The following is a 111719-nucleotide window of genomic DNA, read 5'->3' on the forward strand; positions in this document are numbered from 1 at the left end:
GTCCTCACGATCGCCGCTTATCTGCTGTGGCGCCATGGCATGGGTAACATGATGCAGCGCTGGGAGAGCGCGCCGCTGGTGTGCTGTGCCGATGTAAGCGCGTTCTTTACCTGCATCGCCGCGGGTTGGGCTGCCTTTGCGCTGTCGGTTCCCGGTCGCAGCAACGCCTGGGTGTGGTTGCCGCTGCCGACGCTGCTGGTATGGATGGCGGCCAGCGGTTGGGGTTGCCTGCGTGCGCTGATCGCACCCAACGCCGATGCGGTCAGTTTCCCGGAGTCCGCCGATTGCCTGGTGTTTATCGTTGCATTGTCTGTGCCGCTTTCGGTGTTGTTGGTTCTGCTGGTGCGCCGTGCCTACCCGCTGCGCCCGGTACAGGCCGCCATCATGATTGGTCTGGCCAGCGCATCGGCATCGGCCGCACTGCTGGGCATCTTCCATCCGATCGACTCGGCGGCCAGCGATCTGGCCATGCACGCCATCGCCGTGTTGATCGTGATCGGCGTCAATGCCGCCATGGGCGGCCGTCTGCTGCAGCCTCGTTAAATCGTTAACAGGCCCTACGCAAAATCTTGCAGTCGTCTTGAACCTGAACGGCGGTTCCGTCGTGCGGTTGCCAAGCCATGCCCGAGGTATACCCTGTCCCACACATCGAGCAGGTCAGGTCAGGGGCAGGGCCTGGAATCGGAGTTTGTGGGCCTAAGGACGGTCCGCACGTATAGGGCGAAGTTGAGGGTGATCTCCATATCGGGTTTCGCATCGAAAGCTTCGTTCGGCCATGCCGAGGCGGCCTCAGGAAGGGCAGCTCCGGCGATCCATGGAAGTGCGGCCGATGCCGCACGCACTACCTCACCGTCTCAGGAGAAAGTACCCATGAAAGTTTCTCGCTACGCCGTGCTCGCCGCTTCGACCGCTCTGCTCCTTGGCCTCGCCGTTTCCCCCGTGATGGCGCAGAGCGCCGCAGGCTCGAGTGCGACGCCGCCGAGCAGCAGCTCGACTGACGGCACCAAGAAGACCCACAAAGCCAAGCATCACAAGAAGGCTGCTTCGTCGTCCTCCGCTCCGGCCTCGACCTCGTCGTCGGGCGGCTAAGCCCTCTCAAGTTAGTCGAACGCATCGACCCTTCTCCCGCGATGGCGGGGGAGGGGTTTTTTTTTAGGAGTAAGTGAAAAGGAGTGAGAGTAGAGCTCAAGAAGCTCGAACCACGGCTCTCTCACTCCTCACTCCTCTTCACTTACTCCTAGCTTTTGCCGCGATGCGGCATGATTTAATGCGCCGGTCCCCGATCCCCCACGGAAAGGACCTCTTGTGCGCCATGTGTTGACCGAACGACTCGGTATTTCCCATCCCTTGATCCAGGCCCCGATGGCCGGCTCGACGACACCCGAACTGGTGTCGGCGGTCAGTCAGGCGGGTGGGTTGGGCTCGCTGGGTGCGGGTTATCTCAGCCCGCAAGCGATCCTTGAGCAGGCAGCGCAGGTGCGCGCGCAAACCGACAAGCCCTACGCGATCAACCTATTCGTGATGGCGGACGAGTTCACCGCCGACGCCGGTCTGGTCACCCGTGCACGCGAGCGACTGGACGCATTGATGGTCAAGGAGGGGCTGGCGATACGCACCAGTCTGCCTGAGCGCTGGGCGTTCCGATTCAGCGATCAACTGGCGGCCTTGCGCGAGGCGCGACCGCCGGTAGCGAGCTTTGCGTTCGACCTGATCACGCCGGCGCAATTGCGCGAACTCAAGCAGCTCGATATTTACGTCATCGGCACTGCGACCACGGTGGCCGAGGCCAAGGCCTGGGCCGAACTAGGCGCCGATGCCGTCGGTTTGCAGGGTGCCGAGGCCGGTGGCCATCGGGGCACGTTCCTGCATGAGCCGGAGGACGCCTTGATCGGGTTGTTCGCCTTGCTGCCCCTTGCGGCCAGGGCGGTCGATATTCCGCTGATTGCAGCCGGCGGCATCATGGATGGGCGCGCCATGCTGGCGGCCGAGGTGCTGGGTGCCGCTGCCAGCCAGCTCGGCACGGCATTCCTGGCGTGTCCGGAAAGCTCCGCCGCGCCTGCCTGGAAGCAGGATCTGCAACAGGCGCAGGACCATCAGATCACCACCATTCGCAGCTTTTCCGGCCGCGCTGCGCGTGGGCTGCGCAATCGCTATGTCGAGGCCATGTCCCAGCGGGCCGAGGAACTGCCGCCGTACCCCATCCTCAATGCCCTGACTTCGCCGTTGCGTAAGGCCGCGGCCGCGGCCGGGCGAGGGGATCTGATCTCGGAATGGTGCGGCCAGGCGGCCAGCCTTGTTCGTCCGATGCCCGCCGCGACCCTGGTTGCCGAGCTCATGCGTGAATATGCCCAGGCCCGCGCCGGGCTTTCGGCGTGAAGACCTAGGCCGCATGGCTTGACGTGGCCCACAGAGCGGAGCGTTATACTGCGCTCGCGCCAATCCGGCGCTCCGATCTGCATGAGGCCAGCACTCTTGAGTCCGACCGCACAACGCATGAAACCGGCTAACGCCACCTCCCTCCGCCAGCATGTCATCGACGCGCTGGAAGAACTGAAAGCCAAAGACATTCGTGAGATCGATGTCCGCGGCAAAACCTCCATTGCCGACTTGCTCGTGATTGCCTCCGGCACCTCGGCTCGCCATGTCAAATCCATTGCCGACGAAGTCGTCAAGTTCGCCAAGAAGGCGGGCGTGATGCCGATCGGTGTGGAAGGCGAGCAAGAAGCCGAATGGGTCCTCGTCGACCTGGGCGACGTCATCGTGCACGTCATGCTGCCGCGCATCCGCGAATTCTATGGCCTGGAAAGGCTGTGGACCGTGGGCGATCGCGGCGCCGACAACGAAGCCATCAGCGCAGTTTGATCGCGCCGGCTTTCTCCGCGCGCTACCGAAACGGTGGCGCAGATGTCTTGTTCTCTCTCGATTCGACTCATGCGCGCACGTCTGATCGCCGTCGGTGAACGCATGCCCGCATGGGTGGCCGAAGGCTTTGCCGAATATCGCAAGCGGTTGTCGCACGAACTACCGCTGGAACTGATCGAACTGAAGCCTGGCACGCGCGGCAAGGGCCGTGACGATGCGCGCGCGATTCAGGACGAAGGCACCGCGATCCTCGCCGCACTTCCACGCGATATTCATGTCGTCGCGCTCGACGGGCGCGGCAAGACCTGGTCCAGTGAGGATCTCGCACAGCAACTGGCGAAGTGGCGCATGTCCGGCCGCGATCTCGCCTTCCTGATCGGCGGACCCGATGGCCATGCGCCGGAGGTGATTGCGCGCGCGGATCAGAGCTGGTCGCTCGGGCCGCTGACGTTGCCGCACATGCTGGTACGTCTGGTGCTGGCCGAACAGCTTTATCGCGCAACGACCCTGCTTGCGGGACATCCGTATCATCGGGCCTGAAGGGCGCAGGAGTGAGTCGGGCTGTGCCAGGATGACCCTAGCAATCGATACGGATCACTACGGATGAACACCCGCATTCGCCAGGCCACGGTCGACGATCTCCACGATATCGTCCCTTTGTTTGACGCCTATCGGCAGTTCTACGGACAGCCAGCCGATCTATCGCGTGCGCATGCCTTTCTCTCCGAGCGATTTACGCGGAACGAGTCGGTGATATTAGTTGCGATGGACGGCTCGCGTTTCGTTGGATTTACCCAGCTCTATCCGCTGTTTTCTTCCGTGCGTACCGTGCGGACCTATCTGCTCAACGATCTGTTCGTCGCCGCCGATGCGCGACGGCATGGTGTCGCGGCAGCCTTGTTGCATGCGGCGGCCGAGCACGCTCGTGCGATCGGCGCTGCCAGCCTTTCCCTGTCGACGGCGCATGACAACATGCCCGCACAACGTCTTTACGAATCCTTGGGCTGGAAGCGCGACGAACATTTCCGCGAATACAGCCTGAGCCTTAAGGAACCCTAGATGCTCTATCTCGCCTCACAGTCGCCGCGCCGCCGTCAGCTGCTGGAACAACTGGATGTGCCGTTTACGGTGGTGGACGTCGACGTCCCCGAAGTGCGTGGCGCGAACGAATCGCCGCGCGATTACGTCAGCCGCGTGGCGCGCGACAAGGCAAGCGCCGGTCTTGCATCGCTGGGTGCGGCCGAAGCCATCGTGCTGGGCGCCGACACGGAAGTCGTGCTCGACAACGACGTATTCGGCAAGCCCGTCGATGCCAACGATGCCAAGGCGATGCTGCATCGATTATCGGGGCGCACGCATGAAGTGATCTCGGCGCTCTGGGCGATCGGCAGAGGCCAGGAACACAGTGAGGTCTGCATCTCCAGGGTGCGTTTCAGCGCGTTGTCCGAGGCGCAGATCGATGCTTACGTGACAACCGGCGAGCCGTTCGGCAAGGCGGGTGCATATGCTATCCAGGGGCGTGGTGGTGCCTTGATCGAACATCTCGAAGGCAGCTATTCCGGCGTCATGGGCTTGCCGGTATTTGAGACCGCGCGTTTGCTGCGTGGCCTGAAGTTGATTCCTTAAGAACGTCTCAAGTGGCGCTTTGCATGGTGAAAAACCATGCCACCGTAGTGACCAGATTGTTCATGCCATGAGCTATCACGGCGGGCCACAACGAATTGGATTTCAGCCGCAGCCACGCGAAGGCGGCGCCGAGCATGGCCAGATTGGGCAGGCCGTACCAGAGAAATTTCAGATCCGGCAGATGCACCAGGGCGAACACCAGCGACGTGCAGGCCACCGCCCAGCCGACGTTCAACCGCTTCAGCCATGCCGAGAGCAATACACCGCGAAATAGCAGTTCCTCGATCAACGGTGCGATGGCGATGGCGACGATCATCAGGACGAATTTTGCGGCGAGCGAGGCGTTCGCTCCGAGCTGCTTGATGTCCTGCGGTACGTGATGCCCCTGGGCCAGGAACTGGGTAAGCATGCCGCCGATGATCGGCAGCGCGATGCCCGCCGCCACGGCGATGGCATAGAACGAGGTGTCACGGGGAGCCGCCAGGCCGAAGCCCGGCACGGTGGCCCGTCGCCACAGCTGCGGCCAACGGCTGCGCACCAGCCACCACATGATCGCGGTGGCGCCGCCAAGGGCGCCGGCAACCAGCAGTACGTTGATGTTCGGGCGAGCCATCAACGCCTTGATCGTCCGCATGATTTCAGCGGCCGGCTGGGTGTGATCGACCAGGAGAACCCCCAGTCCGACCATGGCGGCAATCACCGCGCCCACGAAGGCCTGCAGCAGGAAATAAAGCACGAGCATGCCCACCGCGGCCCAGCCGTTCGGCGATTCGGGTATGGGCGTGGCCGAATACGGCATGGGTGGCGGCTCGGCCGGGTGTGCGACGAGCGCGATATCCGTATCCATGCGGGAAGGGTGGCCTTGATTGAGGGCAGGTAGTTCATGCTGCCTGTTGGCGCGGGGTTTGTCAGCAGCGGGCGTCATACGGTTCCCGGTATAGTGTCCTGCCATTCAAGCCTGCTACCCGGGAGGACCCCAGGCGCATTGCGCCGACCCATGTTTGCTTTCGACTGGATGGCCGACCCTACGGCCTGGGCTGGTCTCCTCACCCTGGTGGTGCTGGAGATTGTGCTCGGTATCGACAATCTCGTTTTCATCGCGATCCTCGCGGACAAGCTGCATGCCTCGCAGCGCGACCGGGCGCGGCTGCTGGGTCTTTCCCTCGCGCTGATAATGCGCCTGGCCTTGCTGGGCGCGATGTCCTGGCTGGTCAAGCTGACCACGCCGATTTTTACCTGGAACAACTTCTCGCTTTCCTGGCGCGACATCATTTTGTTGCTGGGTGGTGTGTTTCTGTTGTTCAAGGCCACGCTCGAACTGCACGAACGGCTCGAAGCCGAGGACGAGCACGGCAGCGGCAACCGCGCGCAGGCCAAGTTCTGGCTGGTAGTGACGCAGATCGTCGTGCTCGACGCGGTGTTCTCGCTCGACTCGGTGATCACCGCCGTGGGCATGGTCGATCATCTGTCGGTGATGATGATCGCGGTGGTGGTGGCGATGATCCTGATGATCAGCGCGAGCAAGCCGTTGACCAGCTTCGTCAACGCGCGGCCCACCGTAGTTATCCTTTGCCTGTCTTTCCTGCTGATGATCGGCTTCAGTCTGGTTGCCGAAGGGCTGGGATTCCATATTCCCAAGGGCTATCTGTACGCGGCGATCGGCTTCTCGATCATGATCGAGGCGTTCAACCAGACCATGCGACGCAACCGTCGCCGCAGCCTTTTCAGCAGCGCACGCAATTTGCGCGATCGCACGGCGCAAGCGGTACTGCGTTTGCTCGGCGCGGGCGGCGAGGACGAGCACGATGTGCCCAAGGCGCAGGCGTCGTCGAACGACGGCAGCGTGGCGGTCTTCGGCAAGGACGAGCTGGCGATGGTGCAGGGCGTGCTCGATCTTGCGCATCGCCCGGTGCGTTCGATCATGACGCCGAGGCCGGAAATCAGCTGGATCGATCCGCGCGAAAGTACCGAAGCGCTACGCGCCGAAATCGCCGTCATCAATCATCACTGGTTACCGGTGGCCGGCGATGATCTCGATCAGTTGATCGGCGTGGCATCGTCGAGCGACCTGCTGGCCAGCCTGTTCGATCATGGTCGCATCGACGTGGAAAGCGTCGTGCGTAAGCCGCTGACAGTGCTCGAATCGCTGAGCGTGCTGCGCCTGATCGACGAATTCCGGCGCTCGCCGTTACAGGTGGCGCTGGTGGTCGACGAATACGGCAGCGTGCTCGGGCTGGTCACTCCGGCGGACGTGCTGGAAGTGATCGCCGGCGAGTTTCCCGACGACGAGAGCGGCGATCCGTCCGCGATCCAGGAGGCCGATGGCAGCTGGCTGGTGGATGCCAGTCTCGATCTTCGACGCATCGAACATTTGCTTGGCGTGCGGCTGAGTGGTGACGATAGTTTCGCGACCCTGGCCGGTTATGTATTGCAGCGGCTGGGTCGCCTGCCGAACGCCGGAGATCGGTTCGAAAGCGAAGGCTTGCAGTTCGAGGTCATCACGATGGATGGTGCGCGTATCGATCGGTTGCGGGTGACGCCTGCGCCCTGAATAAAGGCGCCCCCTCACCCCAGCCCTCTCCCCCGGCAGAGCCAGGGAAGAGGGTTGGGGTGAGGGGGCTCTTGATTTGCCGACTCAACCAACCACCATCGCCCGTACAATCCCAAACGCCGACAGCACAACCAGCGCCGCCCAGGCAAGCAGCGAAAGCCCGAAGGCCGTCCCACGTTTGGCCGGGTCTTTCAGATACGCCGGGATGTACCACGCGCGACCGATCAGCCAAAGAAAACCGAAACCACCCGCTAGCGCCGGAAAGCCATACATCGACGCCAGCCATAGTACCGGCAGAAACATCGCGCTGGCTTCGAGCGTATTCATCTGGATGCGCCAGGCGCGCTCGAAGCCGGGATGGCCGCTGATGGCCGGCGCTTTCACGCCATAGCGCTTGCGTGCATTGCCTACCACCCACAAGGTGGCAAATTGCAGCAACACATTGAGCAAAGTGACCAGGGCGGGCAGGTGCTGCAGCATGGGTGTCTCGAGCTGGAGGAGGGGCTCACTATAGCCGCCGTCGTGCCCGTCGACCGCAAGATATCGCTTGGCGTGATCCGATTCGGGCGGTATCGTCCCTGCCGCGGTATCGACGATCGTGCATTCAGCCGAGGTGCGTATGGATTGGCAGAAAGGTGAGCGCAGCCAGAATGTCGAAGTCGACAGCGGCGGCGGTGGTGGCGGTCCGCGTTTTGGTGGCGGTCGCGGCATGGGTATCGGCGGGATCATTATCCTGGCGATCCTGGGTTTGGTGTTCTTCAAGGACCCGACTGCCTTGCTCAGCCAGGTCGATGGTGGCGGCCAGCAGCAGGTCAGTGCGCCCAGCAATGGGCAGCCGTATGCGCCCGATCCACGGCAAAAAGACTTTGTCAGCGCCGTGCTCGGTTCTACCGAGAAAACCTGGGGTGCCATCTTTGCCGAACACGGCAAGACCTATACCGATCCCAAGCTCGTCCTGTTCCAGGGCGGAATCAACACAGCCTGCGGCGCGGCATCCAGCGCGGTGGGGCCGTTCTATTGCCCGGGCGACCAGCAGGTCTACCTCGACCTTGGGTTCTTCACCGAACTGGAAACGCGCTTTCATGCCGTGGGCGACTTCGCCCGTGCCTATGTGATCGCGCATGAAGTCGGCCACCATGTGCAGAACCTGATTGGCGTATTTGCACAGGTCGACCAGGCGCGTCGTCGCGGTGCGCGTATGGAAGGGGCCGACGGCCTGTCCGTGCGTCAGGAGCTGCAGGCCGACTGCTTTGCCGGCGTGTGGGCCAACCGTACCCAGCAGCGCCTGCAGTGGTTGCAGGACGGCGACGTGGAGTCGGCGCTCAATGCCGCCAGCCAGATCGGCGATGACAACCTGCAGAAACAGGCACAGGGCCGGGTGGTGCCGGACTCGTTTACTCACGGCACCTCGGCGCAGCGCGTGAAGTGGTTTACCGCCGGCTTCAAGAGCGGCGACATGAGCGCCTGCAACACCTTCAACGGGCCGGTCTAAGGGTCTATCGCGTCCGGGCTGCTGCAACGGCAGCCCGGAAGGCCCTAGAATGACTGCGCTGCGTGCCTGGGGGTGCGCTTCCCAAGAACCTCATGGATCATCCGTGTCTGCGGTGCGGGGCCTGCTGCGCGTTTTTTCGCGTGGCCTTTCATTGGTCGGAAGCCGAGGCCTTCACGGGCGGTGTCGTGCCGTCGGACCTGACCGAAAAGCTCGACCCGCACCGTGTTGCCATGCGCGGCACCAACGCGGCGAAACCGCGCTGCGTGGCGCTGTGCGGCGAGGTGGGCGTTGCCGCGCATTGCGGCATCTACGAGCAGCGCCCGTCGGTATGCCGGGAAGTGATGCCTGCGTGGGAGTTTGGCGTCGCCAGCCCACAATGCGACAAGGCGCGCCTGGCCCATGGGCTGGTGCCACTGCAGCCGACCGATTGGCCCGATCCGATCGAGTCGCAGCCACTACCGCAACTGGCCTGAGTCAGCGCATTGTTTCCTCATTCTGAAACGCCAGCACGAACTGCTTCAATTCTCCCGGGTTGACGTCCGACACCACCAGAAAACGCATGCCGTGGTCGCTCCAGCGGATCACGGTATAGCCGTTCTGCTGCGTGGTCTGCTGTACCGACTCGGTCTCCGCCGGCCACTGATACAGATTGATCACGTGCAGGCGGCGGCGGTAGACCAGGGCGGCCACGCTGTGTCCGTCGATGGCGTCCAGACGCCCGCCCGCAAGCGGAAAGCCTTCGCTGGCCAGTTCTTTCACGCGTGGCGAGAAATCCAGCTTGCCTTCGAACCAGGGTTTCACCGTGTGCTGGTCGGTGGAAACCACATCCATAAGATGCGCTGCCTGGAGCGAACGCAGGTGTCCGGAGATCGCTTCGTTGACGAGCAGATCCGGCGATGCCGGTCCATGGACCTCGCCGACCCACAGCGTGCCGGCCAATAAAAAGGCGGCCGCGAGGCCGGCAGCCATCGACCATGCCGGCAAGGCACGACGTGCCCTGGGCGCAACCGGCTTTACCGTGGTCCATTGCTGGCGCAGGGCATCGGGCGCCTTCCGATACAGCCCCGGCTGCGCCAAGGCCTTGCGTAGTCGAGTGTGATCGCTGTAACTCGCAGCGCATACGGAGCAGGTTTTCAGATGGCCGACCATCGATGCGCTTTGCGCCGCATCCAGTTCGTCGTCCAGGTAAGCGTGTAATAGCAGTCGGGCGTCCTCACACATCATGACGGCGCGCCTCCTTGGAATGGTGGATCAATTCGGATTTCAGCCGTTCGCGCGCGCGGGCCAGGCGGGACATCACGGTGCCGATCTTCTGGCCGGTGACGCTGGCGATTTCTTTGTAGGAGCATTCTTCCAATTCGCGTAACACGATCACTTCGCGCAAGGGGTGCGGCAGCCGCTGCAGGGCCGATTGCAATGACCCGACATCCACGGCGAGCAGCGCGAGCGCTTCGGGCGAAGGTCGGTCGTCGGCGATCGGGTGGGCCTCTTCGTCGATGCTGTCGTGCAGCCGGTCCGAGGCGTGTTTGGTATGCAAGGTGTAGAACGTATTGCGCACGATCGCCAGCAGCCACACGCGCGCATCGCCGCCGCGAAAACTGTCGAAGTAACGCAGCGCCCGCAGCAGCGCTTCTTGCACCGTGTCCTGTGCGTCCGCGTCGTCGTGGGCAAGCCAGCGCGCAAGGTTGTAGGCCGCGTCCAGAAAGGGCAGCACGATGGCTTCGAAGCGCGCGTTGGTCACGGCGTCGGTGGTGGCTCTCAGGGCTTGCTGATCGGCTGGCATAAGAGGGTTTACCTCCCCTGGCGCGACTTTATTCCCTATGCGTTCGAGGCGGAATAGGCGCGCTCTGGATGCAGTAGTGCTCCAAAGGAAGGGGTCGCCGGATACCGGCGGTGCGCTTCCGCGCTGGCCGTCCGGCCATGCGCCCATCGCGGAGCAGACGAGATGCACGATATCCATGACGAAACCCATGGCAGACGCCAATTCCTCAAATGCATGGCCTGGGCCGGCGCTGGCACCGTGTGGCTGATGAAGGGCGGCGTATTGCAGGCCAAGCCCTTTGGCGACGGCGCTGCCGACGCGGCGAAGGATGCGACCTTCAGCTTTGTGCAGATCAGCGATTCGCATATCGGTTTCCACAAGGAGCCGAACATGGATGTGGCCGCAACGCTGCGCGCGTCGCTCGGCCAGATCAACGCGCAGAAGCAGCGCCCGGATTTCATCCTGCATACCGGCGATCTCACGCATCTGTCCAAGCCTGAAGAGTTTGAATTTCTATCGGACCTGATGCGCGAGGCGCACGTCAGCAAGACGTTCTACGTACCGGGCGAGCACGATGTCATCGGCGATAACGGCGCCGAGTTTTTCCGCCGTTTCGGCGAGCGCCAGCAAGCCGGCGGCTGGTACAGCTTCGATCATCATGGCGTGCATTTCGTCGGCCTGATCAACGTGCTGAACCTCAAGGCCGGCGGGCTCGGCTCCTTGGGAGCGGATCAGCTGGCCTGGTTGAAACGCGATCTCGCATCGCTTTCGGCCGAGACGCCCATCGTGGTGTTTGCGCATATGCCGCTATGGCCGCTCTATCCGGATTGGGGCTGGGGTACGGATGACAGCGCCGAGGCGGTGAGCTATCTGCGTCGGTTCGGCTCGGTCAGTGTGCTCAACGGCCACATCCACCAGATTCAACAAAAAGTGGAAGGAACGATCACGTTCTACACCGCGCGTTCGACCGCGTATCCGCAGCCCGCTCCCGGCGTTGGCCCTGGCCCCGGTCCGTTGAAGGAAGTGCCCCCCGGCAAGTTGCACAGCTACCTGGGCGTGCGCGACGTGCGCCATGTCCAGGGCCGGCATGCGCTTGCGGTGACCGAGGAGGTGCTGGCATGAGCGGTGCGTTGAAACGTATCGTGCTGGGCGTGGCGGTTATGTTGTCGATGCCGCCTGCCGTGCAGGCGGCAGGCGCCACGGCCGCCCACACCACGCAGGTCGATATTCGCAACTTCGGCTTTTCGCCCAAGAGCGTGACCGTTCCGGTCGGCACGCGCATCGTCTGGACCAACCATGACGAAGAACCGCATGTGGTCACCAGCGCCGGTACGGGCTTCGTTTCATCCAAAGCGCTCGATACCAGCGACAGCTACGCCGTCACGTTTTCCAAGCCCGGTACCTATACCTATTACTGCTCGATCCACCCGATGATGGTCGGCACCATCATCGTGCAGTAAATCACGCGGCGCGATCGAAGCGGTAGATATCCATCGCCAGGAAGCCCAGGTCGATGCCGGCGTCGATGCGTTGCGCTGCAGCGCCGTCGCCGCCGGCACCCAGTGCCACGAACAATGGCAACAAGTGCTCGTCGGTGGGATGGGCGCGTTCGGCGAACGGTGCCTGCCGGCGATAGTCGAGCAGGGCATCGACGTCGTTCGCGGCCAGCCGCTGTTCGAGCCATTCAATGAAAGGCCGCACATATGGCGCTTCGTTCGTATCGCTATAGCCCGCGCGGAAGTCGTACAGGTTGTGCGTGATGCTGCCCGATCCGATCAGCAGCACGCCTTGCTCGCGCAGAGGCGCTAGTGCACGACCTACGGCGAGCTGATGCGATGGCCCGAGTTCGGGCTGGATCGATAACGGCACCACCGGGATATCGGCTTGCGGATAGAGCAGGTGCAGGGGCGACCACACGCCATGGTCGAGACCGTGGTGTGGATCGACCAACGCAGGCAGACCGTTGTCCTTCAACAAGTCCTGGATCTGCGTCGCCAATTCGGGTGAACCCGGGGCCGGGTAGCGCATCTCGTAGAGTTCGCGCGGGAAGCCGCCGAAGTCATGCACGGTTTCCGGTGCCTGCGCGCCACCGACGACCGGTTGTCGGGCGAGGAAATGCGCGCTGGCAACCACGATCGCCTTGGGCCGCGGCAAGGCGTGTGCAAGTTCGCTCAGCCGTACACCGCTGCGACCGGGGTGCAGCGCCGTCATCGGCGAACCATGGGAGATATAGAGACTGGGGAGGCTGGTCATGCGCTAAAGATAGAGCTTGCGCACAGCGTTTCCAGCCCCGCTGTCGCGAACGGATTGTCGCCGGACCGGAACGATCCGGCGACAGCCGTGGCGTTACTTGAACTTGCGCGGAGGCTTGTTGCCCGAAGGCTTGCCGCCTGGCGGACGGGGCTTGCCCTTGAAGCCACCGCCGCCACCGCCGCCCGGACGGAAACCGCCCTTGCGTGGTGCCGGTGCGTCGCCGCCACTGGCGTCCTGGCCGTCCCACTCATGGATACGCAGCTGCTGCTGGCTCACCCAGACTTTTTGCAGGTGCTGGAAGACCTCCGGCGGCATGCCATCTGGCAGGTCGATCAGGCTGAACTCGCTGCGGATGCTCAGGCGGCCGATGAACTGGCTTTCCAGGCCGGCCTCATTGGCGATGGCGCCGATGATATTGCCCGGTTTGACGCCGTGCTCGTGGCCCACTTCGACGCGGTAGGTCTTCATGCCCTGCTCGGTGACGTGCGCGCGCAGCGGACGGGTGCCGAATTCGCGCGGTGCCTCGCGCTCGCGCCGCGGACGTTCCTCGCCTTCGGGACGGGGACGACGATCGCCACGATCGTTACGGTCACCGCGATCGTTACGATCGTTGCGCTCGCGCGGCGCGAACTCACGTGCCGGTGCTTCGCGCTTCGGCGGCGGCGTAAGCAACAGCGGCTGGTCGCCCTGGGCAATGCGTGCAAGTGCGGCGGCGATCTCGACCGCCGGGATGTTGTGTTCCTGCTCGTACTGCTCGATCAGCTGCTGAAACAGGCCCAGCTCGCCGATCGCCAGCGTGTCGGTAATACGCTGCTTGAAGCGGCTGATGCGCTGGTCGTTGACTGCTTCGACCGTCGGCAGCTTCATTTCTTCGATCGGCTGGCGGGTGGCGCGCTCGATCGAGCGGAGCATGCCTTTCTCGCGCGGCGTCACGAACAGGATCGCTTCGCCGCTGCGGCCGGCGCGGCCGGTACGGCCGATGCGATGCACATAGCTTTCCGTGTCGTACGGAATGTCGTAGTTCATCACATGGCTGATGCGCTCGACGTCCAGGCCGCGTGCGGCCACGTCGGTCGCGACGAGGATATCGAGCTTGCCGTCCTTGAGCTGCTGGATCACGCGTTCGCGCTGCGGCTGTGCGATGTCGCCATTGATCGCCGCGGCGGCGAGACCGCGTGCCTGCAGCTTTTCGGCGAGCTCTTCGGTGGCCTGCTTGGTGCGCGCGAAGATGATCATCGCGTCGAACGGCTCGGCCTCGAGGATGCGCGTCATCGCGTCGAGCTTGTGCATGCCGCTGACAAACCAATAACGCTGGCGAATATTGGCCGCGGTCGTGGTCGACGACTTGATGTTCACTTCGACCGGGTTCTTCAGGTGATGCTGGGCAATCTTGCGGATCGGTGCCGGCATGGTGGCCGAGAACAGCGCGACCTGGCGCTCGGGCGGCGTGGCCTGCAGCACTTTCTCGACGTCGTCGATAAAGCCCATGCGCAGCATTTCGTCGGCTTCGTCGAGCACCAGATAGCGCAGTTCGGACAGATCCAGCGTGCCGCGTTCAAGGTGGTCGATCACGCGGCCGGGGGTGCCGACCACGATGTTCACGCCGCGCTTGAGCGCATGCAGCTGCGGGCCGTAACCCTGGCCACCGTAGATCGGCAGCACCTGGAAACCGGGGAAGTGGGCGGCGTAGCGCTGAAACGCTTCAGCCACCTGGATGGCCAATTCGCGGGTCGGCGCCAGCACCAGCGACTGCGGTTTGCCCGGCTTCATGTCGATGCGGGAAAGGATCGGCAGTGCGAAAGCGGCCGTCTTGCCGGTACCGGTCTGAGCGGTGCCGAGCACGTCGCGGCCCTCGAGCAAGGGCGGAATGGTGGCAGCCTGAATCGGCGAGGGCGATTCATAGCCGACATCGGCTAAGGCCCGCAAAAGCTCAGGGTGCAGCCCAAGCGCAGCAAATCCGGCGGGGGCCGGAGTGGAATCGGAAGACGGGGAGGACATGGAAACCTCGATAGGGCACGCGCGAGGGCATGCAAGAGAATGGCGACTATTGTAGCAGCCCGGCCTGACCGCTGCTTTAAGCCTGTGCTGAACAGGTTCGTGCAGGCCTCACCGGCGCTATCATCGTCGCTCTTTGGCGGACAGGACGATCGGGCCATGACAGCCTCCATCGAAACGATCTCCGAGCAGCGTTGCTTCGGCGGTACGCAGGGATTTTACCGGCATGTGTCTTCCCGTTGTGGAGGCAGTATGCGGTTTGCGGTGTTTCAGCCGCCCCAGGCCGCAAAGGAGGCCTGCGGCGTGTTGTATTACCTGGCGGGCCTGACCTGTACCGAGGAGACCGCGACGATCAAGGCCGGCGCCCAGCGCGTGGCTGCCGAGCTGGGCCTGGTGCTGGTCATGCCCGATACCAGCCCACGCGATACCGGCATCGAGGGTGCAACCGGCGACTGGGAGTTCGGCGAAGGGGCCGGCTTTTATCTCGATGCCTCCCAGGCGCCCTGGTCGTCGCGATTTCGCATGTACAGCTATATCACCGACGAACTGCCCGCGCTGATCGCCGCGCATTTCCCCGTCGACGCCTCGCGCAGCGGCATTTTCGGCCATTCGATGGGTGGTCACGGGGCGTTGACGATTGCGTTGAAAAACCCGCAGCGCTATCGCTCGGTATCGGCGTTCGCGCCGATCGTCGCGCCATCGCGCGTGCCGTGGGGGCAGAAGGCCTTTTCCCATTATCTGGGCGCCGATCAGACCGCCTGGTACGACTACGACGCCAGCGAGCTGGTGCGACGCAAACCCTTTCCCGGCACGATCCTGATCGATCAGGGCGAGGCGGATAAATTCCTCGAAGGACAGCTGAAACCGGAACTGTTCGAACAGGCCTGTGCCGATGTGGGGCAGGCGTTGATCCTGCGTCGCCAGGCCGGTTACGACCACAGTTATTACTTCATCAGCAGCTTCATGGAAGACCATCTGCGACATCACGCGCGCGTGCTTGCCGATCTGTGAGCGTGCTGCCGGCTTTAAAAAGCGAACGTCTGATCATGCGCATTCCGATGGAATCGGATGCGTCGGAACTGTTGCATTATCGCATCGACAATCGCGTACATCTGGCACCGTGGGAACCATTGCGCGAGCACATCTACTACACGCTCGATCATTGCCTGCAGACCGTTGCCGATGCGCGCGAAACGGCGCGGCTGGATCGCGGGTATGCGTTTGCCGTGTTCGATGCCCAGTCCAATGAATGCGTCGCGACGTTCAACCTCGCCAATATCGTGCGCGGCGTATTCCAGGCCTGCCATCTCGGATATGGCATAGCGGAGGCGCGGCAGGGACAGGGTTTGATGCACGAAGCGTTGACGACCGGACTCGCATTCGCGTTCGGCCCGCTGGGCCTGCATCGCGTGATGGCGAACTACATGCCACACAACCAACGCAGCGCGCAGTTGCTTACGCGCCTCGGTTTCGAGCGCGAAGGCTATGCAAAGCGATACCTGAACATTGCCGGGCACTGGGAAGACCACGTGCTCACGGCATTGGTACGGAAAGACTAAAAAGCCCGTGCACTCCCTCATTCTGCACCCTCTCCCCTGGCTTTGCCGGGAGAGAGGGATGGAGCCTGCCCCGGACTTGATCCGGGGGTGAGGGAGCTCTTGCGCTAGCTCTTAAGCCTTAGCCGCCGGACGACGACGCGGCCGACGCTTGCGATTCCCCGCAGCATGGCTCTCGCCACCGCCACCGTTGGACTGCGCATGACCATGCGGGCGATGCGACGGCGGCTTGCCCTGACGCTGCTGCGGCTGGCGCGGTTGGCGCTGGCCCTGGGCCGGACGCGGTGCATTGGCATCCAGGCGCAGCGGCTGCGATGGGGCGTAGCCGGCGATGTCGCTGACTTCGATCTCGTCTTTCAGCAGCTTGCGGATATCGCGCAGCAGGCCGGCTTCTTCATGGCTGACCAGAGACACGGCCACGCCCTCGATGCCGGCACGGCCGGTACGGCCGATGCGATGCACGTAGTCTTCGGCGACCATCGGCAGATCGAAATTGATCACCATCGGCAGCTGGTCGATATCGATACCGCGCGCGGCGATATCGGTTGCCACCAGCACGGTGACGCGGCCGGTCTTGAAGCCGCTGAGCGCGCGCGTACGCGCGTTCTGGCTCTTGTTGCCGTGGATGGCGGCGGAGCGCATACCGGACGTTTCCAGGAAACGTACCAGCTTGTCCGCGCCGTGCTTGGTGCGGCTGAACACCAGCGTCTGGCGACGGCTGTCCTGCGACAGCACGTGCAGCAGCAGGTCGCGCTTGCGCGAGGCGTCCACCGGATGCACGCGATGGGTGACCGTGCTCGCGACCGTGTTGGGCGGGCTGACGGACACTTCGCGCGGTTGGTGCATGAACTGCATCGCCAGCGCCTTGATCGGCGGTGCGAAGGTGGCCGAGAACAGCAGCGTTTGGCGCTTGCGCGGCACAGCGGTGAGGATGCGCTTCAACGCGGGCAGGAAGCCCATGTCGAGCATGCGGTCGGCTTCGTCCAGCACCAGCACTTCGACACCCGAAAGATCGATCGTGCGCTGCTGCATGTGGTCGATCAGGCGACCGGGCGTGGCGATGACGATATCGACACCGCGACGCAGCGACTGGATCTGCGGGCCCATGCTGACACCGCCGAAGATCGTGGCGGTATTGATGCGCATGTGCTTGCCGTAGTCGCGCAGGCTATCGTTGACCTGTGCCGCCAGTTCGCGCGTCGGGGTCAGGATGAGCGCGCTCGGACGACGACCGACGCTGGGCGGGCGGGTCGAAAGGTGCTGCAGCAACGGCAGCGCGAACGCCGCGGTCTTGCCGGTGCCGGTCTGGGCAGCGGCGAGCAGGTCGACGCCTTCCAGTACGACCGGGATGGCAGCGGCCTGGATGGGGGTGGGGTTGGCGTAGCCTTGGTCGGCAAGCGCACGCAACAACGCGGGCGCAAGGCCCAGCGATTCAAATGACATGAGAGCTCCAGAGCAACTCGGAGCGTCACGAACCGCGTTGCATGTATCAAATAGGGAGGGAGGCGGCCTAAACATGAGTAGCCGTCCCGCTGAGTGTAACAGGTTTATGCTGCGGCTGCACAAAGGTAGGACAAAATCCTTTCCGGGCCTCTGTAGCAGCGGCTTCGGTCGCTACCAGCCGTGACGTAACCGTGGGTCGCCGCTGACGAAAGCCTCGAAATCACCTCAGTCTTGATTATCGTCATCCCGGCGCAGGCCGGGACCCAGTGGCACCGGTTTTCAGTTTTCGCGATGGAACTGACTTCTGCAGGCTCTCGCGACAACCGATCACAACGCCACTGGGTTACTCGCTTTGCTCGCCCCTTCGGGGCCGCCCTTCGGGCGTTCTACGCGCAGGCGCTTGTCCGGCCTGCGCCGGAATGACGAGTAGGGAGGGGTTTTTTTTGAGCTTTCCTGAGTTCGCTCCTACAAAATCAGGGAGGTTTTGTGCCTGTTTTACCGGCGGGCGACGATCAGGTAGCTGTTATACGGCGTACGCCCGTGCAGCGAGGTAATGGCGACCTTCAGCCCATGCCGCTCCAGCGGCCCGCGAATCTCCTCGGCGCTCGGATAGTGCTGGGCGCCAACCGGGATCCATCCTGAGTTCTTCAGGAAGAATTCCTCCACCCGGGTCGCATGGAAACGCCAGCTCGGTTCGCGCAGTACGTTGCGGATGATCAGGATCCCGTCCTCGGCCAGATGCATCATGGCCGTGGCCAGCAGGTCCGACTGCCGCTCCCGCGGTAGGTAATGCAGGATATCGAGCAGGACGACATGACCGTCGTGCGGTGGCAGGCTGGCGGCATCGGCGTGATGCAGTTCGATGTCGCGCGACAGTCCGCCGCGCTCGATCGCCTGCCTTGCCGCGTCGATCTTGCGCTCGTCGTGATCGACGCCGACATAGCCCGGCAGCGCATCGGTGGCGTGGAGAAAATGCGCAAGCAGACCCAAACCGCAGCCGATATCCAGCACCGGCAAGGGCGAGCCATCGAGTAGTTCGCGTGTGGCCGCGTAGGCCGGATCGTAGGCAAGCTTCCAGCGTGCGTGCAGACGCTGGCCAGAAGTCGGAAACCGTTTGGCGATCAGGCGTCGTGTCGAAACATCGATCATTCGCCCAGCATGCCCAAGCAGTCGTAAGCGGAGCGTTGTTTTTTCGCTTGCCGTTCGCGTGCCGCCAACCATGTCGCAGCCATCGCCAAAGTGCTAGCCTCCGGCGGTCCAAGTCGCAAGAAGGGATGTTGATGTCGTTTCTGTCACCTCTGCGCGAGCTCAATCATGAGCAACGCCACACGGTACTGGCCAGCTTTCTCGGCTGGACCCTCGACGCCTTCGACTACTTTCTGCTGACCTTCGTCATCGTCGGTATTTCCGACGAATTCAAGGTGTCGCCGTCGGAAGTGACCTATGGTCTGTTTCTTACGTTGGCCGCGCGCCCGATCGGTGCACTGCTGTTTGGACGTCTGGCCGACCGTTTCGGACGTCGCCCGATCCTGATGCTCGACGTGATCCTGTTTTCGGCCTTCGAATTGGCCACTGCATTCGCGCCTTCGCTGACCGTACTGCTGGTACTGCGCTTCCTGTTCGGCGTGGCGATGGGCGGCGAGTGGGGGCTTGGTGCTTCCCTGGCGATGGAGTCGGTGCCGCCCAAGGCGCGCGGCCTGGTTTCCGGCCTGCTGCAAAGCGGCTATCCCTGCGGCTTCTTTCTCGGAGCCCTGGCCAACTGGCTGCTGATCGACCATATCGGTTGGCGCGGCTTGTTCGTGGTGGGTGCGGTACCGGCCTTGCTGGTGCTCTACATCCGCCGTTCGGTCCCCGAGTCGCCGGTCTGGGAGGCGAGCAAGGCCGAGCATGGCAAGCGCAGCCTGGTCGAGTCGATGCGTGGCCACTGGAAGCTGGCGATCTACATGACCTTGCTGATGGCCGCGTTCAACATGTTCAGCCATGGCTCGCAGGACCTTTATCACACCTTCGAAGAGAAGAGCCTGCACCTGCCGACCGGCTCGGGTGCGGCTTTCATGCTGGTGGCCATGCTCAATCTGGGTGCGATGTTCGGGGGCCTGTTCTTTGGAGCCTGGTCCGAACGTATCGGCCGGCGCCGGGCGATGGTGATCGCGGCCTTGCTGGCGATCCCGGTGATTCCGCTATGGGTGCACGGTGGTTCGTTGTTGCTGCTGGCGATCGGCGCCTTCCTGATCCAGGTGATGGTGCAGGGCGCCTGGGGCGTGGTGCCGACCCATCTGAACGAGCTATCGCCCGATGGCGTGCGCGGCACCCTGCCGGGCTTTGCCTACCAGATCGGCAACCTGCTGGCCGCCTATACCGGCAATGCCCAGCTCCTCATCGCCGACTGGCATGGCGGCGACCTGGCTTTTGCCATGGGGCTGTGGATCGCCGTGGTCGCGGTCGTCCTGGCCTTGCTGGCCGGGTTCGGCCCGGAGGCCCGTGGCGTGGGCTTTGGCCGGGCCAAGCCATCCCCTTGAGCGGGTGCTAGAATCCCCGGTTTGATCTATCTAAGAGATACGCAATGAAGGCTGGCAAGGATAAGGTCGTCTCGCTGCACTACACCCTGACGGTGGACGGCGAAAAGGTGGAAAGTTCGCTCGATCGCAACGAGCCGCTGTGGGTTCTGCTTGGCCACGGCCAGCTGATTCCGGGCCTGGAAAAGGCACTGGAAGAGCATGAGGCCGGTGAGTCGTTGCAGGTGGACGTGGCGCCGGTCGACGGTTACGGCGAACGCCAGGACGGCCAGATTCAGCGCGTGCCGAAGAAATACTTCCAGAACGGCGCCAAGCTCAAGGTCGGCGACACCACCGTGCTGGCGCTCAAGCAGGGCGGCCACCGCGTGGTCACGGTGCACAAGGTCGGCATGAGCACCATCGACGTGGACTTGAACCACCCGATGGCCGGCAAGGCGCTGCACTTCGATGTCACGATCAACGAAGTGCGCGACGGCACGGAAGAAGAGATCCAGCACGGTCATGCCCATCCGCCGGGTGCGGACGCGCATTGATACCAAACCGCTGCCTGCGGTAGCCGGTGAGGAGTCAGAAGGCCCGCCATGAGCGGGCCTTCTTTTTACGGCTCACACCAAAGAAATGTCCACGTCCACATTGTTCCGTGTCGCATGCGAATACGGACAGATATCGCGATGTGCCGTGTCCACCAGTTCCTGCGCAACAGCACGATCGATGCCCGGCAGGCTGACCTCGAGTTTCACCGCGATACCGAAGCCGGTGGGTTTGCGCGGGCCGATACCGACATGCGCGGTCACCGATGCCTCTTTCAGCGCGACTTTCTTCTCGCGGGCGACAAAGCGCACCGCGCCTTCGAAGCAGGCCGCGTAGCCGGCCGCGAACAACTGCTCGGGATTGCTGCCGGCACCGCCGGGACCGCCCATTTCCTTAGGGATGCGCAGGTCGAAATCCAGTACGCCGTCGCTGCTATGGATATGCCCCTCACGACCGCCCTTGGCGGTGGCAGTGGCGGTGTAGACGATCTTTTCGATGCTCATGGTGTTCGCTCCGTGACGGGGAAAACCCTGAGTCTTGCGGTGTGGCCGATAAGAAAGCGTGATCGACGAGTGCCTTACTCGGCCGGGAAGCAGGCCGTTGCCGGGGAGACCGATGTGAGTCGTACGACGCCGTTGCCGTCAACGACCGCTTCCACGTCGTAGGTGATCACGGTGGGGTTGCTTGCTACAGCGACTTTGTCGGCAGCCGTGGCTTGCTGTTCCTGTTCGGCGTAGGTCTTGCTGCAGTCGGGCGGTGTGGCCTGTGTCAGCCCGAGTGTCTGGCGGACGAGATTCCAGCAGACGGTGGGAGCCGACCGCAGCGAGCAGGGCGCCTGGAAGTTGCTGTGGTAACGCATGAGCAAGGGATACGGCGGTAGCGTGATGCGGGGATCGGTACCGCGTGTGCTGGCGGGTGTCAGCCGTTGCAGCGCGAGGAATTGCTCATCGGACATGTTGCCTGTGTGGAGCCGCTGCCCGTTGTCGGCGTTGAAGACGGCAAAGCCGGTGCCGCCGTTGATGCTGTCGGCGGCCTGGAAAAAAACATAGTTCCCTTTCACGCCCCAGAAATAGCCGCTCCAGTCCTGGATCGACTGTTCGTCCTTGGCGGGTTTCTCGATGCAGGGTGGTGCGGTGTGGTCGGTTGCGATCGGGGCGATGGCCAGTTGTTCGGCGCCTTTCTCTCCGCGGTCGACCTGCTTGACCATGAAGCGTGGGTAATACCAGCAGGTCAGTATGGGTTTGGCGCCGGGCACGTCCGGATTGGCCGGCAACGGAACCCGGGTTTCTCGTGCGGGCTTATCGAAGAAGGTCGGCGTGCCTGCCCAGGCGGTCATCGTGCCGGTCATCAAGCAAAGCAGTACGAGCCATATCGACGCGGATATTTTCATGACCTTCCCGTGGTTTTCCGAGGCCGCGCGCAGCTTGTCAGCGTCAACGACGATCAATCGAGCAGGCGCTTGCCATAAGCAAAATGGTCGCGCCAATACGGCCCATCGATATCGTCCAATCGCACGGTGCCACCGCTATTGGGTGCATGCACGAAACGCCCTTTGCCAACATAGACGCCGACGTGACTGATGCCGCCGCTGCTGGCGAAAAACACCAGATCGCCGCTGGCCAGGTCGGTCATGCTCTTGACCTTGACGCCATTCATGACGGACATATCGCGCGAGGTGCGCGGCAACATCAGGCCGGCGGCATTGCGGTAGATATAGTCGACCAGCCCCGAGCAATCAAAGCCGCCATCGGGCGTGTTGCCGCCCCAACGATACGGTGTGCCGACCAGCGCGATGGCGCGAAACAGCACGTCGTTGGCCGTACCCACGGCATTGGGTGCGCGTGCGGGTTCGTCGGCCAGCGACGAATGCGATTCCTTGAACGTGGGTTGGCGTTTGCGCGGCGCGGGCGTGGAACAGGCGGCCAGGACAGCGATGGCCAGGCAAAGCACGCCGCGGAACATAAGGCGCGGCAAGGCAGGCTTGGGTGCGCAGGCGGCTGATTCCTGGTGGCGCATAGGACAACCTCGGCAGTAGGCGTGCCGAGGTTATCAAATCAATAAGTTATAGGGAAGTCTTCAGGATTTGGACGAGGCTGGGTTGGTCGGCAACTCGTTCAGATCGAACTGCACGGGGACCTGGGCATAACTTTCGATCGGCTTGCCATTACGTGTGGCGGGAGAAAAGCGCCACTGCGCAGCGGCGTCGCTGGCCGCCTTGATCAGGGCGGTGGAGGTGGTGGTGCTGTGCTTGGCGTCGTAGTCGATCGTCTTGACCTTGCCCTGCGTGTCCACCTGAATTTTCAGCATGACCAGGCCGTGTTCCTTGTTGACGATCGATTCTTTCGGGTACGCAGGCGTAATCTTCTGATTGAACTGGATATCCGCCGTCGCACCGTGCGCCGTATTTTGGGTGGCTGCCTGCGCCACCATTACGCTGCTGCTCATCAACAGGCCAATGACGAGATAACCGATACGGCGACGCGAAACACTGAAAGCAACCTGCTGGATCATGAGTAACCGCTCCTTCAATTGGGGGTGGTTGAGCCACGGGGTGATGGCCGGCGCAAACGACATGCCGGTGCTGTGCAACAAGGTGTGTGCGTACTGGCTACGCTGTTCGGGCGCGTCGCGCAGGCTGCGTTCGTCGCAGGCGAGTTCCTGGTCCAGGCGAAAGCGTGGCAACGCAAGCCATGCCAACGGGTGAAACCAGAGCAGTGCGAGCATCAGTTCGGCGATCAGGCTCCACCATGCGTCGCCACGGCGCAGATGGGTCAGCTCGTGACGTATCACGCAGGCGCGCTCGGCGGCATCGAAACGCTGGAGAAAATCCGCCGGCAGCAACAACCGGGGACGCGGCGCCCACAGCACGGCGGGGCCTTGTTCGGCGGTGCGGATACGCTCCAAAGGCAGGCCCTGCAGCATCGGTAACAGCGTTGCCGCCGTTGCCGGATCGAGCCCGCGCCCTTGCCTGAGAAGATGCACGTAGTGGACAAGCAGTCGCACGACACAGGCGGCGACACCGGCCAGCCATAGCGCGCCGAGGCCGAGCACGCTGACGGTTGCGGGCATCTCGGTAGCAAGTGCCGCAGCGCTGTCGGGCATCACGCGCAGGAGCGGCGAGGTGGTGGACAACGGTGTAGCAGGCAGCCAGGGCAACAGACAGAACAAGGGTGGCAAGGCCCAAAGCGTGAATGCCGGCGACGCGCCGAATACCTTTCGTAGCGGACGTCGCAGCAGCAGGGCGAGCAGCAACCCCAGCGTGCTCCACGGCAACAGATGCCACAGTACGTCGTTCATCTCAGCGCCCCTTCTTCTCGATGTCGTCGACCAGTTTGCGCAGCTCGGCGATGTCCTTGGCCGAGAGCTTTTCGTGGCGGGTGAAATGCGCGAGCAACGGCGTCACCTTGCCGCCGAATACGCGATCGAGCAGGCTGCGGCTTTCCTGTTGTTGCCATGCTTCGCGGGTCAGCACCGGCGCGTAGATGTAACGCCGCCCGTCGCGTTCGGCCGTTACCGCGCCCTTGCCGAGCAGCCGGTTGAGCAAGGTACGTATGGTTTTCTCATGCCAGCCGGTGGGCTCGCGCAAGGCTTCGACGATCTCTTCGGATGTGCGTGGCGCGGCTTGCCACAGCACATCCATGACGCGGGCTTCGGCTTCACTGATGGTGATCATGGTGTCGTCGCATCGATATGGAGTTTGCGTTCGCTTAAAAGCCGGCCGTCGACGTCGATGGCGGTCAGGTGGTAATCGCCGGGGCTCAGGTACAGCGAACTGACGCTGTCGGGCACCATCATGGCGACCCGGTCGGCGGGCGTGGCGTTGTCGGTTTCATTGGCGTAGCGCGCCTCGATCAGGCACGGCACCTTCTTGTCGCACAGTGCCGTCGTGATCAGGCGTGACTCGCGCCTGCCGCCCAGCGTGAGCCAGCCCGGGCGGCGACGATGGTCCATGGGCGGCAGCAACACGCTGACATCGTGCAGACGCTTATCGGTGCTCCACACTGTGCCGTCGTGCCGGCTGACCAGCACGCTGGGGCCATCGGGATGAAAGTCGACGGTCAGCTGGCGATAGGCTTCGTTGTTGCCGCGACCGCCGATATCGCGCAATTGCGACTGATCGATCGACAGGGGCTCGATGCCGCTCAGGCGCTTGAGATGAACCGCCATCGGCACGATGTCGCCGCCGAAGTTGCCGGTTGCCTTGTCGATATGGGCGTAGCCCGAATGCACGAATAGCCTGGCCGTCGGATCGCGCGCGAATACCCGGCGATAGAGATTGTCCGCCTGGCCCTGTTCGCGTTCGGCGGTGGAGGATCCTGGTGATTCGTACGCAACGACGATAAAGCCCAGGCGGATGGCCTCGCGTACGATCTCGCCGTAGACCGGTTCGTTCAAGTAAGGGCTTCCGCCCATCACCGGGTAGCCGCGATGCATCAGCTCGGTATCTTTGTCGTCCAGCGCTTCGGCGGCGAAATAATTGAAGCCCAGTTTGCGCAGCCGCGGTAACAGCTCGAGCGTCAGTTCACGGGTATGCGCGTCGTGGTGCACCTCGTTGATCATGACCAGACGGCGGTCGGTGGCCAGACGGGCAATGACGTCAGCCGCATCCTCCGCCTTCCAGGAGGCGGGGCCCGGCAGTTTGACCGGTTCGATCTCCACTCGGGCGCGGTTGTCGAACGGAAAATCGTGCACCGCCTCGTCGTACAGGCCGAGCTGGTTCTCCAGTGTCGCAGCTAGTTGCTGGCCGACGATCCACTGCTTTTCGCTCAGTCGGGGCAACTGATCGGACAGGTATTTGTAGCGTGCGAGATCGTTTTTCATCGGTTCCATGTCGCTCAGCAGGTCGCGCGCCGAGCTGACGTCTCTGGCGAACGTCGCCTGTAACGGCATGGCCCTGGCGGGTGAAGCGAACTGGCTGGCGAAAGCGATCATGGCAAGGATTACGTGTGTAGTCCGAAATGAAATTACATCTGTAATTCTCATTTTGCAAGCTCCCCTGGGGATGAGGTTGCCGAACGCACCGCTACAATGAGCGGATGGATGCTTCGCGAAGTGATGTGCTTGTTCTGGGCGGTGGTGTTATTGGCCTCGCTTGTGCGCTGTATTTGTTGAAGGCGGGCGTGTCCGTTCGCCTGCTGGAGCAAGGTACGCCAGGTAGCGGCAGTTCGCATGGGAATTGCGGCACGATTACCCCCAGCCATGCCGCCCCCCTGGCCATGCCCGGCATGATCTCGGTGGCGATGCGCTCGATGCTGCGCGCCGACGCGCCGCTCTACCTCAATCCCCGGGTCGACCTGGACCGCGCGCGCTGGATGCTAGGTTTCGCCCGGCGCTGCAATTGGCGCGATTTCCACCATGCTGCCGCGGCTCGCTCGGCGATCCTGCAGCGCTCACGTCGCCTGATGGGCTCCTTGATCGAGCAGGAAGGGCTGCACTGCGAGTTCGTCGAGCGCGGTGAGCTCTATGTCTATCGCACCCGTAAGCTGCTGCACGCGGACGAGCGCCATCATGCGGCGGTACTGGACAAGCTGGGCGTGGAAGTACGCCGCCTGCATGGCGATCAGATCGCCGGCATGGAGCCCGCGCTCAAGCCGGGCATCGTCGGCGGCCTGTACCACCCCGACGATGCGCAGCTCCGGCCCGATCGCTATGTGGCCGAGCTGGCGCGGCGCGTGCGCGAGTTGGGCGGGGTCATCGAAAGCGGTGCGCGCATCGATCAATTCGGTACTCAGGAAGGCCGCATCAGCCATGTCCGCACGACCCGTGGCGTGTTTTATGGCGACCGCGTCATCATGGCCCTGGGGGCCTGGTCGCCGCTGATGGGCAGGGAGTTGGGACTGCGCTTGCCGATGCAGCCGGGCAAGGGCTATTCGCTGACCTATAGCCGTCCCGCGCGGGTACCGCGCCATGCGCTGGTGCTGCGCGAGGCGGCCGTTTGTGTCACCACCTGGGGTAGCGGCTTTCGGCTGGGTAGCACGATGGAGTTCTCCGGCTACGACGAGGGCCTGAATCAGATCCGCTTGAATGCCTTGCGTCGCGCGGCTGCGGAAAGCCTGCACGAGCCGGTAGGGCCGGACCTGCAGGAAGAATGGTGGGGCTGGCGTCCGATGAGCATGGACGAGATTCCGATCATCGGTCCAAGCACGCGCTGGTCGAACCTGAGCCTGGCCACCGCGCACGGCATGCTGGGCATCAGCATGTCGGCGGCGACCGGTGAACTGGTCGCTGCGCAATTGACCGGCGCCACGCACGAGATCGATCCGATGCCTTATGCGCCTGCGCGGTTTGGTCTTTGAATGAAACCCTCAGAAAGCCTTCCTATTCGTCATCCCGGCGAAGGCCGGGATCCATTCCTCAGCGTCGATGCTTGCCACATGCTGTCTGACAGGCGAGGACCGAGGAATGGATCCCGGCCTTCGCCGGGATGACGGAAGGCTGAGGTTTTTTCCAGGGTTCCCAAAGATCATTCCTGTCAGCATTGACACCCCTTTAAAGCCCCCGCCACTAACGTGCACGCCATGAACAGGAGACACCGATGGCCGAGAGTTTCGATCTGATCGTATTGGGTGCGGGCTCGGGCGGCCTGGCCACCGCCATCCGCGCCGCGCGCCATGGTGCGCGTGTTGCGATGCTCGATTCGGGCATGCTGGGCGGTACCTGCGTCAATGTCGGCTGCGTGCCGAAAAAGGCCTTATGGTTTGCCGCGCAGCTGGCCCACGCGCAGGAACTGGCAGGCGAGTACGGGTTTTCGTCGACGCCAGGTCCGTTCAACTGGGAACATTTTCGCCAGCTTCGCACGGACTATATCGACGGCATCAAGGGGCGCTATCAAAAGCGGCTTGACGAAGTCGGTGTGCATTGGCGTCGCGAAGCGGGACGTTTCGTCTCCAACGATACGATCGCTACCAGCAGCGGCGACGAACTGAGTGCAAAGCAGATCGTGATCGCGACCGGTGCACGCCCGCATCGCATCGACGTGCCGGGGTTCGAGCTGGGGCTGATCTCCGACGACATGTTTGCCTTGCACGAACAGCCCAGGCGCATCGGGATTGTCGGCGGCGGATACATTGCGATGGAGTTCGCCGGTTTGCTGCGGGCGCTGGGCAGCGAGGTCACGGTGCATGCGCGCGGTCGCCTGCTTGGCGGCTTCGATATGGAAATGGTCGGTGAGCTCGAGCAGCGCATGACGGAGCAGGGCATCCGGTTCAGTCGCGATGTCCAGGTGCGCGGACTGCATCAGGTCGATGGTCAGCTGATGCTCGACGACGCGACCACCGGCGGCTGCGGCCCTTATGATGCGGTGCTGTGGGCGATCGGGCGCGTGCCCAATACCGAGTCGCTGGATCTGGACGCCGTAGGTGTCAAGCTGGGCAAGTATGGTCGCATCCTGGTCGACGCCTGGCAAAACACCAATGTGCCGGGCGTCAGTGCCGTCGGTGACGTATGCGAAAACCGTGAGCTGACGCCTGTTGCCGTCGCCGCGGGCCGGCGTCTGGCCGACCGCCTGTTCGGCGGCAAACCCGATGCGCGGCTGGAGCACAAGCACATCGCCAGCGTGGTTTTTGCCGAGCCGCCGCTGGCGATGGTCGGCATGACCGAGGAACAGGCCAGGGCGCTGCACGGCACGGATGTGCGGATTTATCGCACGCGTTTCTCACCGATGCAGTGGGCCGTGGCCAAGCATCCCGGGCAGACCGTGATGAAGCTGGTCTGTGTCGGCCCGGAGGAGCTGGTGGTCGGAGTTCACGTGCTCGGCCTGGGAGCCGAGGAGATGATGCAGGGCTTCGCCGTGGCGATGAAACTGGGCATGCGCAAGCGCGATCTGGACGACACGGTGGCAATCCACCCGAGTTCGGCCGAAGAACTCGTACTGATGACTTAAACTTGCCGGTATGACCACGCACACCTTGCATCGCGGCACTGCGCCGCTCCTGATCAGCCTGCCGCACGACGGTAGCCATATACCGCCCGATATCGCCGAGCGCATGACGCCGAGGGCGCAGCGTTCCATCGATACCGACTGGCATGTCGGGCGCTTGTACGAGTCGCTGGCGCACCAACTCGGCGCCAGTGTGATCAAGCCGGTGGCATCGCGCTACGTCGTCGATTTGAATCGGCCAGCCGACGGCCATGCGCTGTATCCGGGTCGCAAGGAGACCGGCCTGGTGTCGACCATCGGTTTCGACGGCGAACCTTTGTACCTGGAAGGTGCCGAGCCGGACGAGAAAGAAATTCAACGGCGAGTAAATGATTTCTGGCAGCCCTATCACCAGGCGCTGGCGCAGGAAGTTGCGCGGTTGCGCCACGAGCACGGCCGTCTGGTGCTGTGGGAAGGTCATTCCATCCGCAGCCATGTGCCGATGTTGTTCGACGGACAGCTCCCTGATTTCAACCTCGGCACCGCCGAAGGAGCGAGCTGCGGAGCGGCTCTGCAGCAGCGCCTGGAAGCCTGTCTGAAGGCGCAGTCGCGTTACAGCTTCGTGGTCAATGGCCGCTTCAAGGGCGGTTACATCACACGGCAATTTGGCCGCCCTCAGGATGGGGTCGAAGCGGTTCAACTGGAGCTCGCCCAGCTCAACTACATGGACGAAGACAGCCTGGCCTATGACGAAGAAAAGGCCGTGCAGACCCAGGCGCTGATCCTGCAATTGCTTCAGTGCTGCATCGTCGAAGCGCAAGAAAATGCGAATCAGGATCCGCCTTTCGGAAAGTCAATGACCCCGTTGTAAGAACGTGTATTGCCGGCACGAAAAATCTCGTTTCTCAACGTAAAAACCAGTGCTATGTTGGTGCCGTCGCGCCGCCCGAGCACGCCGGGTTCCGGCCGGGTCCGCGGCACTCAAACGCCCGAGGCATACCACCATGCGTAAACTTGCGATCGCTCTCATGCTCGTCGCCGGTGTGGCTCTTTCCGGTTCGGTGATCGCCGCAACCGCGCCTGCGCCCGCTACCGGTCACCACACGGTGCTGGCGAAAAAGTCCGCCACCAAGCATCACCAGAAGCAGCACCATCACAAGGCGGCCAAGGCAGCGAAGACGGCATAACCCGTTCCGCGTTCCAGGGCACGTTGAAAACCCCGACAGCGTTACCGCTGCCGGGGTTTTTGTTTGTGCGGATCAGTCAAAGGCCGCGACGCACTTCAGTTCGATGGCGATCGGCGTAGGCAGTGCAGTGATGCCGAGAGTCGTACGCGCGGCATCGACGCCGGCGAAATGCTCGGCATAGAGACGGTTGTAGCTTGGAAAGTCGCGCGCCATATCGGTTAGGTACACGGTCACGTCGACCAGGTTTTCCCATCGTGCGCCGGCCGCTTCAAGCACCGCGCGGACATTGGCAAATACCTGCCTGCATTGAGCTTCGATGTCGTAAGCCACCAGGGTGCCGTGGGCATCGTAGACATTGCCCGGAATGGTGTTGTCCGAAGGCTGGCGCGGACCGACGCCGGAAAGAAACAGCAGCTTGCCCACGCGGCGTGCGTGCGGATACGCACCGACCGGCGCAGGTGCCGTTGAGGTGCGAATGATATCGCTCATCGCTCCGTTCCAGGCATGGCGAGCAGGCGTTCGATCGCGTGATCGTAGGAAGATCGCGTGCTTTCACGCGAATTGATATGCAGGTCCAGGTCCTTGATGCGGCCGTCGAACAGGCTGTAGCACCATGCATGCACCGACAGTTGCTGGCCGCGTTCCCAGGCGTCCATCACGGTAGTGGTCTGGCACACGTTGATGACTTGCTCGATCACATTGAGTTCGCACAGGCGCGAATTGCGCATCTGCATCAGATCGATGCCCGCCAACATGCCTGCATGTTTGATCGCCACATCGCTGACGTGGCGCAACCAATTATCGACCAACCCCAGTCGCCGATCGTCCAGCACGGCTTGGATACCGCCGCAGCCGTAATGGCCGACGACGAGAATATGTTCGACTTTCAGCACATCGACGGCGAACTGGATCGCGCTGAGGCAGTTAAGGTCCGAGTGCGAGACCACGTTCGCGACATTGCGCTGGACGAAGATTTCGCCCGGCGGCAGGTCGACGATCTGTGTCGCGGGCACGCGCGAATCGGAGCAGCCGATCCAAAGATACTTGGGAGCCTGTTGTTGCGCGAGCCGCTCGAAAAAGTGCGGATCCTGCTCGCGCACCGATGCGGACCAGATGCGGTTGCTGTCGAGCAGAGGTTGCAATGGGTTGGTCACGATAGCGATCTCAATAGCGAATGCAGATATTTTTCGGCTCGGTGAAGAAGCGCAGCGCTTCTTCGCCACCCTCGCGGCCCAGGCCCGATTGCTTGGTGCCGCCGAAGGGCGTGCGCAGGTCGCGCAGCAGCCAGCAGTTGATCCAGACGATGCCGAAATCGAGTTCCGCGCCAACGCGATGCGCGCGTGAGAGATCGGTCGTCCACAGCGATGCGGCCAGGCCGTAACCGGTGCCGTTGGCGATAGCGATGGCTTCGGCCTCATCGTCGAATGGAATCAGGCTGACGACCGGACCGAAGATTTCCTGTTGATTGGTAACCGCATCCGGCGCGAGGCCTTCGATGACCGTCGGTGCAACGTACCAGCCGTTGGCGCAGCGGCCATCCAGTTGCACGGCATGTCCGCCGCAAAGTATGTCGCCGCCTTCCTCGCGCGCCTGCGCGATGCAGCCCATGACCTTGTCGAAATGCTCTTTGGATACCAGAGCGCCCAGATCGCTGGTCGCTTCATTCGGATCGCCGACGCGCAAGGCGCGCACACGCTCCAGATAACGTTCGCGAAAATTCGCGTAGATCGAGCGTTGCACCAGCAGTCGCGAACCGCACAGGCAAATTTCGCCTTGGTTGGCAAAGCCCGAGCGCACGATGGTGTCGAGGTTGGCGTCGCTCAGCTCCGCATCCGCAAAGACGATGGCGGGATTCTTCCCACCCATTTCCAGCGACACTTTCTTAAATTGCGTCGCCGTTGCCGTCGCGATCATCTCGCCCGTACGCGTGCTGCCGGTAAACGAAACAGCCTTGACCTGACGGTGCTCGATCAGCGGTTGCCCAACGCCGGGCCCTCGTCCTTGCACGATGTTGAATACGCCCGGTGGCAGGCCGGCTTCGATGGTCAACTCGCCGAGCAGTGCCGCCGTGCAGGGGGTTATTTCCGAAGGCTTGGCGACGACGGTATTGCCTGCGGCGAGCGCTGGCGCGATCTTCCAGGTGAACAGGTACAGCGGGAGATTCCACGGGCTGATGCAGCCGACGACGCCCAGCGGCTGGCGCAAGGTGTAGTTGATCGCACCCAGTTCCATCGCATGCGACTGGCTGCTCCACGACACGATGGCCGCGGCAAAGTAGCGAAGGTTGCTGACGGCGCGTGGAATATCCAGGCTTCGCGCCAAGGCCAGGGGCTTGCCGCTGTCGCGCGACTCCAGTGCGGCGAACTCCTCCACGCGCGCTTCGACCAGATCGGCCAGGCGATGCAACAGATGGCTGCGATTATCCGCGGACGTGGCGGCCCAAGCCGGTGCCGCGCGCCGTGCGGCAGCTACGGCCGCATCGATGTCGCTCGCATCGGAATCGGGGCATTGCGCAAAGACCGCGCCGGTTGCCGGTTCGAACACGTCCAGCCAGCGGTTGGCGCGCGGTGCTTCAAGGCGACCGTCGATAAGATTGGCGAGGCGCTTGGGTGACATCGCGCAAGCTTATAGGCTGCGTGGCGAGAATGCACCGGACGCCCGCGTACAGGCGCTGGAGCTCAGCTCAACGAGCGTGTGCGCCCGCCATCCACGGCGATACTTACGCCATTCACATAAGCCGCCGCTGGCGTGCTCAGGAAAGCGATGACTGCGGCTACCTCGGACGGCTCGCCAAAACGACGCGCGGGGACGGCGGCCAGCATGCCGGTGGCGACTTCTTCCGCGCCGCGCCCGGTGCTCGACGCCTGACCTTGCAGCAGGCTGTTCAAGCGATCGGTGCGTGTATAGCCGGGCAGCACGTTGTTGACCGTGATGCCGTCGGGGCCGAGCTCGCCCGCCAGGGTCTTCGACCAGCCGGCCATCGCCGCGCGTACCGTATTGGATACGCCCAGGCTGGCGATCGGCTCTTTGACCGAGGTGGAGATGACATTGACGATGCGGCCGTAATGGCTGTTGCGCATGCCGGGCACGAAGGCCTGGACCAGCGACTGGGCCGCGAGCAGATGCTGCCGAAAGGCAGCCTCGAACGCTTCCGGTACCGCAGTGATCGCCGGGCCGGCCGGCGGGCCGCCGGTGTTGTTGATCAGGATATGTACCGGGTTTCCAGCGGCGACATCCGCCGCCACGGCGAGCAGGGCGGTGGTGTCCAGCATGTCGGCGGTGCGCCAGGCATGTTGCTGGTCGGCGCTCTTGCGCGGCAATAGCTCGACCAGTTCCTTCAGGGCATCGGTCGACCGAGCCAGCACGGTGACGTTCGCCCCCAGCTCCGCCAGCTCGATAGCGGTGGCGCGGCCGATACCTTGCGATGCGCCGCAGACGAAAGCATGGCGTCCGGTCAGATCCAGTTGCATGAAAGATTCCTTGCCGTGGGTGTCAGCGCGCGGACCATTGCAGCGCCAGGGCGCCGAACCAGCAGATCCACGCGAGCCATGGAGCGTAGCGCCAGACGCGTCGCCACTGGGTGACGGCCTTATCTTCGAGTGCGGGCAGTACCGGCGAGCGCAGCGCCAGCTGCAAACGCATCCATATCCGCACGGCACCGACTTTGCCGCCGCCTTCGGGCACGGCAATGATGTTCCATTCGTGCGGATGGCGGACACGCAGCAGCGACGCGATACGCACCTGCGCGACAAAGTGCAGCAGAAAGAAGATCACCCCCACGACGAGCAGGGACAGATAGATTTCGATCATGGCTTGGTGCTGCCGCCGCTAGCGGTGCCGCCATCGCCCGATGAGGATGACGAGCTGCTGCTCGTCTTGGCGGAGTTGCTGCCCGAATCGGACCACAGCGGCACCGGAATGACATCGCGCAGCGTCTTGAGCACGCCGTCGCCCGCGGGCGCTTTGCCGCAGACCGCATTGTCGACCGCGCCGGCATAGGCCTTGTCCATCATGCCGACCCACAATATGCCGTCGGGACCATGCGGGATCTTGAAGCTGCCGGCCGCACTCATGTTGACCGGTGCTTCGGCGGAGAACGCGGCGGGCGACTGTTCCCAATAGGTGTTGCTCGCCTGTTGCGCGGCCGAGCTGAACACGACGATATAGCGTGCCTTGGGGTTCTTGACCTCGAAGCTGCCGAATGCGCCGGTGGTGTCGTCGCTCCAGCCCACATGTTCGCAAAGCTTCACATCCTGCTGCTCGTCCACAGGTTGGAACGCTTCGTCGAGCAAGACCACCGTAGGCGCAAACAGATAGCTGCTGCGCAACCAGCGTCCGTTCAATTCGGACTTCAAGCCGATGCGATAGGGCAGCTTGCCGTCGACGGGCAAGCGGAAACTCAGAAAGTAACTACGCTGGCCGTTGAGGCTGAAGACCGAGCTGCCCGGGCCCAGCTCGAATTTCTGCGGGCTCCAGGGCAACTGGCTCTGATAGGAGAAGTCCGCAAAGCTGGTGCAGCAGGGCGTAGCGTCCTGCAGCGTTTTCTTGGCCAGGTCGAGCTGGCCCGTCGGGTTCTCCGGCGGGCGAAAATTGGGCGGCACCAGCTTTTTGACGCTATGGCAGCCGCCTAGCAGCGCAATGAGCAGAATCGTGGGGAAAACGACTAGGTATCGATGGCGCATGGACACTTGAGTTTAGAATTCGGCCGTCCCTGCCGCACGTGGATAAGGAATCGCGTCGCGAATGTTCGACAAACCGCAAACATAGACCAGCAGGCGTTCAAAACCGAGTCCGAAGCCCGCATGCGGCACCGTGCCGTAGCGACGCAGGTCACGATACCAGCCATAAGTGGCCGTATCGAGACCGAACTGGGTCATACGGCGGTCGAGATAGTCCAGGCGCTCTTCGCGCTGCGAGCCGCCGATGATCTCGCCGATGCCCGGTGCCAGCACGTCCATGGCCGCGACGGTCTTCTCGTCGTCGTTCAAACGCATGTAGAACGCCTTGATCTGCTCCGGGTAATTCATAACGACCACCGGACGGCCGATATGTTTCTCGGCCAGATAGCGCTCGTGTTCAGTTTGCAGGTCGATGCCCCATGCCACCGGGAATTCGAATTTCTGGCCCGATTTTTTCAGGATCTCGACGGCATCGGTGTAATCGATGCGTTCAAACGGCTGGGCAATGAAGGTTTCCAGGCGCGTGATCGCGTCGGGCTGCACGCGTTCGGCGATGAAGGCCATGTCGTCGGGGCGCTCTTCCAGTACCGCCTTGAAGATCGCCTTGAGGAAAGCTTCGGCGCAGTCCGCGTCGGCGGTCAGGTCGGCAAAGGCGATTTCCGGCTCGACCATCCAGAACTCGGCCAGATGGCGCGGGGTGTTGGAGTTTTCCGCGCGGAAGGTCGGGCCGAAGGTGTACACCTTGCTCATCGCCAGCGCGTACGCCTCGACATTGAGCTGTCCGGACACGGTAAGGAACGCTTCGCGACCGAAGAAGTCCTTGCGGAAATCGATCTTGCCGTGTTCATCGCGCGGCAGGTTGGCCAGATCCAGCGTGGAAAGCCGGAACATGTCGCCGGCCCCTTCGGCGTCGGAGGCGGTGATGATCGGGGTATTGACCCAGAAGAAGCCCTGTTCGGTCAGATGACGATGGATCGCCGTCATCATCGTGTGGCGGATGCGGGTGACCGCGCCGAACAGATTGGTGCGTGGGCGCAGGTGGGCGACCTCGCGCAGGAATTCCATCGAATGGGCTTTGGGCTGGATCGGATAGGTTTCCGGGTCGTCGACCAAGCCGGTGACGATGACTTCGTCGGCCTGCAGCTCGAAGCTTTGCCCCTTGCCCTGCGACGGCACCAAGGTGCCGGTCACGATCAGGCCCGCGCCGCTGGTCAGGTGCTTCACTTCCGTCTCATAGTTGCCGAGCGTCGCCGGCACCACCGCCTGGATCGGGTCGAAGCACGAGCCATCGGTCACATTGACGAAGGACAGGCCAGCCTTGGAATCGCGCCGGGTGCGCACCCAGCCGCGTACGGTCACCTTGGAGCCGGCCTCGAGCTTGCCGGAAAGAGCCTGTTTGACGCTAACCACCGCCATGGATTGAAACTCCTGCTGGGCGCCGCAATGTTGGCGCGTATGGGCAAACCACCATCATAATGGAGCCCCCGTCCGCATCGCGACGGTTTTGGGCCGCAAGGCCGACATAAAGCGCACACTTTTATTTATGAGCATCTCGATCACTCCCGCCGCCAACGAACGCATGCGCCAGTTCCTGAGCACGACGCCAGGGGCCACGGGCGTACGTTTCGGCGTCAAGCGCACCGGCTGCTCCGGCTTTGCCTATGTGGTGGACCTGGCCGAGGCGATCGGCAACGAAGACAGTCTGGTTGAGGTCGACGGTGTCCCCTTGATCGTCGACAGCAAGAGCCTGCCGCTGGTCGATGGCACGGTGATCGATTTCCAGCGCCAGGGCCTGAATGCGGCTTTCGTGTTCCATAACCCGAACGCGACCGGGGAGTGTGGGTGTGGGGAGAGCTTTACCGTCGGCTGATGCCGCGGAGCTGGCTTCCCGTCAGGCAAATCAAGCCTTTACACCCGTCCCGCCACCGGGATAGAATCCCGCTTCTGTCCGCAGCCCATCGCGTTCAGACCTTGCCTCACCGCATCCGGCGGGAGGCTGCCAGGCCCGCTAAGGGCCGCATCCACAAGGAGTTTTCCCAAAATGACCATGCGTCATTACGAAGTCGTGTTTCTGGTCCACCCTGACCAGAGCGAGCAGGTTCCGGCGATGATCGAGCGCTACAAAGCGCTGATCGAGACCGACGGCGGCAAGATCCACCGCCTGGAAGATTGGGGCCGCCGCCAGCTGGCCTACCCGATCGTCAACCTGGCCAAAGCGCATTACGTGATGCTCAACATCGAAGTGGGCCAGAACGCGCTGAACGAGCTGGAGTCGGGCTTCCGCTTCAACGACGCCGTGCTGCGCCACCTGGTGGTCAAGCGCGACGCTGCTGATACCGAGCAGTCCTTCATCCTCAAGAGCAAGGAAAAGGACGACGCCAAGTCTTCGCGTCGCCGCGATGACGACTCCGATGGCGACGATCGTCGCATCGGCCGTGACGACAACGATCGCGACAGCGACGACTGATCAGGAGCCTTAAGCCATGTCCAAGTTCTTCCGCCGCCGCAAGTTCTGCCGTTTCACTGCCGAAAAAGTCAAAGAGATCGATTACAAGGATCTCAACACGCTTCGCCAGTACATCACCGAGAACGGCAAGATCGTTCCGAGCCGCATCACCGGCACCAAGGCACGCTATCAGCGTCAGCTGGCCGTTGCGGTCAAGCGCGCACGCTTCCTGGCGCTGCTGCCGTACACCGACAACCACGACGTTTAATTAGCGCGTCGTAAGCCCTCTCCCCCTTATCGGGAGAGGGTGCTACTCCTTCGGACAACCGTCCTTGGCTGCATCGGGCCACACCGGTGCTAACGAATAGGAACCACCATGGAACTGATTCTTCTCGAAAAAGTCCGCAACCTCGGCAACCTGGGCGACAAGGTCAAGGTCAAGCCGGGTTACGGTCGTAACTACCTCCTGCCGCAGGGCAAGGCCGTGCCGGTCAACGCCGCCAATCTCGAAGCTTTCGAGAAGCGCCGCGCCGAGTACGAAGCCAAGGCCAACAGCCTGCTGGCCGACGCTCAGTCGCGCCACGCCAAGCTGGCCGACGTGTCGGTGACCATCGCCGCCAACACCAGCCCGGAAGGCAAGCTGTACGGTTCGGTCGGTCCGCGCGAGATTTCCGAAGCGCTGCAGGCCGCCGGTCACAACATTCACAAGAATGAAGTGATCCAGGGCGAAGGCCCGATCCGCACCACCGGTGAGTATGACGTCGTGATCGCGCTGCACGCTGATGTGCAGGGTTCGGTCAAGGTGATCGTGGTCGGCGAGAAGTAATTCTCTCCAGGCCTCGCCAACAAAAAAGGCGCTTCGGCGCCTTTTTTGTTGGCGGAGGTAATGAGTGGACGAAGGGGGGGGGGCACTCACTCCTCACTCCTCACTCCTCTTCACTCGCTCCTCTTTTTATCCCCAAGTTTCCACAAGATATCCACAGCTTTCCGTATCGGTTCCTGAGACCTCGCCGCGTATGATGGATTACGAAGAAGACCGCCCGCGTCGATCGGGCGCCTCGAAGCGAGGAAAAGCGATGTCCTTTGTTCCAGAGCGTAAATCCGGATCCCTGTCCGGTATCGAGGCGCTGCGCGTCCCGCCGCACTCGCTCGACGCCGAGCAGGCCGTCCTGGGCGGACTGATGCTCGCCCCCGATGCGCTGGACAAGGTGGCCGACCGCCTCAGCGAGCACGATTTTTATCGCAAGGATCATCGTCTGATCTGGCGTGCGATTACCGAGCTGGCCAACAAGGGTATGCCCTGCGACGCGGTGACCTTGGGCGACTGGTTCGAGGCCAATGGCCTGGCTGAGATGGTTGGCGGCTCGAGTTATCTGATCGAGCTGGCCAATGCGACGCCCAGCGCGGCCAATATCAGCGCTTATGCCGATATCGTGCGCGAAAAGTCGATCCTGCGTCAGCTAATCGATGCCGGCACCGAAATCACCGAAGACGGTTATCGCCCGGAAGGGCAGAGCGTGCAGGAGGTGATGGAGAAGGCCGAGCAGCGCGTCTTCAAAATTGCCGAGTCCGGCGCGCGCGGTAAGAAAGACACCGTGTCGATGCGCGAGGCGGTGAAAGACGCTTTCCGCCTGCTGTCCGAACGCTATGAGAATCGCGGTCAGCTCACCGGTATCTCCACCGGCTTCACCGATCTGGACGAGCTGACCTCGGGTTTGCAGCCCTCCGACCTGATCATCGTGGCGGCCCGTCCTTCGATGGGCAAGACCGCGTTCTCGGTCAATATTGCCGAGGCGGCCGCGCTGAAAGCGAAGAAGGCGGTGGTGATCTTCTCGATGGAAATGTCCGCCTCGCAGCTGGCTTTCCGTCTGATTTCCTCGATCGGCCGCATCCACCAGCAGCATCTGCGTAACGGCGATCTGGCCGAGGAAGACTGGCCTCGCGTCACCAATGCCATCGCGATCCTTTCCGAAGCGAAGATCTTTATCGACGACACCCCCGGCCTGTCGCCGGTGGAACTGCGCTCGCGTGCCCGCCGCATCCATCGCGAGAACGGCGGCCTGGGCCTGATCGTGATCGACTACCTGCAGCTGATGCAGGTGCCCGGAAATAAAGAGAATCGCGCCACCGAAATTTCAGAAATTTCGCGTTCACTTAAAGGCCTCGCCAAAGAGCTACAGGTGCCGGTGATCGCGCTCTCGCAGTTGAACCGCTCGCTGGAACAACGAGCCGACAAGCGGCCGATGATGTCGGACTTGCGCGAATCGGGCGCTATCGAGCAGGACGCGGACGTGATCATGTTTATCTACCGCGACGAGTACTACAACAAGGAATCGCCGGATAAGGGCTTGGCCGAAATCATCATCGGCAAGCAGCGTAACGGTCCCACGGATACGGTGAAGCTGGCCTTCCTCGGCCACTACACCAAGTTCGAAAACTATGCGCCGGATTCCTTCGTCGGCGCGTTCGAATAACGTTTTCTATTGACGGATCAATGAGCCGAACCACTGTCGCCACCATTCACCTCGCCGCGTTACGCCACAATCTCGCTCGCATCAAGGAGATGGCGGCTCCCGCAAAAGTGATGGCAGTGGTCAAGGCCGATGCGTATGGGCATGGCCTGGAGCGTGTAGCTCGCGCCTTGAATGGCGAAGCAGAAGCCTTTGCCGTGGCTGCACTGGGCGATGGCCTGCGCTTGCGCGCGGCCGGACACAAGCAGCGCATCGTCGTATTGTCCGGCCCGGACCAATCGGGCGATATCGCCGAAATGCAGCGCCTCGGACTCGAAGCCGCGATTCATCACGTCTCGCAGCTGGCTTGGCTGGCCGAAGCGACGCCCGCGCGTGGACGACTGCGCGTGTGGCTGAAAATCGACGCCGGTATGCATCGTCTCGGTTTCGCACCGGAGCATGTGGCCCAGGTGCATGCACAGCTAGCCGCCATGCCGGGCATCGATCCGGATATCGGCTTGCTTGCGCACTTTTCCGATTCGGAAGTGTTCGACAGCACGCGGACGCCGACGCAGATGGCGCGCTTTCATGAGGCCACCAAGGGCCTGAAGGGGCCGCGTTCCTTGTCCAATTCAGCCGCCGTGCTCGGTTGGCCGGAGGCGCGCGAGGATTGGGTGCGCACCGGTGGTTTGCTGTACGGCTTGTCGGTAGTCGATGGCAAGAACGCCGCGGATTTCGGTTTTCGGCCGGCCATGACCTTGAGTACGCGCCTGATCGCGGTCAACCAGATCAAACGCGGTGAGCGTATTGGTTACAACGGCACCTGGACCTGTCCCGAAGATATGGCCGTGGGCGTGGCTGCCGTGGGTTACGGCGACGGCTATCCACGTAGCGCGCAGGCGGGTACGCCGGTATTGATCGGCGGGCAGCGCGTTCCACTGATCGGACGCGTCTCGATGGACCTGATTACCCTGGACCTGCGCTCCGCGCCGCACGCGAAGGTAGGTGACCGGGTGGTGTTGTGGGGGCCGGAATTGCCGGTGGAGGAGATCGCCGCACAGGCCGGCACGATTTCCTATGACCTTACCTGCGGCATGACCCGACGCGTGTTGTTTGTCGAGGACGAGGGATAGCGCGTCTCGCCTCCTGCGATGCGCACCTACTAAGCTGTGCGTCTGTATCACCGAGTCGCTTCCTCATGGCAAAAGCTAAAACCGCGTACGTCTGCACCGATTGCGGCGCCGAGCATTCCAAATGGCAGGGCCAGTGCATCGAGTGCGGCGTGTGGAATACGTTGAGCGAAGTCGTGCTGCAGCCGGCGGTCAAATCGGTCGGCGCGGCACGGCGCACCGGTTATGCCGGCGCCGTGGAACCTCCCAAAGTCACGCCGCTGACCGAAGTCGCGCTGACCGCTGATGTGCGCACGTGCACCGGCATCGGTGAACTCGACCGGGTACTTGGCGGCGGCCTGGTCGACGGTTCGGTCGTGTTGATTGGTGGCGATCCCGGTATCGGCAAATCCACGTTGCTGTTGCAGATGCTCGGTACGCTGGGTGCGCAGCTGTCCAGCGTCTATGTCACCGGCGAAGAATCCCTGGCCCAGGTCGCCTCGCGTGCCCAGCGCCTGGATCTGCCGCTCGCGCCTTTGCATGCACTGGCCGAAACCTGCATCGAGCGCATCCTCGAACAAACCGCGGCCGCACGTCCGCGCGTGCTGGTCATCGACTCCATCCAGACCATCTGGACCGAATTGCTCACCGCCGCGCCGGGCTCGGTCAGCCAGGTGCGCGAATCGGCTGCCAAACTGACGCGTTTTGCCAAGGAAACCGGTACGTCGGTGTTTCTGGTCGGCCACGTGACCAAGGAGGGCGGCATCGCCGGCCCGCGCGTGCTCGAGCACATGGTCGATGCGGTGCTTTATTTCGAAGGCGAATCGGGTAGCCGTTTTCGCGTGCTACGCGCGTTCAAGAACCGCTTCGGCGCGGTCAACGAACTGGGTGTCTTCGCGATGAGCGAAAAGGGTCTGCGCGAGGTGCCCAATCCTTCGGCGATCTTCCTTTCCGCACATGGAGGCCCGACCTCCGGTAGCGCCGTGATGGTGACGCGCGAAGGCACGCGTCCATTGCTGGTCGAAGTGCAGGCCCTGGTCGATCAATCGTCACTCGGCAACCCGCGTCGTGTGACGCTCGGTCTGGAACAGAATCGCCTGGCGATGTTGTTGGCCGTGCTGCACCGCCATGGAGGTATTGCAGCGTACGACCAGGACGTCTTCGTCAATGTGGTTGGCGGTATTCGCGTGCAGGAGACGGCCGCGGATTTACCTGTGCTGCTGGCCGTATTGTCGAGCCTGCGCGATCGGCCGCTACCGGATAAGACCATTGCCTTCGGCGAAGTCGGCTTGTCCGGCGAGATTCGTCCGGTGCCCAATGGTGAGGAACGGCTGAAAGAAGCCGCGACTCATGGCTTCAAGCGAGCGATCGTGCCCAAGGCGAACGCGCCGAAGAAGGGCAAGGTCGGCGAGATGGAAGTGCTGGGTGTGGAGCGGTTGTCGCAGGCGATCGATGCTGCTCGCGGCGATTGATCTCGTGGGGCTGCAGGTGAAGCTCAAGCCCCGCGATGCAAAATAACTTCCAGCACGAACTTCGACCCAAAGAACGCCAGCAGCAACACACCCATGCCGATCAGCGTGAGATTCACCGCGCGACGCCCGCGCCAGCCGTGTCGCCAGCGACCGTAAAGCAGCACGCCGAATACCAGCCAGGCGATGATCGACAACACGGTCTTGTGGACCAAATGCTGACCGAACAGGTCGTCGACAAACAGAATGCCGGTGAGCAAGGTCAGGCTGAGCAAGACGAAGCCCGCACCGATCAACCGAAACAGCAAGGTCTCGGTCAGCGTCAGCGGCGGCAGCGCACGCAACCAGTTGCCGAACTGGCGATGGCGTAGCGCGCGCTCCTGTACCGCCAGCAGAATCGCCAGCACCGCGGCAATCGACAGTACGCTGAAGGCGAGCAGAGCCACCGTCACGTGCAGCTTGATCTGCCAGTCCATGGCCAGGGGCAGGCGCTCGCGCACCATGAAGCTGTCGACGGCCAGGAGCAGGGCGCTCAGCGGGAACACGATCACACCCAGTGCGGCCACCGGGCGCCACAGGTTCACCAGCAGGGTGATGATCGAGACCACGCAGGCCACCAGCGACAGCGCGGCAAAGAAATGCAGATCCAGCGAGCCGCGGTGAATGCCGAGCAGCAGACTGGCATGGATAAGCGCCGCGGGGCCGGCGACACCCAGGGCGGTGCGATTCAATGGCTTTCCGCCGTTCAGCAGCGGTCGCGCCAGCCCGGCAGCGGCCGCGAGGTACAGGACGATGGCAAGCAGGGCGAGGGCGGGAAGGACCATAGCGCGAAAGTGTCGCATAGGCCGCTGCCCAGCTGTAGGCGTGCCTTCTGTCGTTATTGTCGCGGGTTACGGCGTTCCCCGGCGAATCTGTCGGTTATAATTGCCCCCTTTCACCTTATTGCGTCCAAGCCATGTTCGAGTCGCTCAGCCAACGCCTTTCCGCCACCGTCGACCGCCTGCGCGGCCGCGGGCGGCTGACGGAAGAAAACATCCGCGAGAGCCTGCGTGAAGTGCGTATCGCGCTGCTCGAAGCCGACGTGGCGCTGCCGGTGGTGCAGGCCTTGATCGAGCGGGTAAAGGTGCGCGCGGTCGGTCAGGACGTGCTCAAGAGCCTGTCGCCCGGCCAGGCGCTGGTCAAGGTGGTCAGCGATGAGCTGACCGCGGTGATGGGTACGGTCAATGCCGAGCTCAACCTGGCTCAGCAGCCGCCGGCGGTGGTGTTGATGGCGGGCCTGCAGGGTGCCGGTAAGACGACCACGGTCGCCAAGTTGGCGCGCTTTCTCACCGAGCGCAAGAAAAAGAAAGTGATGGTGGTCAGCTGCGACGTCTATCGTCCGGCCGCCATCGAGCAGTTGCGTACGCTGGCCGAACAGGTCGGGGTGAAGTTCTTCCCGTCCGAGGCGGGCCAGAATCCGGTCGACATCGCCAAGGCCGCGATCGCTGCCGCCCGTCGCGAAGTGATCGACGTGCTGCTGGTCGATACCGCCGGTCGCCTGCATGTGGACGAGGCGATGATGGCCGAGATCAAGGCCTTGCATGCCGCGATCACGCCGATCGAAACCCTGTTCGTGGTCGACGCCATGACCGGCCAGGATGCGGCCAACACGGCCAAGGCTTTTGCCGAAGCGTTGCCGCTGACCGGCGTCGTGCTGACCAAGACCGACGGCGATGCCCGCGGCGGTGCGGCCTTGTCGGTGCGCTATGTCACCGGTCGCCCGATCAAGTTCCTCGGTGCCGGCGAAAAAACCGATGCGCTGGAGCCGTTCCACCCCGATCGTGTGGCTCAGCGCATCCTGGGCATGGGCGACGTGCTGTCGCTGGTCGAGGAAGTCGAGCGCAAGGTCGACCAGGAGAAGGCGCACAAGCTCGCCCAGAAGGTCATGAAGGGCAAGCGCTTCGACCTGAACGACATGAAGGATCAGCTCGAGCAGATGAACAATATGGGCGGTCTGGCCGGCTTGATGGACAAGCTGCCGGGCGTGGCCAATCTACCGGACAACGTCAAATCCAAGGTCAATAACAAAGAAATCGACCGCATGGTGGCGATCATCAGTTCGATGACCAAGAAGGAGCGCCGCCATCCGGACCTGCTCAACGGCTCGCGCCGCGCCCGTATCGCACGTGGCTCGGGCACCCAGCCGGCCGACGTCAACCGCCTGCTCAAGCAGTACATGCAGATGGAAAAAATGATGTCCAAGCTGTCCAAGGGCGGCTCGAAGGGCCTGATGCGCCAGATGCGCGGGGCCATGAAGGGTATGGGCGGCATGGGCGGTGGGATGCCTCCGATGCGTTAAAGCTGTCGCTTTCTTCCCCCTTGAGGGCATAAAGCGGGCGGTTTTAGCCTCCCCAGCCCGCTTGGGTGGGCGACTTTACGCTCCAACCCTTTACACAACTGATCCACATCATTAAAATGCCGCGTTTACCGCGCCCACACCTAGGGCGTGCTGCCGGCGCTTCCGGCAACTCTGGAGTTTTTACTATGGTTAAGATTCGTCTTTCGCGCGGCGGCGCCAAGGGCCGTCCGTTCTACCACGTCCTCGTGACCGATTCGCGCAGCGCGCGTGACGGCCGTAGCATCGAGAATGTCGGTTATTACAACCCGGTGGCCTCGGGCAAGGACAAGCGCCTTGAGCTGAACGTCGCTCGCGTGCAGGAGTGGGTTTCCAAGGGCGCTCAGTTGAGCGACAAGGTTGCCGCCCTGTTGAAGGAAGCCGGCAAGCAGCAGGCTGCCTGAGCATGACGGCAGCCGGTCGGCGCGTCCTGGTTGGACGTATCGTCGGGCTGTACGGGGTGCAGGGTTGGCTCAAGATCGAATCTTGGACCGAGCCGCGCATCCGGATCTTCGACTACCAGCCCTGGCTGCTCACTGCGGCGCCGGGTGTGGAGACGGAGGTCAAGGGAGTCAAGGGCCGTCCGCAGGGTAAAGGGTTAATCGCCTTCATGCCCGACGTGACGGACCGCGATCAAGCGGCAGCGCTGATCGGTAGCGATATCTATGTCGCTCGCGAGCAGTTGCCGCCTCCCGGCAAGGATGAGTATTACTGGGTCGATCTCGAAGGTCTTGAGGTCGTCACCACGGAAGGCGTGGCATTGGGACGGGTCACTCACCTGTTCGCGACCGGTGCCAACGATGTCGTGGTAGTGAGGGACGGCGAGCGCGAGCGGCTGGTTCCCTTTGTCCAGGGCTCTTATGTGCGTTCGGTGGACTTGTCCGGCGGGCGCATGGTGGTGGACTGGGACCCCGAGTTCTAAAGCTTCGATTGAGGGTCCGATGCGCTTCGATGTCGTTACGCTGTTCCCCGACTTCGTTCGCCAGTGCGCTGCCGTCGGTGTCGTAGGACGCGCGCAGCAGCGACAGCTGTTGCAGGTGGAAACCTGGAACCCGCGCGATTTCGCCACCGACAATTACCGTACCGTGGATGGCCGTACTTACGGCGGCGGTCCCGGCATGGTGATGTTGATCGAACCTTTGCGTGCAGCCCTCAAGGCCGTTCGCGAAGCCGCACCGGAGCCGGTGCACGTGATTTATCTCAGTCCGCAAGGAGCGCGGCTGACGCAGGGCAGAGTGGAGGCGCTGGCCAAAAAGCCGCGAATCGCTTTGCTTTGTGGGCGTTACGAAGGTGTGGACGAGCGTCTGCTGGCGCACGAGGTCGACGAAGAGCTTTCTATCGGCGATTATGTGCTGTCTGGCGGTGAGTTGGGAGCCGCGGTGATTATCGACGCGGTGGGCCGCTTGCAGGACGGCGCGTTGAACGACGCGCAATCGGCCGAGCAGGATTCGTTTTCGAACGGTTTGCTCGACTGTCCGCACTATGCGAAACCGGTGCAAGACGCATACGGGGACGTGCCGGAGGTGTTGTTATCCGGTGATCACGCGGCTATTCGCCGCTGGCGCCTGAAGCAATCGCTGGGACGGACCTGGTTGCGACGACCGGACTTATTGGCGCAATGCACGTTGGACAAACAGTCTCGCGCATTGCTGGATGAATTCCGCCGCGAACATGCTCTCAAGCAGACGCGGCAAAACGATGCGGCCGATCAGTGACCGCAGCTAATTGAAAAATCGACGGGTGTGCCATGAACAAGATCATTGAACAGTTCGAAGCCGAGCAGATCACCCGCCAGCTGCCGGATTTCGGCCCTGGCGACACCGTGGTGGTCAACGTGAAGGTCAAGGAAGGCAACCGCGAGCGCGTCCAGGCGTTCGAGGGTGTTGTCATCGCCAAGCGCAGCCGCGGTCTGCATTCGGCTTTCACCGTGCGCAAGATTTCCCATGGCACCGGCGTGGAGCGTGTGTTCCAGTCGCACAGCCAGGCCATCGACTCGGTCCAGGTCAAGCGTAAGGGTAAGGTTCGCGGCGCGAAGCTGTACTACCTGCGTGGTCTGGAAGGCAAGGCCGCCCGCATCAAGGAAGACATCGCCGCCGCTGCCGCCGCCAAGGCTGCGAAGTCGGCCGAGTAAGCGTCACCGCTTCCTCGTACTGTCTACGAAAACCCGCGGATCGCTCCGCGGGTTTTTTGTTGCCTGCTGCCGGGTTGAGCATGGCTACCTCTTACGGATGATGGCCGTCTATCCGTCGCCAGCCTGTCCTCCTGCTAGTATCAGCACTCATTCGCGGACAGACATCGAATGGCCAATGGACGGCAATCTGGCGGTGTCTAGCGGCTTTAATTTCGCGGTAGTAAAGGACCCGGAACGGTATGCCTGTCGATAGCCAAGACGTTGGCCTGGGCAATACGAATACACGCCATCGGCTGCTCCAGGCGGCCGAGACGTTGTTTATCGAGCATGGTTACGAAGCCATGCTGATACAGGAAGTGACACGTCGTGCGGAGGCCAATTCGGCCGCGGTGAACTATCACTTCGGCGGCAAGGAGCTGTTGATGCGCGAGGTGTTGGCCAGGCGTTTGAATCGCCTGAATACCGAGCGCCTGGAGCTGCTGTCGTGCTGCGAAGAACAAAGCGGTGGCCGGCTCGATGCCGCTGCGGTACTGAGCGTGTTGTTTGTGCCGGCGTTGCGCCTCAGCCGGCCGCCCGCGGGCAATCCGACCTTCATTCGTCTGTTGGGCCGCGTCTATAGCGACTCGTCGCCGTTTATCCGTAACTATCTTGAAGACCATTACCGCCCGATCTTCGAGCGGTTCTTCGAGGCGTTCTCGCGCGCCTTGCCGAACATGTCGCGCAGTGAATTGAGCATGCGTCTGCGCTTCAGCCTGCAGGGCCTGGCCGGTCTGCTCGCGGGGCAGCGCGTGGACGAGTTGATTGCCGCGCTCAGCATGGGTGAGTTGTTGGGCGAGGACGTGCTATTGGCGCGTCTGATTGCCCTGGTGCTGCCCATGCTGACTGATCCGCTGGGCACGCCCGAACAGGTGCGTGCCGTGCAACAGGTGGCGAGCATGGCGGACGTGGCGGCCAAGGCGGCCGATGCCACGATGCAGGCCGCGCAGGCCGACGGGGCGCGTGGACGCCCTGCGCCGCGTGATGAGCGCTGAATCCTCGCCTGTCTTTGTCGTCTTTTAACCCCGAACGCTAGCTTCAACACCCCGCCATCGTGTGGGAGCCGCGTTGAAGCCGGGTGCGTTGCAACAATTCCTGTCGTGGCAGTTATCGACGCCGCGTGCTTTCGAGCGCCCGTACGTTGCTCGCCGAAGCCTGTTTCAAACCCTTAAAACCGGCGATTTCCCGCGCTTTCGTCAATCGCGCTGCATAGCATCAAAACGAGCCAGATTGTGCCCGGATAAGGCTTGTGCGTTGCAGATTGACCCGCCCCGACCCCGGGTCCATCGTATAAACATCCGTTTCAATTATTGATTTGAAGAGACGGATTGAATGGGGTAGTTGAAGTCGGCAGTTGAAATAGGTGTTTGGCGGGCAATGCATGCCGGCCGAACAGGGATCTGTCTCACATCTCGCTTCAGGGGCTTCAAAAAGGGTGAATAGCCAGCACGCCAGCATCGGTCACGCCAGCACGCGCGAGCGCCTGTTGCAGGCTGCGGAATGGCTATTCATCGAGCGCGGCTACGAGGCCATGTCGCTGCGCCAGATCACCCGTCGCGCGGATGCCAACCTTGCCGCGGTCAACTACCACTTCGGCAGCAAGGAGCTGCTTGTGCACGAGATGCTGGCCAAGCGGCTGGACCGTCTCAATCGCGAGCGTCTGCAATTGCTGGCCTGCTGCGAACAGCAGGATGGGCAACCGCTTGAAGCCGCTGCCGTGCTGAGCGTGCTGTTCGTGCCCGCGCTGCGGCTCAGCCGCCCGCCGGCCGGCGATCCGGTATTCATGCGCCTGCTCGGGCGCGTGTACAGCGATCCGTCGCGTTTCATTCGCGACTACCTGCAACAGCATTATCGGCCGATCTACGAGCGTTTCTTCGAAGCGTTCTCGCGCGCGTTGCCGGAGTGGCCGCGCAACGAACTCAGCATGCGTCTGCGGTTTTGCCTGCAAAGCCTGTCCGGGCTGCTGGCTGGCGAAAACATGGATGAATTGATCGACGCGCTATGCGTCGGCGAGGTGATCGACGACGCCACGCTGCTGGCGCGTCTGAATGCGCTTATCGGTCCCATGCTCACCGCGCCGCTTGGCACGCCGGAGCAAGTCCGTGTCGTGCAGCGTGTCGTAGAGCAGGCCAATACGGCGGCGCAAGCCGTCGACGCGGCGGAGCAGGCGGTTGCCGCGCAGTTGATCGGTGGAAGCAAGAGATTGGTTCCCGGTAACGAGCCGTGGAGCGTCGAAACACAGGGGAAGTCGTTTTAGTCGGTGTAAACGTTCGGCACCGGGCGGTGCCGTTACGTCTTAACTTTTATTGCGAGGTATGGATATGAAAGCGCAATTCAAAGCATTGGCAATGGCATGTGTGATGGCTGCGGGCACGATCGTCGCAGCACCGGCATTCGCGCTGCATGCGTTGCCGGTCAGCTCGACCGTTATCGCCACTGGCCCGACCAGTCTCTCGATCCTTGGCGTGCCGGTTCCCTGCACGTCGACCTTTACGCTCACGACCGATTCCACGGGCACCATCATCCATGTGACCCAGGCGGTATTTACCGGCAGCACCACTTGCTCGTCTGTCCATGCAGTTTTCCCGGCGGCACCGAACAATTTCTGGAACGTGACACTCAATTCGACCACGAGCGCAACCATTAACTCGGTGCAGGTCTCCACGCCGTTCGGCACCTGCTCGGGCAATGTCGGCGCAACGATCAGCGGTAGCACCATCAACCTGAGCGGCAGCCTGGGTGTTTGCGGTGTCAGCGGATCGCTGACCACCACCCCAGCGTTCTCCATCGTCAACCCCTGATGGTAAGCGGCCGCTTGCGGCCGTGAACGACTGGATGCAGTCGGGCGTGCGGCTAGCCTTTCGTTAGTCGCACGCCGTTTCAACGATTCTTGTCAATTCCTGTGACCCGCACATGTGAGAGCGTCGACATGAAGAAAAGCAAAGCTGTTGCCCCGTCCCATGCCAAGGCCCTGATCTGCACCGCGCTGGCGGCCGGGCTGTTAATGGCTTTCGGTATGCCGCGCCAGGCCCATGCCGCCGCGTTCCAGTTGCCGACCACCAATGCCGCGGGCTATGGCCGCGCTTTTGCCGGCGGTTCGTTATGGCAGAACGATCCTTCTGCCGCCTACAACAATCCTGCCGCGATGGCGTGGTTGACCGGACCGGTGATGCAGGGTTCGTGGATCGGCATCGATATCAGTGCGCAGTACCACGGGAGCACCACGGACGCTTACGGCCGTGATATCCCCGGCAATACACCCAATGCAGGACATCGCGTCATTAACGACGGTTCGGCCTTCTATGCGATGCCGGTGTCCGACCGCTTTTCTCTGGGCTTTGGCATCGAAGTGCCTTATGGCCTGCTGACCAAGTACGACTCCCAGTGGCGCGGCGCGCAGTGGGGCACCATGACCTCGCTCAAGTCGTTTGGCGTGAGCTTCGCTGGCAGCTACAAGGTGACCGATAACTTTGCGCTTGGCTTTGGCGTGATTGCGCAGCGTACGCGCGCGCAGCTCAACAATGGGATCGACGTCGGCAGCGCAGCTGGCCTTGCCTTGCAGAGTCCGCTGCCGAGCCTTCAGGAAAACGTCGCGCAGATCAATGTGCGCGTGCATAACTGGTCGCAGGGTTACTTTCTGGGCGCGGAATTCAAGCCAAGCGACAACGACTCGCTGGGTATCAGCTATCACTCGCGCGTCGGCAATCGCCTGAAGGGCCAATACCGGATGTATTACCCGAACGATGGAAAGACCGTCGATCAGGGCGGTTTTCCGGTCACCGTCGACGTCAAATCGTTGATCTCGTTCATTCCCATCCTCAATCAGCTCAACGCGGCCAATCCGCAGCTGCAATTGCCCGAACTCGACCCCGTTGGCGGCCCCGCTTCGGCGACACTGGATCTGCCGGGATTCGTCAATATCGATTACCTGCACAAGTTCAGTGACCGCTTCACCCTGGGTGCGTCTGCGGTATGGACGAACTGGTCCAAGTTCCAGGACCTGATTCTCGTCTCCGACGGCACGCAGCTGGTGACCTTGCCGCAGAACTACAAGAACGCGTGGACCCTGAGCGTGGGCGGCGACTTCCAGCTCAACGAACAGTGGGTGCTGCGCGGCGGCTTTGCATGGGATCAGACGCCGACCACCGACACCACCCGCGATCCGCGTGTGCCTGATAACGATCGCAAGATCGTCAGCATCGGCGTGGGTTACAAGCCGACCGAGCATCTGACGTTCGACGCGGCTTACTCGCATCAGTTCCTGAGCGATCCGCGCATCAACAACACGGCGCCGCTGGCGCTGGGCGGCGGCAACATGAACGGCTCCTTCTCCGATGCGGGCAATGTGGCGTCGTTGACGGCGACGTATCAGTTCTGACGACACGTCGTTCCCTCCCTTGACGTGTCTGGAGAGAGTAGGGTGGAAAGGACTCCGCCTCGCTTTCCGCGTCCTCATACCAGGAGAAACAGCATGAAGCCTTTGTTGTCATGGACCATCGCCGCAGGCCTGTTCATGCATGCCGTCGGTGCCTGGGCCGCCAACGACACGCCGGTTGGTACCTGGAAACAGGTCGACGATGTCACCGGCAAGCAGAAGTCGGTGATCGAGATCACCGATGCCGGCGGCAAGCTGCAAGGCAAGGTGTTGCAAGTGATGAACCTTTCGCCGGAGGAGATTGCCAAGGGTGGGCAGCATCCGGTGTGTGTCAAATGCGATGGCAGCCGCAAGGACCAGCCGATCGAGGGCATGACCATCCTGTGGGACGTCAGCAAGGACGGCGACGTGTGGGATGGCGGCAAGATCGTCGACCCGAAGACCGGCAAGGTCTACAAGGTCAAACTCACGCTGACCGATGGCGGTAGGAAACTCGATGTGCACGGTTACATCGGTTTTTCACTGATCGGTCGCAGCCAGGTGTGGGAGCGCCAGGATTAGGCGCCCTTGAAGTTCGACTCTCCCGCAATGGGAGAGTCGAACGCATCAAGCCATCAGGCGTTGCGGTTCCTGCAGGAAGTTACCCTGCACGAAGTCCACACCACAGGCGAACAGCAACGACGTGCTCGCCGCATCCTCGACCCATTCGGCAATCGTCTGCCGATCCATTTCACGCGCCTGCCGACACAGATCGGCGATACGCTTCTGGTTTTCCGGATGCTGCGGTAGCTCGGCCATATAGCTGCGATCGAGCTTCAGGTAGTCCGCCTCGATATGCGTGAGCAACTGGAACGAGTTGAGGCCGGAACCGAACTGCTCCAATGCGAAGCGGCCGCCGATCTTCTTCCAGGCGCTGACGAATTCCTGTGCCGGGCGCAGCAGGGTCACCACCTTGCTCTCGGTCATTTCCAGCACGATATGGCCGTGCTTGAGCGCGGCCTGTTTCATTCGCGCGGCCAGCCAGGGAATCAGTTGGGCGTCGTTGAGCGAGCTGGCGGTGAGCTTGATGAAGAACGTGGACGGCGTACCGAAGCGCTCGCGCTGGCGCAGCATCTCGATCGCCTGGTTCAACACCCAGCGATCGATCGCCGGGGTGAGGTTGTGCTTCTCGGCGATCGGCAGGAAGAAGCCGGGCAACACTTCGCCTTGCGGGCCGTTGAGGCGCAGCAGGATTTCGGAGAACTCGCCTTCGGCATCCTGCAGGCTGATCACCTGCTGGTGATAGAGCACAAAGTCGTTCTGGGTCAGTGCCTGCTGCAGCAGCGTCAGCCAGTAGCGCTCGCGTTCGGCATCGGCCTTTTCGCGGGCGGCCGGGTCGTGCAGTTCGCTGCGGTTGCCGCCCTGGCTTTGCGCATTGCGCAGCGCCTGGTTGGCCTGATCGAGCAGCAGTTCGGTATTGGCGTTCTTTTCGCTCAGCAAGCTGCCGCCGATGCTGACCGCCACAGTAAGCGAACGCGTGCCGACGTCGAAGATCTCGCCCGCGATGCTTTTTTGCAGCGCGGCGATCCATTCCTTGATGCTTTCGTCGTTACGCGAATGCAGCATCACGCCGATCATGTGTTCGCCAATCAGGCCGGCGCTGTCGTCCGGGCTGAGCAGGGATTCCACCCGCGTGGCAAACGCGGCCAGCAGTTCGTCGGCCTTGCCCAGGCCGATGCCGCTGACCACCGCCTGCCAGCTATCGGGCTCGATCAGCAGCAGCGCCTGGCCCATGCTGCCTTCGGTCGCGGCGGCGACCGCCTGGTCGATGGTTTCGAGCATGCGGGCGCGGTTGAACAGGCCCGTGACCGGGTCGCGCTGCAGCTGTTCGATGACGCCCGGATCGACTTGCTGGCGGCGGAACACCACCTGCAGGCAGGGCTCGCCTTCGAACGTGGCGTGCGCGAACTCCACGTTGGCCTTGAACGAGCTGGCATCGGCGCGGCGCGCCTGCACCTCGATGCGGCCCGGAATTTTTTCGCCGCGCGACAGTGACTTCAACGTGGTCTTGAATGCGTCTGCGTCCGCTGCGCCGATCATGTCGAGCACCGGCAACCCGAGCAGGTCGTCGAATTCGTTGTAGCCGAAGGTCTCGAGATAGGCCTGGTTGGCGCGTACGTGCATGCCTTCGTGCACGTAGGCAATCGCATCGGTGGACGAATCGAGCAAGGCATCGCAGCGGCGCTCCGATTCGCGCAATGCCGATTCGAGCCGGCGCAGCTGGCGACGCGTGTTGAGCGAGTCGAAGTCGCGCTGTACCACCGCCAGCAACTGGCGTGGCTGCGAGCGCAGCGCAATGCCGCGCACGCCGTTGATGAACATGTCGGTGGCCAGGTCGTTGTCCAGCTGGCTGACCAGGGCGATCAGCGAGAGGTCGCGGCCATGACCGTCGAGCAGGCGGGTGACTTCACGCAGGTCCAGGCTGCCGATTTCCGGGTCGAACAGCACGATGTCGGGGCCCAGCTCGTCCAGGGCTGCCTGCATCTGTTCGCTGTTGGTGGCGCGCGCTGGGCGCACCGCAATACCGTTATTACGTAACAGGCTGATGATCTGCTCGGCGTCCTCGACCGATTTTTCGATGAAAAGAATCTTGATTACCAGGTCTGTTTTCGTCGACACGTCGAACGATCCTTGGATTTCACCGAAACGAAAGCGTATGAGGCAGGACCGGTGAATGCACCGGACTGCAAAAAAGGTTTTAACGGATTCCCGTGAGGACTGCCAGCATCAAAGCGGGTTTGAATGAGGATTGCCTCACAATGGCCGTTTCGATGCGTCGCCACCCACCTCGCGCACCAGCTTGGGCACAAGATAGCCGGGAAGTTGTTGTCGCACCGCCTCGACCAGCGTCAATGCGCGCGCATCGTCGACCTCGAAATGCGCCGCGCCCTGGACGCGATCGAGCTGGTGCAGGTAATAGGGCAGCACGCCGGCGGCGAACAGACGCTCGGACAGCTCGGCCAGGGTATCGGCATCGTCGTTGACCCCGCGCAGCAGCACCGACTGATTGAGCAGAGTCACGCCCGCATCGCGAAGCCTTGCGCAGGCCTGGTCCACCGAGGCGTCGAACTCGCGAGCGTGGTTGGCATGCAGCACCATCACTTTCTGTAACGGCAGGTCGGCCAGCCACTGTAGGAGGGCATCGTCCACCCGTTCGGGTAGTACTACCGGCAGGCGCGTGTGGATGCGCAGCCGCGTGACCGATGGGATATCGACCAGGCCGCGGGTCAGTTCTTCCAGCTTGGCCGTGGCGAGGGACAAAGGGTCGCCTCCGGACAGGATCAGTTCGCTGATGCTCGGGTCCTGGCGCACATGGGCCAGGGCATGACGCCATTGCCCGGCCGCGGCCATCTCGTCGCCATAGGGGAAGTGGCGGCGGAAGCAATAGCGACAGTTGATCGCGCAGCTGCCGCTGGCGATCAGCAGGGCCCGCCCCTGGTACTTGTGCAGCACACCCTGGGCGGTGCGGGCGGCCATATCGCCCACCGCATCGACCGTATAGCCCGGTGCCGGCTCCAATTCGGCCAGCTGCGGCAGCACCTGCAGCAGCAGCGGGTCGCTTGCGTCGCCACGGCGCATACGGGCCACGAAGCCACGCGGCACACGTAGCGCAAAGCCGGCCTGGTCTGTCGGCAGGCCGGCCTCCAGGTGCCCCAGATCCAGCAGGCGCAACAGTTCGCCGGCATCCGTGACGGCATCGCGCCAGAGCTGGCGCCAGTCGCCGTGGGCCTGGGGCGCGGCCGGTGTTATGCGGGCGCCTGGGCTTGCGGTTATCATAAGTGGTCCCGTGCGGGCATCTGCCCGTTCAATCCGACATTTTAACTGCTAAATCCTTCCTGGCGCGGCGCAAACGAGCATGCCGGTGGGGTGTCACTATCCTTTTGGAGTTCTGCGCAATGGCGAGCTACGACCTTAATGGCGTAAAAACTGGCTTGAAGATCCTCATGGACAACGAGCCTTATGTCATCACCGACGCTGAGTTCGTCAAGCCGGGCAAGGGGCAGGCCTTCACCCGCATCAAGATCCGCAACCTGGTCAATGGCCGCACCACCGAAAAGACCATGAAGTCCAGCGACAAGGTCGATGGTGCCGAAGTGGTCGATGCCGATATGACCTTCTCCTATAAGGATGGCGACCAGTGGGTGTTCTCCGACCAGGAGTTCAACGAGCACCGTGCGCATGAAGCCGGTGTAGGTGATGCCGCCCAGTGGCTGATGGGCACCGAAGAGTGCGTCGTCACCTCCTGGACCAAGCCGGACGGCGCCACGCTCATCATCGCCGTGCAGGCGCCGAACTTCGTCGAATTGAAGATCATCGAGACCGATCCGGGCGTCCGTGGCGATACCTCGGGCGGCGGCGGCAAGCCGGCCAAGCTGGAAACCGGCGCCGTCGTGCGCGTGCCGTTGTTCGTCAATCAGGACGAAGTGATCAAGGTGGATACGCGTTCGGGCGAATACGTCAGCCGTGTAAAGTGACGTACTGACGCGCGGGCAAAGCCCGCGCCTTTGTCAGTACGTCATCCCCGCCCAGGCGGGATCCAGTGAAATACTGGTGCGAAGCACGCTTTATGTTATTTGCTCTTCCGCTCGTTTCACGCGCTTAAAGTCGCTGGATGACCAGCTTCGCTGTTGTGAAGCGCTTCCCGCTTACGCGGGGATGACGAGTAGGAAAGGAAGATGAGTGAGCGTATTTTCGTAAGAATCAAACGCTAAAAACGGGGCGGTCACCGCAAGGTGTTCCGCCCCGACTTGTAAATAAGGCCGCCAGACTCATGACCCATCAAAATCCCCAAACCGTTGATCTGTGCATCGAAGCGCGCTGGGTCGTGCCGGTCGAGCCGCATGGCGTCGTGCTGGAAGACCACACGGTAGTCGTGGACAAGGATCGCATCGTCGCCTTGCTGCCCACGGCCCAGGCACGCGCCGCCTACGCGCCGCGCGAACGCAGCGAGCTGGGCGAGCACGTGCTGATCCCCGGCCTGATCAACACCCATACGCACAACCCGATGACGCTGCTGCGCGGCCTGGCCGACGACTTGCCGCTGATGGTGTGGTTGCAGCAGCACATCTGGCCGGCCGAGGCCAAGGTGATCGGGCCGGAATTCGTGCGCGACGGCGTGGAGCTGGCGGTGGCCGAAATGTTGCGCGGCGGGACCACCTGCGCCAACGAAAACTATTTCTTTCCCGATGCCATCGGCGCCACCTATCGGCGCATGGGCTTTCGCGCGACGGTCGGCCTGCCGATCATCGAATTCCCGACCGCCTGGGCCAAGAGCCAGGACGACTACTTCGAGCGGGCCGGTGAAGTGCACGACAGCTTTCGCGGCGATGCGCTGATCTCGACCGCGTTCGCGCCGCACGCGCCGTACACCGTGTCCGACGCCAGCTTCGAGCGTATCCGCGTGCTGTCGGATCAGCTCGATATCCCGGTCCATCTGCATACGCACGAAACCGCGCACGAAGTCGAAGACGAAAAGAAAAAGACCGGCCTGCGCCCGTTCCAGCGGCTGCAGAAACTGGGCATCGTCAACGATCGCCTGATCGCGGTGCACTTTACCCAGATCACCGACGGTGAGATCGCCGCCTGCGCCGAAGCGGGCGTGTCGGTCGTGCATTGCCCCGAATCGAATCTCAAGCTGGCTTCCGGGTTCTGCCCGGTGGAGAAGCTGCGCCTGGCCGGCGTCAATGTGGCCATTGGCACCGATGGCTGTGCGTCGAACAACGACCTGGACATGTTCGGCGAGATGCGTACCGCCGCGATGCTGGCCAAGGCCGTCGCCGAGGATGCATCCGCCTTCGACGCGGCGTATACGTTACGTGCGGCCACACTCAATGCCGCCAAGGCGATGGGCCTGGATGCGCAGATCGGTTCGATCGAACCCGGCAAGCAGGCTGATCTCACGGCAGTACGCCTGTCGGACCTGGAAACGCAGCCGATGTATCACGTGGCCTCGCAGCTGATCTACGCCACCGGGCGTCACCAGGTAAGCGATGTGTGGATCGCCGGTCAGCGCAAGCTGCGTCAGCGCGAGCTGGTGGATGTCGATGTCGAGGGCATCCTCGCCAAGACACGCGCCTGGCGCGAGCGCATCGCGGCGACTTGAGTAAGGAGGCACCGTGAACCGTTATCTCGTTATCGCCATGCGTCGGCCCCAGTTCGATCCGGCGGCCGCCGTCGCCCATCAGGAGTTCCTGCAGGGCCTGCGCAATGGCGGCACGCTGGAGCTGACCGGTCCCTTCACCGACAAGAGCGGCGGCGCCTATGTGATCCGGGCGGAAAGCCTGGAAGCGGCGCGGATCATCGTGCATCAGGACCCGGTCCATACCAGCGGTGGTTGGGACGTGACCGTGCACGAATGGGATGCCCGTTAATTTCGTTTGAACCGGTCCAAGTACACTGCGGTACTTACACTGCCGCACTGCGATGATTTGAGGATGTCCCGATGCAAGCTGCGAACGTAAGTCCGGAAGAAATCGCCCGTTTCGACAAGCTGGCCTCGCGCTGGTGGGATCCGGATGGCGAGTCGCGACCGCTGCACGACCTGAACCCGGTGCGCCTGGGCTATGTCGCCGCGCGCATGGATTTGCGCGACGCCCGCGTTGCCGATGTGGGTTGCGGCGGCGGCCTGCTCAGCGAGGCGCTGGCCCGTCAGGGTGCGCGCGTGACGGGCATCGACATGGGCGAGAAGGTCATCCAGATCGCCAAATTGCATCTGCACGAGTCCGACCTCAAGGTGGACTATCGCGTGCAGCCATCGGCCGAACTGGCGGCGGCCGAGCCCGAATCGTTCGATGCGGTGTGCTGCATGGAGCTGATCGAGCACGTGCCCGATCCGGCCGCGCTGGTGGCCGACCTCGCGGCGATGGTCAAGCCGGGCGGTCATGTCTTCATGTCCACGCTCAATCGCACGCCGGCATCGTTCGGTGCGGCCATTCTTGGTGCGGAATACATCATGCGCATGCTGCCGCGCGGCACGCATCACTACGCACAGTTTCTCAAGCCGTCCGAGCTGGGGCGTTTGCTGCGCCATGCGGGGCTGGAGCTCGAAGACGTCTCCGGGCTTGGCTACAACCCGGTCAACCGCAAGGCGTGGCTCAGCCGATTCACCGCGGTCAACTATCTGCTGAGCGCACGTAAACCCGCATGAAATCCTTACCCACATCCATTCAAGGCGTGCTGTTCGATCTCGACGGCACTCTGCTGGACAGCGCTCCCGATCTTTACGCGGCGCTGGTGCGCCAGTGCGAAGAGGAAAACGCGCCTGTGCCGGCCTATGAGCCGGTGCGCGAAGTGGTGTCACGCGGTACCCGTGCGATCCTGCAGCGCGGTTTTCCAGAGCTCGACGAGGCGGGCATTCAGGCGCGGGTGCAGCGTTATCTCGATTTGTATGAAGGCATGCTGGCCGAGCACACGCGCCCCTTCGACGGCATCGACGCCATGCTCGCTACGCTCGAAGCGCGCGGCATTGCGTGGGGCGTGGTGACCAACAAGCCTGGGTTTCTCACCGATCTGCTGCTTGAGCGCATCGGTTGGATGCCACGGGTCTGTGCCGTCGTCGCCGGCGATACGTTGCCGGTAAAAAAGCCCGATCCCGCACCGGTTCTGCTCGCCTGCGAACGTGCTGGCCTGGATCCGGCGCGCTGCCTTTTCGTGGGCGACGATCGTCGCGACGTTCTGGCCGGCAACGCAGCGGGTCTGTATTCGGTCGCGGTGGAATGGGGTTATCTCGATGGCGGCAACCCGCATCAATGGGGCGCCGATGCGGTGATTGCGCATCCGGCGGAGCTATCCGCCTGGGTTGAACGGCGTCAGGCGATCGCATGAACACGGCGGCCGTAACCGGCGAAAATACCGCGCTGGACAGCTATATCGACAAGTGGCTGTCGGTGCAGCCGCAGCAGCGTATTGCGCTGGCGTTCGTCGATCCGCACCGTTATCCCGGCCATATCGCATTGGCTGCGCTGGAACAGGAACTGCTCGGCGCGGCCTATGGCATACGCGAGCCGCAGGTCGCCGCGGCCAAGCTCAACTGGTGGGCGGAAGAGCTGTCCGGTGCGGCATCAAGCGGTGGCCGGCATCCGCTGACCCAGGTGCTGTTCGACGACGAGCGCGCGCATGCCTTGCCGGGCGAGCGCTGGCTGGCACCCGTGCTTGCCGCCATGGCTCAGCTGGAAGAGGGCACGGCGGCCGATTTTTCGTCGCAAGTTGCCGCAGCATCGCAGCTGCATGGCGCCTGGGCGCAACTGGAGAACGCCTGGTGGTTCGGCCAGGGCGCATCGGCCGAGCGAGCCGCGCAGCTCGCGACCTTGTCGCATCTGCTGCACGGCCTGCTGCGCCTCGAAGAGGATGCCGAGCGCGATCGTCTTCCCTTGCCGATGGCCCGTCTCGCCCGCTTCGGTCTCAGTCGCACCCAACTGCGGCAGGCCAGTGAGGAGCGCGAAGCGGCGATTCGTGCTCAATTGGATGATTTGAAGCGTGCCTGGGCTGATGCGAACAAGCTCGCCGGCCCGATCAGCGTATTTCGTCGCCTGGAGTCGGAGCAAAATCGTGCTTCGGTCCAGCGTGCGGCCAAGGCCCCCGATCCGCTCGCCGTCTTGCGGCAGCGCCAGCAGCAGCGCGGCCCGGGTGTGGCCTGGCGCGCCTGGCTCGCCGCGAGGGCCTGGCACCGCCAGGTTGGCGACTGAGCGGACGCAGCGTTTCCCCACCGCGCCTATTGTGGGCTGCGGCTTCTGCCCCAAGATTGTCGGCTTAGGCCATCAGTGCCCGCAGGACTTTTAGGATTCCCCATGTACAGCCCCGAAAACACCGCTCGCTTGCTCCCCGATGTCGCCGTGCACGCGCAACCTCATCTGGCCGGTGCGCTGGACTGGGTGGGTATGGATGGCATCGAGGTGCCGGTGCGCTTCGACGCCGGCGATGGCGACGTGCAGCGTGCCAGTGCGCGCGTCGGTGCCTTCGTCAACCTGCACCGTCCCGACAAGCGCGGCATTCATATGTCGCGCCTCTACCTGCAGGTGGAGGAAGCATTGAGCAGCCAGACGCTTGGCGTCGGCATGCTGCATCAGCTGCTGCGCGGCTTCCTCGACTCCCACAAGGATCTTTCCGACCGGGCCTGCCTGAGCATCCGCTTCGAGCATCTCGTGCGGCGCCCGGCGCTACGCAGCAGCAACAGCGGTTGGCGTGCGTATCCGGTCTGCGTCGAAGCAAGCCTGACCGGCGACGAGCTGATGATCGAGTTCGGTACCGAGATCGTTTATTCCTCGACCTGTCCTGCATCGGCGGCGCTGTCGCGCCAGTTGATCCAGGACCAGTTTGCCAAGGACTTCGATGCGGGCCAGCCGGTCGATCATGCCGCCGTGCTGTCGTGGCTGGGCAGCGAACGCGGCATCGTCGCCACGCCGCATGCGCAGCGTAGCGTCGCACGTATTCGTGTACGTCCCAGTGAAGGCAACGATTTCAATCTGATCCAGCTGATCGATCGCGTCGAGCATGCGCTGGGCACGCCGGTGCAGACCGCGGTCAAGCGCGAAGACGAGCAGGCGTTCGCACTGGCCAACGGCAGCAACCTGATGTTCTGCGAAGACGCGTCGCGTCGCATTCAAAAGGCGTTGGATGCCGACGATCGTCTGGCCGATTTCCACGTCCGCGTCGAACACCAGGAGAGCCTGCACCCGCATGATGCGGTGGCGTATGCGAGCAAGGGTGTTGCGGGCGGGTATGGCAGTGGAGCTGCGGTCTCCAAGTAAAGCGCGCGGCGTTACGGTGCCGCGCGCTCGATCCCAGGCAACAACAACGGATCCAGTCGCACACCGAACCAATTGAATCCCCAATGCACATGCGGCCCGGTCGCGCGGCCGGTCATGCCTGCCGCGCCGATCACCTGGCCTTGCGCCACACGCTCGCCGACGCGAACGTCCAGTCGCGACAGATGCAGGAAATTCGAGCTCAATCCGAAACCGTGATCGATCAGGATCGTGCCGCCGGTGAGATAGAGATCGGGCTTGGCGAAGGTGACGATGCCTGATGCCGGCGCCTTCACCGGCGTGCCCTGCGGTACGGCGATATCCATGCCCGAATGCGGGGCTTTCGGGTCACCGTTGTAGATGCGCTGATTGCCGAAGCGGCCACTGATACGGCCCTGCACGGGCCAGATAAAGCCGTGGGTAAAGTCCTCACGATCGTCGTCACGGTCGCGCGCGACAGTCACTTCGGCCTGTTCGCGCTTGATCCGCTCGGCGATATCCGGCGGCGGGTTGACCGTCTTGGGCGGGACGCCATTGACACGCTCGATCGGCCAGTCGCGCGGCAACACGCGAATTGCCTGACTGGAGCGCCCATTGATGCTGACCGTCAATGGGCCTTTTTCATCGCGCCCCGCGCCAAAGACGACGGTGCCGTCTTCACCGACGCGGACCGGCTTGCCGTCGACCGTGACCTTGCTGCCCGGCGTCACCTTGGCGATCACCAAGCCACCCTGCGATACGGTGGCGGGGATGCTTTGGGCCATGACCTGCATGGCCGCCAGCATCAGCGTGGCGGCCCATCCGATAACGCCAAATCTCATCGATCGTAAGCCAGTCGCTGGCCGCGCACGCTGTCATTGACGCGCGAACCGTCCCATACGCGTTCACCGTTGACGAAGGTGGCGGCAATGGAGCTATCGAAGGTGTAGCCCTCGAACGGCGACCAGCCGCACTTGGACAGCACTTCGTCACGGCGAACCGTATGTTTCTTTTTCGGGTCGACCAGCACCAGATCGGCGGCATAGCCTTCGCGCAGGAAACCGCGACCGTGCACGTTGAACAGCTTGGCCGGCGAATGCGTGACCGCCTCCACCACGCGCTCGAGCGTGAGCTTGCCCTCGAACACGCGCTGCAGAGCGGCCTGAAGCGCGAACTGCACCAGCGGCAGGCCGGATGGCGCCTTGTCATACAGCTGGGCTTTTTCTTCCAGCAGATGCGGTGCGTGGTCGGTGGCGAGCACATCCAGACGGCTTTCGGCCAAGGCCTTGATGATCGCCTCGCGGTCGGCAGCCGTCTTGATCGCCGGATTGCACTTGATCAGAAACCCGAGGCGCTCGTAGTCCTCATCGGAAAAATGCAGGAAATGCACGCAGGTCTCGGCCGTGATCCGCTTGCCTTCGATGGGGCCCGGCTGGAACAGGGCAAGCTCATCGGCGGTGGAAATATGCAGCACGTGCAGGCGGCTGTTGTGCTTTTGCGCCAGCGAAATCGCCAGGCGGGTGGACTTGATGCAGGCTTCGCGCGAACGGATCAGCGGATGCTCGCGAGCCGGGATGTTGTCGCCGTATTTTTCGCGCGCCTTGGCGTGCAGGACGTCGATCATCGGCGTGTCTTCGCAGTGCGTGATGATCGGCGTCGGCGCCTCGCGGAAGATGCCGTCGAGGACGTGCGGGTCGTCCACCAGCATGTTGCCGGTAGAGGCGCCCATGAACACCTTCACGCCGGGCGTGGCCTTGGGGTCGATCGAGCGGATCGCTTCGAGGTTGTCGTTGCTGGCGCCCATATAGAAGGCGTAGTTGACCGCCGAGGTCTCCGCGCCGCGGGCGAACTTGGCTTCCAGGGTGTCGCGGTCGAGTGCCGGTGGCCTGGTATTGGGCATTTCCATGAAGCTGGTGATGCCGCCGGCGGCGCAGGCACGCGATTCGTGGGCGATATCCGCTTTTTGCGTCAGGCCGGGCTCACGAAAATGCACCTGGTCGTCGATCATGCCCGGCAGGAGCCACAGCCCGCTGGCGTCGATCACCTGTTCGCCCGGACGGGAGTCCAGGGTGCCGGCAATGGTCTCGATCCTGCCTTGCCTGACACGCAGATCGGCGTGGAAGCGGCGGCCTTCGTTAACCAGCTCGGCATTCTTGATCAACCAGTCAGTGGACATGCGGTTCTCCAGTATTTCCGCAGCGGCGGAAGGTAAAACGATCAGGGACGGGGTCGGGGCCGCCTTCGCAAAGGGGCTGGCAGCGCAGGATGCGCCAGATCGCAAGCAGGCTGCCACGCCACGGACCGAAGCGCGTCACAGCAACCCGTGCATAATCGGAGCAGCTGGGGTAGAAGCGGCAGCGTTGACCGAGCAGGGGGCTCAACCAGCGCTTGTAGAAAGAGAGAAATAGAAGTATCAGTCGAGTCACGACGTTTCACATTGCGGCAACGGTTTTCGGCGCCTATTTGCGCAGTATTCCAGAAGCATGGTTGCCGGTGTTAGATACATGGGCTATAACACCCGGCCGCCAAGGCCAAAAATGGTGAAGGGAAATGGCGAAAACGACGCGTAGTGCGACACCCGCTAAGGCACACAAAGGGAAGGCCGTGCCCAAGGCGAAAGAGACAGTCAGCAAGACCAAGGTCGCCGCCAGCAAGGGCGTGGGGGCGGCTAAGAGCGCTGCAGCAACCAAAGCGCCTGTCAAAGCAACCAAAAAAGCCGCGCCAGCCAAGCAGGCTGCAGCGAAGAAAGCGCCCGTCAAGAAAGCCGTTCCCGTGACCAAAGCCGCCAAGACCGTAGCCAAGAAACCCGCTCCCAAGGCCCCGGCCAAAGCCGCCCCGGCCAAGAAGCCCGCTGCCGCCCCCGTCGCCGCCAAGAAGGCGCCGCCGGCCAAGGCACCGGTGAAAGCCGCCGCACCCAAGCCTGCAGCCAAGCCGGTCGCCAAAGCGGCGCCGGCCCCGGTCAAGGCAGCTGCCAAGCCGGCACCGGCCACCAAGCCGACGCCAGTTGCAGTGCACCAAACCAAGGCTCCGGCCAAGCCGGCAGCGCCCGTCGCTGCCAGTGCCCCGGCGCCCAAGCCCGCTGCCCTCCCTCCGGGCAAGGTAGCGAGCGCAGTCGCCGTGGCATCGCCGCGCGTGGCCTCGGCCACCGCACGCCACACTTCCCACACAAAACAGAAGACCTCGCAGTCCTCGATGAATAGCTCCGCAATACTCGATAACGGCATCACCAAAGAAGACGGCCGCTACGCGCTCCCGTCCACCACCAACATTGACCTGCCCAAGGGATATCGCCCGTCTAACGACGAGGAGTACATGAGCCCCAAGCAACTGGCTTTCTTCCGCAACAAGCTGCGCGAATGGCGTGATCAGCTGGTGGAAGAATCCCGACAGACCATGGAAAACCTCCGTGACGAAGTCCGTGACGTCGGCGATGAAGCCGAGCGCGCGACCCGTGAAACGGAAAACTCCCTGGAACTGCGTACCCGCGACCGCTACCGCAAGCTGATTTCCAAGATCGACAAGGCCCTGCGCCGAATCGAGGAAGGCCGCTACGGTTATTGCGAAGAGACCGATGAGGAAATCGGCGTCGAGCGCCTTGAAGCGCGCCCGATCGCTACCTTGTCGCTCGACGCGCAAGAGCGCCGCGAGCATCTGCAGAAGCAGATGGGTGACTGATCACGGGTCGTCTGACGCTGATAAACGAGGCCCTGCCAACCGGCGGGGCTTTGTTTTTCAGACCAGCGCTCCTGCGTAGGCCTTGATCCTGGCCAGCATGGCTGCCAGCCCGTTCGAGCGGGTAGGCGAGAGATGCTTGGCCAGGCCGATGGCTTCGATGAAGCGCGGTTCGGTCTCGACGATCTCCCTGGCCGAGCGGTCGGAGTAGACCCTGAGCACCAGCGCGATCAGGCCCGAAACGATGGCCGAGTCGCTGCTGGCGATGAAGTGCAGTTTCTGCGCGTCCCCACTGGGGACCATCCATACCATCGACTGGCAGCCGACTACGCGGTAGTCCTCGGTCTTGTATTCGTCGGGGAAGGCGGGGAGCTGCTTGCCCAGGTCGATCAGGTATTGGTAACGCTCGGACCAGTCGCCGAAAAAGGCGAATTCCTCGGCGATGTCTTGTTGTGCCTGTTCGGCGGTGGGGGATATGGCGGTAGTCATCTCGGCATTATCGCGCGATAAGGCCAAGAGCGCCCCCTCACCCCAGCCCTCTCCCCAGCAAAGCCAGGGGAGAGGGGGCACACTGAGGCAAGTTTTCACGTTGCGAGCCTTTGCTCCCTCTCCCCTGGCTTTGCCGGGGGAGAGGGTTGGGGTGAGGGGGGCTCTTGGCTCTACTGCTTTACAACATGCCAACGCGCCCCACCAGCACCGTCCTCGATCATGATGCCCTTCGCCGCCAGCTCGTTGCGAATTTCATCGGCACGCTTGAAGTTACGTGCCGCGCGCGCTTCCTGACGTTCGACCAGCAACGCGTCGATAGCCGCGCCATCGATGTCGTTCGAAGCGCCCTTGAACCACATTTCCGGATTCTGCTGCAGCAGGCCGAGCAGGGCGCCGCCGCCAAGCAGCGCTGCCTTGGCTTCGCGCTTTTCAGCATCGGAGCCGGCCTGACGCGCGGCATCGGCCAGCTGCGACAATTCTGCCAATGCTTGCGGCGTATTGAGGTCGTCGCACAGCGCGGCTTCCACGCCGGCGGGAACCGGCAGCTCGCCTTCGACAGGTACCTCGGCCAGGTCGCGCAACACGCGATACCAGCCATCGAGCGTGCTGATCGACTGCGCCACCGCGGCATCGGACCAGTCCAGCGGTTGGCGGTAATGGCCGCGCAGCAACAGCAGGCGCAAGGCCTCGGCGGGGTGCTGCTTCAGCAGCTCATGCACCAGCAGCACATTGCCCAGCGACTTGGACATCTTGCGCCCGTCGAAGGTCAGCATGCCGTTATGCAACCACCAGCGTGCGAAGGTCTTGCCGTCGTTGGCGCAGGTGGACTGAGCGATTTCGTTTTCGTGATGCGGGAACAGCAGGTCCACGCCGCCGGCATGGATGTCGATGGTCTCGCCCAACTGTGCCGCGCACATCGCCGAACACTCGATATGCCAGCCCGGACGGCCACGGCCCCAGGGGCTGTCCCAGCCGGGCAGGTCGGGTGTGGAAGGCTTCCACAGTACGAAGTCTCCGGGGTTCTGCTTGTACGGCGCGATTTCCACGCGGGCACCGGCGATCAGTTCCTCCGGATCGCGGCCCGACAACTTGCCATAGTCCGCAAACGACTCGACCCGGAACAACACATGGCCTTCGGCCGCATAGGCGTTGCCGGTCGCGATCAGCTTCTCGTTCATCCGGATGATCTCGTCGATATGCGCGGTGGCATGCGGTTCGAGATCGGGCGGAGCGATGCCCAGCCCGGCCATGTCCTGGCGATAGGCCTGGGCGTAGCGGTCGGTGATGCTCGAGATCGGCACGCCCTCCGCCTGGGCGGCGGCGTTGATCTTGTCTTCCACGTCGGTGATGTTCCGCGCGTAGATCACCCCGGGAAAATGACGCCGCAGCAGCCGTGCCAGCACGTCGAACACCACCGGCCCGCGCGCATTGCCGATGTGCACGTAGTTGTAGACGGTGGGGCCGCAGACATACATGGTCACCCGGTTCGGATCGAGCGGAGTGAAGACGTCGGTCTGGCGGGTAAGGCTGTTGTAGAGCGAGATCGGCATGGTCGGTCCGGGCTTCCGGTGCGCGGGAATAAATCGGCCGGCCATCTTAACAACATGTGAGCGGAGCCGCGGCGGGGGCTGCCAATCTAAGCGTGTATTCAGTGTGAACTTGTTGAAATTGAAAAAAGCAAAGAAGCGTCTTTGAAGCCCCGAATCTATGGAGGTCGTCATGGCCAAAATGTTTCTCCCCGCGTTGTTCCTGGCCCTGACTACTGTGGCCGGCGGCGCCTATGCGCAGAACTCGCGCTATCCGAACGATGCCCCGCCGCCGCCCCCTCCGGGTGCAGGTCCAGGCCCGGGTGCTGACGGTGGCAGTGCGCACTTCGGTTGGGCCGACGTGCTGCGGGTGGACCCGGTCTACGGTGTCGCCCGTACCGAAGTGCCGCGCCAGGAGTGCTACGACCAGACCGTCGTGCAGCAGGAACCCAGCCACGGCAGCGCCGCTGGCACGATCCTCGGTGCGGTGGTCGGCGGCGTGCTCGGCAACACCATCGGCAAGGGCGATGGCCGCAAGGCCGCGACCGTGGTCGGTGCGGTGGCCGGTGGCGCCGTGGGCAACAGCGTTTCGCGCACCCCGGGTGGCGAATACCAGAGCACCCAGACCACCTGCCGTCAGGTCAGCTCGGTCAGCGAGCAGCGCCGGATCATGGGTTACGACGTGGAATACCGCTATCGCGGCGAGGTCTACATGTCCCGTCTGAACTACGATCCGGGCGAGCGCCTGCGCGTCCGGGTCAGCGTGGCCCCGGCCGACTGAGCGGCCCGCCGAAAGCCAGCCAGAACGCCGCCTCCGGGCGGCGTTTTGCTGCCAGTGACATGAGGATGTTGCACGGCAGCGAAATTCCCGTCATGATGAGCGTTCAACCTGGAACCCACATGTCCACAGCCGTCTATACCGCCAACGTTCTGACTAGCGCCCGCATGGCCGCTGGGATGACGTCGCGTGCTCGCCGACCGCTGGTCCGACATTCGGCCGGGTAGGCTGTCGCACGCGTTTAACGTGAATCGACGACAAAACCCGGCCTGTGAGCCGGGTTTTTTGTTTTCTGGATTTGGGATTTGGAGCCGTCATGACCGTTCGCCACTTTCTTACTACGCAGGACTACAGCCGCGCCGAGATCGACACGCTGCTGGAGCAGGCGGCCGCCTTCAAGCGTTCGCCGCGCGGCCAGCAGATGGCCGGCAAGTCCGTCGCCTTGTTGTTCTTCAACCCGTCGATGCGCACGCGGACCAGCTTTGAACTGGGCGCGTTCCATCTGGGCGCGCATGCCATCGTGCTGGCGCCCGGCAAGGACGCGTGGCCGATCGAATTCGACGTCGGTACGGTGATGGACGGCGATACCGAAGAGCACATCGCCGAGGTGGCGCGCGTGCTGTCGCGCTACGTCGATCTGATCGCGGTCCGTGCGTTCCCGAAGTTCCAGGACTGGGCAGTCGATCGCGAGGACCGGGTGATCAAGGCCTTCGCTCAGTACGCGACCGTGCCGGTGATCAATATGGAAACGATCACTCATCCTTGCCAGGAGCTGGCGCATGCGCTGGCGATGAGGGAACACCTGGGCAACCTGCAGAATCGCAAGTACGTCCTGACCTGGACCTATCACCCCAAGCCGCTCAACACGGCGGTAGCCAACTCAGCCTTGCTGATCGCCACCAAGATGGGCATGGACGTGACCTTGCTGTGCCCCACGCCCGACTACGTGCTCGACGAGCGCTATATGCAGGCCGGCATACAGAACGCCAAGGACAATGGCGGTTCTCTTCGCGTCAGTCACGACATCGAGGAAGCCTATAGCGGCGCCGATGTCGTTTACGCGAAGAGTTGGGGGGCACTTCCGTTTTTCGGCCGCTGGGAGCAGGAAAAGCCGATCCGCGACGCGCACAAGCACTTCATCGTCGACGAGGCCAAGATGGCACTGACCAACAACGGCCTCTTCAGCCATTGCCTGCCGTTGCGCCGTAACGTCAAGGCGACCGACGCGGTGATGGATTCGCCCGCCTGCATCGCCATCGACGAAGCCGAGAACCGCCTGCATGTGCAGAAGGCGGTGATGACCTCGCTGCTGGCCGGGCGCTGATCTGATGCAAGTTCGCGAGGAGACCAAAGCATGAGCAACCATGCCCATCGTTATGCGGTAGAGGTGGTATGGACTGGAAACCGTGGCGACGGCACCCGGACGTACACGGGCTATGGCCGCGATCATGAGGTACGCGTTGCAGGCAAACCGGTGATCGCCGGCTCGTCCGATGCCGCCTTTCGCGGCGACGGCGCCAAACACAATCCGGAAGACATGCTGGTGGCCTCGCTGTCGACTTGCCACATGCTCTGGTATTTGCACCTGGCGGCCGACGCGGGCGTGGTTGTCACCGATTACCAGGATCATGCCGAAGGGGTGTTGAGCATCGATGCGCAGCATGGCGGACGCTTCACCGAAGTGGTGCTGCGGCCGACGGTGACGGTCACCGCGCAAAGCGACGCGGGCAAGGCCGAATCGCTGCACGATGACGCACACCATGTTTGCTACATCGCCAACTCCATGAATTTTCCGGTGCGCTGCGAGCCGCGCATCCTGACCGAATCCGTTTGATCGAACCCGTTGAATCGCTTTCCCCAGGACCTTGAAGACATGAGCAAAGATATCGTTCTCGCTTTCTCCGGTGGTCTCGACACCAGTTTCTGCGTGCCGTACCTGCAAGAGCGCGGCTGGGCCGTGCACACCGTATTCGCCGATACCGGTGGTGTCGATGCCGAAGAGCGTGCATTCATCGAACAGCGTGCGAAAGAGCTCGGTGTCGCCAGCCATCAGACGGTCGATGGCGGTCCGGCGATCTGGGAAGGTTTCGTCAAGCCGTTCGTGCACGCAGGCGAGGGCTATCAGGGCCAGTATCCGCTGCTGGTATCGGACCGCTACCTGATCGTCGACGCCGCGATCAAGCGCGCCGCTGAACTGGGCACGCGCGCCATCGCGCACGGTTGCACCGGCATGGGTAACGACCAGGTGCGCTTTGACCTCGCGGTCAAGGCGCTGGGCGATTACGAAATCGTCGCGCCGATTCGTGAAATCCAGAAAGAACACACGCAGACGCGCGCCTACGAGCAGGCGTATCTGGAAGAGCGTGGCTTTGAAGTGCGTGCCAAGCAGAAGAGCTACACCATCAATGAGAACCTGCTCGGCGTGACGCTTTCCGGTGGCGAGATCGACCATTGGAAAACGCCGGGCGAGGGCGCACGCGGCTGGTGCAAGCCGCGCAGCGAATGGCCGGCGGAAAAGCTCAGCGTGACGATCGGTTTCGAGCAGGGCGAGGCAGTATCGCTCAACGGCGAAAAGCTGCCGGGAGCGAAGTTGCTGGCCAAGCTCAACCAACTGTTCGCCGCTTACGGCGTCGGTCGCGGCATGTACACCGGCGATACCACGATCGGTCTGAAGGGCCGCATCGTGTATGAAGCACCGGGCCTGATTTCGCTGCTCACCGCGCACCGTGCCCTGGAAGAAGCTGTGCTGACCAAGCAGCAGAACCGCTTCAAGCCGGACGTGGCGCGCAAGTGGGTCGAGGTGGTCTACGAAGGTTTCTATCACGATCCGATCAAGACCGATCTTGAGGCCTATCTCGCCTCCAGCCAGCGTTGCGTCAACGGTGAAGTGGTGCTGGAAACAAGCGGCGCGCAGGTGACCGCGGTGGAGATCCGCTCGCCGCATATCTTGAATGCCAAGGGCGCCACCTACGCGCAATCCGCGGACTGGGGCGTGGCCGAGGCGGAAGGCTTTATCAAGCTGTTCGGCATGAGCAGCACGCTGTGGGCAGAAGTCAATCGCAACGACGACAACAACAACCGACGATAAGCAAAGGAGCCCGTATTTTATGAATGCCCTGTTGGACGCCACCCTCAAGCATCTCGCCGCGCTGGTCAGCTACGACACGCGCAACCCGCCGCGCGAGATCGGTACGGGCGGAATCTTCGACTACCTGCGCGACAACCTGCCGGGATTCGACGTGACGGTGACCGATTTCGGTGCCGGCGCAGTCAACCTCTATGCAGTGCGTGGCACCCCGAAGTACTTGTTCAACGTGCACCTGGATACGGTCCCGGATTCGCCGCATTGGACGCAGAACCCGCATGAGCTCACGGTCACGGCCGATCGCGCGATCGGCCTGGGCGCCTGCGACATCAAGGGCGCCGCCGCCGCGCTGGTAGCGGTGGCCAATGCCACGTCCGGCGATATGGCCCTGCTGCTTTCCACCGACGAGGAAGCCAACGATGCACGCTGCATCGATGGTTTCCTGAAGACCAAGCCGAAGTACGACGCCATCATCGTGGCCGAGCCAACCAAGGGCGAGGCGGTGCTGGCGCATCGCGGCATTCATTCGGTGCAGATGCGCTTCAAGGGGAAGGCCGGGCACGCCTCGGGCGAGCAGAAAGCCTCCGACAGCGCCTTGCATCAGGTGATTCGCTGGGGCGCGGCCGCGCTGGATTTCGTCGCGGCGCAGTCGCATGAGCGCTTCGGCGGCCTGACCGGCCTGCGTTTCAATATCGGCAAGGTCGAAGGCGGCATCAAGGCCAACGTGATCGCGCCGACCGGCGACGTGCGCTTCGGTTTCCGTCCGCTGCCGTCGATGGATGCCGACCGTATGCTGGAAACCTTCCGTACCCTGGTCGAGCCGCATCCGATCGAATACGGCGAAACCTTCCGTGGCGATTCGTTGCCGGCCGGCGATACCGCCACCGCCGAAACGCGTCGCCTGGCTGCACGGGACCTGGCCGACGAGCTGGGCATTCCGGTCGGCAACGCGGTGGATTTCTGGACCGAAGCGGCCCTGTTCTCGGCGGCCGGCTACACCTCGTTCGTCTATGGCCCCGGCGACATTGCCCAGGCGCATTCGGCCGACGAATGGGTGGCTCTCGACCAATTGCAGCATTACGCGCAGACCATTTACGGGATGATCGACCGTGGACAATCTTGAAACCGCCGGGTACGAACCTTCCCGGCTGGAAAAATTCAGCGAAGCCTTGAACACCGGAGCTGCTTCCACCATGACGAGTGAAGCCAAGACCCGCAAGACCATCGTGCGCCTGCTTTCGAGCATGGGCAGTGCGAAGGAAATCCAGCAGTATCTGAAGCGCTTTTCGCAGCTGGACGCGAAGCGCTTTGCCGTGGTCAAGGTCGGCGGCGCGGTGTTGCGCGACGACCTGCCGGCGCTGACCTCGTCGCTGACCTTCCTGCAGCAAGTCGGCCTGACGCCGATCGTGTTGCATGGCGCCGGTCCGCAGCTGGATGAGGAACTCTCCGCAGCCGGTATCGAGAAGCAGACCGTGAACGGTTTGCGCGTGACGTCGCCGCAGGCCTTGTCGATCGTGCGCAAGGTCTTCCAGGAGCAGAACCTGCGTCTGGTCGAAGCCTTGCAGGCGATGGACACGCGCGCCACCTCGGTGCCGTCGGGCGTGTTTACCTCGAAGTATCTCGATCGCGAAACTTATGGGCTGGTCGGCAAGGTCAGCTCGATCAATCTGGCGCCGATCGAAGCCAGTCTGCGCGCCGGTTCCATTCCGGTGATCGCGAGCCTGGGTGAGACCGAGGAAGGGCAGATCCTCAATATCAACGCCGATTTCGCCGCGAACGAACTGGTGCGCGTGTTGCAGCCGTACAAGATCGTGTTCCTCACCGGCACCGGCGGCCTGCTCGACGACAAGGGCAAGGTGATCGATTCGATCAACCTGAGTACCGAGTTCGAACACCTGATGCAGCAGCCGTGGATCAACGGCGGCATGCGTCTGAAGATCGAACAGATCGCCGACCTGCTCGCCGATCTGCCGTTGACCTCGTCGGTGTCGATTACGCGGCCGGCCGAGCTGGCGAAGGAACTGTTCACGCACAAGGGTTCGGGCACGCTGGTGCGCCGGGGCGAGAAAGTGCTCACGTTCGACAGTTGGGATGGTGTCGATCAGGAGCGCATGCGTGGGCTGATCGAGTCGAGCTTCGGCCGTACGTTGGTGGAAGATTATTTTCAGCGCACGACGCCGTACCGCATCTACGTCAGCGAAAACTATCGCGCCGCGATGATTCTCACCCAGGAAGACGGGCTAGCGTATCTGGACAAGTTCGCGGTGCTCGACGATGCGCAAGGCGAAGGCCTGGGTCGCGCGGTCTGGTTGGTGATGCGCGAAGAAAACCCGAAGCTGTTCTGGCGCTCACGCCATGGCAATGCCGTCAACCCGTTCTATTACGCCGAGTCCGATGGCTGCCTGAAGCAGGAGCGTTGGAAGGTGTTCTGGTACGGCCTGGGCGAAGACTTCGCCACCATCGCACGCTGCGTAGCGCATTGCGCCACGCGCCAGCCGACCCTGGTCGATTGAGGCTGCCGTCATGACCGATAAGAAAACCATCGGTATCGTCGGCGCGCGCGGCCATACCGGCGCCGAGCTGATCCGCCTGATCGCCGATCATCCGGCGCTCGAACTCGTGTTTGTGTCTTCGCGTGAACTCGATGGTCAGCGTGTGGCCGATCATATCGACGGCTACCGGGGCGAGCTGAGCTACGCCAGTCTCGACCCGGAAGGCGTTGCCGCGCAAAAGGCGGATGTGGTGATTCTGGCCTTGCCCAACGGCAAGGCGGCACCGTACGTCGAGGCACTCGATGTGGTCGCGCCCGATACCATCATGCTCGACCTCTCGGCGGACTACCGTTTCGACGAGCGCTGGTACTACGGTCTGCCCGAACTCACTCGTGAACGCTGGCGCTGCGAGCGCAAGATCAGTAACCCCGGCTGCTATGCAACCGCGATGCAGCTGTCCATCGCACCGCTGAAAGACCTGCTGGCTGCGCCGCCGGTGTGCTTCGGTGTTTCCGGTTATTCGGGTGCCGGCACCACACCATCCGATCGCAACGACCCGGAAAAGCTGCGCGACAACCTGATGCCGTACTCGCTCACCGGGCATATGCATGAGAAAGAAGCGAGTCGTCATCTGGGCCTGCCGGTGGAATTCCTGCCGCATGTCGCGCCGCACTTCCGTGGTTTGACGGTAACGACCAATCTGTACCTGGCACGCCAGGCCAAGCTCGACGAGGTCGTGCAGCGTTACCGCGCGCGTTACGAGGATGAACCCCTGGTCACGGTGCAGAACGACGCACCCTGGGTCAGCAAGATCGCCGGCAAGCATCATGTCGAGATCGGCGGGTTTACCTTGTCCGTCGACGGCAAGCGACTGGTCGTCGTAGCCACTCTGGACAACCTGCTCAAGGGCGCGGCAACCCAGGCGATGCAGAACATCAATCGTGCGATCGGCGTACCCGAGTTGACCGGTATTCCTCTCGAGAGCTGATACCACCCGACGAGATCTTCCGATGCGCCTTTCCCGCTATCTGTTGCCCACCTCGAAAGACAACCCCGCCGAAGCGCAGATCGTTTCGCATCGCCTGATGCTGCGCGCCGGCATGATTCGCCAGGAGGCGGCCGGCATCTACGCCTGGCTGCCGCTGGGCTTGCGCGTGCTGCGCAAGATCGAAGCGATCGTGCGCGACGAGTTGAATCGCGCCGGCGCGGTCGAGTTGCTGATGCCGACCTTGCAGCTGGCCGACCTGTGGCGCGAAAGCGGCCGCTACGATGCCTATGGCCCGGAAATGCTGCGCATCCGCGATCGCCATGAGCGCGAGCTGTTGTACGGCCCGACCAACGAAGAAATGATCACCGAAATCTTCCGCGCGACGGTGCGTTCGTACCGCGACCTGCCGATGAATCTCTATCAGGTGCAATGGAAGTTTCGCGATGAACAGCGCCCGCGTTTCGGCGTACTGCGCGGGCGCGAGTTTCTGATGAAGGACGGTTACTCGTTCGATCTGGACGAGGCCGGCGCGCGCCTTTCCTATCAGCGCATGTTCGTCGCCTATCTACGCATGTTTGCGCGCATGGGTTTGACCGCGATTCCGATGCGTGCGGAAACTGGCCCCATCGGCGGCGATCTTTCGCACGAATTCATCGTGCTGGCCGACACCGGCGAATCGGCCGTATATGTTGACCGAGAGCTGTTGTCGTTGCCGATACCTGGCGACGATGTCGACTACCAAGGTGACCTGGGGACCTGGGTCGATGCCTGGGCCACCCCGTACGCCGCCACCGAAGACGTCCACGAAGCCGAGCGCTTCGAGCGCGAAGTGCCGGCCGAACGGCGTATGCAGACGCGTGGCATCGAGGTGGGACAGATTTTTTATTTCGGTACCAAGTACTCGGCACCCATGAAGACGACGGTTACGGGCGCCGACGGCAACGATCACCTGATTCATGGTGGCTGCTATGGCGTAGGCGTGTCGCGGCTGATCGGTGCAATCATCGAGGCCAGCCACGACGAGCGAGGCATTGTCTGGCCGGACTTGGTAGCGCCGTTCCATGTCGGCCTGGTCAACCTGCAACAGGGCGATGAGCAGACCGATATGGCCTGCGATGCGCTCTATACGGAGTTGACGCGTGCGGGCGTCGAGGTGCTCTACGACGATACGGCCGAGCGTGCCGGCGGCAAGTTCGCCACGATGGACCTGATCGGCTTGCCATGGCAGCTGGTCGTCGGGCCGCGCGACTTGAAGCAAGGGCTGGTCGAACTCAAGCGCCGCGCCACGGGTGAGCGCGAAACGCTGCCGATCGATACCGCGTTGGCCAAATTATTGAAGGACGCGCATCGCGCGGCCCATTGAATCCTTAAGGACATCATCATGACCCAGCCGTTATGGCAGAAGGCCGATATCAAGATCGACGCGCGCATCATGAAGTTTCTCGCTGGCGACGATGTCGTGCTGGATCGCGAATTCTTCCTGCATGACATCACGGCGAGCAAGGCGCATGTCGAGGGATTGGCCAATATCGGTGTCGTCACCGCCGATGAGGCGAACGCGCTCAAGCAGGAGCTGGACATTCTGGCGGATGATTTCCGTGCGGGAAGCTTTGTGCTCGACGATAGCTACGAAGACTGCCACTCCGCGATCGAGGCACGCCTGACCGAGCGGCTCGGTGACGCGGGGCGTCGCGTGCATACTGGCCGTAGCCGCAATGACCAGATCCTGGTTGCCACGCGTCTGTGGTTGAAGGAGCAGCTCGCAGCACTGGAAACGCATTGCCGTGCGATTGCTCAGGTCTGTCTCGACCGTGCAGCGCAACCGGCATTGCCGCTGCCCGGCTACACGCATTTGCAGCGCGCAGTCGTTTCTTCCACCGGTATGTGGTTCGCTGGTTTTGCCGAGGGCTTTATCGATAACGCTCTGCGTGCTCGCCAAACCGCAAGCCTGATCGATGCCAATCCGTTGGGCACGGCCGCCGGTTATGGTGTAAATCTCAAGCTCGACCGCGAACACACGACGCGCGCGCTGGGCTTTTCGCGCATGCAGATCTCGCCGATCTACGCACAGCTGTCGCGTGGCAAGTTCGAAATGGCCGTGCTGGAAGCGATTGCTGGAGCCTTGCTGGACCTGCGCCGCCTGGCCTGGGACCTGTCGTTGTTCACCACGGCGGAGTTCGATTTCGTCAAGTTGCCGAGCGAATACACCACCGGCAGCTCGATCATGCCGAACAAGCGCAACCCGGACGTCGTCGAACTGCTGCGCGCCAGCTATGCCAGCGTCGCCGCGGCACGCACTGAGATCGAGCAGCTGCTATCGCTGCCATCGGGCTATCAGCGCGATCTGCAATTTTCCAAGGGTTCGCTGTTCCACGGTTGTCGCCACGGCCTTGCTGCGCTCGAACTGGTGCCGGACTTGCTGGCGCGGATGCAGTGGAACGAACCGGCCATGCGCGCAGCGATCGAGCCGGCGATGTATGCCACCGACGTCGCGATCGAGCAGGCTGCCGCTGGCGTGCCGTTCCGCGATGCCTATCGCGCTGCGGCCGATGCGGCGGCAGCCAGTGGGGCAGGGCGTACACCGGAAGCCAGTCTCGCTGCGCGCACTTCGCCGGGTGCTGGGATGGATCTGCGTCTGGATGAACTGGCCGCACGTTTGGCGGCGCTGTAAGGGTGCAATCTTTGTAGGAGCGACTTCAGTCGCGACAGGCCGTGACGTAACCATGGGTCGCGATTAAAGTCGCTCCTACAAGCTAGGAGGCTTTTTAGCGTTGGAGTTGTCCACAGCTATTGTGGATGCCTCATGGGTAAGCCTGTGGATAAGCACCATTCAAGGCTTTGCCGACAATCACTTGCTACACGCTGCTCATTGTGTGAGCAGCGTGCGTGGTCCACAGATCAGCTTTTCGCCCATGCCCTCGCGGCCTCGGCAAATGCAAGGCAATCTTCAAAGCGGTTGTACAAGGGCGTCGGCGAAATCCGGATCACATCCGGCTCGCGCCAGTCACCGATGACACCGTTGCGTTCGAGATATTCAAACAGGGCGCGACCTTGTTCGCGTCCGGCCTTCACGCGAATGGACAGCTGCGAACCGCGCCGCGACGGTTCGCGTGGCGTGACCACTTCGAGTACATCGCCGAGTTGCGAATCGACCAGCCATTCCAGGTAACCGGTGAGCTTGAGCGCCTTTTCGCGCAGGCGCTCCATGCCGGCGCGGCGGAAGATTTCCAGCGAGACGCGCAGCGGCACCAGCGCCATGATCGGTGGATTGGAAAGCTGCCAGCCGTCCGCTCCGGGTGTCGGTACGAACTCGGGTCCCATCTTGAAGCGGGTGCTCTTGTCGTGACCCCACCAACCGGCGAAACGCGGCAAGGTGGCTGTCGCATGGCGTTCGTGGACGAAGGCGCCGCCGATCGCGCCGGGGCCGGCGTTGAGGTATTTGTAGCTGCACCAGATTGCGAAATCGGCGCCGCTGTCGTGCAACTGCAACGGCAGGTTGCCGACCGCATGGGCCAGATCGAAACCGACCATGCAGCCATGCTTGTGCGCGAGCGCCGCGATGGCTTTCAGGTCGAAGACCTGTCCGGTGCGGTATTGCACGCCCGGCAGCATGACCAGCGCGATGCGTTCGCCATGCTCGGCCAGCGTCCGTTCGATCGCCGCCATCGAAATGCTGCCGTTCGGCTCGTCGCCCTCCAGCTCGATCAACGACAGCGCTGGGCTGAAGCCGTGGTAGCGAACCTGCGACTCCACTGCATAGCGGTCGGTAGGGAAAGCGCCCGCTTCGATCAGTATGGCGTGCCGCTCGGGCGTGGGCCGATAGAAGCTCACCATCATCAGGTGCAGGTTCACGCCCAACGTGTTCATGGCGACGACTTCGATCGGCTTGGCGCCCACGACCGTAGCCAGATCATCGCGAACGAATTCGTGATAATTCAGCCAGGGACGCCGCCCGCGGAAGTGCCCTTCGACCGCCAGTTCGCCCCAGTCGCTGAGTTCCTCGCCGATGGCCTCGCGCACGGCGCGTGGCTGCAGGCCGAGCGAGTTGCCGCAGAGGTAATGGGTCTGGCCATCACCATGCGGTGGTATCAGGAATTCGTCGCGAAACGCGCGCAATGGGTCGGCGGCATCGGCGGCTTGCGCCCAGGCGCGCGTGGCTTCGTAGGGAGTGGACATCACTTGTCTCTTGCCATTGCGGTCAGGGGCCAATCATCGCCCATCGCCGCGTAAAGAATTATTTTTGCAGACCGACCGACACCGCTTCGCAGCCCTTGTCGAATTCGGCACGCCAGCCCGCGCCGGCCTGACTTTGTGCGGGACGCACGCAACGCAGCTGCACCGCGTGGTTGTCCTTCATCCAGTAACGCTCCAGATAAGCGAACTGCACGCCGTTTTCCTGCGCGGTGTATTCGAACGTGCTGGGACCGCGCGTGTTGGTGACGCTGTTGATTGCCTTATAGCCGCTGAGGCTCTTGGCCTTGCCGGTGGCGGTGTCCACGTAGAGCTGAAAATCGCCGACGTCGGCAACCTGTTTGACCGTCACGGTCACGCGCGCCAGGCTGTTGTTCGCCGTGGGCGACGGGTCGCGAACCTGGAACACGCGGACTTCCGGGTCGCCCTGGGTCTCCATGATGCCGACCCAGCTATCGGGCGTGCTGAAGCTGATGCTTCCGCCGGCCATGCTGACGTCGGTGGCGTGGAGCGCGGTACCGGCGAGCAGCAGCGCGCCCGCGACGAAGGTGTGACGCATAAAGCCCATTGCTTGGTTTCCCCTCAGGATGCGGTTTGAAAGCGTTGCAGCGGCAATCCCAGCCATTCCAGCGCGGTGCCATGGAACAGCCGGGCGCGCTCGGTATCGGCCAACCCCAAGGCTTCGATACCGCTGCCAGGACGTTGTTCTCCCAGCGGGAAAGGATAATCGGTGCCGAGCATGACGCGGTCGACGCCGGTCACATCCAGCAGGTACCGCAACGCCTGTGGGTCGTGCACACAGGAGTCGAAGAACAGTCGCTTGAGATAATCGCGCGGGTTGCGCGGATTGTCGGTGGCGACCAGGTCAGGACGCATGCGGAAACCGTGTTCGATGCGGCCGATGGTCCATGGGAAACTGCCACCGCCGTGCGCCAGCATCACGCGCAGTCGCGGCAGCCGTTCGAGCACACCGCCAAAGACCAGGCAGCAAGCCGCGCGCGATTGTTCCGCAGGCATGCCGACCAGCCAGGGTAGCCAGTACTTGGGCATGCTCGGGCTGCCCATCATGTCCCAGGGGTGCACCAGGATCGCCGCGCCAAGGTCGGCGGCGGCCTCGAAAAACGGAAACAGTTCGGGCGCGTCCAGGTTCCAGTCGTTGCAATGCGAACCGATCTGCACGCCCTGCAGGCCGAGCTCGTCGATGCACCGTTCCAGCTCGCGGATGGCCAGGTCCGGCGACTGCAGCGGTGCCGTGCCGATACCGGCGTAGTGGCGCGGGTAGTCGCGGCACAGGCTGGCGGCGTGGTCGTTCAAGTGCCGATGCAGTTCCAGCGCCTGGTAGCCCGGCGCCCAATACGAGAACAGTACCGGCACGGTTGAGATGACCTGCACGTCGACACCGAAGCGCTGGTAGTCGTCTATGCGGTGCTGTGGATCGAATGCGGATTCCCACACTTCGCGGAAGAACTTTCCGTCCTTGTAGATACGGTGACGGCCATCGTCGTGCATCATCACCGGAAAGCGCTCGTCGCCGAACTTGCCCGCCAGATTGGGCCAGTCGCGCGGCAGGATGTGGGCGTGGGAGTCGATCTTCAGCATCGGCTGAGTGTAGATGTTCCGCTGTTACGGAGCATGTTGCCCCGCGGCACCGCTGCGCGCGGGTGCTTCAGCCGGCTCGCTTGCGCGGCCGGTGATGTGGGCCAGGGTGTTGACGTTGTCGACCAGTCGATCGCTGACGCGAGTCAGCGAGTCGGCCATGGGTTTGTCTTCGGCCATGGTCAGCAAGGTTGCCAGGCTGCGCTGCAGCGCGCGCAGGTCGGGTTGCGGACCCAGTGGCTGGGTGTCGTGCAGGGCCACGGCGATCTTTTGCAGCATGTCGGCGGCATGCTCGACGAAGGCGCTGACTTCGGCCTGCTCGGGAATGGCCCGGTCGTCGTCGATAATCGCTTCCAGCGTCATCGCCGTGCGCGCAAGGCGGTTGCTATTGGCGAACAGGGTATCGGCCAGGTCCATCAGGTAACGAGGTGTCGCCGGCTCGACCCGCATGCGGTCCAGCGAAGCCAGGGCATTGCTGCGCGCGGTACGCGCGGCCGTGCGGGTTTCGCGGTGTGCGTCGCGTTGCTCCGGGTGCGCCAGCGCGCGCAGATAGTGCGCATAGGCGGTAAGCATGTCGGCCAGTGACCGGCGCACGCGGCCGCGTTCCCAGGTCGGCCACAACACGTAGGCCAGCAAGGCCATGCCACTGCCGAGCGCGGTATTGATCACGCGGTCGAGCACGGCGTCGGAGGAGTTGACGCCTTCGAACGAGAGCAGGATCACGACCGTGCCGGTCAGTGCGGCCACGGCGATGCCGTAGTGGGCGGTGGCGAGATAGCGAAAGGCCATGCAGAGCACGGCCATGACCGCCAGATGTGCCCAGGCTTCGTGCGGCGTGAAATGCAGCACCGCCGTGGTCAGCACGAGGCCCAGAATGGTGCCCACGACACGCAGCAGGCCGAAATTGAAGGTGGCGGCAAAGTCGGGGCGCAGTACGATGGCGGCGGTCATCGGCAGCCAATAGCCGTGCGGCAGATGCATCTGCCGCGAGACCCAGAACGCTACCGTCAGGCAGATCGCACTGCGCACGGCGTGACGGAATGCCACCGAATGCGGCGTCATCGCGGCGCGCAGGGTGGCCCATGCCGAGCTGCTGCGCAGCGCGGCTGGCAAGGGAGTTTCTGCTGCTACCGCGCGCAGCTCGCCGCGGCTGCCCGCCCAGTTCGCGTTACGCACGGCTGCGGCCAGCTGCCCCGATAGCGCGTGGATATGCCCTGCCAGCCCTCCGGCATCGCCGCCCGTGGCGAGCAGGGCGTTCTCGCTGGCCTGCAGGGTTTGCAGCGCACGCTCGGCCTGTACGGGCGATTCGCCTTCTTCCAGCGCGTCGGCAATCGCCGTCAGCACACGCGCCGCGTCGTTGCGGAACATCGAATGGATGGTCGGATTGGCGCGCAGCTCCGCCATGGCGGTCAGCTCGATGCGGATGCGTTCGGCCAGTTCGAGCAGCACGCCGAAGGCTTCCATGGCTCGGCCGCGTGCATGATGCCGGCCCAGCAGGGTGTGTTGCAGGGTGGTCATGGCGTCGGTCAGCGCAGGCACGTCCGTGCCGTCGTGCACCTGCTGCCGCGCCAGCGCGGCCAGGCCCTTGTAGACGCTGGCCAGGGCATAGCGTTCCGGGCGATAACGCTGCAGCGGCCAGGCCGCCACCGAAAACAGCGTCAGCAGGATGCCGCCGGAAAAGATCAAGCCGGCGCCGATGCTCGCGCCGGCGAGCGAGGTCGGCGAGGCGGCGGTGACCACCAGCAGGATCATGCTGGTCATGCCGACGCGGGCAATATCGACCCCGAAAACCACCAGCAGCCCGCCGAAGAAGCCGAACAAGGCGGTGGCGATGAGCATCGGGACGAGCTGGTCGCCGATCAGAAACCCGCACAGGGAGGCCAGCGCCGCGGCCAGCGAGGCCAGCACCAGCTGGATCATCCGCTGGCGATAAGGGCCTGGCTGGTCGGAAAACATCGTATCCAGGGCGCCGGCGGCGATACCGAGCCCGGCTTCCGGGTATCCGGTCGCCAGTCCGATCGCCAGGGGCAATACCACTGCGGCGGTGTTTCGCAGTACGACGGGAAGCGGCACGTCCGGCCGTTTGGTCTTGATCAGACTGTCCACCACCGTGGCGCGTAGTGAATAACCGCTGCTGGACATGCTTACGTTCGCTCCTAAACGATCCGCCAATTCTGCCTTACGCGGCATGAACTTGTCGGGACGCAGTAGCGTGAGCGGTGAGCCACGGGATATGTCGTATCCATCCGGGTCTTTACGCAATGAAATCGCGAATCGGATACCTTGGAGGGAAATGGAAGGTTATTGCGCCGCATTGCGCCGCCTAGGCCAAAAGGGCTAGGGCTCATCTCGTAATTTCTCGTTATACAGTACGCTCGCCGGCGCTGGGGCTGCCGGAGGGGATATCGAACGCCCCGCATGGAGCCTAGGTTCTAATGAAAACCGACCCGTCAAATCTGATCCATGTGTCATTGCAGCTGTTTCGCAAGAAAGGCTACAAACGCACTTCCATGGCCGATATCGGCCGGGAGAGCGGTTTACTTAAGGGCAGCATTTACCACCACTTTCCCAACAAGGAGCGGTTGCTGATCGAGGTGGTCGATCACGTCTGCAACCTGTTCGAGGAGGGGGTCTTTACCACTTCTCTGCGCCAGGACCTGGACGAGAAGGTGCGTCTGGACGCGATGATCGATGCCGTCGAGAGTTATTACATCGAGCAGCGCCTGTGCACCCTGGTGCACCTGTGGCCCGACGCCATGCAGGAAAGCCCCGAGGCCCGGGAAGTCATCCAGCGGTTCTTCAAGCGCTGGGAAGACATCCTTGCAGCCTTGCTCGAGCCGAAGTACGGTGCCGAGGTGGCCCAGCGTCTGAGCGCGGACGGCCTGGCCAAGATCGAAGGCGGAGTGATCTGGCTGCAGATTCTCAACGACCCGGGGCCGCTGAAACGATGTAGCGACGAGATTCGAGGGCTGTTATAGCTAGCGAATAATACTTTACACGCCAACGTTTGTTTGGGAGAAAACCAAACGTTTGGTTTTGTGCTGTTTGGTGCAGGCAAAACGCTGAGGGGAACGTGCCATGCCATCCTTGATGGTCGATCTGGATCAACCTCGTAAGAAGGCCGTCGCGATCATGCGCGCTAGCCTTCCCGACGAGCTGTGGCGACGTAACGAGTCTTTTGTAGAGCATCTGCGCAAGCTGATTGCCGAGCATCCGGTTGCGCGGCATCCAGCCATCCAGGTGCTCAACGAGGGTGGGCTCAACGCGCATGCGATGCGTACGATCCATCTGGAGTATCGGCACGCCATTGTGCAGATCTTCACCGACGCTTTGCTTGCAGCTCAGTTACAGAGCCGCCAGCTCGAGCCCCGTCTGCGTCCGGGCGCCAAGCTTGCACCGCGGTTTCTGCTGACGTTGAACGACCTGGACGAGTTCGGCTTTCGCCCCGGCCTCGATGCCGATGGTTATTACCGTGGCAATCCGACCTACGCGCACTATCCGCTGTTCGAGCGCGTGCTGGACGACTACGGCATCAGCCTGCTCGAGCGTCAGACCTACGCGCCGACCTCGAGCTCGCGCACCGTGCGTGAATTTCTCGAGCACAGCTATGGCAATTACCTCGACGTCACGGTGCTGCTGGCCGCGGCCGAAGAGGAAGTGATTCTATTCAGCCCGCCGCTGCGCAAGGCCACCAAAGCTTTGGGTATCGACGTCAGCGACGGTTACTACTTCGTGCACGGTGTCAGCGAAGACGAAACCGCCGAAGCGGCCGACGACGATCACGAAAACGATTTGTGGCTGATTCTCACCCAGGCGTTGACCCCGGACCAGTATCCGCGCGTGCAGGCTCTATGCATGCGCTATTGCGACCTGTGGGCGAACTTCTGGACGCATCAGCTGACGATGGCGCATGCGACGAGTCACGCCGACTCGGCGACCTGGGCCAAGGCGGTTTAGGCAGTCAAAGGTTTTTGGAGGGGATCTCGCAGGATGCGGGAACCCCGCGATGCTTCGCAGGGCGTCGCGGCATATGGATATGTCTTACCGGTCGCATCCCCTGTGCGCGGCCGGTGTTGGTGGGTTCGGTACAAGGGGTGCCGAATCCATCGACTCTTCGACATTTTGGGTGGCATGGTCGTGAGACCGCCGCCTGACCGTCCGAGAGGCTGTGTCCGACGGGACACGATGCCGAGGGCGATCACGGATGTCGTAGCCCCCTGGTAAAACCCGGTGATGTGATTAAGCCCGTGCTTGCACGGGCTTTTTTTTGTGGGTCAGTCCGCTTGCGTCAGCAAGCGGACTGACGCGCTTCAGGCGCGGCCGGCGAACTCGCCCGTCACCGTGTTGACCCACACCTTCTCGTCATTGCTGATGTACTCGGGCACCTGCACTTCGATGCCGGTATTGAGCTTGGCCGGCTTGGTGCGCTTGGTGGCGCTGGCGCCCTTCATTTCGGGGGCGGTGTCGACCACGGTGAGTACCACGCTGGTCGGTACCTGCAGGCCCACCGGTGCATCGTCGATCAATTGCACGTAGTAGCCTTCCACGCCTTCGACGATATAGCCGCTGCTGTCGCCCACCAGTTCGGGCGAGAGCATGTACTGGGTGTAGTCCTCCGCGTCCATGAAGACGAAGGCGCCGTCATCCATGTACGAAAAGTTGGCCGCGCGGCGCAGCAGTTCCATTTCTTTCAGGTCGTCGTCGGCGCGCAGGCTGAGGTCGTACTTGCGACCGCCCGGGATCGAGTACAGCGTGAAGCGAAAGGTGACGTTGCCGCCACGTGCCGTCGGCGAGCTGCGCTCGATATCGCGTACCTGGTACACGGTGCCTTCGTGCTCGACTACGTTGCCTTTCTTGACGTCGGAAGCTTTCATAGGTCAGGAGTAAGTGGTTAGGAGTGAGAGGTAAGTGGAAGCAGGGTGCGTGACCAGGAGCGCTTACTGACAACTCGCTCCTCTTCGCTCGCTCCTGTTTATTTCGGCTGCAGGCGAACGGCGCCGTCCAGGCGAATCGTCTCGCCGTTGATATAGCGATTACCCAGGATGAAGGCCACGGTGCTGGCGAATTCGTCCGGCTTGCCCAGGCGCGAAGGGAAGGGGATCGAAGCCGACAACGACTCCTGCACCTGCGGCGGCATGCCGTCGACCATCGGGGTCCAGAAGATCCCCGGGGCGATCGTCGCCACGCGGATGCCGAAACGCGACAGCTCGCGTGCCATCGGCAGCGTCATGCCGACCACGCCGCCCTTGGAGGCCGAGTAGGCGGCCTGGCCGATCTGGCCTTCATAGGCAGCGACGGAGGCGGTATTGATGATCACGCCACGCTCGCCATCTTCGCCGGCTTCGTTGTTCTGCATCAGTGCTGCCCCGGCCTTGGCCACATTGAAGCTGCCGACCAGATTGACCATCACGGTGGACGCGAAGGTGCCTAACGGCATCGCGCCTTCCTTGCCCAGTACACGGCCCGCACCAAGAATGCCGGCGCAGTTGATCACCACATTGAGTCCGCCCATCGCGTCGCGAGCGGCAGCGACATTCGCGCTGACACCTTCTTCGGAGGTGACATCGGTGCGGAAGAAGCGAGCGACATCGCCCAGCGCCTTGGCGGCGGCCTGGCCTTTTTCTTCATTGACGTCGAACAGCGCAACCTTGCCGCCCTGGGCGACCAGATGTTGCGCTACCGCATGACCGAGACCGGAGGCGCCGCCGGTGATGATCGCCTTCACATGGTTGAGCTGCATGAAATATCCGTAAGGCCTTGTGGAAAAACGCAATGGTAGCCGAGGCACGCCCCAAACCGCGCATCAGGCGGTAAAGAGACAGCCAGATGCAAGCTTAACGTATGAATTTACGATGGATTTTCGGCGATCGAATTCATCTACGGTGCACCCCGGCAAACGCAATCATTTGCCCAACATCAACGAGGGAGTGCTCCATGAAGAAGTCCTTGTTTGCCCTGGCCGTCGGTATCGTGTTGGCCGCCTCCGCGGCGACCGCCTCGGCGCAGGATTGGCATGACCAAGACCACGATCGCGACCATCACGATCAAGGTCACGATCGTGATCACGGCCATGACTATGACCACGGTCATGACCGCACGGTAGTGATCGAACACGACCGCGGCCGCCACGAAGGCTGGTACCACCGGGGTGGCTATGTGCCGCCGGAGTATCGCGACCGCCGGTACGTGGTTGAAGACTGGCGCACCTACCGCCTGCGCGAGCCGCCACGCGGCTACAACTGGGTGCGTAGCGACAACGGTGATTTCCTGCTGGTGGCCGTCGCCACTGGCGTGATTACCGACCTGATCATCAACAGCCATTGATCGAACCGGCTCCGCATCCCAAAGGTGCGGAGCCGTGTTTTATTGCGCCAATAGATCGCGCAACTCCTTGCTTTGAGCAAGCGTTGAAAAAGCCCGTACCGGCGATGGCGTAGCGACTGCGGCTTGCAGTTCTTTCTGCCACACGCCGACGTCCCACCAGCGCGCCAATTTATAGCCGGCCTTTTTCCAGACTCCGGCCGCTTCGAAACCCATCGATTCGTGCAAGGCCACGCTGACGTCGCCGGGCAAGGTGATCACGCCTACCGCCTGGTTGATGCCTTGCAGCGCCATCGTGTCGAGCAACGTGGCGTACAGTCGCCGGGCGATGCCGCGGCGTCGCGCATCGGCGTGCACATAGATGGAGGTTTCGGCGATCCAGTCATAGGCGGCGCGTTCGCGAAAACGGCCGGCATAGGCGTACGCGAGCACCTGGCCGTGTTCTTCCCAGATCAGCCAGGGGTAGTGCTGCAGGCGCGCCTGGATGCGTTGGCGCATCGCCTCCACGCCGGGCAGTTCGGTCTCGAAGGTGATGGCGGTATCGAGCACGGTCGGCGCGTAGATCGCGTGGCAGGCTTCGGCATCGCGTTCGGTGGCTATACGCATCGTCACAACGGTTTTTCCATGCAGACACTTGAAGGGTTGGCGCGATGGTCGCCGAACGGCGGGCAGCGACGATAGCCGGCGTGCTCGTAGAGCTCCAGCGCTTCGGTCTGCGCGGTACCCGTTTCCAGCCTGACCAGATGCCCGCCGCTGTCGCGTACCTGGTTCTCCAGTGCTTCGAGCAGTTGCTTGCCCAGGCCCAGGCCGCGACAGGCTGGCAGTACGTACATGCGTTTGATCTCGACGTAGTCGCCTGCGTCCACGCAGGCGCCGCAGGCCACCGGCGTATGCTCGACGCGTGCCGTTACGAAGGTCACATTGGGTTGGCTCAGTTCCTTCACCGTGACCGGGCAGATATTGGCCGAGGGATAAAGGCTTGCCAGGTAATCGTCGAGCTGCTCGATCAGCGCAGCGACATCGGCCGCGCGTGGGTCGTCGATACGAAAGCTCAATTGCGGTTTCTTCATGCCTGGTATTTCCAGTTTCTCTGCTTGCCCTCGGCAAGCCATTCCAGCGATGTGGCGATGCGCTTGTTGCGCGTGGCATCCGTCTTGGCTTCGGCGATCCAGTCGACGTATTCGCGCTGCGCGCTCGGGCTGAAGCCCTGGAAGGTGGCGTGCGCTGCTTTGTTCTTCTTGAGCAGGGCGGCGAAATCGTCGGGCAGCGCGGGCGGCGGCTTTGGTGCGGCCTTGGGGCGCTTGGTCTTCACGCCGGCGTCGTTGAGCGCCATGGCCTTTTTTATATACGCGGTCAGTTCGCGCTTGCTCGGCAGATCCTTGAGCGAGGTGATCTTGCCGAACGAGCCCATGCCTTCGGCTGCTTCACCACCGACCACTTCGGCCTGCAGCCAGAAACCGAAACTGCAATGCTGCTTGAAAGAGGCCATCGAACACATCATCGCGCCCTTGTAGCCGAAATGCGGGAATCCCCATTTCAGGCCCTCTTCGACCTCAGGACAGGCCGCGTGTACGACGGTGCGCAGGTGCTGCAGGATGGGCTGTGCGAACTCGGCGGATTTGGCGATATAGGCGTCGACGCGCGGATCGTGTTTGGCCATGGCCAGTCTCTACAGGTCCAGAATAAAGAAACGGTCGCAGCTGAAGTGGCCGGTGCCGCCCATGGGCGCATCGATCCGGCGAAAACCATGGCGAGCGTACAGCGCCTGGGCGGCATCCATCCCGGTCAGGGTTTCCAGGTAGCAGCGTTTGAAACCGTGCGTGCGAGCCGCGTCCAGGCATTGCAGCATCATCGCCGAGCCGGCACCGATGCCGCGTGCTTCGGGCAGGAAATACATCTTGCGCAGTTCGCACACGTTGGGGTCGCCACCATCGAGTGGTGCTACGCCACCACCACCGATCACTTGGCCGTTGCTCTCCACCACGAAATAGGCGCTACGTGGCTTGGCGTAAGCCGTGCTCATCGTGTCCACCTCGGCATCATGGATCGCAAAGCCAGGGCCATCGGCGCCGAATTCGGGCATGACCCGGCGAATGATCGCCGCCACCGCAGCATCGTCGCGGGCTTCGATGGGACGAATCTGGTAACTGCGGCTCATGGCTTCTCGTTCGGGCTGCGATAAAGGGTGCCATCCTTCATGACGAACACGGGATGGGCAAGGTCGTCGATATGCGCCGTCGGATCGCCGGCAAAGGCGGCCAGATCCGCACGCATGCCGACAGCGATACGTCCGAAATGGTCTTGTTGTCGCAGGATCTTCGCCGCCACATCGGTGGCCGCGTGCAGTGCCTGCGGCGCGGTCATGCCATCACGCACCATCGCTACCGGTTCGCGCCAGTTGGTGCCATGCGCGAATACACCCACGTCGCTGCCGTTGCCGATGATGACGCCGAGCTTGAGTGCGGTGCGGAAAGCATGTTCGGCTTCGCGCATTTTTGCGGTGGGCGGATCCTGGCCGGGGCGGTAATGATCGAAGTACTCCTCGGTTGCATCGACCGCCGTCAACGTCGGTTCGTAGGCGGCGCCATGCTGCTTGACCAGCTTGAACGTGCTCTCGCTCGCGCCGTAACCGTGTTCGACGCTATCGACACCCGCTTCCACCGCCATGCGTACGCCGGCGTCGCTGGCTGCGTGCGCGGCCACCGGGCGGCCGATCAGGTGCGCCGTGTCGACGATCGCCTTGAGTTCGGCCGCAGTGAATGTCGGGGCGGTGCCGCCGTCGGGCCCGACGCGGTAATCGGCGTAGAGCTTGATCCAGTCGGCACCATGCGCCGCCTGTTCGCGCACGGCACGCATCGCGGCATCGACACCGCTGACTTCCTGCGCGCCGCTGGGAAGATCCAGATCGGGGCGAAAGCCTCTCGGCCCGGGCCCATAGCTGGCGCTGGCGACAATGGCTCGCGTCGCGATAAACATGCGAGGCCCGGGAATCAGCCCGTCGTCGATTGCACGCTTGATCGAGACGTCGGCGTAGCCTGCGCCTTCGGTACCCAGGTCGCGCAACGTGGTGAAGCCGGAGAGCAGGGTGACGCGCGCATGCGCGGCTGCTTCGAGCGTACGGTAATCCGTTGCTTCCTTGAGTACCTGGTCGTTCCAGACCGTTTCGTTGTACGGATGAAGGAACAGATGCGAGTGCAGGTCGATCAGGCCGGGCGTGAGTGTGGCGCCGGGTAGTTCGATGCGTTGTGCGTCTGCGGGTGCCTGGATGGACGCTTTGGGGCCTACCGCAGTGATGCTGTCGTTGTGTACCAGCACCGCCCAATCGCTGTGTGCGGTGTCGCCGTCGCCGGTCCAGATACGGTCGGGGAGCAGCAGGTAATCATGCGGTGATGCAGCGGCCCAGCTGGCGCTTGCCGCTGTGCTGAGCACCAAGGTGCATAGCATCGAACGTATTTGCATGGTGTGCCCGTGGCTGCGGCGGTAAGACCGTCTATGTAGCGTGTTGGGCTAGGGGAATTCAAGGGAGCTCAGAGCCCCCTCACCCCAACCCTCTCCCCCGGCGTAGCCAGGGGAGAGGGTTGGGGTGAGGGGGCAGGGTGCTCGCGGGATACTTTCCTATTCCGCCGCCGTACGCGCCCGTGTCACCCGGCTCGCCGTTTCCTTGTGCAACTGCCCGGCAAGCCACGCGCCCGTAGCAATCAAGATGTCCAGATCGATACCGGTCTGCATGCCCATCCCGTGCAGCATGTAAACCACATCCTCGCTGGCCACGTTTCCCGTGGCGCCCTTGGCGTAAGGACAACCACCGGTACCGGAGACGGCGCTGTCGACCACGCGCACGCCTTCCTCCAGGCAGGAGAGGATATTGGCCAGCGCCTGGCCATAGGTGTCGTGAAAATGCACTGCAAGCGCGGTCATCGGTACGTCCTGCGCGGCCGCCTTGAGCATGGCGCGCGCCTTGGCCGGCGTGCCCACGCCGATCGTGTCGCCCAGCGATATTTCATAGCAGCCGATCTGGTGCAGGCGCTGCGCGACGCGCACCACGTCGGCAATCGGTACCTCGCCCTGATAAGGGCAGCCAAGCACGGTGGAAACGTAACCGCGCACCTTCACGCCGTCGGCGCGTGCGCGTTCCATCACCGGTGCGAAGCGCTCGATCGATTCGTCGATCGACGCATTGATGTTCTTGCGATTGAAAGCTTCCGACGCCGCCGTGAATACGGCGATCTCGGTCGCACCGGCCTCGCGTGCGCGCAGATAGCCTTGCTCGTTGGGCACCAGCACCGGGTAGCTCACGCCGGGCACTTTGCGGATGCCGTGGAACACCTCCGCAGCGTCGGCCAGCTGCGGCACCCATTTGGGGCTGACGAAGCTGGTGGCTTCGATAGTACGCAAGCCGGTGGAAGACAGGCGATCGATCAGCGCGATCTTCACGTCCGCGGGCAGAATGGTCTTTTCGTTCTGAAGCCCGTCGCGGGCGCCGACTTCGACGATACGAACCTGATCGGTATGCATGGGAACCTCGTTACTTAGCCGGCGGCCTGTTCGAAACGAACCAGTACCGCGTCGGCTTCGACAAAGTCGCCTTGGGCGGCGCTTACGCTCTCAATGATGCCGGCACGCGGTGCCTTCAAGGCCAGTTCCATCTTCATCGCTTCCATCACCAGCAATTCCTGGCCTTCCTCCACCTGATCGCCTGGCTTGGCCTTGACCAGCACGATGCGGCCCGGCATCGGCGCAATCACCTGGTTGCCGCCTGTGCCCTCGCGCGACTCCCAGGCAAAGGCAGCCGCACGCGTAAAGCTGTAACGCCGGCCATCGGCATCGTGCAGCAGCACGCGCTGTGCATCGGCCTGCATCGGTACACGCCGGGATTCGCCGTCGAAGCGTGCGCTGAGCGTCGCGCCGTCCAGGCGTGCGCCGTGCACCTGGCAGGTATCCTCGCCATGGTTCAATCGATAGTCACCGGCATAGCCGTGTGCTTCGATTTCATAGCGCTGCTCGCGCAGGGACAAGGCGACAATGCGCTTGCCTGCGTGACCGATGCGCCACGCGTCGGCGCTTGCCCAGGGCGAATGGGGATCGCTGGCGTTTGCCGAGACCTGATTTTCCTCTTGCAGCAGGGCAGCGGTTGCTGCGGCAAATAACAGATGTGCAGGCGCGGTCTCTTCGCCCGCGAGAAATTCATCCAGGTGACGATCGAGATAACCGGTATCGATACGGCCTTCGACCACAGCCGGATGACGCGCCAGGCGTTCGAGAAACGCAATATTGGATTTGGGGCCGACGATCTCGCTTTGCGCCAGCGCCTCGCGCAATCGCTGCAGGGCCTGTGGTCGATCGATATCATGCACGATCAACTTGGCGATCATCGGATCGTAAAAGATCGTTACCGTGTCGCCTTCGATCACGCCGCCATCGAGACGCACGTGGTCCGATGGCGCAGGCAGGCGCAGGCGCAGCAGCTTGCCTGATCCGGGCAGGAAATTTTGCTCGGGATCTTCGGCATACAGGCGCACTTCGATCGCATGCCCGCGCGCGTGCACTTGATCCTGCTGTAACGGCAACGCTTCGCCAAACGCGATGCGGAGCTGCCATTCGACCAGGTCCAGCCCCAGCGTTTCTTCGGTGACCGGATGCTCTACCTGCAGGCGCGTATTCATCTCCATGAAGAAGAACTCGCCGTCCTGGCCGACGATGAACTCGACCGTGCCCGCGCCGACGTAATTGACCGCCTTGGCGGCAGCGACGGCGGCTGCACCCATCGCGGCGCGGCGTTGAGCATTGAGGAATGGGGAGGGCGTTTCTTCCAGCACTTTCTGGTAACGACGTTGCGCCGAGCATTCGCGTTCGTTGAGATGGATCACGTTGCCGTGCTTGTCGCCGAATACCTGGAACTCGATATGGCGCGGATGCTCGACATAGCGTTCAAGGATCACGCGTGTGTCGCCGAAGGCATTGGCCGCCTCGCGCTGTGCGGAGGCCAGTGCATCGGCAAATTCTTTCTCGCTGCGCACGATGCGCATGCCCTTGCCACCGCCGCCGGATGCGGCTTTGATCATCAACGGAAAGCCAGTCTTGCGCGCCTGCTCGGCCAGATACGCGCCGTCCTGATTTTCGCCGTGATAGCCGGGCACCAGCGGCACGTCGTGATGTTCCATCAAGGCTTTGGCTGCGGCCTTGGAGCCCATTGCATCGATGCTTTCCGGATTCGGGCCGATGAAGGCGATGCCGGCGTCCTGGCAGGCGCGCGCGAAACCGGTGTTCTCTGACAGAAAGCCATAGCCGGGATGGATCGCCTGCGCTCCGGTGCGACGCGCGACTTCAAGAATCGTATCGCCGCGCAGGTAGGAGTCGGCCGGACGTGGGCCGCCGATCGGCCATGCTTCGTCGGCCAGACGCACGTGTTGCGCATCGGCGTCGGCTTGCGAGTACGCCGCAATGGTGTGAATGCCCAGTCGCCGGCAGGTGCGAATGACGCGGCAGGCGATTTCACCGCGGTTGGCAATCAATACGCGCTCGAACATGCCGTTTCCTTCAAAGCGCCTGGCAGGCGTTGCAAAGCCAATAAAAATAGCAGATGGGCACGTTCTAGCCGATGCGCAGCGCAGCAATCGTGAGCTTACTCGGCACCGTGGCAAACCGCTTCGATATTGTGACCGTCGGGGTCGATCACGAAGGCGCCGTAGTAGTTGGCGTGATAGTGCGGGCGCAGCCCTGGCGCGCCATTGTCCTGCCCACCGGCGGCGAGTGCGGCGCGATAAAAGGCGTCCACCGCGGCGCGGCTCGACGCAAGAAACGCGACGTGGGCGCGGTTGGGCTCGCCTGCGCCGATCCAGAACGAGGGTTTGCCATCGGCGCCGAAGCCGGTCGCCGCATCCTTGCCGGTCTGCTCGGCGCTGACTTCCATCTGGATGCTATAGCCAAGCGGCGCCAGTGCTGCGATGTAGAACGCGCGACTGCGGGCGTGTTCGGAAATGGGAATGCCGATATGGTCGATCATGCAACTCTCCTTAGTGGACTATCCATGCGGCAGCGCGTTTGTCGAGAAAGGCGCTCAAGCCTTCCTGGCCTTCCTCGGACACGCGCAGGCGTGCGATCAAGGTCGCGTTGTCGCGGTCGATCTGTTCGGCCGAGGCGATCGTGGTGCCGGCCATGCGCAAGGCCAACTGCTTGGCCTCGGCTTGCGCCTGCGGTCCGGTCTTGGCAAACAGCTTGAGCACGCCGTCGATGGCGTCGTCCAGCGCGTCGGCGGCGACGCTCCGATGCAGCAGTCCCATCGCCTGTGCAGCTTGGGCGTCGAACAGTTCGCCGGTGACGAACAGCCGGCGCGCCTGACGCAAGCCGATCGCCTGCACGACATACGGCGAGATCACGGCCGGCACCAGGCCGAGCTTGACCTCGGTCAGGCCGAACTTGGCGGTCTCGACGCCGATGGCGATATCGCAGCAAGCGACCAGGCCGACGCCACCGCCATAGGCCGCGCCATTGACGCGCGCCACGGTCGGTTTTGGGCAGAACTGCAGGCTGCGCATCAGCCGCGCGAGTTTGAGCGAGTCCTCGCGGTTCTCCTGCTCGCTGGCCTTGGCCATGCCGCGCATCCAGTTCATGTCCGCACCGGCGGAGAAACTGGCGCCGGCACCGGTCAGCACCACGGCACGCACGGTCGCGTCGTTACCGGCCGCTTCGATGGCGGCGGTCAGCTCGGCGATCAGGCGGTCGTCGAAAGCGTTATGCAGCTCCGGCCGGTCGAGGGTGATGCGGCGGACCGAGTCATGGTCGGCGATCTGGATAAAGGACATGCAGTTTCCGGCGGAAAGGGCAGGGTCGGGGAGTATTTCATTGATAGTGACCGGGAAAAAGCTCGTTGCGATCGAACCGGAATCCGGGTTGGGGCTATGTACGCGGGGCGAAACGCCGATAAATCCCTATGCCGCAAGGTTTTACTGCCCAGCCAGCTTGTTTCCCAGCGAGGCTGTCACGATATACAATGCGAACCATTCTTATTTGAGTCATCATTTGTGCGCCTGTCCGATTTACCGAAAGGTGCTGCCGCCGTGGTAGTCCAAGTTGACGATACCCAAGCTGACGATCCGATCGCGCAACGCCTGCGCGACCTGGGTTTCGTCGCTGGCGAGCCGGTGCGGCTGGTCGCACGTGGGCCGCTGGGCGCCGATCCCCTGCTGGTGCAGATCGGGTCGACTCGCTTTGCCTTGCGTCGTAGCGAAGCGGCACGAGTGAGCGTGCAGGTGGATTCCGTATGAGCGCGACTACCTTGCGTATCGCCCTGGTGGGCAACCCCAACTGCGGCAAGACGGCGCTGTTCAACCTGCTTACCGGTGGCCGCCAGAAGGTGGCCAACTACGCGGGCGTCACGGTCGAGCGCAAGGAGGGCCGCTTCGTCACGCCGTCCGGCCGCGTGCTGCAACTGCTCGATTTGCCGGGCACTTACAGTTTCGATGCGAACAGTCCGGACGAGCAAATCACGCGCGATGTCTGCGAAGGCAACTATCCGGGTGAAGCCGCGCCGGATTTGATCGTATGCGTGGCCGATGCGACCAACCTGCGACTGCATCTGCGCTTCGTGCTTGAGGTGAAGCGACTGGGCCGTCCGGTGGTGCTGGCCTTGAACATGATGGATGCGGCCAAGCGTCGCGGCATCGTGATCGACGTGGCCGAGTTGCAGCATCGCCTCGGTGTGCCGGTCGTGGAAACGGTGGCGGTGAAACGCGGCGGCGCGAAGGCGCTGATCGAGCGTGTGGACGGCGACATCCCGGTCGCTGCGCCAGCCGAGGCGGACGATGCCGCCAGCCGTGCCGGCCTGCATGAGCAGGTGCGTGCCTTGCTTGCCGCCACCGTCACCATGCCGCGCGCTACCGCGGCGATCGACGATGCGCTCGATCGCTGGGCGCTACACCCGGTGTTCGGTCTCGGCATTCTGGCCGTGCTGATGTTTCTGATCTTCCAGGCGGTGTTCTCCTGGGCCAAGCCGATCATGGATGCGATCCAGGATGGCATCACGGCGCTGGGCGTGTGGGTCACCGCCGCCTTGCCCGCCGAAAGCGCGCTGCACAGCCTGCTCAACGACGGTGTCTTTGCCGGCCTGGGTGCCGTGCTGGTGTTCCTGCCGCAAATTCTGATCCTGTTCCTGTTTATTCTGATCCTCGAGGAATCGGGCTATCTGCCGCGCGCGGCGTTTCTGCTCGATCGCCTGATGTTCAAGGCAGGCCTGACCGGGCGTGCATTCATTCCCTTGTTGTCGAGTTTTGCCTGTGCGATTCCCGGCATCATGGCGACGCGCAGCATTACCGATCCACGCGACCGCCTGACCACGATCCTGGTCGCACCGTTGATGACCTGCTCGGCGCGTTTGCCGGTGTATACGCTGCTGATCGCCGCGTTCATTCCCTCGCGCACGGTCTGGGGCATTTTCAATCTGCAGGGCGTGGTGCTGTTTACGCTGTACGTGGTTGGCGTCGTCAGCGCGTTGGCCGTGGCGTGGGTGATCAAGCGCTTCCGCAAGGACAAGAGCGAACACGCGCTGTTGATGGAGCTGCCGTCCTACCGCATGCCGCACGTGCGCGACGTGGCGCTGGGCCTGTGGGAGCGCGCGAAGATCTTCCTCAAGCGCGTCGGCGGGATCATTCTGGCGCTCACCGTGCTGCTGTGGTTCCTGTCGAGTTTTCCGGGCGCACCCGAAGGGGCGACCCAGCCGGCCATCGATTACAGCTTTGCCGGCCGTATCGGTCATCTGATGGAGTACGTGTTCGCGCCGATCGGTTTCAACTGGCAGATCTGCATTGCCTTGATTCCCGGCCTTGCCGCGCGCGAAGTGGCGGTGTCGGCGCTGGGCACGGTATATGCGATGTCCGGCACCGACGATGCGGTGGCTAGCCAGCTTGGGCCGATGATCGCGCACACCTGGGGCCTGCCGACGGCGTTGTCGCTGCTGGCCTGGTACGTGTTCGCGCCGCAGTGCATGTCGACGCTGGCGGTGATTCGTCGCGAGACCAATTCGTGGCGTAACGTCGCGTTGACCGCGGGTTACCTGTTCGGCCTGGCTTACCTCGCCTCGCTGATCACCTATCAAGTGGCGAGGGCGTTGTCGTGAATACCTTTGCGGTTGTGCAGGCGGTCATTATCGGTTTGCTGGTATTGGGCAGCGCCTTCTATGCCTTTCGCAAGCTGTTGCCCGGTGTTAGTGCACGCGCGCTGGCGAGTGCTTCGGCGAGCTTGAACAAACCATGGCGTTCGCCGTTGCTGCAGCGTCTGGGTCGCCGCCTGCAACCTAAGCAGGCCACCGGCAACTGCGGCGATGGCTGCGGTACGTGCGGTACCTGCGGCCCGACGCCGCCGAAGAACGCGCGCCCCGATGTGCAGCCGTTGGAGTTTCGTCCGCGGCAGCGGTGATCGTGCGGCGCTGCTCCACTACCCAGCCAACTGCAACACCTTGCGATGCCGCCGCAGATCATCCCCCCAGGCAAGCAGCGTGGCCACCGCAAACACCCACGATGGCGATATTGGCAACGCCACGATAGCGATCAACAGGCCAATCCGCGCGATACCGGGACTGACGTAGAACCCTTCATGATCGTGACGCCGCCAGTAGCGACGCAGACTTAGCCACAGCGCCGGCAGCAGAAAGGTGAAGCCCATACCTCGCGACAACGGCAGTAGCAGGCAAGGGATCAACCCGATAACCAACAGCAAGGGGACTGTTGCCAACCGCAAGCGCGGCCATCGCGCGGGTTCGTCTTCGTCACGACTGAGCCATTCGTCGAGCACAAAGTAGTAGCGCAGCGCGACCCACAGCAGGCCACACGCCCAGGCAACGCCGATGCCGAGAAGCGCCAGCCTGGGCATATCGGTCTGGCTCGAAAAAACAGTCGTTGCGGCGGCGCCAAGCATGACCACCAGCGACAACATCGACAGGACGCCGGCCATGAAAAGCAGCTGACTTCCGGAGACCGGATTTTTGTGCCCTACCGAGGTCCAGAAGCGAATCTGTTCCTGCGACACGGACGGTGGCAGATCTTCGATGAACGGGCCGGCCAGCTCGCGGATGAACTGCGGCATCACTTTCGCGCTGTTGGGCGTGAAGCCCGCGGCCAGCGCTCGCCACCAAGTGTAGGGACGCTGCAGTCGTGCAAGGCAGCGCTCCAGTGGTCGGCGCTGCATGTTCATGCGCGCTGCAAGCGCCTGGCGATGTTCGGGCATCAGTTCCCAGGCCAGCTGGCTGCGTCGAGACAGGCGTTGCAACGCCAGCGCATCATGTCCGGCATGCACGTGATCGAGGTCGAAGAAATTCAGCAGCACGTGCAGACATTTCGTCGGCATCGCGGGCTCATCGCGATACAGGCGCCGCACCAGTTGCTGACCGATATCGGCTTTGGCCCGGAATGACCAGAACGCCGGTTGCTCCTGCAGCCATTCGGACAGCATGCGGTTGTCGCCGGTGGCCGCTCGCCCAAATGCTTCGCTGCAGAAAGCGTCGATATCCAGGCGTTGGGGCACGAAGACCGGCTCGGCGCGTATGACGGACGTAGGCGTGGACGCCGGCCGTGGTTCTGCGGGTGGCGCCACAGGTGCCGCCATCGTTACTGGTGGTTGCTGATTCGCCTGATGACGGCGTATCTGCAACAAGCGCTGATAGGCTTCGTGCAGACGCTGAAAACCTTCCGGATCATCGTCCGGCCGCGTATGCCGCAACTTGGCGGTATATGCACGCCGGATCTCGCGCTCGTCAGCATCGCGGCCGACACCGAGCAGCTCGAACGGATTCATCGCATCTGTTCCAGCGCATCAAGTGCGCGGCCGAACTCGCGATGGTGCTCGCGAATGCTCATATCGTCCTGCGATTCGAGGATCGAGCGGAAGCGGGCGATCCATTCCTGCAGTTGCGCACGTGCCTGGATGTGTTCTTCGTACAGGCGTTCGGCGCGCGCGATCAACGCCAGATTCTCCTGCTTATCGCGCGGGTGAATCTTCAACTCGTCCAGGCGCGCCAGGCGCGTACGGATCTCTTCCTGGCTGAGCAGGCCGGGGTTCTGTTCCAGGATCAGCTCGTATTTTTCGCCGGTCGCCAGTACCTGGGCCTCGACCTGCAACACGCCGTTGATGTCGTAGGTGAAGCGCAGCTTCACCGCGCTCTCGGTGCGCGGGCGTTTCGGGTCGAGCTTGATCTCCAGCTCGCCGAGCTTGATGTTGTTGACCACCATCGGGCTTTCGCCCTGGTAGACCTTCAGGTTCAGCGCGCGCTGCCCATCGCGCATGGGCCAGAAGGTGTCTTCGCGGCTTACCGGTACGACGCTGTTACGGTGGATGACCGGCGAATAGATGCCCGTCTGCACACGGCCGTGATCGTCCATCTGGCCGATTTCGGTGCCGAGCGTGTAAGGGCAGACGTCGGTAAGAATCACTTCTTCCAGCCGCTCGTCACGGCTCTTCATGCCCGCCGCCACGCAGGCGCCGAGGGCGATGGTCTGGTCCGGGTGAATATGGCGCATCGGCAACCGGCCGAACATGCGCGCGATCAGGCGCGATACCAGCGGCATGCGGCTGGCACCGCCAACCAGCACGATCTCGTCGAGCTGCTCGGGTTGCACGCGCGCGTCGCGCATGGCGCGTTCCAGTGGCGTGCGCATGCGTTGGAGCAGGGGATCGACAATCTGATTGAAGCGGTCCTGGGTGATCGACCAGTCGATCTGGCGCTCGCCGAGCGCGAAGTTCAGGCGCACCTCGGTCTGCTGGCTCAGTTCGCGCTTTACCAGCTCCAGTCGGCGACGCAGCTGGCCAAGCTGCTGCGCACTCAGATCATGGCTGCCGAGCTTGTGATCGGCGAGAAAGGCGGCTTCGAGCGCATCGAGAAAATCTTCGCCGCCCAGGAAGTTGTCGCCCGCGCTGGCATGCACTTCCACCACGCCGTCGAACAATTCCAGCACGGTGACGTCGAAGGTGCCGCCACCGAGATCGAACACCAGAAAACGCGCGCCATCGCGCTGTTCCTGGATACCGTAGGCAAGTGCGGCGGCGGTCGGCTCGTTGATCAGGCGCTCGACGCGAATGCCGGCCAGTTCGCCGGCCGCCCGAGTGGCCTTGCGTTGCGCGTCGGAGAAATACGCCGGCACGCTGATCACCGCTTCAGTGACTTTTTCGCCGGTAGCGGCTTCGGCGTCGGCAATCAGCGAACGCAGGATCAGCGCGGATAACTCTTCCGGGCGAAAGCTGCGTTTGCCGAGTTTGGTTTCACGCGCCGTGCCCATCCAGCGCTTGAACGATGCAACGCTCGCCTCGGGGTGGCTGACCATGCGGTCGCGCGCGGCCTGGCCGATGATCACATGGCCGTCATCGTCCACGCTGACCACTGAAGGCGTCAGTACATCGCCGAGTGCATTGGGAAACAGGCGCGATCCGGATTCGTCGAAACGTCCGATCAGCGAATGGGTAGTACCTAAATCAATACCGACGATCATCCGTGATGGCCCCTCACAAAAGGATGGTGTGTGATATGGAAAGGTGGAGTGGCGTTACATGCGGAACACGCCATAACGCTGCGGCTCGATCGGCGCATTGAGCGAGGCGGAGATCGCCAGGCCAAGCACGCGCCGCGTATCGGCCGGATCGATGATGCCGTCGTCCCAGAGCCGCGCGCTGGCGTAGTACGGGTGCCCCTGGCGTTCGTACTGGTCGCGGATCGGCGCCTTGAAATTTTCTTCGTCCTCGGCGCTCCAGCTCTTGCCGGATGCTTCGATACCGTCGCGGCGCACCGTCGCCAGTACCGAGGCGGCCTGTTCGCCACCCATGACGCTGATGCGCGAGTTCGGCCACATCCACAGGAAACGCGCGCCGTACGCGCGGCCACACATGGCGTAATTGCCCGCGCCGAAACTGCCGCCGATCACCACGGTGAACTTGGGCACATGCGAGCAGGCCACGGCGGTGACCATCTTGGCGCCGTCTTTGGCGATACCGGCGTTCTCGTACTTCTTGCCCACCATGAAGCCGGTGATGTTCTGCAGGAACACCAGCGGCACATTGCGTTGGTTGCACAGCTCGATGAAGTGCGCACCCTTGAGTGCGCTCTCCGAAAACAGAATGCCGTTATTGGCGATGATGCCGACCGGATAACCGTGGATATGCGCGAAGCCGCAGACCAGGGTCTTGCCGTAGCGCGCCTTGAACTCGTGGAGCTCGGAGCCGTCGACAATGCGCGCGATCACTTCGCGGATATCGAACGGGCGGCGCGTATCGGCCGGAATCACGCCGTAGAGTTCTTCGGCCGGATAGCGCGGTTCGCTCGGCGCGCGCAACGCCAGCGGCATGTCCTTGCGGCGGTTGAGGCTTGCAACGATATCGCGCGCGATCGACAGCGCGTGCGCGTCGTTCTCGGCGTAGTGATCGGCGACGCCGGAAACGGAGGTATGCACATCGGCTCCGCCGAGTGCTTCGGCATCGACCACTTCGCCGGTCGCCGCCTTCACCAGCGGCGGGCCACCGAGAAAGATCGTGCCCTGTTCGCGCACGATGATCGTTTCGTCGCTCATCGCCGGCACATAGGCGCCGCCTGCCGTGCACGAGCCCATGACGACGGCGATCTGCGGAATGCCTAAGCCGGACATGCGCGCCTGGTTGTAGAAGATGCGGCCGAAGTGTTCCTTGTCCGGAAAGACTTCGTCCTGCAGGGGCAGAAAGGCGCCGCCCGAGTCGACCAGATAGATGCAGGGCAGTCGGTTTTCCAGCGCCACTTCCTGGGCACGCAGATGCTTCTTCACCGTCATCGGGAAATACGTGCCGCCCTTGACGGTCGCGTCGTTGGCGACCACCACCACTTCGATGCCGTTGACGCGGCCGATGCCGGTGATGATCCCCGCCGCCGGTGCCGCATCGTCGTACATGCCGTGCGCGGCCAGCGGAGAAAGCTCGAGGAAGGGCGAGCCTGGATCGAGCAGGGCGCGGATACGCTCGCGCGGTAGCAGCTTGCCGCGGGCGGTGTGCTTCTCGCGTGCCTTTTCGCCGCCGCCTTCCGCGCTACGCGTCAATTCGCGCCTGAGGTCGTCGACCAGTCCTCGCAACTGCTCGCTGCTGGCCTGGAAGTCGGGCGAACGCGGATCGATCTGTGACGCGATGACACTCATGAGGACGGCTGCCGTGCTGGATCAAGCAGGAGATGATAATGGGGAACAGGGAAGGGGGAACAGGGAATGGAGATCGGGGAACGGAGAAGAACGTCGCGGTGTGTAGCTCGCCGCAAGCTCGCTTCTCCGTTCCCTCTTCCCCGTTCCCCATCCCCCAAAAAAAACCGGCCGCATAAAGCGGCCGGTTTTTTTTGCAGTGGAAACCCGAAAGGCTTAGTGGCCCTTCATGGCGTCCTTGGCTTTGTCGGCAGCTTCTTTAGCATTGCCGGCAGCGTCCTTGGCAGCGTCGGCGGCCTTACCGGCAGCGTCAGCAGCGTTGGCAGCAGCGTCCTTAGCCTGGTCAGCAGCAGCCGGAGCAGCAGCGGTCGAGGCGGGAGCAGCGGCGGAAGCGGAAGCGGCAGCCTGCTGAGCCTGGTCGGCAGCCTGGCCAGCGGTGTCGGCAGCAGCCTTAGCCTGGTCGGCGGCCTGATCGGTCGCAGCGCCCGGGGCCGCAGCAGCAGCCTTCTGAGCCTGATCAGCAGCCTGCTGAGCCTGGTCAGCCGACTTCTGAGCGTCCTGCGCGGAATCCTGCGCGCCGTTGCTGCAAGCCGCCAGCAGCGCGACGAGCGCGGAGGCGAGTAGGGTACGCGTGAACTTCATTGTTGAATCTCCTTAGCCGTGGAATGCCGTTTGGCGGGCGTATTAATAACGCGTTCCCCGATTTCACGCTAGCTCTTTGTGAAGATAGCTTCAGGACGCAGTTAAACGACGTTCGCGACCGGCACCGGTTTTTTGCACCCCGATCCCGGCGCTGTTCAGTTAAGTAAAGTAAAGATCAGCCGTCCAGACGCTCGATCGCGATCGCGGTGGCTTCGCCGCCGCCGATGCACAGCGATGCCACGCCACGCTTCAAACCGCGTACTTTCAAGGCGTTGAGCAAGGTGACCACCAGACGTGCGCCGCTGGCGCCGATCGGGTGGCCCAGAGCGCAGGCGCCACCATTGACGTTGACCTTGTCGTGCGGGATGCCCAGCTCCTTGATCGGCGTCATCGCGACCACGGCAAACGCCTCGTTGATCTCGAACAGGTCGACATCGCCGACCTTCCAGCCCGCCTTGTCCAGCACCTTCTGGATCGCGCCGACCGGCGCGGTGGTGAACCACTCCGGCTCCTGCGAATGGGTGGCGTGCGCCACGATGCGGGCCAGCGGCTTGAGGCCGCGCGCCTGGGCGTCGTCAGCCGAAAGCATGACGACCGCGGCGGCGCCGTCGGAAATGCTCGACGAGCTGGCGGCGGTGATTGTGCCGTTTTCCTTGCGGAACGCCGGCTTCAGTGTCGGGATCTTGCCGATATCCGAACGGCCGGGCTGCTCGTCGGTGTCGACCAGGACGTCGCCCTTGCGACCGGACACCGTGACCGGGACGATTTCATCGGCAAACGCGCCGCTCTGCTGCGCGGCCTGCGCACGCTTGACCGATTCGATCGCGAACGCGTCCTGCTCTTCGCGGGTGAAGTGGTACTTGTCGGCGCACAGTTCGCCAAACACGCCCATCGCCTTGCCGTCGTACGGGTTGGTCAGGCCGTCCCACGCCATGTGGTCGACCAGCTGGCCATCGCCGTAGCGAATGCCGGTGCGGGCATTGACCATATGCGGTGCGTTGGTCATCGACTCCATGCCACCGGCGACAACCACGGTGGCCGAGCCGGCCTTGATCAGATCGTGGCCAAACATGATGGCTTTCATGCCCGAACCGCAGACCTTGTTGATGGTGGTGGCGCCGGTGCTGACCGGAATGCCCGCCTTGATCGCGGCCTGACGCGCCGGTGCCTGGCCGAGGTTGGCCGGCAGCACGCAGCCGACGATTACTTCATTGACGTCCTTGGCCGCGATACCGGACTGTTCCAGTGCGGCGCCGATAGCGGTAGCGCCCAGGGTCGGCGTGGGGACACCGGTGAACTGGCCGAGGAAAGAACCGATGGCGGTGCGCTTGGCACCGACGATAACAACGTCCGACATGGAAAACTCCACAGATACGGCGGGAAGAATCCGCTGATTATCGCAGCGCAGCACAGGCCGGGCAAACGGCTGCCCGCTGAGACGCGGCGCGGGTTTTCACGCAATTAGTTGCGATTATGTTGTGTCAATATGCACCCAAGGCAGCGAGGGGTCGCTGTTTTCAACGGCTGTGCCCAACGTATTCAGGGGCGGGGACGGACAACATGAAAGCGGGAATACACGGACTGCGTCGCCGGCAGGCGGCCGTACTCATCGCGATGTCATTGAGCCTGAGCGCCTGCGGCGGGGGGAGGCGGCGGCAACACGCGCCCCCCCGCACCACCGCCGGTGCCCGCCGCCACCGAGCAGCCCGCCGGCTCCCGCACCGCCACCGCCGCCACAACCGCCGATCGATGCGCAGCTCAACCTGACCGACACCTATGCCGCGCACAATGCCGGCTACGACGGTACGGGTGTGATCATCGGCGTCGTCGACAGCGGCATCATGCGCAACCATCCGGCGCTGGCCGGGCGGGTCAGCAATGAGTTGATCTATGTCGATCCGTCGCAGAACAACACCAAGATCGACGACGTCGTCGGCCACGGCACCTGGGTATCGGAAATTGCCGCGGGCAAACCCTTCGGCCAGTTCGTTGGCGGTATCGCACCGGGCGCCACGTTGGTGTCGGCACGCATCATCAACGATAAGGAGCCGACCGACGATGGTTCGGGCAACGGCAACCGCGTCGGTCCCGACGAAGGACAGTTCTTCGCCAGCGTCAACGACGATCTGATCAGCAATGGCGTCAAGGTGATGAACAACTCGTGGGGCGGGTTGTATTGGGACGCGACCGATACGGCAACCACGCAGGCCTTCGATGTAGCCTATAGCAAGTTCGTCAATCAGTACGGCGGTCTGGTGGTGTTCGCCGCTGGCAACGATTCCAAACCCAATCCGAGCGATGTAGCGGCGTTGCCCAGTCGCGCACCCGATCTCGAAAAGGGCTGGCTGACCGCGGTGGCGCTGGACAGCCTTCATCCGACCCAACTGGCCAGTTATTCGAACGCCTGCGGTATTGCGATGAACTACTGTCTGGCCGCGCCGGGCAATGTCATCGTCAGCGGCAAGGACGATACGCCCAGCAGTGAGAGTTATTGGATCGTCGAGGGCACTTCGTTCGCTGCACCGGAAGTTTCGGGTGCGGCGGCGCTGGTATGGCAGGCGTATCCCTATTTCACCAACGATCTGGTGCGCCAGACCTTGCTTGGCACTGCAAAGGATCTGGGTGCGCCCGGTCCCGATCCGGTGTTCGGTTACGGTGCGCTGGATGTCGGTGCCGCGGTGAATGGCCCGGAGAAATTCGACTGGGGCGATGTCACCGCGAATTTCAGCGGTATCTCATCGAACTGGAATAACCCGATTTCCGGTGCGGGCGGTTTGATCAAGCAAGGCGACGGCATACTCAATCTCACCCAGCCGTCGACCTATACCGGACTGACGCAGGTGCAGGCGGGCGTGCTCAATGCGATCTCGCTGCAGTCGTCGGTGAACATCAGTGCGAATGCGCAGTTCTCCGCTTCGGCGGTTACCGGCAATGTCACCAATGCTGGTACCGTCGCGCTCAATAGTGCAAGCGCCACGGTCACCGGGAACTATACGCAGCAAAGTACGGGTCGTCTCGCAGTGCTGCTGGGGACGGAGCTCGACGTTACCGGCCACGCGCAGATCGACGGTGACTTGATGGTCATCGGCAAGACCACCGGCTATGTGGTCAATGCGCATACGACGGTATTGTCGGCAACCGGTGGCCTCAGCGGTACGTTCGCGACATTGAGTGTCAGTTCGAATGTTCCGCTGTTGCAGGCGACGGAGAACTACGACGCCAACAGTGCATGGCTCAACGTGCAGCAGGTCCAGGTGACCCAGGTGGGCGGCATTTCGTTTACCCCTGCCTCGTTCGGCGCCGCGCAGCGCCTCGATGGCGCGTTCAACCAGATCAACAACCAGCTCACCAATCCGCCGCCGGCCAGTCCATCGCCGACGGTCAACCAGAGCTTTATCGACAGCGCGGCCAAGATCCAGCAAACCCCGACGACCAGCGCGCTGCAGCAGTCCCTGCAATCGCTCTCCGGTCAGTTGCATGCCGCCAGTGCGGCGATGACGTTCGAAGCCATCGACGCCGGCACGCAGGCGCTGTCCGATCGTTTCGATCAACTGCTCACCGGACCTGTGAGTGGTGGCTGGTCGCAGACGCTTGGCTATCACGGCAGCATGAATCGCAGCGGCTTCAACAGCGTCGGTTACGATTTGAACGGCTGGATGGTCGGGCAGGACTTCAAGTTCGGCAGCAACGGTATCGCTGGTTTTGCGGTCAGCCAGGCGCAGGGCCTCGGGCGTTTGAGCGAAAGCGCCGATCAAGGCAATAGCCGTTCGGTCGAAGGCATGCTCTACGGTGGCCTGATCAAGAACGACTGGTACGCCATGGGCCGTGTCGGCGTTGGCAACTATCGTGAAGATATGCGTCGCAACCTGCTGCTCGGCGTGGACAACGCCGCGGTGGCAAGCGATTCGCTTGGCCGCTACGAAGTGGCGTATGGCGAAAGCGGCTACCGCTTCCATCTCGGCAATGCGTTGATCACGCCGTATATGAACCTGCAATACGCGCAGATCGAGCGCAGTGCGATCAACGAACTCGGAGGCGATGGGTTCGGGCTGAAATCGGGTGGGCAGAGCATCGAGCGCTGGCAAGCTGGCCTCGGTGTACGCACGACACAATCGTGGTCACTTGGCAGCGCCGGCAACCTCGGACTGCAGTTTCGCTTCCTCTGGCAGCAGGCGTTCGCGATGCGCGGCGACGTATTCGATGCGAGTTTCGATGCGCTGAATCAGTGGGCGCCGGTTGGCGGTATCGGTGTATCGCGTTATGGCGGCGTAGCCGGCGCGACGCTCAACTGGGAGTTCTCCAAGCGTTCGAGCCTTGTAGCTGGTTATGACCAGCACTTCGATCAGCACCAGCTGGGGAAGACCGGGACGTTGACGTATCGGTGGGAGTTTTAGAGCCCCCCCTCACCCCAACCCTCTCCCCCGGCAGAGCCAGGGGAGAGGGGGTTGACTGAGGTAAGCCTTCAACACTGCGATTTTGCGCGCTCTTGTCTTAAGGCAACTTGCTCACATCTACATCCGGCGGCACGCCAGCCGCTTCACGCGTAAACGTCTGTCCCGACGCGGTCGAATTGCTGAAGAAACCATCGTTGCGCAGATAGAACTCCTTGCAATGAACGCCGCCGGCAAAATCGAGGCGCTGTTTGTTCAAGCCCGTCGGGTCGACATCGAAGTACGCTGAAGTGACTTCACTCCACTGGCCCGATGCGTTGCGTGCCCACTGGTTGGCGAAGTTGCCTTGGCGCCCGATGTAGCCATAGGCCGGATCGAACGACTCGAGGAACGAGTAAACGCCCGCCAGATAGCTGGACGTGCCCACGTACTTCCACGTGGCAATCAGTTGCCAACTGGTGCTTCCTTTTTTCTCCGTGCCGAACCACGAGCTATACAAAGTATTGCCGCTGCCATCGGGTTGCGCGCGCGTCAGGAAACGATAGGTTTGCCCGGCTTTCCAGGGGAATACCAGGTGGCTCTGGCCGCCCGTTCCTTCACCGCCAAACGTATCGACGATGACGTTCGGGCCCTGCTTGACCAGGGTCGTCGGCGCGGTCGGCGAATCCCATACCGAGAACAGCACGCGGCGTTCCGTCGCCGAATTCACCTGGATGCCGAAGTAACCGACATTGAAGCCGTTGGCCATGTAGTACGAACCGATCGGATCTTGTCCCTTGGGCACCGTAACTTCGCTGTAGAAGTACTCGGTGTTGGTCGGCACGGTGAAACCCAGATGCACCGAGGGGCCGCGCAGCGACCAGTAGAAGTTGGTCGGGTCGTTGGCGAATACCGTGCCGGCCGCGGTGGCGCTGCCGCCGATCTGCAGGTTGGAGATGTCGCCGTAGTAGCCGCCATCGGTGGACACGCCTTGCAGGTCGACCTTGACGTAGCCGGGCTTGTCGACAGTGAACGTTCCCGCAGAGAACGGCGCCGTGCCCGTGCTCGACAGGTTCACCAGATGCGACTGATGACCGATGCTGACTTTCACCGTGCTATGGCTGGCACCACTGAGTGAGCCGATCAGGGACAGGTCGAGCTGGCCGGCCTGTTGCACATCGAAATACGTGCTGATCACGGCCTGGGTCGAATCCCAGTTGTGCAGACCGTTGTCGTCGATGAGTTCGTCGCCGCTCGGCGACACGATGGTGATGTACGCGTTGCCGCCCAGGGGGACCTGGGTGGGTGCGGTTTGAGCGAATGCAGAACAGCAGGACAGCGCGAGCAAAAGACCGGTCAAACGGTACGCGATAGGTCGCATGATTCCTCCCCAGGCTTACAGACGATGGTGCGAAGAAGGCCGTTCGAAACGAGGCAACGGCCGGAAAGCAGGCGTCTAAAGGCTGCAAGTGGCTGCAGCAATCGAAAAGATAAGTTTGCCAAACGAAGATTATCGAAAGCAAAGAGACTTGCAAGTGCTTTCGATAGCTAGTGAAAAACTTTCATGTGATCGCGTTGGCATTCGGCGATGAAGAATCTCGAAGCCCGGCTAGCTTGTAGGAGCGGCTTCAGCCGCGACCGACCGTGACGTAACGGCAGTCGCGGCTGAAGCCGCTCCTACAAACTAGGTTGGGTTTGCTGCAGACCGGCGGTCAGACGAGCGTGACGTTCACACCGGCATTGCGCAGCGATTCAACCGACTTGGCTTCGGCGCTGCTATCGGTGATCACGCGGTGCAGGTGCTGTACGGGTGTAATCACCGACAGGCTGCGTTGGCCGAGTTTGCTGGCATCGAATACCGCGATGGTTTCGCGCGAGACGCGAATCATCAGCGCGTTGAGCGAGGCTTCGAGCGGATCGGGCGTGGTGACGCCGACCACCGGGTCGAGGCCGTCGACGCCGAGGAACAACTTGTCGGCGGAAAGTTTCGAGAGTGCCTGCTCGGCGTCCGGGCCGACCAGCGAGTACGAGGTATCGCGCAACAGGCCGCCGAGCATCATCACGCGGATATGCGGCAGGCCCGAAAGCTCCAGCGCGATGTTGAGCGCATTGGTGATGACAGTGAGCGATTCGAATTTCATCTGCCGGATCTGTCGGGCGATTTCCACCGTGGTGGAGCCCGAATCCAGGATGATCGTTTCGCCGTCGCGAATCAGCGTGGCCGCGGCCTGGCCGATGCGCAACTTCTGCGCGTGGTAGCGCGTTTCCTTGATATTGAGCGGGGTGTCGTGCGTGTTGGTCTGGGTGGCGGGCAGGGCGCCGCCGTGCGCGCGGGCGATCGCACTGCTGCGCGCCAGTTGTTCCAGGTCGTTGCGGATGGTGACCGTCGAAATGCCGAAGCGATTGGCCAGTTCGTCCACCGTCGCGCGGCCCTGGGCCTCGACGTAGTCCACGATCATCCGGCGGCGCTCTTCGGCCAGCAGGCGTTTAGAAGGTGCAGCGCTTTGTTCACTCATGAGGTAGGCGCAATAACCGGGCAGCGTTGTCGTGGTAGACCTTACGCAGGATGGCATCGGGCAAGCCCAGGCCGTATATCGACCAGCGCCCCTGCGGCGGCGTCTGAGCAGGAGCATAGTCGAAATACTCGTCTTCTGTTTCCAGGAAGCGGTAATAAATCTCGTAGAGCTCGTCACAGAACAGCTGCTGCGGCACGTCGTTGCCGAACGGCGGGGGGACCGCATCGGTACCGAACAGGATGCGGTCCTGATACTTGTCGAAAAACTGCCGCGCCGCACGCGGCTGGCGGCCCAGTTCGCCGATACGCGCGCTGATATCCACCAGGGTGTTGGGGAAGCGGTCGAGGCAGGCTGCGACAGCGGCCAGGTTTTCCGCGCCGTTGCCGACGTGCATCAGGGCAAACGTGGTATTGGGATGCCGCGCGATCATGCGGTCGCGTGCGGCCAGGATCTCGGCGTTGCTGGGAAACTCCGGGCCGTAGAACGACCAGTCCGGATGGTTGGCCAGTTCTTCATAGCGCTCGTTGGTGGCATCGGTCGGCAGGAAGAACGCTTCCGGGTCCGATACATGCAGGAACACCGGCATGCCGTGGCCGGCGCAGGCTTCCCACATCGTGTCGAAGCGCGTGTCGTCGACGCCGATCAATTCGCCTTCGTCGATGTTCTCACGCAGATACAGCCCCAGCGACTTGAGCAGCTTGAGGCCGCAGGCGCCCACGCGATGCGCGTGCTCGATCGCATCGGCCTGCAATTGCGCAAAGTTCGGTTCCGCAAACAGGCCGTAGGACGGCTCGGTCATGGTCAGAAAGCGACCGGGGGCTGCCTGGTCGAAACGACGGATGCTTTCTTCCAGCCCTTTGCCCACACCGCCAGTGAGATTGATCATCGTGCGGATGCCTTTGCGATCCATCACCGGCAACAGGTCGGCCGGTTCGGCAAAGACAGTCACTTCCTCGCCCACGCACACGCCGCTGCGTACGTTGGTGGTCCAGGTCAGATGCGCGTGCGCGTCGATCACCGGAAAGCGCGGTGTATCGATCGGCGTGCGCGATGCATGCAGCATGCTGCGCGGTTTGAAATCGCGCAGACGCAGGTCGGCCTTGCTCGCATCCGGTTGCGTCTGCAGCTGATTCTTTCCGCTTTCCACACGCACGTTTCCTGCGCCGATGGGTGGAGAACAGCAGAGGCAGGACGAGGGATGGGGCATGGGGTGGGGGAGTTAGGAGTGAGTGGAGAGGAGTGAGGAGTAAGAGAGAGCGGGGCTGAGGAGTGAGTGGGGAGGAGTTAAGAGAGAGCAAGAGCGGAGCGAGATTCTGCTCTCTCTCACTCCTCTCCACTCACTCCTAACTCTTGCCCTCTCACCGCGGATACTTCGCCATGATCGTATGCACCTGCTTGACCAGCGCCACCGCCTGATCCAGTGGCCGCAGCCACATATTGCGACCAAACATCACGCCCTGCGCACCAGACGCCATATAGAACTCGACCTTGCGTAGCACGGCCGCGTCGTCGTCGTTCTTTTCGCCGCCGGAGAACAGCACCATGGTGCGGCCGGCCGAGCGCACGACGCGCTCGGTGCGCGCGCTGGCGTCTTCATCGAGCTTGTCGTAAGGCGCGGGAACGTTGGCGCGCTTGTCGTCGGGTTCATGCAATTTGACCAGATCCGCACCCAGCTCCAGCGCGACGCGTGCGGCATAGTCCTGCGCGAACAGCGTGCCCTTGCCGCCCTTGGCTTCGATCGCCGCGCCGCGCGGGTACGACCACACCACCAGCGGCATGCCGTAACGCTCGCAATCCTGGCGTACTTTTTCGAACTGGCGGAACTCGTCGTGCTGGCGGGGCGAGCCGACATACATGGTGTAGCCGACTGCATCGGCACCCAGGCGCACGGCATCTTCCACCGACGCGAACAGCGGTGAGGTGGCGTCGGCGTCGCTGGGGATATTGGTCTTGCCGTTGAGCTTGAGGATCAGTGGCACCTGGCCGGCGTACGCGCCCATGTACTTCTCGGCCAGACCCACACCCAGGGCGATGGCCGAAAAATTCCCCTCGACGGCGAGCCGGAACTGGTAGTCCGGATCGACCGCCGGGGGATTGGGGAAAAAGTCGGTCGGGCCGTGTTCGAGGCCCTGATCCAGCGGCAGTACCAGCAAGCTGCCGTTGCGCGGGCCGTGGCCGTACAGCAGGCGCCACAGGCGTGTGCGCTTGCCGTGCGAGAGCGAAAGTTTCGATAGCGACTCGTAAGAGTTCGAAAGGTGTTGCAAGTGCTTATTCATTTCGAATACCGTTGAATCCGTGATCGGATGGTTTCACATTCGAGTGAATTGAGCAAAATGTCAATACTTGATAAGAAAACGAAAGCAAAAAACGTGCTTGAGGCCCTGACCGTAGCCTCCACCGCCGAGCAGCAGGCGGCCGGCTACGCCGACACCCTGCGCGAGATCCTGCAGCAGCCGCAGACCTGGCAGGGCACGGCCGAGCTGGTGAACCGGCCAGAAGTCGCCCGTGTTTTTGCCCATGCGTTGGCCAACAAGCCCGCACACATCGTGCTGACCGGCTCGGGCAGCTCCATGTATATCGGCGAATCGATCGCCCCGACCTTGCAGGCCGGCCTGGCTGTTCCCGTGCAGGCGATTGCCGCCGGCACCTTGCTCACGCATTGGCGTGGCGTGCTGCCGCCCGGTTCGGGCTTGCTGGTGTCGCTCGCACGCTCGGGTGATAGCCCGGAAAGCTGCGGGGTGGTCAGCCGCTTGCTGGACGAGGCACCGGGTTGGCGCCACCTGGTCATTACCTGCAATGCCAAAGGCAAGCTCGCCACGCTCTATCGCGATGAGCCGCGCGTGGATGTGGTGGTGCTGGACGAGCGCACCAACGACCGCAGTCTGGTGATGACCAGCAGTTTTTCCAATCTGCTGTTGGCCGGTACGGGTTTGCTGCGCGACACCGCGAGCGCACTGCAACTCGACGCGCAGTCGCCGTTGGCGGAGAACGCGCAGCGTGTGTTTGATCGCTATGGCGATGCAATTGCCGAGATCGCGCAGCGCCCGATGACCTCGGCGGTGTATCTGGGCAGCGGTGGCGGCATCGGCGTTGCGCATGAAGCCGCGTTGAAAATGCTGGAGATGACTGGCGGCAAGGTCATCACGCTAGCGGAAACGTTTCTCGGCTTGCGGCATGGGCCGATGTCTTCCGTGCATCCAGGCACATTGATCGTGGCCTTCCTGTCGCCCGATGCGACGGTGCGCGGTTACGAGATCGACCTGTTGCGCGAGCTTTCGCGCAAGGGGCTGGGGCTGGGCAAACTGATCGTCGGCGAAGGCATTCCTGCCGATCTGCTCGACGAGCGTGATGTAGCCATCGAGCTGCAGGGGCTTGGCACGCATGGCGAGGTACCCACATTGCTGGCGCACGTCGTGGTAGGTCAGTTGCTCGCTTTCTTCCGTTGCCTGCAGCTAGGCGA

114 protein-coding genes and 1 pseudogene (2 of these 115 only partly in view) are annotated in these 111719 nt (G+C 62.8%); 62 read left to right on the top strand and 53 right to left on the bottom strand.

Annotated elements, in window-relative coordinates; all coding sequences use genetic code 11:
• The 7 genes from QMG46_RS10370 to QMG46_RS10400 form a co-directional block, all read left to right on the top strand.
• Positions 1-543, top strand: partial view of an NrsF family protein gene (locus tag QMG46_RS10370; RefSeq protein WP_281852432.1) — the 3' portion only. The gene continues 111 nt to the left of window position 1, outside the view; the window shows 543 of its 654 coding nt (coding positions 112-654); the start codon falls outside the window, past its left edge; the stop codon is at positions 541-543.
• 327 nt (positions 544-870) lie between these two features.
• Positions 871-1089: a hypothetical protein gene (locus QMG46_RS10375; RefSeq protein ID WP_281852433.1), complete on the top strand. Its 219-nt coding sequence runs from the start codon at positions 871-873 to the stop codon at positions 1087-1089.
• Between the two features lie 216 nt (positions 1090-1305).
• Positions 1306-2376 carry an NAD(P)H-dependent flavin oxidoreductase gene (locus tag QMG46_RS10380; protein ID WP_281852434.1) on the top strand — a complete coding sequence of 357 codons (1071 nt, stop codon included), beginning with the start codon at positions 1306-1308 and terminating at the stop codon, positions 2374-2376.
• A gap of 117 nt (positions 2377-2493) precedes the next feature.
• Positions 2494-2862 (top strand): ribosome silencing factor, encoded by a 369-nt coding sequence (rsfS, locus tag QMG46_RS10385; RefSeq protein WP_281852435.1) that lies wholly within the window; start codon positions 2494-2496, stop codon positions 2860-2862.
• A gap of 69 nt (positions 2863-2931) precedes the next feature.
• Positions 2932-3402: a 23S rRNA (pseudouridine(1915)-N(3))-methyltransferase RlmH gene (gene rlmH / locus QMG46_RS10390; RefSeq protein WP_281852436.1), complete on the top strand. Its 471-nt coding sequence runs from the start codon at positions 2932-2934 to the stop codon at positions 3400-3402.
• A gap of 63 nt (positions 3403-3465) precedes the next feature.
• Positions 3466-3921, top strand: a complete 456-nt coding sequence (locus QMG46_RS10395) for a GNAT family N-acetyltransferase (protein WP_281852437.1) — start codon at positions 3466-3468, stop codon at positions 3919-3921.
• Positions 3922-4488 carry a Maf family protein gene (locus tag QMG46_RS10400; RefSeq protein WP_281852438.1) on the top strand — a complete coding sequence of 189 codons (567 nt, stop codon included), beginning with the start codon at positions 3922-3924 and terminating at the stop codon, positions 4486-4488.
• 7 nt (positions 4489-4495) lie between these two features.
• On the opposite strand, the gene QMG46_RS10405 is transcribed toward QMG46_RS10400, so the two are convergent.
• Positions 4496-5335: a CPBP family intramembrane glutamic endopeptidase gene (locus tag QMG46_RS10405; RefSeq protein WP_281852439.1), complete on the bottom strand. Its 840-nt coding sequence runs from the start codon at positions 5333-5335 to the stop codon at positions 4496-4498.
• 150 nt (positions 5336-5485) lie between these two features.
• On the opposite strand from QMG46_RS10405, the gene QMG46_RS10410 reads away from it, so the two are divergent.
• A complete protein-coding gene (locus QMG46_RS10410; RefSeq protein WP_281852440.1) occupies positions 5486-7039 on the top strand; it encodes a TerC family protein in 1554 nt (517 codons plus the stop codon).
• Positions 7040-7123: 84 nt separating this feature from the next.
• Here the strand turns inward: QMG46_RS10410 and QMG46_RS10415 are convergent, their stop codons facing one another.
• Positions 7124-7519 carry an MAPEG family protein gene (locus QMG46_RS10415; RefSeq protein WP_345781794.1) on the bottom strand — a complete coding sequence of 132 codons (396 nt, stop codon included), beginning with the start codon at positions 7517-7519 and terminating at the stop codon, positions 7124-7126.
• Between the two features lie 139 nt (positions 7520-7658).
• On the opposite strand from QMG46_RS10415, the gene QMG46_RS10420 reads away from it, so the two are divergent.
• On the top strand, positions 7659-8531 hold the full coding sequence (locus QMG46_RS10420) for a KPN_02809 family neutral zinc metallopeptidase (protein WP_281852441.1): 873 nt from the start codon (positions 7659-7661) through the stop codon (positions 8529-8531).
• 92 nt (positions 8532-8623) lie between these two features.
• The gene (locus tag QMG46_RS10425) at positions 8624-9004 is read left to right on the top strand and encodes a YkgJ family cysteine cluster protein (protein WP_281852442.1); all 381 of its coding nucleotides are present in this window, start codon (positions 8624-8626) and stop codon (positions 9002-9004) included.
• Position 9005: 1 nt separating this feature from the next.
• On the opposite strand, the gene QMG46_RS10430 is transcribed toward QMG46_RS10425, so the two are convergent.
• Complete coding sequence (locus QMG46_RS10430) at positions 9006-9755, bottom strand: anti-sigma factor family protein (RefSeq protein WP_281852443.1); 750 nt, start codon at positions 9753-9755, stop codon at positions 9006-9008.
• On the bottom strand, positions 9745-10491 hold the full coding sequence (locus QMG46_RS10435; protein WP_281852444.1) for a sigma-70 family RNA polymerase sigma factor: 747 nt from the start codon (positions 10489-10491) through the stop codon (positions 9745-9747). Before QMG46_RS10435 ends, QMG46_RS10430 begins: the two co-directional genes overlap by 11 nt.
• Here QMG46_RS10435 and QMG46_RS10440 point away from each other — a divergent pair.
• On the top strand, positions 10477-11415 hold the full coding sequence (locus QMG46_RS10440) for a metallophosphoesterase family protein (protein WP_281852445.1): 939 nt from the start codon (positions 10477-10479) through the stop codon (positions 11413-11415). The genes QMG46_RS10435 and QMG46_RS10440 overlap by 15 nt on opposite strands.
• A complete protein-coding gene (locus tag QMG46_RS10445) occupies positions 11412-11753 on the top strand; it encodes a cupredoxin domain-containing protein (RefSeq protein ID WP_281852446.1) in 342 nt (113 codons plus the stop codon). The genes QMG46_RS10440 and QMG46_RS10445 overlap by 4 nt, the downstream gene beginning before the upstream one ends.
• Position 11754: 1 nt before the next feature.
• On the opposite strand, the gene QMG46_RS10450 is transcribed toward QMG46_RS10445, so the two are convergent.
• Complete coding sequence (locus tag QMG46_RS10450; RefSeq protein ID WP_281852447.1) at positions 11755-12546, bottom strand: dioxygenase family protein; 792 nt, start codon at positions 12544-12546, stop codon at positions 11755-11757.
• A gap of 93 nt (positions 12547-12639) precedes the next feature.
• The gene (locus QMG46_RS10455) at positions 12640-14544 is read right to left on the bottom strand and encodes a DEAD/DEAH box helicase (protein ID WP_281852448.1); all 1905 of its coding nucleotides are present in this window, start codon (positions 14542-14544) and stop codon (positions 12640-12642) included.
• A 156-nt stretch (positions 14545-14700) separates the two neighbouring features.
• Between QMG46_RS10455 and fghA the strand changes: the two genes are divergently transcribed.
• Both fghA and QMG46_RS10465 read left to right on the top strand, forming a co-directional pair.
• Positions 14701-15552: an S-formylglutathione hydrolase gene (fghA, locus tag QMG46_RS10460; RefSeq protein ID WP_281852449.1), complete on the top strand. Its 852-nt coding sequence runs from the start codon at positions 14701-14703 to the stop codon at positions 15550-15552.
• 35 nt (positions 15553-15587) lie between these two features.
• Positions 15588-16100, top strand: a complete 513-nt coding sequence (locus QMG46_RS10465) for a GNAT family N-acetyltransferase (protein ID WP_281852450.1) — start codon at positions 15588-15590, stop codon at positions 16098-16100.
• Positions 16101-16211: 111 nt separating this feature from the next.
• Here the strand turns inward: QMG46_RS10465 and QMG46_RS10470 are convergent, their stop codons facing one another.
• Entirely contained in the window at positions 16212-17540 is a 1329-nt protein-coding gene (locus QMG46_RS10470; RefSeq protein ID WP_281852451.1) for a DEAD/DEAH box helicase, read from the bottom strand.
• A gap of 495 nt (positions 17541-18035) precedes the next feature.
• Entirely contained in the window at positions 18036-18689 is a 654-nt protein-coding gene (locus QMG46_RS10475) for a class I SAM-dependent methyltransferase (protein WP_281852452.1), read from the bottom strand.
• 131 nt (positions 18690-18820) lie between these two features.
• On the opposite strand from QMG46_RS10475, the gene QMG46_RS10480 reads away from it, so the two are divergent.
• Both QMG46_RS10480 and QMG46_RS10485 read left to right on the top strand, forming a co-directional pair.
• A complete protein-coding gene (locus QMG46_RS10480; RefSeq protein WP_281852453.1) occupies positions 18821-20059 on the top strand; it encodes an MFS transporter in 1239 nt (412 codons plus the stop codon).
• A 44-nt stretch (positions 20060-20103) separates the two neighbouring features.
• Complete coding sequence (locus tag QMG46_RS10485) at positions 20104-20589, top strand: FKBP-type peptidyl-prolyl cis-trans isomerase (protein WP_281852454.1); 486 nt, start codon at positions 20104-20106, stop codon at positions 20587-20589.
• A 72-nt stretch (positions 20590-20661) separates the two neighbouring features.
• On the opposite strand, the gene QMG46_RS10490 is transcribed toward QMG46_RS10485, so the two are convergent.
• The 6 genes from QMG46_RS10490 to QMG46_RS10515 form a co-directional block, all read right to left on the bottom strand.
• A complete protein-coding gene (locus QMG46_RS10490; protein WP_281852455.1) occupies positions 20662-21090 on the bottom strand; it encodes an organic hydroperoxide resistance protein in 429 nt (142 codons plus the stop codon).
• Positions 21091-21164: 74 nt separating this feature from the next.
• Positions 21165-21977: a hypothetical protein gene (locus QMG46_RS10495; protein ID WP_281852456.1), complete on the bottom strand. Its 813-nt coding sequence runs from the start codon at positions 21975-21977 to the stop codon at positions 21165-21167.
• Between the two features lie 53 nt (positions 21978-22030).
• On the bottom strand, positions 22031-22603 hold the full coding sequence (locus tag QMG46_RS10500; protein WP_281852457.1) for a C40 family peptidase: 573 nt from the start codon (positions 22601-22603) through the stop codon (positions 22031-22033).
• Positions 22604-22663: 60 nt separating this feature from the next.
• The gene (locus QMG46_RS10505; RefSeq protein ID WP_281852458.1) at positions 22664-23884 is read right to left on the bottom strand and encodes a M56 family metallopeptidase; all 1221 of its coding nucleotides are present in this window, start codon (positions 23882-23884) and stop codon (positions 22664-22666) included.
• Position 23885: 1 nt separating this feature from the next.
• Positions 23886-24260 carry a BlaI/MecI/CopY family transcriptional regulator gene (locus tag QMG46_RS10510; protein ID WP_281852459.1) on the bottom strand — a complete coding sequence of 125 codons (375 nt, stop codon included), beginning with the start codon at positions 24258-24260 and terminating at the stop codon, positions 23886-23888.
• Positions 24257-25519: a hypothetical protein gene (locus tag QMG46_RS10515; protein WP_281852460.1), complete on the bottom strand. Its 1263-nt coding sequence runs from the start codon at positions 25517-25519 to the stop codon at positions 24257-24259. The genes QMG46_RS10510 and QMG46_RS10515 overlap by 4 nt, the downstream gene beginning before the upstream one ends.
• A 104-nt stretch (positions 25520-25623) precedes the next feature.
• On the opposite strand from QMG46_RS10515, the gene QMG46_RS10520 reads away from it, so the two are divergent.
• The 4 genes from QMG46_RS10520 (at position 25624) to QMG46_RS10535 (ending at position 29632) form a co-directional block, all read left to right on the top strand.
• Positions 25624-26883 (top strand): NAD(P)/FAD-dependent oxidoreductase, encoded by a 1260-nt coding sequence (locus QMG46_RS10520; protein ID WP_281852461.1) that lies wholly within the window; start codon positions 25624-25626, stop codon positions 26881-26883.
• 239 nt (positions 26884-27122) lie between these two features.
• Entirely contained in the window at positions 27123-28469 is a 1347-nt protein-coding gene (gene gorA, locus QMG46_RS10525; protein WP_281852462.1) for a glutathione-disulfide reductase, read from the top strand.
• A gap of 10 nt (positions 28470-28479) precedes the next feature.
• A complete protein-coding gene (gene hutG, locus QMG46_RS10530; RefSeq protein WP_281852463.1) occupies positions 28480-29316 on the top strand; it encodes an N-formylglutamate deformylase in 837 nt (278 codons plus the stop codon).
• A 133-nt stretch (positions 29317-29449) separates the two neighbouring features.
• Positions 29450-29632 (top strand): hypothetical protein, encoded by a 183-nt coding sequence (locus tag QMG46_RS10535; RefSeq protein ID WP_281852464.1) that lies wholly within the window; start codon positions 29450-29452, stop codon positions 29630-29632.
• Between the two features lie 72 nt (positions 29633-29704).
• Here QMG46_RS10535 and QMG46_RS10540 read toward each other — a convergent pair whose 3' ends face one another.
• The 7 genes from QMG46_RS10540 to asnS all read right to left on the bottom strand — a co-directional run bounded on the left by QMG46_RS10540 (position 29705) and on the right by asnS (position 35727).
• A complete protein-coding gene (locus QMG46_RS10540; RefSeq protein ID WP_281852465.1) occupies positions 29705-30121 on the bottom strand; it encodes a RidA family protein in 417 nt (138 codons plus the stop codon).
• Entirely contained in the window at positions 30118-30786 is a 669-nt protein-coding gene (gene can, locus QMG46_RS10545; RefSeq protein ID WP_281852466.1) for a carbonate dehydratase, read from the bottom strand. Before can ends, QMG46_RS10540 begins: the two co-directional genes overlap by 4 nt.
• 10 nt (positions 30787-30796) lie before the next feature.
• Positions 30797-32248: an aldehyde dehydrogenase gene (locus QMG46_RS10550; RefSeq protein ID WP_281852467.1), complete on the bottom strand. Its 1452-nt coding sequence runs from the start codon at positions 32246-32248 to the stop codon at positions 30797-30799.
• A gap of 62 nt (positions 32249-32310) precedes the next feature.
• The gene (locus QMG46_RS10555; protein ID WP_281852468.1) at positions 32311-33102 is read right to left on the bottom strand and encodes an SDR family oxidoreductase; all 792 of its coding nucleotides are present in this window, start codon (positions 33100-33102) and stop codon (positions 32311-32313) included.
• 22 nt (positions 33103-33124) lie between these two features.
• The gene (locus QMG46_RS10560) at positions 33125-33442 is read right to left on the bottom strand and encodes a hypothetical protein (RefSeq protein ID WP_281852469.1); all 318 of its coding nucleotides are present in this window, start codon (positions 33440-33442) and stop codon (positions 33125-33127) included.
• Entirely contained in the window at positions 33439-34314 is an 876-nt protein-coding gene (locus QMG46_RS10565; RefSeq protein ID WP_281852470.1) for a MalM family protein, read from the bottom strand. The genes QMG46_RS10560 and QMG46_RS10565 overlap by 4 nt, the downstream gene beginning before the upstream one ends.
• A gap of 12 nt (positions 34315-34326) precedes the next feature.
• Positions 34327-35727 (bottom strand): asparagine--tRNA ligase, encoded by a 1401-nt coding sequence (gene asnS / locus QMG46_RS10570; protein ID WP_281852471.1) that lies wholly within the window; start codon positions 35725-35727, stop codon positions 34327-34329.
• Positions 35728-35854: 127 nt separating this feature from the next.
• Between asnS and QMG46_RS10575 the strand changes: the two genes are divergently transcribed.
• The 7 genes and pseudogenes from QMG46_RS10575 to radA all read left to right on the top strand — a co-directional run bounded on the left by QMG46_RS10575 (position 35855) and on the right by radA (position 41788).
• Positions 35855-36181 (top strand): HesB/IscA family protein, encoded by a 327-nt coding sequence (locus QMG46_RS10575; protein WP_281852472.1) that lies wholly within the window; start codon positions 35855-35857, stop codon positions 36179-36181.
• A 171-nt stretch (positions 36182-36352) separates the two neighbouring features.
• Positions 36353-36778, top strand: a complete 426-nt coding sequence (gene rpsF, locus QMG46_RS10580; protein WP_281852473.1) for a 30S ribosomal protein S6 — start codon at positions 36353-36355, stop codon at positions 36776-36778.
• A 16-nt stretch (positions 36779-36794) separates the two neighbouring features.
• Positions 36795-37025, top strand: coding sequence for a 30S ribosomal protein S18 (rpsR, locus tag QMG46_RS10585; RefSeq protein WP_266169630.1), 231 nt, complete (start codon positions 36795-36797; stop codon positions 37023-37025).
• Between the two features lie 108 nt (positions 37026-37133).
• Positions 37134-37583, top strand: coding sequence for a 50S ribosomal protein L9 (gene rplI / locus QMG46_RS10590; protein WP_281852474.1), 450 nt, complete (start codon positions 37134-37136; stop codon positions 37581-37583).
• 292 nt (positions 37584-37875) lie between these two features.
• Positions 37876-39231, top strand: a pseudogene (locus QMG46_RS10595) (replicative DNA helicase); the annotation flags it as partial.
• A 20-nt stretch (positions 39232-39251) separates the two neighbouring features.
• Positions 39252-40340 carry an alanine racemase gene (alr, locus tag QMG46_RS10600; protein WP_281852476.1) on the top strand — a complete coding sequence of 363 codons (1089 nt, stop codon included), beginning with the start codon at positions 39252-39254 and terminating at the stop codon, positions 40338-40340.
• 65 nt (positions 40341-40405) lie between these two features.
• A complete protein-coding gene (gene radA / locus QMG46_RS10605; RefSeq protein WP_281852477.1) occupies positions 40406-41788 on the top strand; it encodes a DNA repair protein RadA in 1383 nt (460 codons plus the stop codon).
• 23 nt (positions 41789-41811) lie between these two features.
• On the opposite strand, the gene ccsA is transcribed toward radA, so the two are convergent.
• Positions 41812-42609: a cytochrome C assembly family protein gene (ccsA, locus tag QMG46_RS10610; protein WP_281852478.1), complete on the bottom strand. Its 798-nt coding sequence runs from the start codon at positions 42607-42609 to the stop codon at positions 41812-41814.
• Between the two features lie 131 nt (positions 42610-42740).
• Between ccsA and ffh the strand changes: the two genes are divergently transcribed.
• The 10 genes from ffh (at position 42741) to QMG46_RS10660 (ending at position 51262) form a co-directional block, all read left to right on the top strand.
• Complete coding sequence (gene ffh / locus QMG46_RS10615) at positions 42741-44123, top strand: signal recognition particle protein (RefSeq protein ID WP_281852479.1); 1383 nt, start codon at positions 42741-42743, stop codon at positions 44121-44123.
• Positions 44124-44308: 185 nt separating this feature from the next.
• The gene (gene rpsP, locus QMG46_RS10620; RefSeq protein WP_281852480.1) at positions 44309-44563 is read left to right on the top strand and encodes a 30S ribosomal protein S16; all 255 of its coding nucleotides are present in this window, start codon (positions 44309-44311) and stop codon (positions 44561-44563) included.
• 2 nt (positions 44564-44565) lie between these two features.
• Positions 44566-45081: a ribosome maturation factor RimM gene (rimM, locus tag QMG46_RS10625; protein WP_281852481.1), complete on the top strand. Its 516-nt coding sequence runs from the start codon at positions 44566-44568 to the stop codon at positions 45079-45081.
• A gap of 19 nt (positions 45082-45100) precedes the next feature.
• Positions 45101-45874: a tRNA (guanosine(37)-N1)-methyltransferase TrmD gene (gene trmD, locus QMG46_RS10630; protein ID WP_281852482.1), complete on the top strand. Its 774-nt coding sequence runs from the start codon at positions 45101-45103 to the stop codon at positions 45872-45874.
• A gap of 32 nt (positions 45875-45906) precedes the next feature.
• Positions 45907-46290 (top strand): 50S ribosomal protein L19, encoded by a 384-nt coding sequence (gene rplS, locus QMG46_RS10635; protein WP_281852483.1) that lies wholly within the window; start codon positions 45907-45909, stop codon positions 46288-46290.
• Positions 46291-46529: 239 nt separating this feature from the next.
• Positions 46530-47321 (top strand): TetR/AcrR family transcriptional regulator, encoded by a 792-nt coding sequence (locus tag QMG46_RS10640; protein WP_281852484.1) that lies wholly within the window; start codon positions 46530-46532, stop codon positions 47319-47321.
• A gap of 440 nt (positions 47322-47761) precedes the next feature.
• The gene (locus QMG46_RS10645; protein WP_281852485.1) at positions 47762-48583 is read left to right on the top strand and encodes a TetR/AcrR family transcriptional regulator; all 822 of its coding nucleotides are present in this window, start codon (positions 47762-47764) and stop codon (positions 48581-48583) included.
• A gap of 64 nt (positions 48584-48647) precedes the next feature.
• Positions 48648-49127, top strand: a complete 480-nt coding sequence (locus tag QMG46_RS10650; protein WP_281852486.1) for a PraA/PraB family alkane oxidation protein activator — start codon at positions 48648-48650, stop codon at positions 49125-49127.
• A 128-nt stretch (positions 49128-49255) separates the two neighbouring features.
• A complete protein-coding gene (locus QMG46_RS10655) occupies positions 49256-50704 on the top strand; it encodes an outer membrane protein transport protein (protein ID WP_281852487.1) in 1449 nt (482 codons plus the stop codon).
• Between the two features lie 93 nt (positions 50705-50797).
• Positions 50798-51262, top strand: coding sequence for a DUF2147 domain-containing protein (locus QMG46_RS10660; RefSeq protein WP_281852488.1), 465 nt, complete (start codon positions 50798-50800; stop codon positions 51260-51262).
• Positions 51263-51307: 45 nt separating this feature from the next.
• Here QMG46_RS10660 and QMG46_RS10665 read toward each other — a convergent pair whose 3' ends face one another.
• Together QMG46_RS10665 and epmB are read right to left on the bottom strand one after the other, a co-directional pair.
• Positions 51308-53359 (bottom strand): GGDEF/EAL domain-containing response regulator, encoded by a 2052-nt coding sequence (locus QMG46_RS10665; RefSeq protein ID WP_281852489.1) that lies wholly within the window; start codon positions 53357-53359, stop codon positions 51308-51310.
• A gap of 135 nt (positions 53360-53494) precedes the next feature.
• Positions 53495-54517, bottom strand: a complete 1023-nt coding sequence (epmB, locus tag QMG46_RS10670) for an EF-P beta-lysylation protein EpmB (RefSeq protein WP_281852490.1) — start codon at positions 54515-54517, stop codon at positions 53495-53497.
• 119 nt (positions 54518-54636) lie between these two features.
• Between epmB and efp the strand changes: the two genes are divergently transcribed.
• The 7 genes from efp to folE2 all read left to right on the top strand — a co-directional run bounded on the left by efp (position 54637) and on the right by folE2 (position 60486).
• Complete coding sequence (gene efp, locus QMG46_RS10675; RefSeq protein ID WP_281852491.1) at positions 54637-55215, top strand: elongation factor P; 579 nt, start codon at positions 54637-54639, stop codon at positions 55213-55215.
• A gap of 296 nt (positions 55216-55511) precedes the next feature.
• Positions 55512-56843: a TRZ/ATZ family hydrolase gene (locus QMG46_RS10680; RefSeq protein WP_281852492.1), complete on the top strand. Its 1332-nt coding sequence runs from the start codon at positions 55512-55514 to the stop codon at positions 56841-56843.
• Between the two features lie 13 nt (positions 56844-56856).
• Positions 56857-57111: a YciI family protein gene (locus tag QMG46_RS10685; RefSeq protein WP_281852493.1), complete on the top strand. Its 255-nt coding sequence runs from the start codon at positions 56857-56859 to the stop codon at positions 57109-57111.
• Between the two features lie 71 nt (positions 57112-57182).
• Positions 57183-57887, top strand: coding sequence for a bifunctional 2-polyprenyl-6-hydroxyphenol methylase/3-demethylubiquinol 3-O-methyltransferase UbiG (gene ubiG / locus QMG46_RS10690; RefSeq protein ID WP_281852494.1), 705 nt, complete (start codon positions 57183-57185; stop codon positions 57885-57887).
• The gene (gene gph / locus QMG46_RS10695) at positions 57884-58564 is read left to right on the top strand and encodes a phosphoglycolate phosphatase (RefSeq protein ID WP_281852495.1); all 681 of its coding nucleotides are present in this window, start codon (positions 57884-57886) and stop codon (positions 58562-58564) included. Before ubiG ends, gph begins: the two co-directional genes overlap by 4 nt.
• On the top strand, positions 58561-59424 hold the full coding sequence (locus QMG46_RS10700; protein ID WP_281852496.1) for a squalene/phytoene synthase family protein: 864 nt from the start codon (positions 58561-58563) through the stop codon (positions 59422-59424). Before gph ends, QMG46_RS10700 begins: the two co-directional genes overlap by 4 nt.
• Positions 59425-59526: 102 nt before the next feature.
• Positions 59527-60486, top strand: a complete 960-nt coding sequence (gene folE2 / locus QMG46_RS10705) for a GTP cyclohydrolase FolE2 (RefSeq protein ID WP_281852497.1) — start codon at positions 59527-59529, stop codon at positions 60484-60486.
• 11 nt (positions 60487-60497) lie between these two features.
• On the opposite strand, the gene QMG46_RS10710 is transcribed toward folE2, so the two are convergent.
• The 3 genes from QMG46_RS10710 to yidD are packed head-to-tail and all read right to left on the bottom strand — an operon-like array spanning position 60498 to position 62888.
• The gene (locus QMG46_RS10710) at positions 60498-61268 is read right to left on the bottom strand and encodes a M23 family metallopeptidase (RefSeq protein WP_281852867.1); all 771 of its coding nucleotides are present in this window, start codon (positions 61266-61268) and stop codon (positions 60498-60500) included.
• Between the two features lie 32 nt (positions 61269-61300).
• The gene (locus QMG46_RS10715; RefSeq protein ID WP_281852499.1) at positions 61301-62638 is read right to left on the bottom strand and encodes a dihydroorotase; all 1338 of its coding nucleotides are present in this window, start codon (positions 62636-62638) and stop codon (positions 61301-61303) included.
• Positions 62628-62888 carry a membrane protein insertion efficiency factor YidD gene (yidD, locus tag QMG46_RS10720; protein WP_281852500.1) on the bottom strand — a complete coding sequence of 87 codons (261 nt, stop codon included), beginning with the start codon at positions 62886-62888 and terminating at the stop codon, positions 62628-62630. Before yidD ends, QMG46_RS10715 begins: the two co-directional genes overlap by 11 nt.
• A 124-nt stretch (positions 62889-63012) precedes the next feature.
• Between yidD and dksA the strand changes: the two genes are divergently transcribed.
• A complete protein-coding gene (dksA, locus tag QMG46_RS10725) occupies positions 63013-64137 on the top strand; it encodes an RNA polymerase-binding protein DksA (RefSeq protein WP_281852501.1) in 1125 nt (374 codons plus the stop codon).
• 57 nt (positions 64138-64194) lie between these two features.
• On the opposite strand, the gene QMG46_RS10730 is transcribed toward dksA, so the two are convergent.
• On the bottom strand, positions 64195-64623 hold the full coding sequence (locus tag QMG46_RS10730; protein WP_281852502.1) for a SufE family protein: 429 nt from the start codon (positions 64621-64623) through the stop codon (positions 64195-64197).
• Positions 64624-64793: 170 nt separating this feature from the next.
• A complete protein-coding gene (gene cysS, locus QMG46_RS10735; RefSeq protein WP_281852503.1) occupies positions 64794-66173 on the bottom strand; it encodes a cysteine--tRNA ligase in 1380 nt (459 codons plus the stop codon).
• Positions 66174-66342: 169 nt separating this feature from the next.
• Between cysS and QMG46_RS10740 the strand changes: the two genes are divergently transcribed.
• From QMG46_RS10740 to argH, 9 genes are all read left to right on the top strand, one after another.
• Positions 66343-66930 (top strand): glycine zipper 2TM domain-containing protein, encoded by a 588-nt coding sequence (locus QMG46_RS10740; RefSeq protein ID WP_281852504.1) that lies wholly within the window; start codon positions 66343-66345, stop codon positions 66928-66930.
• 313 nt (positions 66931-67243) lie between these two features.
• Positions 67244-68251, top strand: coding sequence for an N-acetylornithine carbamoyltransferase (locus QMG46_RS10745; RefSeq protein ID WP_281852505.1), 1008 nt, complete (start codon positions 67244-67246; stop codon positions 68249-68251).
• 30 nt (positions 68252-68281) lie between these two features.
• Complete coding sequence (locus QMG46_RS10750; RefSeq protein WP_281852506.1) at positions 68282-68761, top strand: OsmC family protein; 480 nt, start codon at positions 68282-68284, stop codon at positions 68759-68761.
• Between the two features lie 39 nt (positions 68762-68800).
• Entirely contained in the window at positions 68801-70015 is a 1215-nt protein-coding gene (locus QMG46_RS10755; RefSeq protein ID WP_281852507.1) for an argininosuccinate synthase, read from the top strand.
• A 19-nt stretch (positions 70016-70034) separates the two neighbouring features.
• On the top strand, positions 70035-71135 hold the full coding sequence (locus tag QMG46_RS10760; protein WP_281852508.1) for an acetylornithine deacetylase: 1101 nt from the start codon (positions 70035-70037) through the stop codon (positions 71133-71135).
• A gap of 70 nt (positions 71136-71205) precedes the next feature.
• Entirely contained in the window at positions 71206-72525 is a 1320-nt protein-coding gene (locus tag QMG46_RS10765) for an acetylglutamate kinase (RefSeq protein WP_281852868.1), read from the top strand.
• Between the two features lie 10 nt (positions 72526-72535).
• On the top strand, positions 72536-73492 hold the full coding sequence (gene argC, locus QMG46_RS10770; RefSeq protein WP_281852509.1) for an N-acetyl-gamma-glutamyl-phosphate reductase: 957 nt from the start codon (positions 72536-72538) through the stop codon (positions 73490-73492).
• Positions 73493-73514: 22 nt separating this feature from the next.
• A complete protein-coding gene (proS, locus tag QMG46_RS10775) occupies positions 73515-74855 on the top strand; it encodes a proline--tRNA ligase (protein ID WP_281852510.1) in 1341 nt (446 codons plus the stop codon).
• An 18-nt stretch (positions 74856-74873) separates the two neighbouring features.
• Positions 74874-76163, top strand: coding sequence for an argininosuccinate lyase (gene argH, locus QMG46_RS10780; protein WP_281852511.1), 1290 nt, complete (start codon positions 74874-74876; stop codon positions 76161-76163).
• Between the two features lie 227 nt (positions 76164-76390).
• Here argH and kynU read toward each other — a convergent pair whose 3' ends face one another.
• From kynU to QMG46_RS10800, 4 genes are read right to left on the bottom strand one after another with little or no spacing between them, the layout of a single operon-like run.
• A complete protein-coding gene (kynU, locus tag QMG46_RS10785; protein ID WP_281852512.1) occupies positions 76391-77668 on the bottom strand; it encodes a kynureninase in 1278 nt (425 codons plus the stop codon).
• A gap of 58 nt (positions 77669-77726) precedes the next feature.
• On the bottom strand, positions 77727-78242 hold the full coding sequence (locus tag QMG46_RS10790; protein ID WP_345781795.1) for a hypothetical protein: 516 nt from the start codon (positions 78240-78242) through the stop codon (positions 77727-77729).
• A 23-nt stretch (positions 78243-78265) separates the two neighbouring features.
• The gene (locus tag QMG46_RS10795; RefSeq protein ID WP_281852514.1) at positions 78266-79282 is read right to left on the bottom strand and encodes an amidohydrolase family protein; all 1017 of its coding nucleotides are present in this window, start codon (positions 79280-79282) and stop codon (positions 78266-78268) included.
• 24 nt (positions 79283-79306) lie between these two features.
• Positions 79307-81421: an FUSC family protein gene (locus QMG46_RS10800; RefSeq protein WP_281852515.1), complete on the bottom strand. Its 2115-nt coding sequence runs from the start codon at positions 81419-81421 to the stop codon at positions 79307-79309.
• A 293-nt stretch (positions 81422-81714) separates the two neighbouring features.
• Here QMG46_RS10800 and QMG46_RS10805 point away from each other — a divergent pair, with 293 nt between their 5' ends.
• Both QMG46_RS10805 and QMG46_RS10810 read left to right on the top strand, forming a co-directional pair.
• Positions 81715-82257 carry a TetR/AcrR family transcriptional regulator gene (locus QMG46_RS10805; RefSeq protein WP_281852516.1) on the top strand — a complete coding sequence of 181 codons (543 nt, stop codon included), beginning with the start codon at positions 81715-81717 and terminating at the stop codon, positions 82255-82257.
• 100 nt (positions 82258-82357) lie between these two features.
• Positions 82358-83236, top strand: a complete 879-nt coding sequence (locus QMG46_RS10810) for a hypothetical protein (RefSeq protein ID WP_281852517.1) — start codon at positions 82358-82360, stop codon at positions 83234-83236.
• A 353-nt stretch (positions 83237-83589) separates the two neighbouring features.
• Here the strand turns inward: QMG46_RS10810 and yeiP are convergent, their stop codons facing one another.
• Complete coding sequence (gene yeiP / locus QMG46_RS10815; RefSeq protein ID WP_281852518.1) at positions 83590-84153, bottom strand: elongation factor P-like protein EfpL; 564 nt, start codon at positions 84151-84153, stop codon at positions 83590-83592.
• A 98-nt stretch (positions 84154-84251) separates the two neighbouring features.
• Positions 84252-85019 carry an SDR family NAD(P)-dependent oxidoreductase gene (locus QMG46_RS10820; RefSeq protein WP_281852519.1) on the bottom strand — a complete coding sequence of 256 codons (768 nt, stop codon included), beginning with the start codon at positions 85017-85019 and terminating at the stop codon, positions 84252-84254.
• 194 nt (positions 85020-85213) lie between these two features.
• Here QMG46_RS10820 and QMG46_RS10825 point away from each other — a divergent pair, with 194 nt between their 5' ends.
• The gene (locus tag QMG46_RS10825; protein ID WP_281852520.1) at positions 85214-85603 is read left to right on the top strand and encodes an RcnB family protein; all 390 of its coding nucleotides are present in this window, start codon (positions 85214-85216) and stop codon (positions 85601-85603) included.
• 39 nt (positions 85604-85642) lie between these two features.
• Here the strand turns inward: QMG46_RS10825 and QMG46_RS10830 are convergent, their stop codons facing one another.
• The 9 genes from QMG46_RS10830 to QMG46_RS10870 all read right to left on the bottom strand — a co-directional run bounded on the left by QMG46_RS10830 (position 85643) and on the right by QMG46_RS10870 (position 93402).
• On the bottom strand, positions 85643-86206 hold the full coding sequence (locus QMG46_RS10830; RefSeq protein ID WP_281852869.1) for a GNAT family N-acetyltransferase: 564 nt from the start codon (positions 86204-86206) through the stop codon (positions 85643-85645).
• Between the two features lie 2 nt (positions 86207-86208).
• Positions 86209-86670, bottom strand: coding sequence for a GNAT family N-acetyltransferase (locus tag QMG46_RS10835; protein WP_281852521.1), 462 nt, complete (start codon positions 86668-86670; stop codon positions 86209-86211).
• Positions 86667-87260 carry a YdeI/OmpD-associated family protein gene (locus QMG46_RS10840; RefSeq protein ID WP_281852522.1) on the bottom strand — a complete coding sequence of 198 codons (594 nt, stop codon included), beginning with the start codon at positions 87258-87260 and terminating at the stop codon, positions 86667-86669. The genes QMG46_RS10835 and QMG46_RS10840 overlap by 4 nt, the downstream gene beginning before the upstream one ends.
• A gap of 9 nt (positions 87261-87269) precedes the next feature.
• A complete protein-coding gene (locus QMG46_RS10845) occupies positions 87270-87758 on the bottom strand; it encodes a GNAT family N-acetyltransferase (RefSeq protein ID WP_281852523.1) in 489 nt (162 codons plus the stop codon).
• Positions 87755-89059: a metal-dependent hydrolase family protein gene (locus QMG46_RS10850; protein WP_281852524.1), complete on the bottom strand. Its 1305-nt coding sequence runs from the start codon at positions 89057-89059 to the stop codon at positions 87755-87757. The genes QMG46_RS10845 and QMG46_RS10850 overlap by 4 nt, the downstream gene beginning before the upstream one ends.
• 156 nt (positions 89060-89215) lie before the next feature.
• A complete protein-coding gene (locus QMG46_RS10855) occupies positions 89216-90115 on the bottom strand; it encodes a hydroxymethylglutaryl-CoA lyase (RefSeq protein ID WP_281852525.1) in 900 nt (299 codons plus the stop codon).
• A gap of 14 nt (positions 90116-90129) precedes the next feature.
• Positions 90130-92127, bottom strand: coding sequence for an ATP-binding protein (locus QMG46_RS10860; RefSeq protein ID WP_281852526.1), 1998 nt, complete (start codon positions 92125-92127; stop codon positions 90130-90132).
• Positions 92128-92222: 95 nt separating this feature from the next.
• The gene (locus tag QMG46_RS10865; RefSeq protein ID WP_281852527.1) at positions 92223-92603 is read right to left on the bottom strand and encodes a VOC family protein; all 381 of its coding nucleotides are present in this window, start codon (positions 92601-92603) and stop codon (positions 92223-92225) included.
• Positions 92604-92613: 10 nt separating this feature from the next.
• On the bottom strand, positions 92614-93402 hold the full coding sequence (locus QMG46_RS10870; RefSeq protein WP_281852528.1) for an enoyl-CoA hydratase-related protein: 789 nt from the start codon (positions 93400-93402) through the stop codon (positions 92614-92616).
• A gap of 219 nt (positions 93403-93621) precedes the next feature.
• Here QMG46_RS10870 and QMG46_RS10875 point away from each other — a divergent pair, with 219 nt between their 5' ends.
• From QMG46_RS10875 to QMG46_RS10885, 3 genes are read left to right on the top strand one after another with little or no spacing between them, the layout of a single operon-like run.
• Positions 93622-93864 (top strand): FeoA family protein, encoded by a 243-nt coding sequence (locus QMG46_RS10875; protein ID WP_281852529.1) that lies wholly within the window; start codon positions 93622-93624, stop codon positions 93862-93864.
• Positions 93861-95711, top strand: a complete 1851-nt coding sequence (gene feoB / locus QMG46_RS10880; RefSeq protein ID WP_281852530.1) for a ferrous iron transport protein B — start codon at positions 93861-93863, stop codon at positions 95709-95711. The genes QMG46_RS10875 and feoB overlap by 4 nt, the downstream gene beginning before the upstream one ends.
• A complete protein-coding gene (locus tag QMG46_RS10885) occupies positions 95708-96010 on the top strand; it encodes a DUF6587 family protein (RefSeq protein WP_281852531.1) in 303 nt (100 codons plus the stop codon). The genes feoB and QMG46_RS10885 overlap by 4 nt, the downstream gene beginning before the upstream one ends.
• A gap of 18 nt (positions 96011-96028) precedes the next feature.
• On the opposite strand, the gene QMG46_RS10890 is transcribed toward QMG46_RS10885, so the two are convergent.
• The 5 genes from QMG46_RS10890 to QMG46_RS10910 all read right to left on the bottom strand — a co-directional run bounded on the left by QMG46_RS10890 (position 96029) and on the right by QMG46_RS10910 (position 102730).
• Positions 96029-97384, bottom strand: coding sequence for a J domain-containing protein (locus tag QMG46_RS10890; RefSeq protein ID WP_281852532.1), 1356 nt, complete (start codon positions 97382-97384; stop codon positions 96029-96031).
• Positions 97381-99072 carry a molecular chaperone HscC gene (locus QMG46_RS10895; protein WP_281852534.1) on the bottom strand — a complete coding sequence of 564 codons (1692 nt, stop codon included), beginning with the start codon at positions 99070-99072 and terminating at the stop codon, positions 97381-97383. The genes QMG46_RS10890 and QMG46_RS10895 overlap by 4 nt, the downstream gene beginning before the upstream one ends.
• Before the next feature lie 54 nt (positions 99073-99126).
• The gene (locus QMG46_RS10900; RefSeq protein WP_281852535.1) at positions 99127-100734 is read right to left on the bottom strand and encodes a carboxyl transferase domain-containing protein; all 1608 of its coding nucleotides are present in this window, start codon (positions 100732-100734) and stop codon (positions 99127-99129) included.
• Between the two features lie 213 nt (positions 100735-100947).
• Positions 100948-101373: a hypothetical protein gene (locus QMG46_RS10905; RefSeq protein WP_281852536.1), complete on the bottom strand. Its 426-nt coding sequence runs from the start codon at positions 101371-101373 to the stop codon at positions 100948-100950.
• A gap of 175 nt (positions 101374-101548) precedes the next feature.
• Positions 101549-102730: a thiolase family protein gene (locus QMG46_RS10910; protein WP_281852537.1), complete on the bottom strand. Its 1182-nt coding sequence runs from the start codon at positions 102728-102730 to the stop codon at positions 101549-101551.
• Between the two features lie 169 nt (positions 102731-102899).
• Between QMG46_RS10910 and QMG46_RS10915 the strand changes: the two genes are divergently transcribed.
• Complete coding sequence (locus QMG46_RS10915; protein WP_281852538.1) at positions 102900-105767, top strand: autotransporter serine protease; 2868 nt, start codon at positions 102900-102902, stop codon at positions 105765-105767.
• Positions 105768-105864: 97 nt separating this feature from the next.
• On the opposite strand, the gene QMG46_RS10920 is transcribed toward QMG46_RS10915, so the two are convergent.
• The 4 genes from QMG46_RS10920 to QMG46_RS10935 all read right to left on the bottom strand — a co-directional run bounded on the left by QMG46_RS10920 (position 105865) and on the right by QMG46_RS10935 (position 110535).
• Positions 105865-107124 carry a DUF3472 domain-containing protein gene (locus QMG46_RS10920; RefSeq protein WP_281852539.1) on the bottom strand — a complete coding sequence of 420 codons (1260 nt, stop codon included), beginning with the start codon at positions 107122-107124 and terminating at the stop codon, positions 105865-105867.
• A gap of 331 nt (positions 107125-107455) precedes the next feature.
• Positions 107456-108259, bottom strand: coding sequence for a transcriptional repressor AgaR (gene agaR / locus QMG46_RS10925; protein WP_281852540.1), 804 nt, complete (start codon positions 108257-108259; stop codon positions 107456-107458).
• A complete protein-coding gene (locus QMG46_RS10930) occupies positions 108252-109406 on the bottom strand; it encodes an amidohydrolase family protein (protein ID WP_281852541.1) in 1155 nt (384 codons plus the stop codon). The genes agaR and QMG46_RS10930 overlap by 8 nt, the downstream gene beginning before the upstream one ends.
• Positions 109407-109617: 211 nt before the next feature.
• Positions 109618-110535, bottom strand: coding sequence for a class I fructose-bisphosphate aldolase (locus QMG46_RS10935; RefSeq protein ID WP_281852542.1), 918 nt, complete (start codon positions 110533-110535; stop codon positions 109618-109620).
• A 93-nt stretch (positions 110536-110628) separates the two neighbouring features.
• Here QMG46_RS10935 and QMG46_RS10940 point away from each other — a divergent pair, with 93 nt between their 5' ends.
• On the top strand, positions 110629-111719 hold the 5' portion of the coding sequence (locus QMG46_RS10940; RefSeq protein WP_281852543.1) for an SIS domain-containing protein. The gene runs 76 nt beyond the window's last position; 1091 of the gene's 1167 nt are visible here — the first part of the coding sequence; it begins with the start codon at positions 110629-110631; its stop codon lies off the right edge, out of view.

The organism is Dyella sp. GSA-30 (genome assembly GCF_027924605.1).
In the GTDB taxonomy this organism is placed as follows: domain Bacteria; phylum Pseudomonadota; class Gammaproteobacteria; order Xanthomonadales; family Rhodanobacteraceae; genus GSA-30.

Coding starts and splice junctions, on each gene's coding strand:
- QMG46_RS10375 (WP_281852433.1), top strand. CDS start 871: ATGAAAGTTTCTCGCTACGCCGTGCTCGCCGCTTCGACCGCTCTGCTC.
- rsfS (WP_281852435.1), top strand. CDS start 2,494: ATGAAACCGGCTAACGCCACCTCCCTCCGCCAGCATGTCATCGACGCG.
- rlmH (WP_281852436.1), top strand. CDS start 2,932: ATGCGCGCACGTCTGATCGCCGTCGGTGAACGCATGCCCGCATGGGTG.
- QMG46_RS10395 (WP_281852437.1), top strand. CDS start 3,466: ATGAACACCCGCATTCGCCAGGCCACGGTCGACGATCTCCACGATATC.
- QMG46_RS10400 (WP_281852438.1), top strand. CDS start 3,922: ATGCTCTATCTCGCCTCACAGTCGCCGCGCCGCCGTCAGCTGCTGGAA.
- QMG46_RS10405 (WP_281852439.1), bottom strand. CDS start 5,335: ATGGATACGGATATCGCGCTCGTCGCACACCCGGCCGAGCCGCCACCC.
- QMG46_RS10410 (WP_281852440.1), top strand. CDS start 5,486: ATGTTTGCTTTCGACTGGATGGCCGACCCTACGGCCTGGGCTGGTCTC.
- QMG46_RS10415 (WP_345781794.1), bottom strand. CDS start 7,519: ATGCTGCAGCACCTGCCCGCCCTGGTCACTTTGCTCAATGTGTTGCTG.
- QMG46_RS10420 (WP_281852441.1), top strand. CDS start 7,659: ATGGATTGGCAGAAAGGTGAGCGCAGCCAGAATGTCGAAGTCGACAGC.
- QMG46_RS10425 (WP_281852442.1), top strand. CDS start 8,624: ATGGATCATCCGTGTCTGCGGTGCGGGGCCTGCTGCGCGTTTTTTCGC.
- QMG46_RS10430 (WP_281852443.1), bottom strand. CDS start 9,755: ATGATGTGTGAGGACGCCCGACTGCTATTACACGCTTACCTGGACGAC.
- QMG46_RS10440 (WP_281852445.1), top strand. CDS start 10,477: ATGCACGATATCCATGACGAAACCCATGGCAGACGCCAATTCCTCAAA.
- QMG46_RS10435 (WP_281852444.1), bottom strand. CDS start 10,491: ATGGATATCGTGCATCTCGTCTGCTCCGCGATGGGCGCATGGCCGGAC.
- QMG46_RS10445 (WP_281852446.1), top strand. CDS start 11,412: ATGAGCGGTGCGTTGAAACGTATCGTGCTGGGCGTGGCGGTTATGTTG.
- QMG46_RS10450 (WP_281852447.1), bottom strand. CDS start 12,546: ATGACCAGCCTCCCCAGTCTCTATATCTCCCATGGTTCGCCGATGACG.
- QMG46_RS10455 (WP_281852448.1), bottom strand. CDS start 14,544: ATGTCCTCCCCGTCTTCCGATTCCACTCCGGCCCCCGCCGGATTTGCT.
- fghA (WP_281852449.1), top strand. CDS start 14,701: ATGACAGCCTCCATCGAAACGATCTCCGAGCAGCGTTGCTTCGGCGGT.
- QMG46_RS10465 (WP_281852450.1), top strand. CDS start 15,588: ATGCGCATTCCGATGGAATCGGATGCGTCGGAACTGTTGCATTATCGC.
- QMG46_RS10470 (WP_281852451.1), bottom strand. CDS start 17,540: ATGTCATTTGAATCGCTGGGCCTTGCGCCCGCGTTGTTGCGTGCGCTT.
- QMG46_RS10475 (WP_281852452.1), bottom strand. CDS start 18,689: ATGATCGATGTTTCGACACGACGCCTGATCGCCAAACGGTTTCCGACT.
- QMG46_RS10480 (WP_281852453.1), top strand. CDS start 18,821: ATGTCGTTTCTGTCACCTCTGCGCGAGCTCAATCATGAGCAACGCCAC.
- QMG46_RS10485 (WP_281852454.1), top strand. CDS start 20,104: ATGAAGGCTGGCAAGGATAAGGTCGTCTCGCTGCACTACACCCTGACG.
- QMG46_RS10490 (WP_281852455.1), bottom strand. CDS start 21,090: ATGAGCATCGAAAAGATCGTCTACACCGCCACTGCCACCGCCAAGGGC.
- QMG46_RS10495 (WP_281852456.1), bottom strand. CDS start 21,977: ATGAAAATATCCGCGTCGATATGGCTCGTACTGCTTTGCTTGATGACC.
- QMG46_RS10500 (WP_281852457.1), bottom strand. CDS start 22,603: ATGCGCCACCAGGAATCAGCCGCCTGCGCACCCAAGCCTGCCTTGCCG.
- QMG46_RS10505 (WP_281852458.1), bottom strand. CDS start 23,884: ATGAACGACGTACTGTGGCATCTGTTGCCGTGGAGCACGCTGGGGTTG.
- QMG46_RS10510 (WP_281852459.1), bottom strand. CDS start 24,260: ATGATCACCATCAGTGAAGCCGAAGCCCGCGTCATGGATGTGCTGTGG.
- QMG46_RS10515 (WP_281852460.1), bottom strand. CDS start 25,519: ATGATCGCTTTCGCCAGCCAGTTCGCTTCACCCGCCAGGGCCATGCCG.
- QMG46_RS10520 (WP_281852461.1), top strand. CDS start 25,624: ATGGATGCTTCGCGAAGTGATGTGCTTGTTCTGGGCGGTGGTGTTATT.
- gorA (WP_281852462.1), top strand. CDS start 27,123: ATGGCCGAGAGTTTCGATCTGATCGTATTGGGTGCGGGCTCGGGCGGC.
- hutG (WP_281852463.1), top strand. CDS start 28,480: ATGACCACGCACACCTTGCATCGCGGCACTGCGCCGCTCCTGATCAGC.
- QMG46_RS10535 (WP_281852464.1), top strand. CDS start 29,450: ATGCGTAAACTTGCGATCGCTCTCATGCTCGTCGCCGGTGTGGCTCTT.
- QMG46_RS10540 (WP_281852465.1), bottom strand. CDS start 30,121: ATGAGCGATATCATTCGCACCTCAACGGCACCTGCGCCGGTCGGTGCG.
- QMG46_RS10550 (WP_281852467.1), bottom strand. CDS start 32,248: ATGTCACCCAAGCGCCTCGCCAATCTTATCGACGGTCGCCTTGAAGCA.
- QMG46_RS10555 (WP_281852468.1), bottom strand. CDS start 33,102: ATGCAACTGGATCTGACCGGACGCCATGCTTTCGTCTGCGGCGCATCG.
- QMG46_RS10560 (WP_281852469.1), bottom strand. CDS start 33,442: ATGATCGAAATCTATCTGTCCCTGCTCGTCGTGGGGGTGATCTTCTTT.
- QMG46_RS10565 (WP_281852470.1), bottom strand. CDS start 34,314: ATGCGCCATCGATACCTAGTCGTTTTCCCCACGATTCTGCTCATTGCG.
- asnS (WP_281852471.1), bottom strand. CDS start 35,727: ATGGCGGTGGTTAGCGTCAAACAGGCTCTTTCCGGCAAGCTCGAGGCC.
- QMG46_RS10575 (WP_281852472.1), top strand. CDS start 35,855: ATGAGCATCTCGATCACTCCCGCCGCCAACGAACGCATGCGCCAGTTC.
- rpsF (WP_281852473.1), top strand. CDS start 36,353: ATGACCATGCGTCATTACGAAGTCGTGTTTCTGGTCCACCCTGACCAG.
- rpsR (WP_266169630.1), top strand. CDS start 36,795: ATGTCCAAGTTCTTCCGCCGCCGCAAGTTCTGCCGTTTCACTGCCGAA.
- rplI (WP_281852474.1), top strand. CDS start 37,134: ATGGAACTGATTCTTCTCGAAAAAGTCCGCAACCTCGGCAACCTGGGC.
- alr (WP_281852476.1), top strand. CDS start 39,252: ATGAGCCGAACCACTGTCGCCACCATTCACCTCGCCGCGTTACGCCAC.
- radA (WP_281852477.1), top strand. CDS start 40,406: ATGGCAAAAGCTAAAACCGCGTACGTCTGCACCGATTGCGGCGCCGAG.
- ccsA (WP_281852478.1), bottom strand. CDS start 42,609: ATGGTCCTTCCCGCCCTCGCCCTGCTTGCCATCGTCCTGTACCTCGCG.
- ffh (WP_281852479.1), top strand. CDS start 42,741: ATGTTCGAGTCGCTCAGCCAACGCCTTTCCGCCACCGTCGACCGCCTG.
- rpsP (WP_281852480.1), top strand. CDS start 44,309: ATGGTTAAGATTCGTCTTTCGCGCGGCGGCGCCAAGGGCCGTCCGTTC.
- rimM (WP_281852481.1), top strand. CDS start 44,566: ATGACGGCAGCCGGTCGGCGCGTCCTGGTTGGACGTATCGTCGGGCTG.
- trmD (WP_281852482.1), top strand. CDS start 45,101: ATGCGCTTCGATGTCGTTACGCTGTTCCCCGACTTCGTTCGCCAGTGC.
- rplS (WP_281852483.1), top strand. CDS start 45,907: ATGAACAAGATCATTGAACAGTTCGAAGCCGAGCAGATCACCCGCCAG.
- QMG46_RS10640 (WP_281852484.1), top strand. CDS start 46,530: ATGCCTGTCGATAGCCAAGACGTTGGCCTGGGCAATACGAATACACGC.
- QMG46_RS10650 (WP_281852486.1), top strand. CDS start 48,648: ATGAAAGCGCAATTCAAAGCATTGGCAATGGCATGTGTGATGGCTGCG.
- QMG46_RS10655 (WP_281852487.1), top strand. CDS start 49,256: ATGAAGAAAAGCAAAGCTGTTGCCCCGTCCCATGCCAAGGCCCTGATC.
- QMG46_RS10660 (WP_281852488.1), top strand. CDS start 50,798: ATGAAGCCTTTGTTGTCATGGACCATCGCCGCAGGCCTGTTCATGCAT.
- epmB (WP_281852490.1), bottom strand. CDS start 54,517: ATGATAACCGCAAGCCCAGGCGCCCGCATAACACCGGCCGCGCCCCAG.
- efp (WP_281852491.1), top strand. CDS start 54,637: ATGGCGAGCTACGACCTTAATGGCGTAAAAACTGGCTTGAAGATCCTC.
- QMG46_RS10680 (WP_281852492.1), top strand. CDS start 55,512: ATGACCCATCAAAATCCCCAAACCGTTGATCTGTGCATCGAAGCGCGC.
- ubiG (WP_281852494.1), top strand. CDS start 57,183: ATGCAAGCTGCGAACGTAAGTCCGGAAGAAATCGCCCGTTTCGACAAG.
- gph (WP_281852495.1), top strand. CDS start 57,884: ATGAAATCCTTACCCACATCCATTCAAGGCGTGCTGTTCGATCTCGAC.
- QMG46_RS10700 (WP_281852496.1), top strand. CDS start 58,561: ATGAACACGGCGGCCGTAACCGGCGAAAATACCGCGCTGGACAGCTAT.
- folE2 (WP_281852497.1), top strand. CDS start 59,527: ATGTACAGCCCCGAAAACACCGCTCGCTTGCTCCCCGATGTCGCCGTG.
- QMG46_RS10710 (WP_281852867.1), bottom strand. CDS start 61,268: ATGCTGGCGGCCATGCAGGTCATGGCCCAAAGCATCCCCGCCACCGTA.
- QMG46_RS10715 (WP_281852499.1), bottom strand. CDS start 62,638: ATGTCCACTGACTGGTTGATCAAGAATGCCGAGCTGGTTAACGAAGGC.
- dksA (WP_281852501.1), top strand. CDS start 63,013: ATGGCGAAAACGACGCGTAGTGCGACACCCGCTAAGGCACACAAAGGG.
- QMG46_RS10730 (WP_281852502.1), bottom strand. CDS start 64,623: ATGACTACCGCCATATCCCCCACCGCCGAACAGGCACAACAAGACATC.
- cysS (WP_281852503.1), bottom strand. CDS start 66,173: ATGCCGATCTCGCTCTACAACAGCCTTACCCGCCAGACCGACGTCTTC.
- QMG46_RS10740 (WP_281852504.1), top strand. CDS start 66,343: ATGGCCAAAATGTTTCTCCCCGCGTTGTTCCTGGCCCTGACTACTGTG.
- QMG46_RS10745 (WP_281852505.1), top strand. CDS start 67,244: ATGACCGTTCGCCACTTTCTTACTACGCAGGACTACAGCCGCGCCGAG.
- QMG46_RS10750 (WP_281852506.1), top strand. CDS start 68,282: ATGAGCAACCATGCCCATCGTTATGCGGTAGAGGTGGTATGGACTGGA.
- QMG46_RS10755 (WP_281852507.1), top strand. CDS start 68,801: ATGAGCAAAGATATCGTTCTCGCTTTCTCCGGTGGTCTCGACACCAGT.
- QMG46_RS10760 (WP_281852508.1), top strand. CDS start 70,035: ATGAATGCCCTGTTGGACGCCACCCTCAAGCATCTCGCCGCGCTGGTC.
- QMG46_RS10765 (WP_281852868.1), top strand. CDS start 71,206: ATGACGAGTGAAGCCAAGACCCGCAAGACCATCGTGCGCCTGCTTTCG.
- argC (WP_281852509.1), top strand. CDS start 72,536: ATGACCGATAAGAAAACCATCGGTATCGTCGGCGCGCGCGGCCATACC.
- proS (WP_281852510.1), top strand. CDS start 73,515: ATGCGCCTTTCCCGCTATCTGTTGCCCACCTCGAAAGACAACCCCGCC.
- argH (WP_281852511.1), top strand. CDS start 74,874: ATGACCCAGCCGTTATGGCAGAAGGCCGATATCAAGATCGACGCGCGC.
- kynU (WP_281852512.1), bottom strand. CDS start 77,668: ATGTCCACTCCCTACGAAGCCACGCGCGCCTGGGCGCAAGCCGCCGAT.
- QMG46_RS10790 (WP_345781795.1), bottom strand. CDS start 78,242: ATGCGTCACACCTTCGTCGCGGGCGCGCTGCTGCTCGCCGGTACCGCG.
- QMG46_RS10795 (WP_281852514.1), bottom strand. CDS start 79,282: ATGCTGAAGATCGACTCCCACGCCCACATCCTGCCGCGCGACTGGCCC.
- QMG46_RS10800 (WP_281852515.1), bottom strand. CDS start 81,421: ATGTCCAGCAGCGGTTATTCACTACGCGCCACGGTGGTGGACAGTCTG.
- QMG46_RS10805 (WP_281852516.1), top strand. CDS start 81,715: ATGAAAACCGACCCGTCAAATCTGATCCATGTGTCATTGCAGCTGTTT.
- QMG46_RS10810 (WP_281852517.1), top strand. CDS start 82,358: ATGCCATCCTTGATGGTCGATCTGGATCAACCTCGTAAGAAGGCCGTC.
- yeiP (WP_281852518.1), bottom strand. CDS start 84,153: ATGAAAGCTTCCGACGTCAAGAAAGGCAACGTAGTCGAGCACGAAGGC.
- QMG46_RS10820 (WP_281852519.1), bottom strand. CDS start 85,019: ATGCAGCTCAACCATGTGAAGGCGATCATCACCGGCGGCGCCTCCGGT.
- QMG46_RS10825 (WP_281852520.1), top strand. CDS start 85,214: ATGAAGAAGTCCTTGTTTGCCCTGGCCGTCGGTATCGTGTTGGCCGCC.
- QMG46_RS10830 (WP_281852869.1), bottom strand. CDS start 86,206: ATGCGTATAGCCACCGAACGCGATGCCGAAGCCTGCCACGCGATCTAC.
- QMG46_RS10835 (WP_281852521.1), bottom strand. CDS start 86,670: ATGAAGAAACCGCAATTGAGCTTTCGTATCGACGACCCACGCGCGGCC.
- QMG46_RS10840 (WP_281852522.1), bottom strand. CDS start 87,260: ATGGCCAAACACGATCCGCGCGTCGACGCCTATATCGCCAAATCCGCC.
- QMG46_RS10845 (WP_281852523.1), bottom strand. CDS start 87,758: ATGAGCCGCAGTTACCAGATTCGTCCCATCGAAGCCCGCGACGATGCT.
- QMG46_RS10850 (WP_281852524.1), bottom strand. CDS start 89,059: ATGCAAATACGTTCGATGCTATGCACCTTGGTGCTCAGCACAGCGGCA.
- QMG46_RS10855 (WP_281852525.1), bottom strand. CDS start 90,115: ATGCATACCGATCAGGTTCGTATCGTCGAAGTCGGCGCCCGCGACGGG.
- QMG46_RS10860 (WP_281852526.1), bottom strand. CDS start 92,127: ATGTTCGAGCGCGTATTGATTGCCAACCGCGGTGAAATCGCCTGCCGC.
- QMG46_RS10865 (WP_281852527.1), bottom strand. CDS start 92,603: ATGATCGACCATATCGGCATTCCCATTTCCGAACACGCCCGCAGTCGC.
- QMG46_RS10870 (WP_281852528.1), bottom strand. CDS start 93,402: ATGTCCTTTATCCAGATCGCCGACCATGACTCGGTCCGCCGCATCACC.
- feoB (WP_281852530.1), top strand. CDS start 93,861: ATGAGCGCGACTACCTTGCGTATCGCCCTGGTGGGCAACCCCAACTGC.
- QMG46_RS10890 (WP_281852532.1), bottom strand. CDS start 97,384: ATGAATCCGTTCGAGCTGCTCGGTGTCGGCCGCGATGCTGACGAGCGC.
- QMG46_RS10895 (WP_281852534.1), bottom strand. CDS start 99,072: ATGATCGTCGGTATTGATTTAGGTACTACCCATTCGCTGATCGGACGT.
- QMG46_RS10900 (WP_281852535.1), bottom strand. CDS start 100,734: ATGAGTGTCATCGCGTCACAGATCGATCCGCGTTCGCCCGACTTCCAG.
- QMG46_RS10905 (WP_281852536.1), bottom strand. CDS start 101,373: ATGAAGTTCACGCGTACCCTACTCGCCTCCGCGCTCGTCGCGCTGCTG.
- QMG46_RS10910 (WP_281852537.1), bottom strand. CDS start 102,730: ATGTCGGACGTTGTTATCGTCGGTGCCAAGCGCACCGCCATCGGTTCT.
- QMG46_RS10920 (WP_281852539.1), bottom strand. CDS start 107,124: ATGCGACCTATCGCGTACCGTTTGACCGGTCTTTTGCTCGCGCTGTCC.
- agaR (WP_281852540.1), bottom strand. CDS start 108,259: ATGAGTGAACAAAGCGCTGCACCTTCTAAACGCCTGCTGGCCGAAGAG.
- QMG46_RS10935 (WP_281852542.1), bottom strand. CDS start 110,535: ATGAATAAGCACTTGCAACACCTTTCGAACTCTTACGAGTCGCTATCG.